Genomic DNA, 112176 nt, shown 5'->3' on the forward strand with positions numbered 1-112176 from the left:
CAGGCGGTGGTGGAGGGGCGGCGACCTCGCGCCATTTGCCCCTCCGTCAGCGCTTCGCGCTGCCACCTCCCCATGGCTTCGCCACAGGGAGGATTGAACGTCCGCAATCGGTCGAAAGCCGCCATTCTTGGCGCAGGCTTGGAAAGACAGGATCGCCGTTAAATCAAGCGGCCTGTTTCGCGCGATCCGCCATTTCCTGATTGAGCATTTCGGCCAGCAGGAAGGCGAGTTCCAAGCTCTGCCCTGCGTTGAGGCGCGGGTCGCAATGCGTGTGGTAACGGTCGGCGAGGTCCATCTGCGTGACGTCCATCGCGCCGCCGGTGCATTCGGTGACATTCTGGCCGGTCATCTCGATATGGATGCCGCCGCCATGCGTGCCTTCGGCGCGGTGGACGGCGAAGAAGCCGCGCACTTCGGCGAGGATACGCTCGAACGGGCGCGTCTTGTAACCGTTGGGCGTCTTGATGACATTGCCGTGCATCGGGTCGCACGACCAGACGACGGGGTGGCCCGATTCCTTCACCGCGCGCACCAGCTTGGGCAAATGCGCCTCGATCTTGTCGTGGCCGTAACGCGTGATCAGCGTCATGCGCCCCGCGACATGATGGGGGTTGAGCGTGTCGAGCAGGCGCAACAGCACGTCGGGCTCGAGGCTGGGGCCGCATTTCATCCCGACCGGATTGCCGATGCCGCGCAGATATTCGATATGCGCCGAGCCCTCGAACCGCGTGCGGTCGCCGACCCACAGGAAATGCCCCGACGTGTCGTACCAGCCGCCGGTCAGGCTGTCCTGCCGGGTGAGCGCCTGTTCATAGGGGAGCAGCAGCGCTTCATGACTGGTGTAGAAGCTGGTGCCCTTGATCTGCGGCACCGTCTCGGGCGTCACGCCGCACGCTTCCATGAAAGCGAGCGCCTCGGAAATCCGTGCCGCGGTTTCCTGATATTTCTTGGCCCACGGGCTGCGGTCCATGAAATCGTGCGTCCAGGCGTTGACCTGGTGCAGGTTCGCATAACCGCCGCCGGCGAACGCGCGGAGCAGGTTCAGCGTCGCCGCCGACTGGTTATACGCCTTGACCATGCGCGCGGGGTCGGGCTCGCGGCCCGTTTCCTCGAACGCAATGTCGTTGATGATGTCGCCGCGGTAACTCGGCAGCGATACGCCATCGATATCTTCCATGTCCGCCGAGCGCGGCTTCGCGAATTGGCCCGCCATGCGGCCGAGCTTCACCACGGGCATCTTCGACGCGAAGGTCAGCACGACCGCCATCTGGAGGAGGACGCGGAAGGTGTCGCGAATATTGTTCGGGTGGAATTCGGCAAAGCTCTCGGCGCAGTCGCCGCCCTGGAGCAGGAACGCCTTGCCTTCGGCAACCTTGCCGAGTTCGGCGGTCAGGTCGCGCGCCTCGCCCGCAAACACCAGCGGCGGATAATTGCTGAGCTCGCGCTCCGCCGCCGCGAGCGCATCGGCGTCGCGATAGGAGGGGAGTTGGCGGGCCTCGTGCGAGCGCCAGCTATGCGGTTGCCAATTTTTCGTCATCTGCCTGTCTTTTCGCGTTCGAATCGAGCGCCACATGGCGCCTATACCGCGCGGAAGCAATGTTTCCGGCACGATCAAACGAGAAAATTAGCATTATCGTGACCTTTGCGCACCTATGCTTTTCTTGGACCCCAAAAACTGATAGTTTGTTACAAGCTTTTGAAACGACGGTAGGAGCGCGATCAAGGCATTCGGCTATCGGTAACGTTATACATCCGCGGCCCGATTTGGGCCCCGACGTGAAGCGATTGGCTATGGCGAATTTCGATTCCGCATGGTTCGTTTATGGGGTGCTGCTGTTGCTGCTGGCGACGAGTTTCGTCGTGCGCATCGATTATGTCCGCATGGGACTTGCCGCCGCCGCGCTCGTCGCGCTTCCGCTCGTCCTGTTCCGCGACCCCGATGTCGGCTATGGCCTGCTCGTGCTCGCCATCCTGGTCGTCAACATCGGCATATTGACCCGGCTGTGGCTGCACGGGACAAATGTCCGCTTTTCGGCGGAGGAAGAGGAATTGCGCCGTCAGCATTTCGGGCGGCTCGGTCCCCTCGCCGCGCGCGGTCTCATCGATCAGGGGCACTGGATTTCGGCAAAGCGCGGCGAGGTGCTGATCCGCGAGAATCAGGCAGCGCCCAGCCTTTTCTATCTCGCCGAAGGGCTCGCTTCGGTCCAGCGCGACGGCGCCGAGATCGCGCGTCTGTCTGACGGCGCGTTGATCGGCGAAGCGACCGTGCTCGGCGGCGCCCATGCGACCGGCACGGTGGTGCTGGGCAGCAACGCGCGGCTGTGGTTCGTCCCGGCGGCGGCGCTGCGTGCCTATCTCGCCGCCAATCCCGACCTCGCCGGGGCGCTCCACGAAGGCTTTGCGCGCGCGCTGCGCGGCAAGCTGGCGAGCGCGAACACGCGGATCGCCGAGCGGCCCCTTGTTTCGAAAGCGACGCCCGCATCTGACGCCTCGAATATGTAATCGCGTCCTGCTAATCCTCGGGCATGACGCTGATTCTCTATGGCATTCCGAATTGCGACACGGTGAAAAAGGCGCGCCGCTGGCTCGACGAGCGGGACGTGGCGTATCGCTTTCATGATTTCCGCAAGGACGGGCTCGACCCCGCGCGGCTTGATGGCTGGATCGATGCGCTGGGCTGGGAAAAGCTGCTCAACAAGGCGGGCACGACCTTCCGCAAGCTGCCTGACGCGCAGAAGAACGGCCTCGACGCCACTTCGGCCAAGGCGCTGATGCTCGAGCAGCCGGCGATGATCCGGCGGCCGGTAGTCGAAGCGGCGGACGGGGTCGGCGTCGGGTTTTCGCCCGACGAATGGCAGGCTCGTTTTGCGAAATGATGCGGCGTTTCGCGGCGCTGCTCGCCCTGATGCTTACCGCCGGCTGCGCGGCTGAGCCCGTGACCGCGCAGGCAACCCTCGACGGCCAGCCGCCAATCGTCATCGCGCATCGCGGGGCGTCGGGCGAGCGGCCCGAACATACCATCGCCGCATACAAGCTCGCGATCGAACTGGGCGCCGATTATATCGAGCCCGACCTTGTCCTGACCAAGGACGGCACCCTCGTCGCACGGCACGAGAATGAGATTTCCGAAACCACCGATGTTGCGAACCGCCCGGAATTTGCCGATCGCAAGACGAGCAAGACCATCGACGGGCAAAAGGTCACCGGCTGGTTTACCGAGGATTTCACGCTGGCCGAGCTCAAGACGCTGCGCGCGCGCGAGCGATTGCCGAAACTGCGCAGCACCGATTACGACGGGCAATATGAAATCCCGACCTTCGAGGAAATCCTGACCTTCCTTGCCGAAGCCAACAAGGGGCGCGAGCGGCCCGTCGGCGTCTATCCCGAAACCAAGCATCCCGCCTATTTCGCGTCGATCGGCTTGCCGCACGAGGGGCCGCTGCTCGCGATGCTCGATCGCTTCGGTTACCGCGGACGTGCGGCGCCGGTGTTCATCCAGAGTTTCGAAGTCGGCAATTTGAAGGCGCTGCGCGCGAAGAGCGACCTGCCGCTGATCCAGCTGATGGATGGCGAAGGCGGTCCGGCCGACACGCCGGGCACCAGCTATGCCGCGATGGCGGCGCCTGCGGGCCTCACCGCAATCGCCGCCTATGCCGACGGCATCGGGCCGTATAAGGAAATGGTCATTCCGCGCGGCGCGCTGGGCCGGCTCGGCGATCCGACGAACCTTGTGCGCGATGCGCATGCCGCGGGGCTCAAGGTCCATCCCTGGACCTTTCGCCGTGAAAATTACTTCCTGCCGCTCGGCGACAAGGGCGGGATCAATCCCGCCGGCCACGGCGATCTGGCGGCGGAAATCGACGCCTATCTGAAAACCGGCATCGACGGGCTGTTCAGCGACAACCCGCGCGAAGCGGTCGCGGCAGCCAAGACGCGCGCCGGAGGCTGATCGGCCCGCATCGGAAGCAGTGGCCGCGCGGGGTCCTGAAACCACCGACAGCCGCTAACCTCCTCTCCCAGCCCAAAACCTCAGCGCAATGTCATCGTGTCGCCTTCGACATTGACCGCATCGAGCTTCGCCAGGAAGCTCTGGCCGAGCAGCGATACGCCCATGTCGGCATCGACAACGGCCGCCCGCACTTGCCGTACTTCGAGCCCGTCGACCTCGACGCTGTCGAGCATGACCGTGCGCATCGGCACGTCGCCGCCCGCAGTGCGCGCCATGCCGCTGACCGGCAGGTCGTCGACATCGATCCCGATCGCTTCGGCATCGCGGCGCGTCAGCGCGACGATCGACGCGCCACTGTCTACCATCATGCGGACGTTGGTCCCATCGATCTCGGCGTCGGCGTAAAAATGCGAGTCGCCGGACCGGCCAAGCCGCACTTCCCCACCCGACGATCGGGACGCCGGCGACGGTTCGGACGACCATCCGCCGCGCCGGTCGCGCTGCGTCGTCCAGTTGCCGTGGGCGTCATCCGCGCTTTCGGCCGACGCGCGCGCATCGCTGGCCGACCGACCGGCGATCCCCGCCATACCGATCGACGCCACCGCGATCACCGCGGCCAAGCCAAGAAAACGCCCCATCATGTGGCGCCTTTTCGCAAACACAGGTTGGATATTGGTTAAGCGGGGGCCTGTTCGATGAAAGCCCGCCAGACCGGCATCGCCCCGCGGATCGAATAAACGATCCGCGCGCAGGCATAGGAACGTCCATGACGGTTGTCGGCATCTGTCGCGGTCGCGGGCCAGGGCCCCGCGCCGTCATCACCCGCGGACCAGCAGACGATCGCCTCGGCCTCCTTTCCCGCTTCGATCGCGGCGCGCTCATCGGCGCCCAGCGAAGCGGGCGCGCGCCAGCCCAGGATCGCGCGGTGCGTGACGCGGTCTGAGAAAAGCGCGTGCCCGAAAGGACCGTGACGATCGCCGAGAAGATTTTCGACGCACGCACGGTCGGCGGCCGAAAGCCATTGCCCGCCGAGCAAGGGTGCCCACGCCGCCTCATCGCGCGAACGGAGCGCCGCGGCCAATTCGTCGGCCGCCGCCGCAAAGCGCGGCGTCCACACCGAATCCGCTGCGAGCGGAACAAGTTGTGCGCGTGGCGCCGCCGCCTCGGGCTCGGTCGGCAACAGCGACGCCGGCGCCGCGACTGCGGCAATCGGGGATGCGAGAATGGCGACGAGCGCCAACGAAATCGGCATAGCGCGCATGCTGCGGATTCTAGCAGCAAAGGCTGCATCTGTCATGAGCCGCCGGCGAGCCCCTCGCGCATCCATGCCGGGGCGGTGGCGGGGTCGATCGCCTCGGTCCACCGATGCTCGACCGACCAGCCAAGCTCGGGATAGGCAATGACCTGCCTTTTCTCGTCGGCCTCGGCGACCGGGACGACAACGATCCGGCGGTTCACCTTCTGCCGCCAGTTCATCCGCGCGGTATTTTCCTGCCCCACATAACAACCCTTGGTAAAGCTGACTCCGTTCAGTTCGGCCGCATTGCATTCGAGCCACAACGTCGTCCCGTCGCCGAGCTCGGCGCGGCCTTCGGCTACACCCAGCGCGAGCCGGTGCGCGCGCCAGGCGGCGTCGGCCCCCTCGCCTTCGCCGGCGGGCGCAAGCCAGCGCTGGCCGAGGTCGGGCAGCCGCGGATCGACGACACCCAGATCGCCGCCGGGCGCCCAATGCACCGCCAGCTCGGGCTCCAATGCGATCGTGATCGCGCGGCGCAGGCGATAGAGGGTCAGGCGTTTCGCCAGCGCCTCCGCCGCATCGCGCTCGCAATCGATCAGCACATCCTGCTCGTCGGCCCAGATCAGGAAATCGAACAGCGCCTTGCCCTGCGCAGTGAGCAGCGCCGCCCACACCGGCAAATTGCCCGACGTGTCGTTGGTGACGAGACCTTGCAGGAAACCGCGAACATCCTCCCCCGACAGACGGATGAGGGCGCGGTCGTGGAGGGTGGTATTGGACATGACGATAATTTAGGGACGCCTCAGCCAAAGCCAAGCCCACTATCAACGAGTCTTTCCGATGACCGACCGCCTGACGATCCGCCGCCCCGACGACTGGCATGTTCACCTGCGCGACGGCGCGATGCTCGACCATGTCGCGCAATATACCGCGCGCCAGTTCGCGCGCGCGATCGTCATGCCCAACCTGTCGCCGCCGGTGACGACCGCCGAGGAGGGCCGCGCCTACCGCAACCGCATCAACGCCGCGGTGCCCGCCGGGCTAGACTTCACCCCGCTGATCGTCGCCTATCTCACCGATCACAGCGACCCCGACGAGATGGCGCGCGGCCATGAAGACGGCGTCTTCACCGCCGCCAAACTCTACCCCGCGCACGCGACCACCGGCAGCGCGCACGGCGTCACCGACGTCGCAAACATCATGGGCGTACTCGAACGGATGCAGGAGATCGGCATGCCGCTTCTCATCCACGGCGAGGTCACCGACCATGACGTCGATATCTTCGACCGCGAGGCGGTATTCATCGAACGCACGCTGGAACCGCTCGTCCGCGCGCTTCCCGCGCTCAAGATCGTCTTCGAACATATCACCACCGCCGAGGCTGCGCAGTTCGTCGCCGATGCGCCCGCGACCGTGGCAGCGACGATCACCCCGCAGCATCTCCACATCAACCGCAACGCGATGCTCGTCGGCGGCATCCGCCCGCACGCTTATTGCCTGCCCGTCGCCAAGCGCGAGCATCACCGGCTTGCAGTTCGCGCCGCCGCGACCTCGGGCTCGCCCAAATTTTTCCTCGGCACCGACAGCGCGCCGCATGCGGCGCACACGAAAGAGGCGCCCTGCGGCTGCGCGGGCATATTCAACGCCCCCTATGCGCTCGAAAGCTATATCAAGGCGTTCGACGAGGATGATGCGCTGGCCCATTTCGAGGGCTTTGCCAGCGAACATGGCCCGCGCTTCTACGGCCTGCCGCTCAATGAGGGCACGGTGACATTGGAACGCGGCGAGTCGCTCGTCCCCGACCGCATCGGCGAGGTCGTCCCCTTCCACGCGGGCGAAACGCTGGGCTGGCGGCTGGTCTGAAAATCTTCCCTGTGGCGCAGCCATGGGGAGGATATCATCAAGCCACCTCGATCATCCGCTCGGCGCGCATCTTGCGCAGCATGTCGAAACTGAACACCGCGATGCTTGCCCAGATCAGTACGAAGCAGGCGAACTGCGCGGGCTTCAGCGGCTCGTGGAAGACGAACAGGCTCAGGACGAACTGCAGCGTCGGCGCGAGGAACTGGACGAAGCCGAGCGCGGCATAGCTCATTCGCCGCGCCGCGGTGGCAAAGAGCAGCAGCGGCACCGCGGTCACGACACCCCCCGCCATCAACAGCAGGCTGATCGATCCGTCCGCTCCGAAACCTCGCCCGTCGCCCGCCCACAAATACCAGGCGGACACGGCAAGCGACGGCAACAGCAGCACGGTCGTCTCGACCGAAAGCCCGGGCAACGCCCCGACGGGAACGACCTTGCGGATCAGGCCATAGATGCCGAACGAAAAGGCGAGCGTCAGGCTGATCCACAAGGTATCGAGCGCACCCGCGAGCAAGATGGCGACCCCGACCCCGGCGATCGCCACCGCCAGCAGTTGTAACTTCGACAGCCGCTCGCCAAGGAAGATCATGCCGAGCATGACATTGACCAGCGGGTTGAGATAATAGCCGAGGCTCGCCGCGAGCACATGGTCGGTGAAGATCGAATAGATATAGACGAGCCAGTTGACCGCGATCAGCAACGAACTCGCGAGCAGCAGCCGCAGCGTCCGCCAGTCCCTCAGCGCCGCCAGATATTCGCCGATCTGCCGCCGAAAGAGCATGATGACGAAACAGAGCGGCAGCGACCAGATGATCCGCTGTGCCAGCACCTCGACCGGCGGCACGCTGCTCAGCAATTTGAAGAACAGCGGGACGAAGCCCCAGATGCCATAGGCGGCGAGCGCAAAGGGCAATCCGCCCTGATTGCTCCCCGCGGGGGCCGGTGTCTGTGCCATCGCGCTCTGGGCCGTCTAGGGGATCAGATGATGCCGCCGCCGAGCATCAGGCGAATGACGCCGATCACGATGACGACGATATTGAGGTTCCGCCCGCTCGTCTTGTCCGACATCGCACCGAGTGCGAGCCCGATGACGGCAAAGGGGATGATCACCCAGTTCGCCCAGCCGAGCAGCGGAATGAACGCAAAAACAGCCAGAACCAAGGCGATGGCGCCGATGATGAGCGATCCGATATTGAGCATGGACGCGGTTCTCGCACGCCCTCCGCGATGCGGCAAGACCCTTTCGGTTCGTCGATGGATGCGCTCGCTTCGTCTCGTTGCCTTGCGTTCATGCAACGCGATCGGGAGCAGGCTCGTTTTCTCCTCGAAGCGCCTGAACCTTCCGGGGACGGAGCGCGGAACCAGGAAAGGATTTATCATGCGTATCATCACCAAAGGCCTGATCGGCGCGTTCGCCGCCGCCAGCGTCCTCGGCACCACGCCGCTGCACGCGGGCGTGACGACCCCCGCCAAGGCGCCGGGCTATCACGAATTCGAACAGTCGTCGGACTTCTACCGCAAGCGCAAGGATCGCCGCTATTATGCGCGTGACGAGCGCATCAATCGCAACACGCGCATCTGGCGCGACAATGACGGCCGTTATCGCTGCAAGAAGGACAATGGCACGACCGGCCTTCTGATCGGCGGGGCTGTCGGCGGTCTCGCCGGCCACGAAATCGCCGGGAGTGGCGACAAGCTGCTCGGCACGGTGCTCGGCGCCGCAGGTGGCGCGCTGCTCGGCCGCGAAATCGATCGCGACAAATATCGCTGCCGTTAAAGAGACAGAAACCGTCTCGAGTGCGGGTTGAGACCCCTCCACCCGTACGCGCTGATGGAGAGGGCACCGGTTTCAACGCCGGTGCCCTCAAGCGTGCGCCCTTGCCCTGACCACCCTCTTGCCGCAAAAGCGTGGGCCGATTGCTGCGAGAGAGAGACAAATGTTAAATGGCCCCCTGCTCGTCACCGAGCGGCTCATCCTGCGCCCCCCCGCCACCGAGGATTTCGACGGCTTCGCCGAAATGTGCGCCGAAGAAGACACGATGCGCTTCATCGGCGGCACCTGCCCGCGCTCGGCGGCCTGGCGCATGTGGTGCACGCTTGCCGGCGCTTGGCATATTCGCGGATTTTCCATGTTTTCCGTCATCGAACGCGCGACCGGCGAGTGGGTCGGGCGCCTCGGCCCATGGGAACCCGACGGCTGGCCCGCGCCCGAAATCGGCTACGGGGTGCGCGCCAAATTTGCCGGAAAAGGCTATGCGCTCGAGGGCAGCGTCGCTGCCTGCGACTTCGCGGTCGAATTTCTGAAATGGCCCGAACTGATGCACAGCATCGACCCCGCGAACACGCGCTCGCAGGCGCTTGCCAGGCGGCTCGGCGCGACGAACAGCGGCCCGACGCGCCTGCCCGCGCCCTTCGAGAATGCACCGGTCGACGCCTGGACGCAGAGCGCCGACGCCTGGCGGGTCAAGCGCAAGGAGTTTATGCCATGACAGACCGCCATATCGACCCCGAACGCGCCCAGTTCGATGCGTTCAAAGCGCTTCCCCGCGATACGGTCATACATATGCTCAACCTCGTCCGCTTCCGGGACCGGGCGATCTACCCCGACGGCCACCCGCTCGCCGCCAAGGATCTGACGGGCGCCGAGGCCTATCGCCATTACGGCGCGGGCAGCGGCCCGGTATTCGCGCGCGTCGGCGGACGCGTCGTCTGGAGCGGAACGATGGAAGCGATGGTGATCGGGCCCGCCGACGAACGTTGGGATGCGGTCTTTATCGCCGAATATCCAGGTAGCGCCGCCTTCATGGAGATGGTCACCGACCCCGTCTATCGCGAGGCCGTGATCCATCGTCAGGCGGCGGTCGAAACCTCGCGCCTGATCCGCTGCGCACCCAAAGCGTCTCGCTCCGAGACAGTTTTCGGTTGATAAACCCCTGCCCGTTAACGCATTTTATTTGGGCCTTTTTGACCAAAATCGGGCATTCCCGGTAAAGGATTAAGGGAGTGTTAGCGATGATGTTGCGCGGAAAATGGCTTGTTGCCGGGTTGCTGATGGTGGCGGCGCCGCTCGCCGGCTGCCGGGACAATCCGAATGCCAAGGCCGAGCTGGCACCGCTCGACGACGGCCTCGCGGGCGCCGATCCCGCCATCAAGGGCTCGCTCGAAGACAAGATCATGGTCGACCCCAAACTGACCGGCCAGTCGAACCAGAATGCTGTCGGTCCGGGCAACAGGCCCGTCAACGGCGGTGTTCCGGGCGTCGCCGGCGGCAAGGCGGCAACCGCGGCCGAAGCGGCGGCGGCCCAAGCGGCCGGCAAATTGCTCACCGCGCCCAAGGCGCTGCCGTTCGAAGCGGGATGCGATGGCTGCGATGCCCAGAAGCGTCCCGTCACGATCGGCGCGCTCGCCCGCGAACAGCAAAAGGGCAGCTGCGATGCCAAGCTGACCTATGGCAACGCATGGGCCGATCGCCTTCCCGCCGCGTTCAAAATCTACCCGCGCGCCACGCTGCGCGAGGCGGCCGGCGTGGCCGGCGGCAAATGCAATATCCGCGTCGTCAATTTCCAGACGGCGGCGTCGATGCAGGCGGTGCTCGACTATTATCACACGATGGCGGTCCGCGCAGGCTACACCAGCGATCACCGGGTCAACGGCAGCGAGCATATGCTCGGCGGCACCAAGGGCGATCTAGCCTATGTGCTGTTCATGCGCCGCGATGGGGGAATGACCGACGTCGATCTCGTCGCTTCCGGCGGTAAATAGACCCTCCGCAAACAAAGTGAAAAGGCCCCGGGGAGAGGGATCCCGGGGCCTTCTTCTTGCCCTTCGGGGCAAGCAAGGATCAGATCTTGTCGCCGAGCGCGCCTTGGACCTTGCCCTTCAGATTCTGGGCTTCGCCCTTGCGCTCCTGCGCTTCGCCTTCGGCGCGCAGTCGTTCGTTGTCACTCGCCTTGCCGATCGCCTGCTTGGTGTTGCCGGCGGCTTCGTTGGCAATGCCTTTCGCTTTTTCGGTAAGTTCGCCCATGGGGATTCTCCTTCGGATTAGCGAGGCGGAGGGGATGCCTCTGCTCCCGCAACGGGCGGGCTCGCGATGACGTTCCGATCGACGGGACAAGGCGTTCAGGAGAAAAGACGGCTGGCTAAGGCCTTGTTGCGAACAGCCGGGCTGCATTGCCCTGGCGTATCTTCTCCTTCTCCTCGGGAGTAAGATCGAGCCGTTCCAGAGCTTCGGTCGTCTGCTCCAGCGAGAATTGCGGATAGTCCGACCCGAGCAGGATATGATCGATGCCCACATTGCGCATCGTCCAGACGAATTCTTCCTCGATCGGCGCATCGGCCGCCAGCGTTACCGTCGCCGAAATATCGAAATAAATATTGTCGCCTAACAATCCTTCGGCGGTGCGCGCCATTTTGAGGATGTTCCAGAAGCGAAAGTTCGGCCCGCCCATATGAGCGAAGACGAATCTCGTCTGGGGCGCAGACAGCGCCAGGTTGAACAATTTTTCGCTGTCGCCGCCGGGAACGATGTTCGCATTGTCCATCACGACGATCACGCCGAGTTCGCCCGCGCGCTTGACCAGCGTCAGCACGCGCGGATCGGCGGGGTCGAAACGCTGCGTGTGCGGATGGATTTTGAGCAGCCTGACGCCGCGCCCCGCGACGCGCGCCAACTCGTCGAGCGCCGCGGGGCCGTCATAAGGATGCACCGTCGCGATCGGAACGACGCCCCCATGCTTCGCCGCCAGCGCGATCAGCGCATCGTTGCGCGCGCTAATGTCCGCGGGATTGCCCGCGCGCGCCTGGTTCGGGCCCCCGAACCACATCACGCCCAGCCCGCTCACCGTCAGCCCCGCCGCCTTCACTTGCGCCTCATATTCGCCGAGCGATTTTTCGCCGTCCCACAGGTGGACATGGCTGTCGAACACCGGCCGGGCGGTCGCGGCCGCCGGGACGAGCAGCAGGGCGGCGGCGAGGAAGGTTGTGATGTTCATAGGCGTTGCCTTGATCGACGGGCTGGGCTAGCGGCGCAAAACCGCTTCGCCCCATGGCAGGATTTCGAGATCTGGCCAATACTGCCGCCACCGCGCGGACTTCAATTCATAATAGGCTTCGGTGATTTGCGTCGCATTGGCCCGCACAACGGGGCGCAGCAAATCTGCCAGCCCGAAGGGCGCAACTATCTCAAGGTCCGTTGCCCGGCGCAATCCGATCGCCGCAGCGGTCGTCGGATAAGTCCCGATCGCGTCGGGCACCGACCGATAGGGTACGATGGCATGGCCGAATTTGGCGGCGTACCACAGGTGGACCCGCGCCTGGTTCTTGACGTCGAACCGCACGGGCAGGTCGGCGAACAGCGACGCGATCCGCAATTCGGTCCGCTCTTCGGCTTCGGCCGACAAGTCGCCGGCGTCGAAATAGACGATATCGGCGTCGGCGATCCCGTGATGCGGGTCGAAACCGAAATGCTCGTTCCACCGGGCCTGCGCCACGATGCTGCCGGTCAACCATGCGTCGGGCAGCGCAATCTCGCCCCACCGGCGCAGGATCGACGAAACCGCCGGATGCCCGGTTACCAGGCCGGACAAGCGCCGCGCGAGCTCGTCGGTCAGATCAGACCCGCCAGCGGGCTCGACGGGTCGGCATATTTGCGCAGCCCCATGCGCCCCGCGAGGTAAGCGTCGCGCCCGGCCTCGACCGCGCGCTTCATCGCCCGCGCCATCAGGATGGGGTCCTTCGCTTCGGCGATCGCGGTGTTCATCAGCACGCCGTCGCAACCCAGTTCCATCGCCACCGCCGCATCGCTAGCGGTACCGACGCCCGCGTCGACAAGCACCGGCACCGACGCCCCCTCGACGATCAGGCGGATCGTGACGCGGTTCTGGATGCCGAGTCCCGAGCCGATCGGCGCGCCCAAAGGCATGATCGCGACCGCGCCCGCGTCCTCGAGTTGTTTCGCTGCGATCGGATCGTCGACGCAGTAGACCATCGGCAGGAAGCCTTCCTTGGCAAGGACTTCGGTCGCCTCCAGCGTCTCGCGCATGTTGGGATACAGCGTCTTCGCCTCGCCCAGTACTTCCAGCTTGACCAGGTCCCAGCCGCCCGCCTCGCGCGCCAGCCGCAGCGTGCGGATCGCATCGTCGGCGTTGAAGCAGCCCGCGGTGTTCGGCAGATAGGTGATCTTCTTGGGATCGATTAAGTCGGTCAGCATCGGCGCCGTCGGATCGGACACGTTGACGCGGCGCACCGCGACGGTGACGATCTCCGCACCCGAAGCCGCAACCGCCGCGGCATTCTGTTCGAAATCCTTGTATTTGCCGGTGCCGACGATCAGGCGCGACGTAAAGGTCCGGCCGGCGACGCTCCAGCTATCGATCTTGTCCACATTCAATCCTTATTCTGTACCACATTCGCAACGCCGCCGAGCGGATCGCGCACGAAAAAGCGGCGGACACCCCATGGCTCGTCTCGCAGGGCATAGACGATCTCGTGACCGGCCTCGACCGCACGCGCATACACGGCATCGACGTCATCGACGCCGACCGAATAGGCAGGGCCCCACCCCGACGGATCGCTGCTGAGGATGCTGATCTGCGCCAGCGGCTGTCCGGCCGAGCGATAGGTTGTGATGAAATCCATCGCCATCGCGGTCTCGAGCCCCAACACTTCGTTGAAGAAGCCCTTGCCCGTTCCCGGATCGTCCGCGTAACGATTGGGGACTATCCGTGCGACCGGCATCAGCCGCCTCCTACGAAATGAACGATTTCCAGCGCGTCGCCTTCCGCGAGCGCCACATCGGCAAGGGTCGAGCGGGGAACGATTTCGCGGTTGCGCTCGACCGCGACCTTCTTCACGTCGAGACCTAACGACGCGACCAGATCGGCGATGCTGCCCTCGCGCACCTGCCGGGATTCGCCGTTGAGAATGACCGAGATCAAGAAATCCGCCTCGCTTTGCCTTTTGCCGAGCAGCCCATATAGGGGGAGCGAGCCTCGCCGCAACCGAAAGCCCGCGCCTTGCCCGAACTTCCGACCGTCTTTGTCCTCTCCGGCCCGAACCTCAACCTGCTCGGCACGCGCGAGCCCGAGATTTACGGGACCGATACGCTGAACGACATCCATGCCCGGCTCGAGGCACAGGCCACCGCTCTCGGCCTCCGCGTCGAATGCCGCCAGACCAATCACGAAGGCGTGCTGATCGACTGGCTGCACGAAGCCTATATCGCCGGCGCGAAAGCCGTGCTGCTCAATGCGGGCGGTTACACGCACACCTCGATCGCGATCCACGACGCGATCAAGTCGATCAAGGTTCCGGTGATCGAGGTCCATTTGTCGGACCCGATGAAACGCGAAGCGTTCCGGCATTTGAGCTATGTCGGCATGGCCGCGGCGCAGCATTTTGCCGGCCACGGCGCGGATAGCTACACGCTGGCGCTGGACGCCGCCGCCCGTCTCTGACAATAGGGCCCATCAAAAAACGGGGTCAGGCGTTCGACCAACGGCGCCGCAACAACAGGAAAATTCTCATGGGTGACCATAAAGACAATGGCATCAATATCGATCCGGCGTTCGTGCGCGCGCTCGCCGAACTGCTCGACGACACGCAGCTCAGCGAAATCGAGGTCGAGGACGGCGACCGCAAGGTCCGCGTCGCGCGCACGCTGACCGCTGCCGCGCCGGTCGCCTTCGCGCCGGCGCCCGTCGCAGCGCCTGCCGCCGCGGCACCGGCCGCTCCCGCCGCCGCTCCAGCCGCAGCGGCGCCCGCCGCCGACAGCTTCGCCGATGCCGTCAAGTCGCCGATGGTCGGCACCGTCTATCTCGCCCCCGAACCCGGTGCGCCCAATTTCGCGGCAATCGGATCGGCGGTAAAGGCTGGCGAGACGATCCTGATCATCGAGGCGATGAAGGTCATGAACCCGATCGTTGCGCCCGCCGCAGGCACGCTGAAGGCCGTGCATGTCGAGAACAGCCAGCCGGTCGAGTTCGACCAGCCGCTGTTCACCATCGGATAAAGTCAGCCCATGGCTATCGAGAAACTGCTGATCGCCAACCGTGGCGAGATCGCACTGCGCATCCACCGCGCGTGCCATGAAATGGGTATCAGGACGGTCGCGGTCCACTCGACCGCCGATACCGACGCGATGCACGTCCGCCTTGCCGACGAGGCCGTGTGCATCGGACCGCCGGCGGCCAAGGACAGCTATCTCAATATTCCCGCGATCATCTCGGCGGCGGAGATCACAGGCGCGGACGCGATCCACCCGGGCTATGGCTTCCTCTCGGAAAACGAACGCTTCGCCGAGATTATCGAAGCGCACGACATGATCTTCGTCGGCCCGAAGCCCGAGCATATCCGCACGATGGGCGACAAGGTCGAGGCCAAGCGCACCGCGGTCGCATTGGGCCTGCCTGTCGTTCCAGGCTCGCCCGGCGCGGTGACCTTCAGCGAGGAGACCAAGAAGCTCGCCAAGGACATCGGCTATCCGGTGCTCATCAAGGCCGCCTCGGGCGGCGGCGGGCGCGGCATGAAGGTCGTTCCCGACGAGGACAGCCTCGAAAGCCTGATGGGTCAGGCCTCGTCCGAGGCGGCGGCTGCGTTTGGCGATCCGACCGTCTATATGGAAAAATATCTCGGCAACCCGCGCCACATCGAATTCCAGGTGTTCGGCGACGGCCGGGGCAATGCCATCCATTTGGGCGAGCGCGACTGCTCGCTCCAACGCCGCCACCAGAAGGTGCTCGAAGAGGCCCCCTCGCCGATTATCTCGGCCGAGGAACGCGCGCGCATGGGCGGTATCTGCGCCGACGCGATGGCAAAGATGAGCTATCGCGGCGCCGGGACGATCGAATTCCTCTGGGAAAATGGCGAATTCTTCTTCATCGAGATGAACACGCGCATCCAGGTCGAACATCCGGTGACCGAGATGATCACCGGCTTCGACCTCGTCCGCGAACAGATCCGCATTGCGGGCGGCGCGGGCCTGTCGGTAAAACAGGAAGACCTCGAGTTCCGCGGCCATTCGATGGAATGCCGCATCAATGCAGAGGATCCGCGCAACTTCCTGCCCTCGCCGGGCAAGGTGACGAGCTATCACGCTGCGGGCGGCATGCATGTCCGCGTCGATAGCGGGCTCTACGCCGGCTATTCGATTCCGCCCTATTACGACAGCATGATCGGCAAGCTGATCGTCTATGGCCGCAGCCGCGAAAGCTGCATGATGCGGATGCGCCGCGCGCTGGACGAAATGGTGATCGGCGGGGTCAAGACGAACATCCCGCTCCACCAGGCGCTGCTCGCCGACCCCGACGTCATCCACGGCGACTATACGATCAAATGGCTCGAAGAATGGCTCGCGCGAAAGGATGACGAGGCGAAAGCCTGACGTCTTTTCTTGCGCCGAACTGTGCGGCAGCTCACTTTCACTGCGGTTGATTTTTGGCTATGGGCTCTAATCATGGTCAAAAACTCTCCTTTTTCGGCGCGCCCCGCCACCGCGCTTCTTCTCCCGCTGAGCCTGCTCGCGGCGCCCGCCCTCGCCCAAACGGCGGTGAAGGAAGATTCTGTCATCCTCCAGCCCGACAAGGTGAAGGACGACGCGCCCGTCGTCGAAACCGCCGCCGAAGCGAATCTGCCAAGCTGGTCGAAACAGAATGCTGAGGCGCTGCTCGTGTCGATCGAAGGCATCGGCGCCGAAGGCCTGTTCGCCAAGGACTATAATCCCGACGCGCTCGCCGCGGCGATCATGGGCGAGGACCAGGCCCGGCTCGACAAGGTCGCGACCGACACCTTCCTGCTGCTCGCGACGCATCTGCGCGACGGCCGCACGCCCAATGCTGCGCGCAAGCAATGGTTCATGGTCGACAGCGACGCCGAAAGCGAACCTTTGCTCTCGCTCCTCGCCGGCGCGCTGGGCGCCGGAACGGTGAGCGAGACGCTTGCAACGCTCGATCCCGTGCACCCCGATTTCGCAGCCCTTAAGGCGTCGCTCGCGAAGGCGAAAACCCCGGCCGAAGCCAATGCGATCCGCGTCAACATGGAACGCTGGCGGTGGATGCCGCGCAACCTCGGCGAACGCTATGTCGTCAGCAACGTGCCCGAATATCTGACCCGTGTCGTCCACGGCGGCACGGTCATCGCGACGCACAAGGCCGTGGTCGGCAAGAATGCGACCCCGACGCCGCAATTGAACCCGATGGCGACCGGGATCATCGTCAACCCGACCTGGACACTGCCGCGCAGCATCATCAACGAAGGCATCGGCGCGACGATCGCGCGCAATCCCGGCTCCGCGCGCGCGCAGGGCTATACCTGGACCGGCAGCGGAAAGACGCTGTCGGTGGTCCAGCAGCCCGGCGCCAACAATGCGCTCGGCGTGATGAAGATGGAGATGCTCAACGAGCATGCCATCTATCTCCACGATACGCCCTCAAAGGGGGCGTTCAACGCCGCCGCGCGCGCGTTCAGCCATGGTTGCATCCGTACCGAGCGCGCGCTGCATTTCTCGGGCCTGATGGCGGTGATGTTCGCGGGCAAAAGCCCCGAGGAATTCGGTGAGGCGATCGCGAGCGGCAAGACGACGCGATTCGGCTTCGACCAGCCTTTTCCCGTCTATGTCGCCTATTGGACCGTCGTTCCCGACGGCAAGGGCGGCATAAAGAAGCTCGCCGACATCTATGGCCGCGACGCGCCCGTGGTCGCGAGCTTCGCCAAGCCCGGCCGCCCGACCGCGACGATCGTCGCGCCGGCGCCGCCCGCCGTCGTGCCGACGGTCACGACGACGCCGGAGACAAGCGGAATTTATTGAGCGCCGGCTAACGACCGATGGTGTCATTAATCCTCCCCATCGCGTCGCCACAGGGAGGACTTTCTCTTCGCCACAAAGCCGACGCCGAAAAAAAAGCGCTTTCCTACAATATCCGGCTATGCCAGCCTTCACCCCGGCTCTTTCACCCGGTAGATAAAAGCGGTTGCTGGCTCGTTTGCTCAGGCGGTCTGGCTGGGCGCATCCCGTACCCCTGCGGCGTCAAATCGGGCGGCGCACAAGGCTGACTTTTACTGACCTTTGGACGGCGTTACAGGCGGTGGCAGGTTCCCACGCCAAAAACCGGCGGCGCATTATCAGTCCGCCGTCTTGGGCAACGTCCCGCTGAAACTGCTCGCGCGGCGCAGATTCTCCGTGCCGGGCAGCGGATCGGCCGGCGGCAGATCGAACGGCTTGGGCATCGGCGGCGGCGCGCTGAGCCGGTCGGCGAAGAGCAACCGGCCGGGCCCCAGCTTGTAGAGGATCATCGGCAACAGTTCCTCGCCGAACACGAAACAGCCTTCGCTCCGCCCCAACTTGCCTTGCGTCGCGATCAGCGACGGATCGGCATACCAGGCGCCATGCACGACGATCGCGCGCACGTCGGCCGAATAATTGTCGGGCTCCAGCCCGGCAAGCCGCATCGACGATCCGTTGGCGCCCCAGTAATAATCGCTGGTGCGATAGGCACCGCGCGACGTCGCGAGGCTGCCGACGCGGTTCGAAAAGCTCTTGAGCCAGCCGTCGTGCTGCGGGTCTGACCCGCGCCCGTGCGTCACCGGGAACATGTCGACCTTGCCCGCCACCATATCGACCAGCGCGAAGCGCGGGCGCGACGACGGCAGGCCGAAATCGACGACGCCGACGCGGTCGCTCTGCGGGATATTGCGCCCCTGCATCGCCAGCTGCTTCTTCGCGACGGCGACATAATCGACGGGCGGCGGCAAGGGCGCCGCCGGCTGTTGAATCCAATTAGGCAGCTGCGCGCGCGCCGGTGCGGCGGCCAGTGCCCCCGCTCCTGCAAGTCCCGTCAACAACGCCCTGCGATCGATCAATTCATGCACTTGAACAGCAACCCCGCAATGGCCGCCCTTTGGCGGTCCCTCGACATTGCATAAGTCGTGTTCGGGCCGCGAAAGGCAAGCAGGTGGTTCCCCTTCATGCGGGAGGATGTGCCATATATGCCATGAATAGCGCGTTTACGCCGCGATAAGGCTGCGTTAGGACGTCATCCCATGAACGCGACCATCTGGCACAACCCCGCTTGCGGCACCTCGCGCAAGACGCTGGCGATCCTTCAGGAGACGCCCGGCGTCGCGCTGACCGTCGTCGAATATCTCAAAAATCCGTACAGCGCCGACAAGCTGCGCCAGCTGTTCGCCGACGCCGGCCTCACCGCGCGCGACGCGCTGCGCCTGCGCGGCACCGACGCCGAGGAACGCAGGCTCAACGACGCCGACGAGGACGAGATCATCGCCGCGATGGCCGCAAATCCCGCCTATGTCGAACGCCCATTCGTCGAAACCGACAAGGGCGTGCGATTGTGCCGCCCGCAGGACCGGGTGCACGAAATCCTCTGACGGTTTCGCGACCGTTACAGCGGCAATGGTTCTGCCTCTTCCTCCTCGTCGGCATGATCGGGCAGACCGGCATCCTTGCGCGTTTTGCGGAACACGCGTTCCAGTTCGTGCGGCAGGGCAAAATAGGCCCACAGCCCGGCAATTGCTGCGGAAAAGAGAGCTCTGACCAAAGCCATCTGGGTCAACCCGCCCAGCATGACATCGTGCGCGATCGCGACCGGCAGGTGAAACGCGAATGCCGCGATCACCATGCCATAGGCGTACAGGCCACGGCGTTGATCGATATACCTCAGCTGTTCGAGACGCTGGATGAGAGCCAATCCGCCTATTGGTCGCCGCGCCCGCATGGCACACCGTACACCTGCGTGGCAGGAAAGGATCGTCAGCAACGCCAGATTGAAGGTTGCAGTGCCTGAGATGTCGACGCCTGACCGGGTCAGAAAATAGGCCAGCAATCCGCCTGCCAACTGCACGGGAGCGTAACCCGACAGGAAGCGAAGGGCGATCCCGCGCACCGATTTGCCTTCTCCGGCAACGATGTCCGCCTTGGCAAAGCCCTGCGCCAGATACACACGAATGGCCTGATGGCCGTGCTCGGTGAGCACCCACTCCTCCATTCCTAACGCGCTCAAGCCTTCATCGATCGTGCCGGGCTCGGCCATGCCGAACGAGTGCAGGACATGGTAGAATTCGCTATGAGCCGATTTGGACGCCGTCATCTGTTGACGGCCGGGCTCGGCCAACATCTGCGCAAGACACGACTGGTCTCCCCGCGAAAGCCGCTGGAAGCTATACCATATGATTTTGCCGTCGTAGTCCAAGCTGGTCGCCCCCGAATTAGGCAGCCTATGACGGAAACCTTGTGTTGCTGTTAAGAAGTCGGCTTGGGATCGCCGCAACAAAACCTGCCCTTACCCCGCCGTCGCAAACCAGATGACATGCCGCGCACCCTTGCCGTTGCTCCGCGCGCGAACGCCGACCTCGTCGACCCGGAATCCCGCCGCCGCCAGCCGCCGCGTAAAGCGCGCATCGGGCGCCGCCGACCAGATCGCCAATATGCCGCCTCGCGTCAGCGCTGCCTTTGCCGCCGCAAGGCCGGCGGCCGAGTATATCCGGTCATTGGCTTCATGCGTCAACGCATCGGGGCCATTGTCGACGTCGAGCAGGATCGCGTCATATTGGCCGCGACCATCGGCAATCGCCGCCGCGACGTCGCCGACGACGAGTTCGACCCGCGGGTCGTCGAGGGCGCCCGCCGCCAGCTCGGCCATCGCCCCGCGCGCCCAGTCGATGATGCCGGGAACCAGCTCGGCCACCGTGATCTTCGCGTCGGGCCCTAGCGCGGCGAGCGCGGCGCGCAGGGTAAAGCCCATGCCATAACCGCCGATCAGCAGATGTGGCGCCTTGCGCCCTGCCAGACGCGCATAGCTCATCGTGGCCAATGCCTCTTCGGACCCGCTCATCCGGCTGCTCATCAATTCGTTACCGCCGATCGCGATGATGAAATCGCCGCCGCGCCGGAACAGGTGAAGCTCGCCGCCACCGGGCACTGCCGCCGTGCCGATCAATTCGCGCACCTTCACTTGCCCTCGCCCGTCATTGCGTCATTCCCCATTGTCATCATGCGGCCCATTCGGCTGGATCGGACTCTTCGCCGATCAAGGCAAGGCCATGCGCGATCGAGGTCAGCTCGCCCCCGGTCGCGATCCGGTCGGCGCCGAAGCGGCGATCGAAGAGCGCCCGGATCGCGGGGATCAGCGACGAACCGCCGGTCAGAAAGATACGGTCGATGGCCGCCGGCGCGACGCCCGCCCGCGCCAGCGCGGTGTCCATCGCGGTTTCGATGCGGCGCAGGTCGTCGGCGATCCAGCGTTCGAAATCGGCGCGGCGCACCTCGGCCCGGATGTCGACGCCATCGCCCGTAAAAGTGAATTCGGCTTGGTCGGCGCCCGACAGGGCGCGCTTGAGCCGCCCGACCGCGTCGTAGAGCGGAAAACCCTGTTCATGCTCGATCAGCGCGATCATGCGCCCGATCGGTTCTGGATCGACCGCATCGCGCTGCAGCCGCCGCAATTCGCCCAGCGTACGGCGATTGCGCATCAGCGCGAGGCGCGACCAATCGGCAAAATCGGCGAAATAGCCGCCCGGAATTTCGAGCAGTTTGTCGAACGAGCGATAGGTACCGCCCTTGCCCAGCAGCGGCAGCACCAGCCTGTCGACGATGCGATAATCGAACCGGTCGCCCGCGATGCCGATCCCCGACGATGCGAGCGGGACGCAGCGGCGCGCACTTCCCGGCGCAGCGACGCGGACGATCGAAAAGTCGGTGGTGCCGCCGCCGAAGTCGGCGACAAGGATCGTCGCAGGCTCGGTCAGGCGCGAGGCATAGCTGTGCGCCGCTCCCAGCGGTTCGTGCACATAATATATTTCGGTACCGAAGGCTTCGAGCATCAGGTCGTAACGCTGCCGCGCCAGCGCCGCGTCGGGCCGCGCGCCGGCATACTCGACCGGACGACCGACGATCACCCGCCGCGGCCGCGTATCGAGCCGCCCGCCAGCATGCGCGACCAGCCGCTGCAGGAACAGCCGCCCCATATCCTCGAAGCGGTACGGCTTGTTGAAGATCATCGCGCGTTCGAACGACGGGCTCGCCGCGACGCTCTTGAACGACTGGACGAAACGGCTGTCGAGCGGCGACTGAAGATATTCTTCGATCGCCCACGGCCCCGCTTCATGCGCGACTCCCTGCCAGGCGCGTTCTTCTTCCCAGAAGCAGAGCGCCGAGCGGAATACGCCGCCGGTCGCCGCATCACCCGCAAATTCGACGAGTTGCGTATCGCCGCTGCCGTTGGCCAGCGCAACGACGGTGTTGGTGGTGCCGAAATCGAGCCCGAGCGCGCTCGCGGCCTGGTTGCTGTTCATGACGATACCTGTGGGGATGAGCCGAGGCCGGCGCGGGCGGCGCCTATTGCACAGACTCAAATGATGGGCAAGGCGCCCGCCCGGCCCGCTATCCTGCCCCGATCCGCCCGTCCGCGATATGAAAGCGCGTCACCGGTCCCGGCATGTCGTCGAACAACGCCCCCTCGGTGCCCGTCAGCCACGCCTGCCCCCCCTGCCCCGCAAGCCGTTCGTAGAGTGCGCCGCGGCGCAGCGGGTCGAGATGCGCCGCAACCTCGTCGAGCAGCAGCACCGGCCGCTGTCCGCGCAGCCGCGCGACGCAATCGCTGTGCGCCAGAACGAGCGACAGCAGCATCGCCTTCTGTTCGCCGGTCGAGCAGCGCGCTGCAGCGCGGCCGGTTGCGGCATGAACCGCCGACAGGTCGTCGCGATGCGGCCCTGCGGTCGCGCGCCCGGCGGCGGCGTCGATGCGGCGACGGCCCGCGAACAGCGCCTTCAGCGCCTCGACCTCGTGCGGCGCGCTGCGCGCATCGCCCTCGCTGTCGACAAGTGTCAGCAGCGGGCGGGCGAAGGGCGCATCGGGCAGCGCGGCGAGTTCGGCCGATAGGGCGGCGAGCATATGCTGGCGCGCCGTGTCCATCGCGGCGCCATGTTCGGCGAGCTGCGCTTCGAGACTCGCGAGCCACCCCGCATCGGCGGCCGGCAGGTCGACGAGCAATTTGCCGCGCGCGCGCAGCGCCGCTTCATAGCGGTTGCTGTGCTGCGCGTGGCGCGGGTCGAGCGCGAGCACGAGCCGGTCGAGGAAGCGGCGGCGGTTGCCCGCGGTTTCGACGAACAGCCGGTCCATCGCCGGAGTCAGCCACAATATCGCAAGCCATTCGCCGAGCGCAGTCGCCGCCGCCGCAGCGCCGTTGATCCGCACGATGCGGCGCCCCGAATGCGCGGGCTCGGTCCCGGTACCGAGCGCGACCGGCGGCAGGTCCACCCCAGCCTGGAGTTCAGCGAACACGGCGAAGCCCCCGCTTGCCCCGTCGCGCACCATGTCGAGGAGCGCCGCGCGCCGCAGTCCGCGACCCGGCGCGAGCAGCGAGATCGCTTCCAATATGTTGGTCTTGCCCGCGCCATTGTTGCCGTGCAGCGCGACCAGCCCCGCTGCGGCCGCCATGTCCGCGCCGGCGTGATTGCGAAAATCGGTTAACGAAAGGCGGGTCAGCGTCATCCTTTTCTGCGCCTACCGCAGCGCCCGCAACGACACCAGCCCGACGCGCGCATCTTTCGAAAGAATATTTTTCGTCAAATGGCAATTTTCACCATTCATGCGCAAATTTCCCGTTTGAATATCGGGTCGCGATTCAGAAAATGGCGCTTAACCGCCAATTAATGAAATTGGCACGCCCCATGCATAACTGCTGGCATCCACCGGATGGCCGGATGGAAGGTTCAAGGAAGGATAAAATCATGGCTCATTTCAACGTTCACGCCGTCAAGAGCTACGCGCTTGCTGCTTTCGCTTCAGTCTATGCCTCGGTGATGTTGCTCGCAATCGTCGGTCAGAATGGTGCGCAGGTCGGTTCGCTGGTCGTTTGATCGGCGAACCCCACCAGCCTTCGATAACGCCGGCCCCGAGCCGGGATGGAAAGGAAAGAAATGAAACAGGGTTTTCGCAAGAATCGTCGCGACGGGATGATCTTCGGCGTGTGCGCCGGAATGTCAGAACAGTTCGGTATCGACGTCTTGTGGACGCGCGTCGGCTTTGTCGCCCTGACGCTTCTAGGCTTCGGCCTGCCTCTGCTGCTGTACCTCGCCGTCGCGATCCTCGCGCCCTAGGACAGCCCGGGCCGGCCGCCTTACAGGCGCAGTCGCACCGGCCCGCATATTTCCAAGGACCAAGGGCCCACCGGCCAGACCGGTGGGCCCTTTTCATTTGGGGCGCACGGTGAAACGGTAAGGAATATAGAGGAACACCTCGGTCGCGCTCGCCTGCGCCCAGATCAGTTGCTCATTCAGCCCCGCGACCTCACGCCATAGTCGGGTCCGAAGGCGCCGGCGGTCTTGAGCGCCTCGTCCGCGACCAGCTTGACGATCTCGGGCCGATACTGGTCGGGGTTGATGATCGTGAGCGTAATGGCGCCGCGCCGTTCGATCAGCGCGCGCCCTTCGGCCGGCACGACCTTGATGAAATTGTCGATCCGCGACTGCGCGCTGCCGACCGATCCGCCCAGCTTCGCCTTTACATAGACCGCAATCTCGCTGGTATCCGGACGTCCCCCGCTCCGGAAGGCGAGGTCGCTATAGTTGGCAAGCGTTACTTTGGTCAGCTCGAATTCGCCGGTGACCAGTTCAACCCCAGCGGCGTCGGTACGCCTGATCGCGCTCTCGATCATCGCATGGATCTCGCGCTTGCGGACGTCGGCGTCGCGCGAATCCGAAGTGAATTTAACCGGCTGGATGGCGCTGTCGGCCGCCCGCCGCAAGCCGACGACGGTCTGTTCGTCGGAGAGATAATCGGCCGAGGCGCGTTGCCCCGTCACAACCACTTCCCCCATGATATTGCTATTGTCCTGCGCTGCAGCAGGAGCGCCCGCCGCCAGCATCGCCGCCGCGATCATACCGATACGCATCGCTATCTCCTCACCATTGAACAAGCCATGCTATCAGCTTGGGCCAAAGAAGAAGCCCCGCCGGATCGCTCCGGCGGGGCTCCTTGCTTTTCGGTGTCGCTACCCGAGGGGAGAGGCTTACGCCTCGTCGCCCTTGATCAGGTAATCGCCGGCATCGGCATCGCTGCCGTGGGTTTCGCCCTCGACAGCCGCCAGCGGATCGTCGCCGATCGCGGCCTCGGGACCCTGCGCCAGTTCGGCTTCATGCTCCTCGGCGGCAGTTGCCGGAGCGATCAGATGCTCCTGGTTCGCGGCGCGCATGGCGGCGCGAAGCGCAGCATCCTTCGACGAGGCGGTGACGCGGACGCGGTTCATGGCAGCGCCGGTACCCGCCGGGATCAGGCGGCCGACGATGACATTTTCCTTGAGGCCCTGAAGCGAGTCGATCTTGCCCTGCACCGACGCTTCGGTGAGGACGCGGGTCGTCTCCTGGAAGGATGCGGCCGAAACGAAGCTGCGGGTCTGCAGCGACGCCTTGGTAATCCCGAGCAGGACCGGACGGCCCTCCGCAGGAACACCGTTTTTCGGCAGCTTGGCGTTATATTCCATCATCTCCAGATAATCGAGCTGTTCGCCCGGCAGCAGCGTGGTGTCGCCGCCATTGGTGATCTCGACCTTCTGCAGCATCTGGCGAACGATCACCTCGATGTGCTTGTCGTTGATCTTCACGCCCTGCAAACGGTAGACCTCCTGGATTTCCGCGACCAGATATTCGGCCAGCGCCTCGACGCCCATGACGTCGAGGATGTCGTGCGGGTTCGGCGAACCGCTGATCAGCGCATCGCCGCGCTTGACCATGTCGCCTTCCTGCACTTCCAGCACCTTCGACTTGGGAATGAGGTACTCGATCGGATCGCCTTCTTCCGGAACGATCGCGATCTTGCGCTTCGCCTTGTAATCCTTGACGAATTCAATGCGGCCGCTGATCTTCGCGATGACGCTGTTGTCCTTCGGAATGCGCGCTTCGAACAGCTCGGCAACACGCGGCAGACCGCCGGTGATGTCGCGCGTCTTCGACGCTTCGCGGCTGACGCGCGCCAGAACGTCGCCCGCCTGCACTTCCTGGCCGTCCTCGACCGACAGCATCGTGCCGACCGCGAGCAGATAGCGCGCGGCTTCGCCCGACTGGTCGTCGAGCAAGGTCAGGCGCGGCTGCAGGTCTTCCTTCTTGGCGCGGCCTGCCGAACGATATTCGATCACGACGCGCTGGGCGATGCCCGTCGCTTCGTCGACCTGTTCGACCAGCGTCTTGCCGTCCAGCAAGTCCTGATACTTCACGACGCCCTGCTTTTCGGTGATCAGCGGCATGGTGAACGGATCCCATTCGGCAATCCGGTCGCCCTTCTTCACCTTCTCGCCGTCCTTGTGCATGATCTGCGCACCATAGGGCAGCTTATGCGTGGCGCGCTCGCGGCCTTCGGCGTCGATGATCGCGAGTTCGCCCGAACGCGACAGCGCCAGGCGGCGGCCGCGCTGGTCGACGATCGTCGCCATGTCGCGATATTCGATCGTGCCGTCCGAAATCGCTTCGGCTTTCGACTGTTCGTTGACCTGCGCAGCGCCACCGATGTGGAAGGTACGCATGGTCAGCTGCGTGCCGGGCTCACCGATCGACTGGGCGGCGATGACGCCGACCGCTTCACCGATGTTGACCGGCGTACCGCGCGCTAGGTCGCGACCGTAACATTTGCCGCAAACCCCGAGCGTCGCTTCGCAGACCAGCGGCGAACGGATCTTCACCGACTGGACTTCGGCATCTTCGATGCGCTGCGTTGTCGCTTCGTCGAGCAAGGTGCCGACGGGCGCAATGACATTGCCATCCTTGTCGACGACATCTTCGAGCGTCGTGCGGCCGAGGATACGCTCGCCGAGCGAGGCGATCGTCGAACCGCCCTGCACGATCGCACGCATTTCCATGCCGCGGGTCGTGCCGCAATCTTCCTCGATCACGACGCAGTCCTGGCTGACGTCGACCAGGCGGCGGGTCAGGTAACCCGAGTTCGCCGTCTTGAGCGCCGTATCGGCCAGACCCTTACGTGCACCGTGCGTCGAGTTGAAATACTCGAGAACAGTCAAGCCTTCCTTGAAGTTCGAGATGATCGGCGTTTCGATGATCTCGCCCGACGGCTTGGCCATCAGGCCGCGCATGCCGGCAAGCTGCTTCATCTGCGCTTGGCTACCACGCGCACCCGAATGCGCCATCATATAGATGGAGTTGATCGGGGCCAGGCGGCCGTCGTCGAGCTTCGGCGTCGCACGGATTTCGTCCATCATCGCGGTCGCAACCTTGTCGCCGCACTGCGACCAGGCATCGATCGCCTTGTTGTACTTTTCCTGCTGCGTGATCAGGCCGTCCTGATACTGCTGCTCGAAATCCTTCACCAGCGCGCGGGTCTCGTCGACCATCGCTTCCTTCGACGCCGGGATGATCATGTCATCCTTGCCGAAGGAGATGCCCGCCTTGAACGCGTTGCGGAAGCCCAGCGCCATGATGGCGTCGGCGAACAGCACGGTCTCTTTCTGGCCGGTGTGGCGATAGACCTGATCGATCACGTCGCCGATTTCCTTCTTGGTCAGGAGGCGGTTGACGACGTCGAAGGGGACGGTGTGCGACTTCGGCAGGCATTCGCCGATCAGCATGCGGCCCGGAGTGGTCTCAAACCGCTTCAAATACTCGTTGCCCTGCTCGTCGGTCTGCGGCACGCGGCTGATGACCTTCGAGTGAAGCGTGACGGCGCCGGTGTAGAGCGCCTGATGCACTTCGGCCATGTCGGCGAGCAACATGCCCTCGCCCGGTTCACCTTCGCGTTCCAGCGAGAGATAATACAGGCCGAGAACCATGTCCTGCGACGGAACGATGATCGGCTTGCCGTTCGCGGGGCTGAGGATGTTGTTGGTCGACATCATCAGCACGCGCGCTTCGAGCTGCGCTTCCAGCGACAGCGGCACGTGGACCGCCATCTGGTCGCCGTCGAAGTCGGCGTTGAACGCGGCGCAGACCAGCGGATGGAGCTGGATCGCCTTGCCTTCGATCAGCACGGGTTCGAACGCCTGGATGCCGAGGCGGTGGAGCGTCGGCGCGCGGTTCAGCAAGACCGGGTGCTCGCGAATGACTTCGTCGAGGATGTCCCAGACTTCCTTGCGCTCCTTTTCGACCCACTTCTTCGCCTGCTTGAGGGTCATGGACAGACCCTTGGCGTCGAGGCGCGCGTAGATGAAGGGCTTGAACAGTTCGAGCGCCATCTTCTTCGGCAAGCCGCACTGGTGCAGCTTGAGTTCAGGGCCGGTCACGATGACCGAACGGCCCGAATAGTCGACGCGCTTGCCGAGCAGGTTCTGGCGGAAGCGGCCCTGCTTGCCCTTCAGCATGTCGGACAGCGACTTAAGGGGTCGCTTGTTGGCACCGGTGATCGTGCGACCGCGGCGGCCATTGTCGAACAGCGCGTCTACGGCTTCCTGCAGCATGCGCTTTTCGTTGCGGACGATGATGTCCGGCGCGCGCAGTTCCATCAGGCGCTTCAGGCGGTTGTTGCGGTTGATCACGCGGCGGTAAAGATCGTTAAGGTCGCTTGTCGCGAAGCGGCCGCCGTCGAGCGGCACCAGCGGGCGCAGTTCGGGCGGGATGACCGGCACGACTTCGAGGATCATCCATTCGGGACGGTTGCCCGATTCGATAAAGCTTTCGACGACCTTGAGGCGCTTGATGATCTTCTTGGGCTTGAGCTCCGACTTGGTGGTCGCGAGCTCTTCCATCAGGTCGACGCGCTCTTGCTCCAGATCGAGATTTTCGAGGAGCACGCGGATCGCCTCGGCGCCGATGCCGGCCGAAAAGGCGTCTTCGCCATATTCGTCCTGCGCGTCGAGCAGCTCGTCTTCGGTCAGAAGCTGGAACTTTTCGAGCGGGGTCAGGCCGGGCTCAAGAACGATATAGGCTTCGAAATAGAGGACGCGCTCGAGCTGCTTGAGCTGCATGTCGAGCAGCAGGCCGATGCGGCTGGGAAGCGACTTCAGGAACCAGATGTGCGCAACCGGCGCGGCCAGTTCGATGTGCCCCATGCGCTCACGGCGCACTTTCGTCACCGTGACTTCGACACCGCATTTCTCGCAGACGATGCCCTTGTATTTCATGCGCTTATATTTGCCGCACAGGCATTCATAATCCTTGATCGGGCCAAAGATGCGCGCGCAGAACAGGCCGTCACGCTCGGGCTTGAACGTGCGGTAGTTGATCGTTTCGGGCTTCTTGATCTCGCCGAACGACCACGAGCGGATACGCTCGGGGCTCGCAATGCCGATCTTGATCATGTCGAAGGTTTCGGGCTTCGCGACCGGGTTCATGAAGTTGGTAAGCTGGTTCATCTCTATTTCCCTCGTTAAGGGCGAAAATTCAATCGTCTTGGTGGCGGCGCATCACGAGGCCGGTGCCGATCAGGATCACGGCTGCCACGACCTGCGCCACGACCGCGAACATTCGGAGGGTGGTTTCGGGACCGTCGATCAGCACATAGGCACCTTGCAACAACAGGATCATGCCCACAAAGATCGGTATCCGACCACCCCGCCCAATCATTCGGCAGCCTCAGGCAGCGCGTCCGGATCTTCGTCATCCTCGTCCGCATAGGAGGAGAGTTCGACGTTGAGGCCCAGCGAACGCATTTCCTTGACAAGCACGTTGAAGCTTTCGGGAATGCCGGCTTCGAAGGTATCGTCGCCCTTGACGATCGCTTCGTAAACCTTGGTGCGGCCGATCACGTCGTCGGACTTCACCGTCAGCATTTCCTGCAGCGTATAGGCCGCGCCATAAGCTTGCAGAGCCCACACTTCCATTTCCCCGAAGCGCTGGCCACCGAACTGCGCCTTACCGCCCAGCGGCTGCTGGGTAACGAGGCTGTAGGGACCGATCGAACGCGCGTGAATCTTGTCGTCGACCAAGTGGTGCAGCTTCAGGATATACATATATCCCACCGTCACCTTGCGGTCGAAGCGGTCACCCGTGCGGCCGTCGTAGAGATCGACCTGGCCCGACCGGTCGAGACCCGCGCGCTCCAACATCGTCGACACATCGCCTTCGCGCGCGCCATCGAACACCGGGGTTGCGAAGGGCACGCCCACCGACAGGTTTCCGGCAAGTTCGACGACCTCTTCGGTCGTCCGCGCCTTGATCTCGTCGGCATATTCGTCGCCATAGGCCTGCAACAGCGCCTCGCGCACCGCTTCGGGCGGAGCGCCCGCCTCGGGGTCGGGGTTCGCCATGCGCCAGTCCTCGAGCGCCGCGGTGATCTGGCGGCCGAAACCGCGCGATGCCCAGCCGAGGTGCGTTTCGAGGATCTGCCCGACGTTCATGCGCGACGGCACGCCCAGCGGGTTGAGCACGAAATCGACATGCGTCCCGTCTTCGAGGAACGGCATGTCCTCGATCGGCAGGATGCGGCTGATGATGCCCTTGTTGCCGTGACGGCCGGCCATCTTGTCGCCCGACTGAAGCTTGCGCTTCACCGCGACGAAGACCTTGACCATCTTGAGCACGCCCGGGGCGAGTTCGTCGCCGCGCTGCAGCTTTTCGACGCGGTCTTCGTACTTCGCGCTGATCCGCTTGATGGCATCGTCATATTGCGCCTTGATCGCTTCCAATGCGGCCTGCGCATTGTCTTCGACGACCGCCAGCTTCCACCAGTCGGCGCGGTCGAGATCGACGAGCATTTCCTCGGTGACGATATCGCCCTTCTTCAGGCCCTTCGGCACTGCACTGGTCGCTTGACCGATCAGCAGTTCCTTGAGGCTCGAGAAGGTCGCGCGGTTGAGGATCGCGCGCTCGTCGTCGGCATCCTGCTTCAGACGTTCGATCTCTTCGCGTTCGATCGCGATCGCGCGCTCGTCCTTGTCGATACCGTGGCGGTTGAAGACACGGACCTCGACGACGGTGCCCGACACGCCCGGCGGCAGGCGCAGCGAGGTGTCGCGCACGTCGCTCGCCTTTTCGCCGAAGATCGCGCGCAGCAGCTTTTCTTCCGGCGTCATCGGCGATTCACCCTTGGGGGTGATCTTGCCGGCCAGAATGTCGCCCGGGCCGACCTCGGCGCCGATGTAGACGATGCCCGCTTCGTCGAGGTTGCGGAGCGCTTCCTCACCGACGTTCGGGATGTCGCGCGTGATGTCTTCGGGGCCAAGGCGCGTGTCGCGCGCGGTGACTTCGAATTCCTCGATGTGGATCGAGGTAAAGACGTCGTCCTTCACGATACGTTCGCTGATGAGGATCGAGTCCTCGTAGTTGTAGCCGTTCCACGGCATGAACGCGACGAGCACATTCTTGCCGAGCGCCAGTTCGCCGAGTTCGGTCGACGGACCGTCGGCGATGATGTCGCCGGCGCGGACCACTTCGCCCACCTTCACCAGCGGACGCTGGTTGATGCAGGTGTTCTGGTTCGACCGCTGGAATTTCTGCAGGCGGTAGATGTCGACGCCCGATTTGCCGGGTTCGACCATGTCGGTTGCACGGATAACGATACGCGTCGCATCGACCTGGTCGATCACGCCGCCGCGGCGCGCCGCGATGGCGGCACCCGAATCGCGCGCCACGGTTTCTTCCATGCCGGTGCCGACGACCGGCGCCTCGGCGCGCAGCAAAGGCACAGCCTGACGCTGCATGTTCGAACCCATCAGCGCGCGGTTGGCGTCATCGTTCTCCAGGAACGGAATCAGCGATGCCGCGACCGAAACCAGCTGCTTCGGCGACACGTCCATCAGCGTGATCTGGTCGCGCGGCGCCATCAGGAATTCGCCGGCTTCGCGCGCCGAGATCAGCTCGTCGATGAAGCTGCCGTCGGGGTTGAGGTCGGCGTTCGCCTGCGCAACCGTGTGCTTCTGCTCTTCCATCGCCGAAAGGTAGACGACTTCGTTCGTGACCTTGCCGTCGACGATGCGGCGGTAGGGGGTTTCGATGAAGCCATATTTGTTGACGCGCGCGAAGGTCGCGAGGCTGTTGATCAGACCGATGTTCGGGCCTTCGGGCGTTTCGATCGGGCAGATGCGACCATAGTGCGTCGGGTGAACGTCGCGGACTTCGAAGCCCGCGCGCTCGCGCGTCAGACCGCCCGGCCCGAGCGCCGACACGCGGCGCTTGTGCGTCACTTCCGACAGCGGGTTGGTCTGGTCCATGAATTGCGACAGCTGCGACGAACCGAAGAATTCGCGCACCGCGGCCACCGCGGGCTTCGCATTGATCAGGTCGTTCGGCATCACGGTCGAGACGTCGACCGAGCTCATCCGCTCCTTAACGGCGCGCTCCATGCGGAGCAGACCGACGCGATACTGGTTTTCGAGCAGCTCGCCGACCGAACGCACGCGGCGGTTGCCAAGATTGTCGATATCGTCGATCTCGCCCTTGCCGTCCTTCAGGTTCACCAGCTCCTTGACCACGGCGAGTATGTCCTCGCTGCGCAGCGTGGTCACCGTATCCTCGGCGTCGAGGCCCAGGCGCATGTTGAGCTTGACGCGGCCCACGGCCGAAAGGTCGTAACGCTCGGCGTCGAAGAACAGCCCGCCGAACAAGGCTTCGGCGGTTTCGCGCGTCGGCGGTTCGCCGGGGCGCATGACGCGGTAGATGTCGCTCAATGCCTGGTCGCGATCCTCAGCCTTGTCGGCCTTCAGCGTGTTGCGGATCCACGGACCGGTGTTGTTGTGGTCGATGTCGAGCAGCACCAGCTTGTCGATCCCCGCGGCGTCGAGCTTCTCGAGATTGTCGGCGCTCACTTCGTCGCCGGCCTCGATGTAAATCTCGCCGGTCGACTCGTTGATCAGGTCATAGGCGCTGTAACGGCCGAAGATTTCCTCGGTCGGAATCAGCAGCGTGTCGAGACCGTCCTTCGCGGCCTTGTTGGCAAGGCGCGGGCTGATCTTGTGGCCGGCGGCGAAGACGACCTCGCCGGTCTTGGCATCGACGACATCGAAGGCGGGCTTCGAACCGCGCCAGTTTTCGACGACAAAGGGGACCTTCCAGCCGTTTTCGGCGCGCTCGAAGACGAGGCGGTCGTAGAAATGATTGAGGATTTCCTCGCCCGACATGCCCAGCGCATAGAGGAGCGACGTCACCGGCAGCTTGCGCTTGCGGTCGATGCGGACGTTGACGATGTCCTTGGCGTCGAATTCGAAGTCGAGCCACGATCCGCGATAGGGGATCACGCGCGCGGCGAACAGGAACTTGCCCGACGAGTGGGTCTTGCCGCGGTCATGGTCGAACAGAACACCAGGCGAGCGGTGCATCTGCGACACGATAACGCGCTCGGTCCCGTTGACGAAGAAGGTGCCGTTCTCGGTCATGAGCGGCATGTCGCCCATGTAAACGTCCTGCTCCTTGATATCGAGGACCGAACGCGTGTCGGTTTCGCTGTCGACTTCAAAGACGATCAGGCGCAGCGTGACCTTCATCGGCGCCGCATAGGTGATGCCGCGCTGACGACATTCCTCGACGTCATACTTCGGCGCTTCGAGCTCGTAATGGACGAAGTCGAGTTCGGCGGTGCCGGCGAAATCACGGATCGGGAACACGCTGCGCAGCGTCTTTTCGAGACCCGAAACATAGCCGATCGACGGGTCCGAACGCAGGAACTGCTCATAGGATTCGCGCTGCACCTCGATGAGGTTTGGCATCTCCACCGCTTCATGGATATTGCCGAACAGCTTACGGATTCGCTTGCTTGCGGTTGCTTCGAGGGCCTTGCCCACCGACTTCGCCTTGGTCGCCATAAGTGATTGTCTCGCCTTGAAAAAATAGCTTGCGAGCGCAGGAGAGACGCAAAAAGGCCGCGAGCAACCGTTGCCGGTTTACCGCAGCTTCCAACGCATCTCGAAATCCCGAACGCCCTATCCGTACAACCTGCCGCGCAAAGTCAGGCTCTATCTCGGATGATCGGGTATGATGGCCATATAGGATCGGCGGTGCGAGGTGTCAACGGTCCTGCCGCCGCAGAGGAGCAAGGATGCCCGCCGCCGCGTTTTATCGTATTGCAATATAGAAAATATTGATTATCGATATGAACATTATCGATAATCGGGGAGATTCGCGATGCTTCGGTGGAGCCGGAGGTTACTTGCGGGGCTGAATATTCTGAACTGGGTGGCCGGGCTGCTGATCCTCGCGACGATCGCCCTCGTCGCCTTTGCCGCACCCGACATGCTGGCGGCGGCGCTCCACGGCAAGATGAAGCATCCCGAAGCCGCGGTAACGTGGTTGCGATGGGTCATGGTCATCACTGCGCCGGTCATCCTGTTCGCGCATGTCATTCTGACGCGGCTGATCGCGATGATCGACGAAGTGCGCGCGGGCAAGCCCTTCGCCGGCGCCAACGCGGCGCGCCTCCGCCACATCGCCTGGGCGCTGCTCGGTATCCAGCTCCTCGACCTCGCCTATGGTTTCGTCAGCATTGCCGCGAGCGAGCGCACGGGCGAATATTTCGGCTGGAGTTTCGGGCTCACCGGCTGGCTCGCCATACTCATGCTCTTCATCCTCGCGCGCATTTTCGAGCGCGGCGCGGCGATGCAAGACGAGCTGGAGCAGACGATCTGATGACGATCCGGGTCCAGCTCGACGACATGCTGTGGCGGCGGCGCATGACGCTGACCGAACTCAGCGAGCGCGTCGACATCACCGTGGCCAACCTGTCGGTGCTCAAGACCGGCAAGGCCAAGGCGATCCGCTTCTCGACGCTCGACGCAATCTGCCGCGTCCTCGAATGCCAACCCGGCGAACTCATCCTTTTCCATCCCGAAGGCGCCCCCGATGAAGACTGATATCGCATCGATCTATCGCAGCGCCCGGGCTTTTGCGCTCGCCTGCCCGCTCCTCTTCCTTATCCCGGCACTCGTCGAACTCGCGCAGCATGTCGTCGAATGGCGCGCGGGCATGTACGACGGCGTCGCCGGGGCAAAGGCCGCCGAGGCCGACCCGCTGCGCCTGCAATTCGGCTTCGCCAAGACGCTCGCCATCCTGCTGCCCGGTTATTGGTTCACCCGCTATATGCTGTTCAACCGCGACGCGGCGCGCGCGCGCCGCATCGAATGGCCAGCGATCGGCCTGTGGTTCATCCTGTTCACGCCCAACGCTCTGCAACAATGGTGGACGCTGTTCGGCCCTTCGCTCACCGGCCTCCTTGGCCTGACCGGCGTCGCCGCGCAATGGACGGGCTATGCGCTCGCCTTGCTCGGCGCCGTCGCCGGTATCTATTTCGTGGCGTGGACCGTGGCGTGGACGGTCGGCAATAGCGCGATCGGCCCGATCCGCTCGATCCGGATCGTGGCGGGCAGTTTCTGGCGGACCGTTCTGCTGATCCTCGCCGGGGCGCTGCCGCTGATGATCGCACATTATGCGCTCAGCTTCGCCGCAATCTTCGGCCCTGCGACCCTCGACGGGCCGCTGCTGCTGCTCGACGCACTCGTCGTCGGCCTGCTCGCGCTGACCATGGCGGGCAGCAACGCCGTCGCCGCCCGCCACGCGGCCATGAAAAAGGGGCTCGACCTCGCGACGGGCGCCCCGCGCTGAAAAGGCGGGGCGTCGGCCGCGCGCTCACGGCCCCAAACGGCACGAAAAAGCGGCTCGAGCTTGGAGTGCCGACCCGATCAACTCGGCTCATCGCGTCCAACGCACGGCTCGTCCACCTTGGCGTGGCCCTTGCGCCCTTCCGCGCGTTGAACGGACAAGCGTTCCATCAACACCAAAGGAGACCGAAAGCGATGCGGAAATTCGCAGGCTTTGTTGCAACCATTTCTCTTGGCATGTCGGCTATCGCCGCCGCCCCCGCCCTGGCGCAGGATGCCGCCGCCGCGACCGTCAACCTGACGGCGGGCACCAAGGTTTTTGATTCCGAAGGCGCCGAACTCGGCACCGTTACCAGCGTCGCGGGCGCCAACGTCGTTGTCGATCTGGGTGAAGGCAAACAGGTTACCCTCCCTTCCAACGCATTCGGACAGCTTGAAAAAGGCCCGACTATCGGCGCCACCAAGGCGCAGGTCGTCGCGGCGGTCGATCAGGCCAATGCCGGGAGCGAAGCCAAGCTCACCGCAGCCTTGCAGCCCGGCGCCGACGTGCGCGGCGTCAGCGGCGCTACGATCCTCGGCAAGGTCAAGCTCGTCGCGCAGGACGGCGTGGTCCTCACCACCCCGACCGGCGACGTAAAACTGCCCCGCAACGCCTTTTTCGTCGGACAGGCCGGTCTCGCGACCAGCTTTACCGCCGAACAATTCGCGGCTGCGATGCAGGAAGTGAACACCGCCGCCGCCGCGGACGACGCCGCGGTGGCCGCCGCGCTCAACCCCGGTGCCGAGGTGCGTAGCCTTAAAGGGGCCGCCGTTCTTGGCAAAGTCAAATCCGCCAGCGCCGACACGGTCGTCGTCACCACCGCCGCAGGCGACGATGTCAGCCTCCCGCGCAGTGCCTTCCTGATGTCGCCCGCGGGCCTCGCCGCCGCCTATACGGCCGAACAATTCGCCGCCGCCGTGGCGCAGGCGACAGGTGAACCCGCGCCGCAGACTGAAGCGACAACCGATGCGGCGCCGGCCCCGGCGCAAAAGTCGGCCAACTAACCGGCCCGAATAAGGGAATGGGGCGCCGACCTATGGGTCTGCGCCCCATTTTTTCATCCGCAATTACTGTCCAGAAGGACCAGATTCGACCGCTTGCGGATGTTGATTTCATGGTTTGCGATCATGAAAGTTTCAAAACCTTGGCAGGGTCAACATGGCAACGGGCGGGAAAGTTCCGCCTGCTATCGTCAAATAGAAGCGTCGCGACGTCCCTTGTTCCTTGGCGACCACATCAACCTCTTCATTCTGAAAGCACAACCAGAACCGGTGGGTTCCGGCGTTGATCCAGTGGACGATCTGATCGGCGAGGAACAGGCTCTCGCCCACCTTCACAGCGGCGATATGATGCGTCCGGCCATTACCGGCACCCTCACGGACGGCGACAATCTCATAGTCGGTCATGTGTTGACGTCAGATCCTCTTGCGCGGGAGATCTAGTAGCGAACCGGAATGATGCGAATCCGATCGATAGCGCCGGGGGATGCGCGCGACCGGGCGATGGCGGCGGCGCGAAGTTCATCGAGAGCGATGACTTCGTAGCCGTTTTCGTCGGGCTGCATGGGAAGGTCGGTTTCGACGACAAGAATGACCTTTCGCGCAAGACCGTCGATCTCCCACTCGAACCAGCAACGCACAATATGGTGCGCACCTTCGCGCTCATCCTCCATCGGGCGTATCCCGAACGGAGGATCGTGCGCGAAGCTCACGCTCGACGCTGGCATAGCCGGCCTCGCTTTGCGTCGCGACGGCAATGGGACGCCCGCTTAAAATTGCGTCCTCGCGGTTGAGAAAGTCCAGCGCCGCGTCCCGTCCGCCGAGCAGCTCGAACGCCAGCGCGCTGATCGCTCCCTGCCGCTGCGCATCGTCCTGCGCAAGCGGCTTGACGTTCCGATTTCGCCGAAACGGGTTTGTACGCGCGCTCGCCAAGGCGGGGCCGGGTTTGACCTGCTCAGCTGTCATTGGCCTGCCCCCCTTTCGCTCCGTTCGCGGAACTTTCACGCCCGAGCGCGGCGCGCGCGTCATCAATACTCGAATATCGGAACGGTCCGACTCGGAATTGTTCCGCATATATGTGAACAATGCCGGCTTCCGATAGCGAGCGGAATGGCTGGAGATGTACTGCATCGGGTCGATGCAAATCGGGTAAGGCGGGCAATTTGGCGGCCAGCTTGGCCAGCTTGTCCTCATCGAAGCCAAGCGCGCGATAGATGTCGCGTCCGATAACCCAAATTTCTTCCTGGACTGCGGCAAGCCGGCCGACGACATGTTCGAGGCCGAAGGACGCCCTTTCCTCCTCCGTCATCGCCAGCGCCTCATTGACGAGCAGTTCGGCAATCAGCGTGTCGCCCAAAAAAAACGGATAGTCGGCCGCCGGCTCGGAAACCGGGGGTACGGCCGACAGACCCTCACCTTCCTCGGCAACCCCGGAAAGGTCGTCCGCCAGCCCGCGCCGCTCGCGATATTCGTGAATCCGCTTCGCATAATAGCGGGGCAGGTCGAAATTCGGGAGCAAGTCACCATCGCGCCGTGCGTGGCTCACCGTCATGAGCGCCATCTGGTGATGATAGAGAAGTTGGTTGAGATCCATATCAGCCTCCCGTTTGCGGGAGCGCTATTGTCTCTCAGGCGCCGACATGCAGGATGAAGCCAACGATGCATGTCATATGGGCGCTGCGGCCGATTCTTTCAAGATGATCGCGCTGCGGGCCGGCCGGTTGCCAAAGACAGCGGGTGACCGCTTCCCACCCCTACGCCGCCTTGCGCAGCCGGTTCCGGCCTTCGCGCTTGGCGGCGTAAAGCGCCTGATCGGCGCGGTGCAGCAATTCCTCGATATCGAGTTCGCCGTCGAACACCGCCAGCCCGACGCTGATCGTCGCGTCGGGGATGGCATCTTCGGCCGCCGCTGCGGTTTCGACCGCCTTGCGCACGCGCTCGGCGATGATCTCGGCCGACCGGGCGCTCGATCGCTGGAGGACGCAGACAAATTCCTCGCCACCGATGCGTCCGACCAGATCCTCGTCGCACAGCGCTGCCTTGGCGCGCCGGGCGACGCGCTGGATCACCTGGTCACCGGTGGCATGGCCGTGCGCATCGTTGATCTGCTTGAAATGATCGATATCGAAGATTGCGACCGCCAGCGGCGCGCCATGCTCGCGCGCGCCGGCCAGCGCCTTTTCGAGGAACGCCAACGTGTGCCGCCGGTTTGGCAGCCCGGTCAGCATGTCGGTGTTGGCAATCCGTTCGGCCGCGCTGCGCGCCGCTTCCAATATCCGGGCATTTTCGACCGTCTCGGTGACGTCCTGCACGGTGCCGAAGATGCCGACCGTGCGCCCGCTCCGGTCGATTTCGATCGATCCGTGCGATTTGACGTGACGGATTTCACCATCGGCGCGCCGGATGCGTCCCTGGAACTCGAAGGGTTCGCCCGACTGGACCGCCTGTTCCAATATCCGCCGTACTTGGGCGGCGTCCTCGGCGACATATTGCTTGACGCTGTAATTGACGTCGACCGGGCTGCCGGGTTCGAGACCGTGGATGCGATAGGCTTGGTCCGACCATTGGATCCTCCATCGGACCAGATCGACGCGCCAATGGCCGACCAGCGCCGCCGCTTCGGCCTGCAGCAGCAAGCGGTTGCTCTGTTCCAGCCGCTTCGCCAGCCGCTGGCGCACGATCAGCATCGCAGCGAGCGGCAGCGTCGTGAACAACAGCGCCAGCAAATAGAATTGCAGGAAAAAGACGCGGAGCTTCTGCTCACCCTCGATCGCCGCGATCGGACCATAGCCCTGTCCGGTCAGTAACGACGCCGTGATCGCTACGATAAGCATTCCCGCAGCCGCGCCAAAGGGGCCCAGCCGGTATGCGGCGGCGACGACAGCAATGCAGGGCAGGAAGGTGGCGGGGAACTGCGACTGCGAAAAGGCCACTATAGAAACGAGACCTGCGACGGTCAGGATCGCGGTCGCTTCCAACTTCATGCCATCGGGGGCATTGTCGAACATATTGGCGTCGACCATCCGGGCGAGCATCACGATTGGCGGGGTCACGATCAGCATGCCGAGCAGCACCGTCGACAGCCAGGACAGGAAGAAATCCGCGCCGTTCCCCGTCAACAGCCACGCGATGCTGGCGCTTGCGACGCCCGACACGAACGCCGCAAAGCAGAAATTGGCAACCGAACGCGGGACCATGAATGACAGATCGCCCGTCTCGCGGCGACCCAGCAGCCACAGCGCCAGCGCGGCTTCACAGCCGTTCGACAACGTGAAGGCAACGCAGGTCCAGGGCGGTGTGCCCCCCAGGAAGTTCGCTGCCAGGCTTGCCGACGCCATGCCGGCGAAACCGGCAATTCGCGCACGCGCGGGCATCAACAGCAAAAGGGCGAGGAAATATCCGCTGGGCGGCCAGACGGCCGCGATATTGTCTTCACCCTTGGTGGCATAGAGAGACAGGCTCGCAAGCAGGAAATATCCCACCGCGGTGAGCAGGAACCAAAAGACCGCTTCGACTCTGGGGGATAGCGACCGGGTCATGTCCCCAGCTAACCGAAAACAGGAAAATAAACCGCTAATAATGTTCGCAGCGCCGCGCCGGCAGCGTCAACCGACCCCGCCGAAGGTCAAGCCGACAACTTCGGCGACCTTGGCCTCGTCCCATTCGATCCGCCGGTCGAGCACCAGCATGGCGAGGCCGTGGACCAGCGACCAGGCGTGAAGCGCGGCGGTGTCCGGGTCCTCGACCCCGGGCAGCGCCTCGCCGACGCCGGCGCGGAGCAGATTATAGGCCACTTCGCCGCCGTCCCCCCCTTCCTTGCGATCGGACATCTGGCGCGTGAAGCTCAGACGAAAAAGCGCGGGCTCGTCGTGCGCGAAGCGGACATAGGCGGTGCCCGTCGCCTTGAATCCCGCAACGCCGCCGCCCGCCTTCAGCCAAGCCTGCGCCTGCAACGCGCCGAGCCGGCGCAGCCCTTCGTCGGCGAGCGCGTCGAGCAGCGCCTCCTTGTCGGGGAAATGGCGGTAGAGCGCGGTCGCGCTGACCCCGACGTCGCGCGCCAACGCCCGCAGCCCCAGTTCGGCGCCGTCGCCCGCTTCGAGCCGCTTCAGCCCCGCCGCGATCACCGCCGCGCGCAGGTCGCCATGATGATAGGCGCCCGACGCCTTCGCGCGCTCGCCTTTTATGTTGACACTGTTATCTTTGCTCGCCATATGTTGTCACTGTAAACATATCGATTCGCCGGCGCAACCCCACGCTGCGCGGCACCTTCGCCAACTTCCGTAAGGAGCATCGCCATGGCAAGCAACGTCGAAACCCTCATCCGCGGCGCCGTCACCAAAGGCATCGTCAAGCTCGCCGACTTCAACCGCAAGCGCCTCCCCCGCCCCACCGACGCGCACCCTTTCCTCATCGGCATTCACAAACCGATGACCGAAGAATTCACGCTCGAACAATTGCGCGTCGACGGCGAGATCCCGCTCGCGCTGACTGGCCGCTACCTGCGCAACGGCCCCAACCCCGCCGCCGCGCCCGACCCCGCCAGCTATCACTGGTTCACCGGCACCGGCATGGTGCACGGCATCCGGATCGAGGGGGGCAGGGCCGCGTGGTACCGCAACCGCTGGGTCCGAGGCGCCGAAGCCTGCGAGATGCTTGGCGAACAGGTGCCCCCCGGCCCCTGTCACCCGACCAACGACGCGCCGAACACCAATGTCGTCGGCCTGGGCGGCCGCACCTTCGCGATCGTCGAGGCCGGTGGCAAGCCGGTCGAACTCGGCTATGAGCTTGATACGATCGCGCATAACCCCTTCGACGGCACGCTCGCCGGCGCCTACACCGCGCATCCCCATCACGACCCCGTTAACGACGAAATGCACGCGATCACCTATCGTGGCGACGAGCCGAACAAGGTTTGGCATGTGGTGCTAGACAAAAACGCCCATGTCGTGCGCGAGGAAGCCATCGCCGTCAGCGACGGCCCCTCGATCCATGATTGCGCGATCACCGAAAATCATGTGCTGGTTTTCGACCTGCCCGTAACCTTCTCGATGAAGATGCTGCTCGCCGGCTATCGCTTTCCTTATGCGTGGAACGACGCACATCAGGCACGCGTCGGCCTCCTCCCCAGGAGAGGCCGCGGCGACAGCATCGTCTGGGTGCCGGTCGAGCCCTGCTATGTCTTCCACCCCGCCAACGCCTATGAAACCGCGGACGGCAATGTGATCGTCGACGTCGTGGCGCACGAAACGATGTTCGCGCAGTCGAAGCGCGGCCCCGACAGCGAAAAGTCACGCATGGAACGCTGGACGATCGACCCGACCGCCGGGACGACGACCCGTGCAATTATCCACGATCATGCGCAGGAATTTCCGCGCTATGACGAGCGTCTGACGACAAAGCCCTATCGTTACGCCTATTCGGTTGCGATCCCCGACGGCGTCTCGTCCGAATGGGCGCTTGCCGATACAAGGCTGTTCAAGCATGACCTCGACAAGGGCACGACCGCGATCCACGATTTCGGTCCGGGTCGCCATCCCGGTGAGTTCGTCTTCGTCCCGCGCAGCGAAAATGGCGCCGAAGACGACGGCTGGTTGATCGGCCTTGTCGTCGACATGAATGACGAGACGACGGCGCTCGTCATCCTCAACGCCGACGACTTTACCGGGTCACCGCAAGCCGTCGTTCACCTGCCGCATCGCATTCCCCCGGGTTTTCACGGGAATTGGATCGCCGACTGACGATATCGCGGCGCGCCATCAGCGCCTCGGTAACCCGCAGCGACCGCTCGTTGTCGACATCGATCGCCGTCGCCCCGTCGCCGACCAGCAACGGGGCGATGTCGACTTTCAGCCGCTGCGAAAGACGCCCGAAAACATGGTGGATCGGTCCGAGGCCAAAACGAAAGCGAAGCAGGTTGACGAGTCCAAAGGCGCGTAACACGCGCAGCGGCTTCTTGACGAATTGCCCGCCGCCGCGAAACGCCTCCACCGCGCGCAACGCCCCGGGATGGGCGATCCAATAAGCATTGCAGTTCGATACCGCGACGTCCGAAAATTCGTAGAAGCGCCGTTGCCCTTCTGGATGAACCGCGAGCACATCTTCGCGCCGTGCGAGCGCCACGCCGGCATCGATACCCAACCGCTCTGCCTCCAAGCCAACCTCGGCGATCGTCGCGGGCGTCAGCAGGCAATTGTCGGCGGTCGTCACCAGCAGTGGAAAGTCCGCCACGCCCGCAACCGCAAGAACCGAGTCCGCCAGATTGTCAGCGGCGGGAACAATGATCAGGCGGCGACCGAGGAGGTCGACAACCGGGTCGTTCAGGTGGTCGAGCAGCGCGCCATGGTGGGTCGACACGAACACTCGGCTGGCCTGGCTGTCGGCCGCACTTTCCAGCACGTGCGCGATCATCGGCCGCCCGGCGACGGGGACAAGGCATTTATCGGCGACATCATAGGCCTCGGCCAGCGGGTCGGCCGCGCCGGGTCGACGCCCCGCGAGGATCAGGATCGACCCGCTCATGCCGCGTCGCGCCGCACCGCCGCCGGCAGGATCTGGCGGATCATGCTTTCGGCGACGATCGTCTCGATCAGCGCCGCGTGCGTGAAGCCGGCCGCGACAGCAGATCGCGAGAACAGCTTTTCAGACCACAGATTGCAGTTGAGGTTGACCTCGAGCAGCCGGACGTCGCCGGTCTTGTGATCGACGCGAAACTCGAACCGTCCATAGTCGAACGGACGAAATATATCAGCCATCCGTGCGGTATAATCGATTATCCGGTCGGCGATGGCCCGGTCGTCGAACGGCTTGATGCAATATCCGACATTGTCCACCAGATCGCGCTTTTCCTGATAGGTGCGCAATTGGGTCGGATCGTCCTGTTCGAAGATCATCATCGGCAACATCGCGGGTTCGCCATCCAGCGTGATCACCGGCACCTCGATATCGCTGCCGTCGATAAAGGGCTCGACAAGCGCGTCATGGTCGAGCGCATGGATTTCGGCGACCGCTTGCGCCAGTTGCCCCCGGTCCTGCGCGTCGCGAACGCCCCATGAGGCAGAACTGTTGTTCGGTTTGATCACCCAGCGCCGCGCCGGCGGGCAGCGCGACACGTCGACTGGCGCTCCACGACGGAAAAGCGTCCACGGCGCCGTCGGCACGCCGCGCGCGGTCGCTTCCAGCTTCGTCAGATGCTTGTCGTCGGACAGGCCGCGCACGATCGGCGATGCGCCCAGATAAGGCAGGCCATGCCGGTTGCACAGCAAGGGCAACAGCATCTCCGAATTGAAGAAACCGCCACGATTGAGCAGCGGAAAGACGAAATCGGCGGCCGGCCGATCGAAGAGCGCCGCATAGCTGTCGGCGATCAGCAACGCGATGCCTAGCCCTTCGAGCGTCTCGCGCATCTCGCGATGATAGGATGCGTGATTGCCGTCGTCCGCGTGCAATCCGCCGCTCCAGCGCGCATGTTTGGCGATGAACAAAAGCCGCTGCGTATCGCGCAATTCGTCGGGCAGTCGGGTGGGCCCAAGGTCGGTCGTTTTCATGCGCGGCGTTGAGCATGCGAAGGTTGCGCGGGGATGACGAATTGGTGACGCGGCTCGACGCAAAAGCGCAAACCCGCTGTCATCTGCCGGCCTTTCGCCCGATCGCAAAACCGATCGCACGCGCGACCAAAGGTGCCCAAATTAACGCCGCGTCGTTCAGCGCACACGATTCATCGTGGAAACGACGCTCAACTGGCAGCATTTTTCAGGGCCTGTTCGTTCGTCCTTCACTATGACAAGAAATATCGCCCTCTCCCGCCCCGCCCTGAGCGCGATTGCCGCGTTCCTGGTCCTGTCCACCCCTGCCGCCTTTGCGCAGGAAGTCCCTACAATCACGATGACGCCGCCGGTGACCGCACCCACCGCCTCGACGCCGCAGCCCCCCCCGACCGCCGCCGAACCGAGCACCACGGCACCCGTCGCCACTCCGCAGGCCACGCAGCCGGCCACCCCCAAGCCGGTGATCCGTGTGCCGCTGGATATCGCACCGGCCGAAACCGCACCAGTTGCTGAGGCGGCCGAGCGCGCTGCGCCCGCTCCCAAACGCGCCGAACGTGCGGCACCACGCGCAAAGGCCGCGACCGTAGCGGCCGCCCCCACCGCCGCGACGACAACCGCCGCAGCGCCGACCGCAACGACCGAAGCACCGTCAACCGATGCACTGGCCCCAATCACCGCGCCCGGCGCAGCCCCCGTTGAACCGCTCGCGGCAGCAACGCCGCCCCCGGCCGCAAAATCGGCTTCGACTGGTAGCGAACTACCTTGGGAACTGCTCGGCGGAGCCGCCGCCCTGCTCCTCGCCGCAGGTGCCGGTCTCGCATTCGCACGTCGCCGCAGGGTTGACGATATGATCGCCGAAGACGCGCCCGTTTATGTCCATGAGTCCGAGGCTGCGCCGACGATCGACGAAGCCCGTCCTTGGGTGACGCCGGCCTACGCTCCCCGCGAAAACATCGCATCGCGAACCGTTCCGGCTTTTGCCGCTGTCCCTAGCGGGAGCATGGGTCGCCACGAAGCGATGGCCATGGCCGGTCCCACGCCCGACAATCCGTTCGTCACGCTAAGCAAGCGGCTCAAGCGGGCCCGCTTCCTCGATCGCAAGGACCGCCTCGCTTATGAGGCGACGCTGGCGCAGCAGAAGGACACGACCCGCAAGCCAGCGAGTGCATGGGAGATCTCCCAGCGTCCGGCCGCCCCCATTGTTCCGGAACAAGAGGTCCGCCGTCCCGAACCCGCGCGCGGTCGTCCAGATCTTCGTCCCGGCTTTGCCCGCAACTAAACGGCGACATTGTATCTTACGAAAAAGGGCGGCGCTTCGCAGCACCGCCCTTTTCTTTTTGCTGGAACCCGCCCGGACGAACCGGCCGGCTCCCCGAACCGAATTACTTCAGTTCGACGGTCGCGCCGGCAGCAACCAGCTTGGCCTTCAGCTCTTCAGCTTCCGCCTTGCTGGCGCCTTCCTTGACGGCCTTCGGCGCGCTTTCGACGAGCGCCTTGGCTTCGCCCAGACCCAGGCCGGTGATCGCACGGACTTCCTTGATCACGTTGATCTTGTTGCCGCCGTCACCCGTCAGGATGACGTCGAATTCGGTCTGCTCTTCAGCAGCCGGGCCAACGGCAGCCGCCGGGCCAGCGGCGACGGCGACGGCAGCGGCGGCCGAAACGCCCCACTTTTCTTCGAGCAGCTTCGAAAGTTCGGCAGCTTCCAGAACGGTCAACGCCGACAGGTCTTCAACGATCTTTGCGAGATCAGCCATTTTCATTCTCCATCAGAACCGGGAAAGCCCGGTGAATTGTTACGGTAGGTAAAAGTTTATGCCGCTTCCTTGGCGCCATAGGCACCAAAGACCCGCGCCAGCTGACCAGCCGGGGCTGCCGCAATCTGGGCAACCTTGGTGGCCGGAGCCTGGAGCAGGCCGACAAGCTTGCCACGCAGTTCGTCAAGCGACGGCAGCGATGCAAGCGCCTTCACGCCATCCACGTCGAGGACCACATCCCCCATGCCGCCGCCAACGATTTCAAGCTTGTCGTTGGTCTTGGCAAATTCCACCGCGATCTTCGCAGCTGCCACCGGGTCGGTGGACGAAGCGATTGCCGTGGGGCCGGTCAGCAGTTCGCCGATACCGGTATAGGGCGTGCCGTCGAGCGCGATCTTGGCCAGGCGGTTCTTTGCGACCTTAAAGCTCGCGCCCGCAGTCCGCATCTGCTCGCGAAGCACCGTCGACTGGGCGACGGTAAGACCCAGGTTGCGAACAATCACAACCGAGGCTGCATTCGACAGCGTAGCGTTCAGCGAGGATACGGCTTCGGCCTTTTCAGCACGATCCATGCCTGTTTCTCCACTCATGCCCGGAAACATGCGCGAACGCATGCGGCCGGGCTGCTAACACACGCAAAAGCCATGCGAGCCAAGGCTCACCTGTCCTTCACGCAACGATGTCCGATGGGGTCGGTCAAGCCGCTGGCGCCTGCACAAGCAGGCGGGCGACCGATAAAAGACTGTTCCCCGTCTCGGCTGGAAATTAAGAAGGGCATATTCCCTTCACCAACTGTCTCGGACGGAATTGCCCCAAATCCGCAAAGCGCGAACCCGTGACAACACGGGCGGGCCAATAGCAGCGACGGTCGCAGAGTCAAGGCCGATTCCCGCTGAAGCGCCGCATATCCCGCTTGGCTGGCCCCGCGACGACGGTTAAGGCGCACCGCCATGACAAGCATCCGACAATCCACGCCCACCGACGGCGAACGCGTCGTCCAGATCTGGCGCGAGGCCGTCGATGCGACGCATGATTTCCTGACTGCAGCCGACCGTGCGGCGATCGAAGCCGAGGTCCAGGCCTTTTTGCCTGCCGCCCCGCTCTGGCTTGCAGTCGATGCCGGGGACCGTCCGGTCGGGTTCATGTTGCTCGACGGGGCGAGCATGGACGCGCTTTTCATCGATCCCGCTTATCGCGGCGCCGGGATCGGGCGCGCGCTCGTCGAACATGCGTTGGAACGCCACCCCGTCCTCACGACCGAGGTCAATGAACAGAATGTCCAGGCGGTCGGCTTTTACGAACGGCTTGGGTTCGAAGCGACCGGTCGATCGGCCCGCGACGGTCAGGGCCGCCCCTATCCCTTGATCCACTTGCGCTTCGGTTCGCAAATCTGACCCGCGGCGCCGACGCGCGCGGAAGTTATCGAAAGTGCCGCGCAGCGCAACCGGCGCCCCTTGCAACTTTGGATTCCAGATATGTCTTAGATGCATCTCGAATAGTCTAAGGAATGAAAATGATATTCTATGCAAAAATGGATCGCAGCGGCTGCGGCGGGCGCCATGCTATGCACCGGGGGGGGGGCGCGGGTTCGGCCACGGCTTTGGTGGCGGTTTCGGCAGCGGCCGGCGTGGCGGTGGCCGCGGCGAACGTGGCGAGCGGCGCCGGATGTTCGATGGCGGCGAACTGCGGCTCGTGCTGCTGAAGCTGATCGCCGACGAACCGCGCCATGGCTATGACCTGATCCGCCGGATCGAGGAACTGACCGGCGGCGCCTATGCGCCCAGCCCCGGCGTGATTTACCCGACCCTCACCCTTTTGGACGACATGGGGCTGATCGAGGCGACCGACAGCGAGGGCGCGAAGAAGCTGTTCGCGATCACCGAAGCCGGCGAGGCCGAGCTCGACGCGAACAAGGACAGCGTCGAACGCCTCATCGCCCGGCTCACCGACGTCGGCGAGGAACGACAGCGCACCGACAGCGCATCGGTCCGCCGTGCGATGGGCAATTTGAAGGCCGTCCTCATGAACCGGCTCGGCGACCGCGATCTCGACGAAGCAACGCTGCACGGCATCGTCGCGCTGATCGACGAGGCCGCACAAAAGATCGAGCGCCTCTGATGAGCGCGGCGGCTATTGCCAGCGTACCCACGGCGCACGCGAGCAAATATCTGCAGCAGCTGTGCAAGCATTGGCAGCATAATCTTGCGGTCGAATTCACGCCCGACCGTGGCACCGTGACCTTCCCCCGCGATGCGCGCGGCGCGACCTGGGCGGGGGATGCGCTCATGACCTTCGATGCCGGATCCGACACGCTGTTGGTCCGCATCGACGCCAGCAGCGAGGACCATGTCGAGGCAATGAAGGGCGTCGTTGCGCGCCACCTCGACCGCTTCGCCTTTCGCGAGGCGCCGCTGATCTTTGATTGGCGCGCGGCCTAAGATCAGGCGACGATGGCGTTTCGCCGGGCATAGAGGAAATAGACGGCCAACCCGGCGAGATTCCAGATGCCGAACCACAGCTGCGTCTTCGCGGGCAGGCTGTAGAAAAGATAAAGGCAGCCGCCGATCGCGACGACCCCGATCAGCCAGGGCAGCGGCGCGCGAAAGGTGCGCGGCGCATCCGGCGCGCGCTGCCGCATGATCAACATGCAGACGGTGACAGCGGTAAAAGCCGCCAATGTTCCCGCATTGGCGAGCGCCGCCAGTTCGTCGAGCGGGATGCAGGCCGCGAGGACCGAGACGACGATCGCCGTGAACAAGGTGATCCGCGTGGGCGCCCCGCGCTGCGACAGTTTCGCGAGGCGGGCGGGCAACATGCCGTCGCGCGCCATGGTGAAGAAGATGCGGCTTTGCCCGTAGAAGAAGGCGAGGATGACGGTCGGCAGCGCGATAACCGCCGACAGGCCCAGATAGCGCGCCGCCCCCGGCTGGCCGATCTCGCGCAGGATGAAGGCCAGCGGCTCGTCGCTTCCGGCAAGGCGGGTGTAATTCAGCGCCCCCACCGCGGTGACGCCCACCGCGACATAAATCAGCACGCAGATCAGCATCGACCCGACGATGCCGATCGACAGGTCGCGGCCGGGATTTTTCGTCTCCTCGGCGGCGGTCGCGATGGCGTCGAAGCCGTAAAAAGCGAAGAAGATGATCGCCGCCGCGGCCATGACCCCGACCTCCTGACCGGGAAGGCCGCTTTTCGGAAAGCCGTTCGGCATGAAGGGATCGAGATTGGCGGCATCGAAATGCGGCAGCGCGACCACGACGAATACGATCAGCGCGGCGATCTTGACCAGCACCAGCGTCGCGTTGAGTGTCGCGCTTTCGCGTGTGCCTGCGATCAGGAGCCCCGCGACGACAAAAATGATAAAGACGGCGGGCAGGTTGATTCCGGCCCGTGCGACCGCAAGCGTTCCGTCGCTCAAATGCCCGGCCAGAACGGGCGCATGGGTCAGCCAGTCGGGAAAGGACATCCAGCTTTTTAACAGGGGCGAGGCATAGCCCGACCAGCCGACGGCGACGGTGCTGACCACCAGCGAATATTCAAGGATCAGGCTCCACCCGATCACCCATGCGACCAGTTCGCCGATGACGACATAGCTATAGGTATAGGCGCTGCCCGACGCGGGAATCATCGTCGCCATTTCGGCATAGGCGAGCGCGGCGCAGATGCAGATCAGCCCCGCGATGGCAAAGGAGAGGATCACTGCCGGCCCCGCCTTCGCGGCGCCGACGCCGATCAGAGTCAATATGCCGGTGCCGACGATCGCCCCGACGCCGAGCGCGACGAGGTGCGGCCAGCTGAGCGTGCGGGCAAGTCCCTGGCCCTCCGCCTGCTTCGGAACGATATCCTTGCGGCGTAGGAGGCTGTCGGTCATGTCGCGGCTCCCCCTGAATGTCGCATCGCTTGTAATGACATGAGGCGTCAGCGCAAGATAAGAACAAGCGTTCTCGACGCTACAGCAAGGCCTCGATCGCCTCGGCCAGCTTTGCATCGCGGTCCGACAAGCCATCGGCGTCGTGCGTCGTCAGCAATATGTCGACGCGGTTATAGACGTTCGACCATTCGGGATGGTGGTCCATCTTTTCGGCGATAATCGCGACGCTCGCCATGAAGCCGAAGGCCTGTGCGAAATCGGCGAAGGAGAACCGGCGGATGATCGCGTCGCGCGACGGTTCGTGGGCCCATTCGGGAAAGCGGGCAAGCAGCGCGGCGCGCTGTGCGTCGTCGAGTTTCTGGACCATTTTCTTTCTCCCGCTGGTCAAGGCCGTGCGCTCGCCATAAGGATGCCAGCGATGCGCGACAAGCCTAGCCTGCCAGCCGGATGGACCGGCACCGCCCCCGACGCCGACGCGCTGTTCGCGATGGCCGAAGCGGCGCTGGAAACCATGCCCGACGTGTTCAAGTCGCATATCGAGGGCGTCGTGATTTCGGTCGAGGAATTTGCCGACGACGAAGTGCTCGCCTCGCTCGACATCGAGCATCCCTATGACCTGACCGGCCTGTACGAAGGCCGCCCGCTGACCGAGCGCAGCATCGGCGAAAGCGGCGGCATGCCCGACCGGGTGACGCTCTATCGCATCCCCATCCTCGTCGAGTGGATCGAGACGGGCGAAAAGCTCGAGTGGCTGGTACGCCATGTACTGATCCACGAGATCGGCCATCATTTCGGCTTTTCGGACGATGACATGCACGCGCTCGAGGATATGGCGTGACCGAGCTTTTGCGGATTGACCAGCTGGCGTGTATCCGCGGCGACCGCCTGCTGTTCGAGGGGCTGTCGCTCGCGCTGAACCGCGGCGGCGCGCTGTGGCTGCGCGGGCCGAACGGGGCGGGCAAGTCGAGCCTGATCCGCCTCGCCGCCGGATTGCTGCGCCCCGCCGCGGGCCTTGTCGAACGCCGCGAGCGCGTCGCGCTGATCGACGAGACGGCGGCGCTCGACGCCGAGCTGCCGCTGCGCCGCGCGCTCGATTTCTGGGCGCGGGTCGACACCGTCGATGGGTATAGCGTCGACCGCGCGATGGACGAAATGGCGCTGAACAATCTGGCCGAAGTGCCGATCTCGATGTTGTCGACCGGGCAGCGCAAGCGCGCCGCGATGGTGCGCGTGATCGCGAGCGGCGCGCCGATCTGGCTGCTCGACGAACCCGCCAATGGCATGGACGATGCAGCGCAGGCGCGGCTGGTCGCCGCGATTGCGAGGCACCGCGCGAACGGCGGCGCGGTGCTGCTGGCGTCGCACTTCGCGCTGGACGTGCCCGATCTGGCCGAACTGGACATGGGAGCGCTCGCGTGACCGCGCTCATCGCCCTTTTCTGGCGCGACCTCCGCCGCGCGTGGGGCAGCGGGGCGCTGTGGCTGCCGATACTCTTCTTCCTGCTCGTCGCGACCGCCTTTCCTTTTGCAGTAGGGCCCGACGCCCCGCTGCTGCGCCGCGCGGGCGGTGGGATGGTCTGGGTCGCCGCGCTGCTGGCGGCGCTGTTGCCGATCGACCGGCTGGTAAAGCCCGACAAGGATGCCGGCGTGCTGGACCAACTCGCAGTGCGCGGGTTCGCTGACGAGGTGATCGCCGCCGTGAAGATCGGCGCGCATGCCATTGGTTTCGGATTGCCTCTGATAGTGGCGCTCTTTCCGGCGGCAGCGCTGCTGGCGCAGGATAGCGGGCGCGTCGAGATGCTGGCGACAGGCATCGCCATCGCCGTCCCCGCGCTCGCCTCGCTCGCGGTGTTGAGCGCCGCGCTGACCGCGAACCACAAGGGCGGCAGCGCGATCGGCGGGCTGCTGATCCTGCCGCTCGCCGTGCCCATGCTGATCTTCGGCGCGGGGATGCTCGATCCGTCGGGGCGGGGCGCGGTCAAGCTGCTGGCAGCGACCAGCTTGCTGCTGACGGTGATCGGGCCGTTCGCGGCTGGGGCAGCGCTCAGGGGGCTGCGCGAATGATGCGTCAGTCTCTCGCGCATGTCGCCCTGGTCGTGCGCGACTATGACGAGGCGATCGACTTCTATGTCGCTACGCTCGGCTTCACGCTCGTCGCCGACGAATATCAGCCAGCGCGGGACAAGCGCTGGGTGCTTGTCGCCCCGCCGGGCAATCCCCAAGGCGGCGCGACGATCCTGCTGGCGCGCGCGGCGAACGAGGAACAAGCGGCGTTCATTGGTAATCAATCGGGCGGGCGCGTTTTCCTGTTCCTGCAGACCGACGATTTCGCGCGCGATTATCAACGCCTGCTCGACAAGGGCGTGCGGATCGAGCGCCAGCCGCTGGAGGCAGACTATGGCACGGTGGCGGTATTTCTGGATCTCTACGGCAACAAGTGGGACCTGATTGAATTCCGTTGATCGGAACGGAGAACGGCGGACGGCTTTTGTCCTTAAAGACACAAAAGCCCCGCATGGATGCGTCGAAAATGTGTCCTTTGTGGCTTTAAGCGTGGGACGGGTGCGGGAGGGTCGTGACGCGCGGTTCGAGGCAAGCGACCCTGTCATCCAATATCGTAGATCATGGCGACGAATTTTAGGAAAGAAGTTTTTTGGGGCGTCCGATAGCGACCGGTCGCGGACATAAAGTCCTCCCTGTGGCGCGGCCATGGGGAGGGGGACCGCCGCGAAGCGGTGGTGGAGGGGCTGCGACGGTGTGCCATTGGCCCCTCCGTCAGCGCTTCGCGCTGCCACCTCCCCATGGCTGCGCCACAGGGAGGATATTCCACCCCCCGTCATCCCGGACTTGATCCGGGACCCATCGCGGCGTCGAAGTCATGGACCCCGGATCAAGTCCGGGGTGACGAGGGCGGAGCTGACTGTGACAGCTAACCACCCCAAAGCAGCCATAGCGCATAAAAAAGGGCCGGAGTTTCCCCCGGCCCTTCCCTAATTCTTCGTGCCTGAAATCAGGCGCCGGCGACGTCGGCCGTGTCGACCTTGATGCCGGGGCCCATCGACGACGACAGCGCGATCTTGCGGACATATTTGCCCTTCGCGCCGGCCGGCCGTGCCTTGACGATCGCATCGACGAAGGCGTCGAAGTTCTGGCGGAGCTTTTCCTCGCCGAACGACAGCTTGCCGAGGCCGGCGTGGATGATGCCGACCTTTTCGACGCGGAATTCGATCTGACCGCCCTTGGCGGCCTTCACGGCTTCGGCGACGTTCGGGGTCACGGTGCCCAGCTTCGGGTTCGGCATCAGGCCCTTCGGGCCCAGCGTCTTGCCGAGGCGGCCGACGATGCCCATCATGTCCGGCGTCGCGATGACGCGGCCATAGTCGAGGTTCCCCGCGAGCATGTCTTCCATCAGGTCTTCGGCACCGACCTTGTCGGCGCCGGCGGCCAGCGCCTTTTCGGCATTGTCGCCGCGCGCGAAGACGGCGACCTTGACGTCCTTGCCGGTACCGGCGGGGAGCGTGACGACGCCGCGGACCATCTGGTCGGCGTGGCGCGGATCGACGCCGAGGTTCATCGCGATTTCGAGCGTTTCGTCGAACTTGGCCGAGGCCAGCTCGCGAACGGTCTTCAGCGCTTCGTCGACGGTGTGCAGCTTCAGCGCATCAACCTTGCCCTCGAGGGCCTTCTGCTTCTTGGTCAGCTTTGCCATGGGGTCAGCCCTCCGTCACTTCGAGGCCCATCGAGCGGGCGCTGCCTTCGATGATCTTCGTCGCCTGTTCGAGGTCGTTGGCGTTGAGATCCTTCATCTTGATCTCGGCGATTTCGGTCAGCTTCGAACGTGCGATCTTGCCGCCGCTGATCTTGCCCGGCTCCTTCGAACCCGACTTGAGATTCGCGGCCTTCTTGATCAGGTAGGTCGCCGGCGGCGTTTTCGTGACGAACGAAAAGCTCTTGTCGGCGAACACGGTGATGATGGTCGGGGTCGGCGTGCCCTTTTCCAGGCCGTCGGTCGCGGCGTTGAACGCCTTGCAGAATTCCATGATGTTGACGCCGCGCTGACCGAGCGCCGGCCCGAGCGGCGGCGACGGGTTGGCGGTGCCGGCAGGCACCTGCAGCTTGATGTAGCCGCTGATCTTCTTGGCCATGATGGCCTCCTTTCTTTCTGTCGCCCCGGACGGATCCGGGGCTCAAAATAAGCGGTCGAACAGAAGGGCATCACCCCTTCCTCCCGCGCGGCATCACGCCCTTGTCTGACGCGAAGCGGCGCGCATAAGCGCAAACGCCGCCAAAAACAAGCTTTATGCGCCGGGCGCGGGCGGCGTGATGCGCAGTAGCCCTTCCTGCATCGCCGAGGCGATCAGCGTCCCGTCGCGGCGATAGATCAGCCCGCGGTTGATCCCGCGGCTGCCGCCCGTCCAGTCGCTGTCCATCACATAGACGAACCAGTCGTCGACGCGGATGTCGCCGTGAAACCACATCGCATGGTCGAGGCTGGTCGAAAACAGCCCCGGCGTCGACCAGGTAAAGCCATGCGGCAGCAGCGACGAGGACAGGAGCCCCATGTCCGACACATAGGCGAGGAAGGCGCGGTGGAGCAGCGGATCGTCGCCGATCGGCGCCGCAAGCCGGTACCATTGATAATGGGTCGTGCCGCGTTCGGTCGACGACGGGCGAAAATTACGCGTCTCGAAGGGCCGCAGCCGCGCCATCCGTTCGAGCTGCGCATCGGTGACATTCGGGTCGGCCGCCAGATTTTCGACGAGTTCGGCGCATTCCTCGGGCGGCAGGACGTCGGGCATCGGCGCCTGATGCGCCGCGCCGGGCTCCGGCGCGTGGAAGGAGGCAGTGAGGTTGAAGATCACCTTGCCGTCCTGGCGCACGACGACGCGCCGGTTCGCGAAGCTGCGCCCGTCGAAGTCGCGATGAACGCGGAAATGGAGCGGCTTCGCTTCGTCTCCGCCGCGCAGGAAATAGGCGTGGAGCGAGTGCGCCGGCTTGTTCGCATCGACGGTACGCGCGGCGGCAGCAAGCGCCTGCGCGATCACCTGTCCACCGAAGATACGCTGGCGGGTCGGCTTGTCGAACGCCGGGAAAGTGAACTCGTCTTCGAGCCCCGGCACCGGGTCGAGTTCGAACAGTCGGGTCACCCCACGCACGACCTTTTCGGGTGAAAAGCTCGCCTGGATTTCGCGTACGCGGTCGAGACGGGCCTGCATCTCTTCGGGAGTGAGGCTCATAGGTTCGATCCGATGGCTGGGACGCGCCCGCAAAGGCGCGCCGCGACGTTATTTGAAGCGTTCGACCTGTTCGAAGTCGAGTTCGACGGGGGTCGCGCGACCGAAGATCGACACCGACACCTTGACGCGCGCCTTTTCGAAATCGAGTTCCTCGACCAGCCCGTTGAAGCTGGCGAAGGGACCGTCGAGAACCTTGACCTGATCGCCGATTTCGTAATCGACGCGGATTTCGGTCTTCGGACGCGCCGCAGCCTCTTCCTTGCTGTTCAGGATGCGCGCGGCTTCGGCTTCGCTGATCGCCTGCGGCTTGCCCATCGAGCCGAGGAAACCCGTGACCTTCGGCGTGTTCTTAACAAGGTGATAGACGTCGTCGGTCATCGTCAGCTTGGCAAGAACATAGCCGGGGAAGAATTTGCGTTCGGCCTGGACCTTCTTGCCGCGCTTTACCTCGGTGACGGTCTCGACCGGCACTTCGACGGCTTCGACAAAATCGGTCAGGCCCATACGTTCGGCTTCGGCAAGCACCGAATCGCGGACCTTGTTCTCGAAACCCGAATAGGCGTGAATGATGTACCAGCGCGCCATATGTGTCCGTATCCTGTTTGTAGTGCCGCGGGCGTTAGCGCGCGAGCGACGTCAGCCAGCTGACGATCGCGTTGAAAACCGTGTCGACGCCAAAGAAAAACAGCGAAAGGATCGTCGTCATGATCAGCACCATGATCGTCGTCTGCACCGTTTCGCGGCTGGTGGGCCACACGATCTTGCGGGCTTCGTCCTTCACCTGATTGATGAACTGCCCGGGGCTGGTCTTCGCCATATCGATCGTCCTGTCCTTATAGCGTCTATAATCCGGGCCAGATGGGTTGCCGTCCCGCACGCGTCAAGCGCGTTTCGGGCAATAGTCCGCCCACCCTTCCCGAGCGTGTCGGCGAAGGGCGGAAGGAAAACGGCGCATCTGTCCGAATGAAAGCGGCCTTTACTTGCGCGGCGCGGCGATTGCAAGAGCGGCCGTCCGACCCATTTCGCGCTGCATCAAGAGCAGCAGGCCGGTCATCACGATCCAGCTCGACGTCGGCAGGACGGCGAAGAGCAGGTGCAGTTCGCGCGCCGCGGCCTTCCCGTTTTGCGGATCGAACCCGACGAGGTCGAGCGCGGCGTAGCTGACGGCGATCGCGGCGGCGACGCCGAACTTTTGCATCAGGTTGAGCAGCGCGAACAGAAAGGCCGAACGACCGCGCCCGCACCGTTCGGCATCGCGCGGGATCAGGTCGGCGAGCATCGAATAGGTGAAGAGCAGGCCGACGAAACCGGTGCCCAGCGCCAGCGAAAAGCCCGCCGCCTGCCCCAGTCCGCGCGGTTCCTGCGCGAGCGTCGCGACCAGCAGCCCGGAAATCAGGAGTCCCATCACGATCATCATCGGCGGTTTTCCGAACCGGCGCGCCAGCAGCGTCCAGACCGGCGACGCCAACGCCCCGCCGACGAAGCTCGCAAAGAGCAGCACCGCGCTCTGCCCGTCGAGATCGAGCACCGCGGCGGCAAAGAATATGAACAGCGAAGTGAGCGACCCAAAGGCGAAGCTGTTGAGGAACTGGACGCCGAGCAGAAGCATCAGCGGCCGGAAGGACAGCGACACGCGGATTTCATGCCGCCAGCCGATGCCGGGTTCGGCGACGACATCACGCGGCGGGACGCGGCGGATCGCGAACAGCGCGATGGGCACCATCAGCAGGAACAGGCTGGCATAGGCCATGATCCGCCCCTGCAATCCGACCCCCGGGAACAGCAATTGCGCCGCCGCCGGCGCGGCGAAGGCCAGGATCAGCGCGATCTTCGCAAACCAGTCGCGCATGCCGTAAAGCAGGGCGCTGTCCGCTGGGGAGCGCACGAGCGCCGATCCCCATGACAGCTGCGCGACCTCGTAAAGGCTGTAGCTCGAATAGAAGAGCACCATCATCAGAAAGAGCGCGGCAAAGGGAAGCTGGTCGCCGACAGTCACCAGCGCGAACAGCAGCAGCGACAAGGGAAGCAGCGCGACCAGCATCCAGCGCCGGTGTGCGCCGACGCCCGTTCGCACCCGGTCGACCATCGTACCAATCAGCGGATCGACGATACCGTCCCATATCGTCGTCAGCGAAAAGAGCAGTCCGACGAGCGCCACCGGAATCGCCCCGCCCGCCGCGATATAGGGTGGCAGGTAGACGCTGAACGGCAGGCCGAGGATCACTGTCGGCCCCGCGGTCGCGGCATAGGCGGCCACCGTCCGCGGGCGCAGAGCGGCGGTATCGGCGACCGGTGCGGCCGATGGCAGGGCGGTGCTGGCCAGAATGCGACACTCCCGAAACGGAGGCCGCAAGCTTTCAGTTATTTACAACCATGTCAACAGGCTGATGGTGCTGGGATGCTGGCGCATTTTAACGAGCGGCGCATGATTTTGCTCACCTAACGAATCTGGAAATGCGAAAGGAACGGCTGGAGCCGCCAGTCGATCTGTTCGGCGTCCAGCCATTCGACCTCGATCCCCATCAACGTATTCAGCATCGAGTCGCCGACGACGATATCGAAGAACAGGCGCGCGGCGGCGTCGGGGCGGTCGATCGCGGCCTTTCCGGTGACCGCCCATTCGGCGAACAGGTCGATCAATTCCTCGAGCGCGGGCACATGAAGGTCGAGGTAGATTTGCATTGCGAATTCATGATCGCGCAAACTTTCGGAGATCAGCATGCGCATCAACGCAACGGCGTGCGGCGATTCCATCAGCTCTTTCTGGCGATGCGCATAGCGTTTCAGGATTTCGACGCTCGACAATCCCTTCGTCGCATCGTCGTCGAACGAACGGAGCATCGCTTCGTCACACCAGCGCGTCGCGATCGCGCGGAGCAGTCCCTGCTTGTTGCCGAACAGTTCGTACAGCGTGGCGAGCGAGCCTCCCGACCGCTTGACGATTTCCGCCAGGCTGGTGCGTTCATAGCCCTGTTCGAGGAACAGCGACTCCGCCGCGTCGAGGATCGCGCTTAGCCGCCGCTTGCGCGGCGACAGCCTATCTATCTGACATATATCCGATTCCGGCGTGCCCAATCGAAGATCCTCTCACTTGCTCTTTTTTGTAATTTAAATTACACGGCCACTCAGCGCAAGCGTTTGCGCAAATACAGCTCCCGCACAACTGCGATTTTTCAGGGGTCCTTATGAGTCGCTTTCGTCCTCTCGGCTGCGCCGCCGGCGCCGCGCTGGCCCTGTTGCTGGCTTCCTGCTCTTCGGAAGCGCCGCCCGCACCGCCGCCACCCGAGGTGAACATCGTCACGATCCGGACGCAGGCCGTCCCGAACGTGATCGAACTGCCCGGCCGCGTGCAGGCCTATCGCACGTCCGAAGTCCGCGCCCGCGTCAACGGCATCGTCGAACGCCGCCTGTTCGACGAGGGCAGCTTCGTTCGCGCCGGGACCCCGCTGTTCCGGATCGATCCACGCGAGCTGATCGCCACCGCCAATGCCGCCCGCGCGCAGCTCGCGCGGGCGCAGGCGACGGCGGCCAATGCACGGCAGGTCGTCGGCCGCTATCAGCCGCTGCTCGCCGACCAGGCGATCGGGAAGCAGGAATATGACGCCGCGGTCGCCGCGCAGCGCACCGCCGAGGCCGATGTGCAGCAGGCACAGGCCAATCTGGAATCGGCGCGCCTCAACCTTGGCTATGCGTCGGTCACGGCGCCGATTTCCGGCCGCGCCCGCCGCGCCGAGGTCACCGAAGGCGCACTGGTCAGCGCCGGGCAAGGCACGCTGCTCACGACCATCGAACAGATCGACCGCGTTTACGTCAATTTCGGCCAGTCGAGTTCGGACCTGCTCGCGACCCGCCGCGACATGGGGTCGGGCAAGGTCAGCGCGCCGCAGCTCGAACGCGTCGAGGTCCAGTTGATCCTCGAGGACGGCAGCGCCTATCCGGTCATCGGCCATCTCGACTTCCTCGACCTGTCGATCGACGAAGCGACGGGCACCGCGGCGCTGCGCGCCGAATTCCCGAACCCGAACTCGGCCCTCTTGCCCGGCCAGTTCGTGCGCGCGCGCATCTTCGCCGGCAACCGCGCCGATGGTGTTCTGATCCCGCAACGCGCGGTCAAGCTGGCGGCCGACAATGCCAGCGTCATGGTGCTCGACGCCAAGAATGTCGCGACCCCGCGCCCGGTCAAGCTCGGCACGATGGTCGCCGGCCAATGGGCGATCCTCGACGGGCTCAAACCCGGCGACCGGGTGATCGTCGATGGATTGCAAAAAGTGCAGCCCGGCCAGCCGGTGCGCGTCGCTCAGCCCAAGGGAACCGCCTCCACCCCCCCGGCAAAGCGCTGATCCGACATGACCCCCCGCTTCTTCATCGACCGGCCCATTTTCTCCTGGGTCATCGCCATCGGCATTCTACTCGCCGGGATCATCGCGCTACGCAGCCTGCCCGTCGAACAATATCCGTCGGTCGCGCCGCCGTCGCTGACGATCGGCGTCACCTATCCGGGCGCCGACGCCAGCACGCTCGAACAGAATGTCACGCAGGTCATCGAGCAGGAACTGAACGGGGTCGAGGGCTTCCTCTACATGGCCTCGACCAGCGAATCGAACGGCACCGCGTCGATCACCCTGACCTTCGAGGCCGGGACCGACATCGACAATGCGCAGATGGAAGTGCAGAACCGCCTGCGCCGCGTCGAGCAGCGGCTGCCCGAAGATGTGCGTCGGCAGGGCATTTCGGTGACCGAGGCCAATTCGGGCTTCCTGCTCATCGTCGCGATCACGTCGAAGAGCGGCAACACCGACCCGATGGAGGTCAACAATTTCGCGAACACGCGCGTGCTCGACGAGCTCCGCCGCGTGAACGGCGTCGGCAACGTTCAGGCCTTTGCCCCCGAATATGCAATGCGCATCTGGCTCGATCCGCAGAAGCTCGCGTCCTATAACCTCTCCGCCGCCGAGGCCTTGGGCGCGGTGCAGGAACAGAATAGCCAGACGCCAGGCGGCCAGCTCGGCGACCAACCTATCGCCAAGGGCGCGCAGCTCAACGCTGTGATCACGACGCAGGGCCGCTTCACCAAGCCCGAGCAGTTCGAAAGCATCATCCTGCGCGCCAATCCCGACGGTTCGGCGGTGACGCTGGGCGACGTCGGGCGCGTCGAATTGGGCGCGGCGAGTTATCTCTTTTCATCCGAACTCAACGGCAAGCCGATGGCGGGCCTTGCAGTCCAGCTGACCCCGGGGGCCAATGCGCTGTCGACCGCCGAGGGCATTCGCGCCCGGATGGATGAGCTGTCGAAAGGCTTTCCGCCCGACATCACCTGGTCGATCCCTTACGACACCACGCCCTTCATCAGCCTGTCGATCGAGGAGGTCGTAAAGACGCTGGGCGAGGCGATGCTGCTCGTCTTCCTCGTCATGTTCCTCTTCCTCCAGAACTGGCGCGCGACGGTGATCCCGACCGTGGTCGTTCCGATCGCGCTCGCGGGTGCGTGCCTCGGCCTCTGGATGTTCGGATTCTCGATCAACGTGCTGACCTTGTTCGGCATGGTGCTTGCGATCGGCATCCTCGTCGACGATGCGATCGTCGTGATCGAAAATGTCGAGCGCATCATGAACGAGGAGCATCTGCCGCCTTATGAGGCGACAGTGAAGGCAATGGGGCAGATTACCTCGGCGATCATCGGCATCACGCTGGTGCTGATCGCGGTGTTTATCCCGATGGCCTTCTTCCCCGGATCGACCGGCGGCATCTATCGCCAATTTTCGATGACGCTCGCGATCTCGATCGCCTTTTCGGCGCTACTCGCGCTCACACTGACCCCGGCGCTTTGCGCGACGCTTTTGAAGCCGCACGACAATAGCGAGCGCAAGGGGCGGATCGGCGCGTTTTTTGATCGGTTCTTCGGCCGCTTCAACGACTGGTTCGGACGTACGACCGACCGTTATCAGGGTGGCGTCGGCAAGATGCTCGCGGCACCGCTACGCTGGCTCGGCGTTTTTGGGGCGATGGTCGCGGTGACGGCTTTGCTGTTTTTCCGCCTGCCGGGATCCTTCCTGCCGCAGGAAGATCAGGGCTATCTGATCACCGTCATCCAGGCACCGCCAGGCGCGACGACGCAGCGCACCAACGAGGCGACGAAGCAGGTCAAGGCCTTCTTCGCCGAACAGCCGCAGGTCGCCAATGTCGTGTCGGTCAACGGCTTCAGCTTCTTTGGACAGGGCCAGGCGAACGCGATCATGTTCACCCCGCTCAAACCCTGGGACGAACGCAAGGCCGAAGGCGATGGCGCCGATGCGATCGCGGGCAAGGCAATGGGCGCGTTCATGGGGATCAAGGAGGCGTTCGTCTTTTCACTGAGCCCGCCGTCGATTCCCGAACTCGGCACGTCGAGCGGCTTCACCTTCAAGCTGCAGGATCGCGGTGGCAACGGGCGCGACGCGCTGGTCGCCGCGCGCAACCAGATGCTCGGCGGCGCGATGCAGAGCAAGCTGCTCGCCAATGTCCGCCCCGAGGGGCAGGAGGATGCGCCTGTGCTGAAGGTCGATATCGACCGCATCCAGGCGCGCGCGCTCGGCCTGTCGATCGGCGACGTCAATGCGACGCTCGCGATCAGCTTTGGCAGCGCCTATGCCAACGACTTCACCCGCGAGGGCCGCGTGCTGCGCGTGCTGCTCCAGGCCGATGCCGCGAGCCGCATGACGCCGCAGGACGTGCTCGACCTGCGCGTGCGCAGCGCGAACGGCGACATGGTTCCCTTCGGTTCGTTCAGCAAGGCCGAATGGTCGGCCGAGGCGCCGCAGCTCCAGCGCTATAACGGCTATCCCGCGATGACGATTTCGGGCGAGCCCGCACCGGGCCAATCGACGGGCGAGGCGATGGCCGAGATGGAGCGGCTCGCGTCGCAGTTGCCCGCGGGTTTCGCCTTTGAATGGACGGGCATTTCGTACGAAGAAAAGCAGTCGGCGGGCCAGATCGGCATGCTGCTCGGCCTGTCGCTCGTCGTCGTTTTCCTGTTGCTCGCGGCGCTTTACGAAAGCTGGTCGGTGCCCGTCGCGGTGCTGCTGGTGGTGCCACTGGGCGTGCTTGGCGCCGTGCTCTTTTCGATGCTGCGCGGGCTGTCGGCGGACATTTATTTCAACGTCGGGCTGATCACGATCATCGGCTTGGCGGCGAAGAATGCGATCCTGATCGTCGAATTCGCGATCGAGCAGGAAGCCGAGGGCAAGCCGACGCTCGACGCGGTGATGGAAGCGGTCAAGCTGCGCCTGCGCCCGATCATCATGACCAGCCTCGCCTTCATCCTGGGCATGGTGCCGCTCGTCATCGCGAGCGGAGCGGGCGCGGCCAGCCGCATCGCGGTCGGATCGGGCGTGATGGGCGGGATGATCGCCGCGACGTTGCTCGGCATCTTCTTCATTCCGCTCTTCTATCTGTCGGTGCGCAAATGGCTGAGCCGCAAGCGCCCCCCCGCCCCTGCCGAGAAAGGCCATCATGAGGAACCCGGCCATGCGTAACCTCATCGCGCTGCTCGCGGCGACGACGCTTGCCGGATGCGTCAACATGGCGCCGCAACACGAGCGTCCGCCGCTCTCGACCGCCGCCGACTATCCGGCCGAGTTCGCGGGCGACGTGACGCTGGGACAGCGGGCGAACGAGGTCGCATGGCGCGACTTCTTCGCCGACCCCCAGCTCGAGGTGCTGATCGAACAGGCGATCGCACGCAATCGCGACCTCGCCGTCGCGGTCGCGCAGATCGAGGAAGCGCGCGGCCTATACCGCATCCAGGCGGCGGACCGCCTGCCGACCGTGGGCGCAAGCGCCGACGCGGCGCGGACGCGCGGGCCGTCGCTGACGGCACCGGGCCCCGACACGACGAACCGCTATTCGCTCGGGGTCGGCGTGACCTCGTTCGAGCTCGATTTCTGGGGGCGGGTCAAGAATCTGTCCGAAGCGGCGCGCAGCCAGTATCTCGCGACCGAAGCGGCCGAACGCGCCTTCCGCCTGACGCTCGTCCGCGACGTCGCGTCGACCTATTTCGCTTCGCGCGGCGCCGAGGAGCAGATTGAGCTCGCCGAAGCGACGGTGACGAGCCGCAAGGAAGGACTGCGCATCGCCAAGCGCCGGCTCGACGCCGGGGTTACCTCGGCACTCGATTATCGCCAGTCCGAAACATTGCTGACGCAAGCCGAGACGCAGCTTGCCAGCCTGAAGCTCGGCAAGGCGCAGGCCGACAATTTCCTCGCCGTGCTGACGGGTGGCCCGGTGACGGGCCCCCTGCCCGCGCCGCTGCCGCTCGTCGCGCAGGGAAAGTCGCCGACACTGACCGCGGGCCTGCCGTCGGACCTGCTCGTCGCGCGTCCCGACATCGTCGCGGCCGAGGAACGGCTGCGCGCTGCCCGCGCCAATGTCGGCGCGGCGCGCGCCGCCTTTTTCCCGTCGATTTCGCTGACCGGTAATCTGGGTTTCGCGTCGGGGTCGCTCGACAATCTGTTCAGCGACGACGGCTTCGGCTGGAGCTTCGGTCCGTCGATCACGCTGCCAATCTTCGATTTCGGGCGCAACAAGGGCAATCTGACCGTCGCCGAGGCGCGCGAGAATATCGCCGTCGCGACCTATGAACGCACCGTGCAGGGCGCGTTCCGCGAAGTCGCGGACGCGCTGGCCGGGCGCCGCTACCTTGCCGAGCAGGTCGACGCGCAGGAGCGCGGGACCGAAGCGACGCGGCGCATCGCCGACCTTGCGCGCAAGCGGTATCGCGAGGGGGTCTCGACCTATCTCGAAGTGCTCGACGCCGAACGCAATCTGTTCGCGTCGGAACAGACGCTGATCGAACTCCGCCGGGCGCAGGTCGACAATCTGGTGACGCTCTATGTCGCGCTCGGCGGTGGGCTGGTCGAGCGCCGCTGATCGCGGCGCCCGGCCGGTTCAGCGCGCCACCGCCATCGCGGGCAGCCCCGATCCGGCGTTCGTCAACTCGCGCTCGGCCTGCGTGAATCCATAAGCGGGGACGATCGCGCCATCGCGGTCGGAAACCTCGTTCCAATGCTGGACGAGTTGCTCGCCTGCATCGGCGGCGGACCCGATATAGCGCCCCTCGCACAGCGCGACCTCGGCGGCCGCGAAATGCCCGGCCCCGGCGCAGAGGATCGCGCGCGTGGGCGCATCATCGCCGACGAGCGCGAGCAGGCCGGGGCTGACCAGCGCCGGGTCGAGCAATGCGAGGCTGGCGTCCGACAGCACGCCATGCGTCATCTGCGTCGCCGCGGTAGGCGCGAGGCTGTTGACGCGGATGCCATATTTCTCACCCTCGATCGCAAGCGTCTGCATCAGCCCGACGAGCGCCATCTTGGCCGCGCCATAATTGGCCTGCCCGAAATTGCCCCACAGCCCCGACGACGAGGTCGTCATGACGATGCGGCCATATTGCTGCGCGCGCATCACCTCCCACACCGCCTTGCAGCAGATGGCAGCACCCATCAGATGCACGTCGACGACGAGCCGGAAATCGTCGATGCTCATCTTCGCGAAACTCTTGTCGCGGAGGATGCCGGCGTTGTTGACGAGGATGTCGATCCGGCCCCATGTACCTTGCGTATCGCGGACCATCGCGCCCACCGCCGCTTCGTCGGTGACGGAGGCAGCGATCGCCAGCGCTTCGCCTCCCTGCCCGACGATCTCCGCTGCGACCTGCTCGGCGGCGGACAACGCCAGATCGTTCACGACAACGCGCGCGCCGCGATTTGCGAGATAGCGGGCGTGGGCCCGGCCCAGTCCGCCGCCCGCACCGGTGACGACGGCGACCCGACCCCGCAGCGGCAATGTCTCATTTCCCATATCAGCCTCCATTCACTCTCTAGTGAGTTAATATTATGAGTGAGCGAAAGGCGAAAGAAGGCTCGCGCTCTTCCGCCTAAGCCTTTCTGTTGCAGATTTGCATGAAGCCCGCGGCCATGAAGGACGCCATGCGCGCCTTGATGGCCTCGAAATCCTCCGACTTGCACAGGCCGCCCGATAGCTTGTCGATGCGTCCCGTGCGTGCGAGTGTTACCATCAGCGCGCCGGTGACGAAATGATAGCCCCAGAAGATGTCCTCCTCCGCGCAATCGGGCATCGCGCGCTTGAGCAGGTCGATCAGGCGCAGCACGACGGGATCGAAATGACTGTCCATCAGTTCGGCGCCCCATTCGGGGGTGTTGGCGACCTGGGCGCTGAGGGCGCCGTAATTTTTCCAACCATCTCCGCCATGGATGTAGAGATCGAGGTCGGTGTCGAGGAACGCGCGAAGCGCGCCCTCGATCGTGGGCTTGCCCCCGCTGGCGCGGTCATATTCGTCGAGCACCTGCATCCGTTTCGTGCTGGTCACCATCGCGCGGCGCGCGAACACCGCGTCGAACAGCTTTTTCTTGTCCTCGAAATAATAGTTGAGCAGCGTGTGGTGGACGCCGACGCGTTTCGCGACGTCCTTGAGCGTCACGCCGTGCAGCCCGTGCCGCGAGAAGAGCAGCTCGGCTTCGTCGAGGATTTGCTCCATGGTTTCGGCGCGCTGCTCGGCCTTGGTCGAGCGCCGACGCGTTTTCACCTGGTTTGTCACGATATCGACCTTCAATCCCCGTTCCTCGGCGCCCAGCCCCGATTCAACCCGCGCCATATTCGTTCCGCAGGCGAATCTTATCGATTTTTCCGGTCGGCGCCAGCGGCATGGCGCCCAGCCGCACCACCGCATCCGGAATCCACCAGGGCGCGACGCGCCCCTTGAGCGGCGCGAGCAGGTCGGCATCGTCGATATCCTGACCCGCGCGCAGTTCGACGAGCAGGACCGGGCGTTCGCCCCATTTGGCGTCCTCGCGGCCGATCACCGCGGCGAGCGAGACCGCGGGCAGCGCGCCGACCACGGCTTCGATCTCGGCCGGATTGATCCATTCGCCGCCCGATTTGATCAAATCCTTCGCGCGGCCGGTGATGACGAGATTGCCCCTTGCATCGATCCGCGCGAGGTCGCCGGTCGCGAACCAGCCGTCGGGATCGGTCGCGCGCTCGTCCTGCCCGAAATAGCGGTCGACGACCGCCGATCCGCGAACGTGCAGATGGCCCTCGCCGCCCCGCTGTTCGGCGAGCGGCGTGCCCCCGGCGTCGGTGAGTTGCAGGTCGACGCCGATCGCGGGGCGCCCCGACACCGCCGCCGACCGATGCGGATCGCCGGGCGGCGCGATGGTACCGAGCGGCGACAATTCTGTCATGCCCCAGCTTGTTTGCACCGCGACTCCGAGCACCCGTTCGATCCGGTCCATCAACGCGGGCGCCATCGGCGCGCCCCCGACAAGGATGCGTTCGAGCGACGGCAACGCCTCGCCGGTCCGCTCGACATGTTCGGCAACGCCCAGCCAAACCGTCGGCACGCCGACCCCCACCGTCACGCCTTCGGCGGCGATCAACCGCGCAAGGCTGGCCCCGTCGGCATGGCGCCCGGGCAGCACGAGTTTGCCACCCACCGCAGGGAGCGCGAACGGCAAACCCCAGGCGTTGGCGTGGAACATCGGCACGACCGCGAGCACCGCGTCGCGGTGGGTGAACGCCATGACGTCGGCCTGCAACGCCCGGAGCGTGTGCAGGAAACTGCCGCGATGGGTATAGGTCACCCCCTTGGGCGCCCCGGTCGTCCCCGATGTGAAGCACAGCCCCGCGGGCGCAGTTTCGGCAAAATTGCCCCAGATCGCCCCGCCCGGGGCGTCGGCGATCAGCGGCTCGAGCAACTGAAGCGGCGGCGCGACCGCCGGCCATTCGCCCGCCGCGCCGTCGATCAGCAGCACCCGTTCGATCGCGGGCGCGCGCTCGACGATCAGGCGCGCGAGCGGCAAGAGGTCGGCGCTCGCTATCAAAATGCGCGCGCTCGACTGGACCGCCATCGATGCGAGCTGCGCGCCGGTCAGCCGCGGGTTGAGCGTGTGGCACACCGCGCCGATGCCCATGACGGCGTACCAGCTTTCGACATGTGCCTGGCTGTTCCACGCCAGCGTCGCGACGCGGTCGCCCCGCGCAATGCCGAAGCGCGCGAGCAACGACGAGATCGCAAGGCTGCGCGCGCGAAGGCCCGCATAATCGATCCGCGCGACGCCGCCGTCCTCGCGCGCGGTCACGACCTCGCTATCGCCGTGCCAACGCGCGGCGTGGTCGAGAAATTTGTTCAGCGTGAGCGGGAAATCCTGAATGCTGCCGTCGATCATGGACAATGTGCGCTCTTTTCCAGCACCGGAGACAGGATGCCGCTATTCCAGTTCCATGGCTGGTTGCCCACCGCACGGCGGCGGCAGGTCGCGGCCTCGTGCAGCGCGAACATGCCGGGCATCAGCCGCGTGCCGCCGCGCGGCACATCGGCAAAGGCGATGAAGGCGGCGTCCGTGCCGTAAGCACGCCACGGCGCCTGCCCCGCCGCCTCGGGCCTGCCGGTCCTCGCGAACGAGACCCAATAATCGCCCATGGCAGTCGCAAAACGGCGTTCGCCCACGCTGTCGGGGATTTTGGGCCAATAGGGCGGCGTGTCGCCGATCGTCCCGAACACATAGGGGATTTCGGCAGCGTGAAAGCCGTGCAGCCCCGCCTCGCTCGCCGCCGGATAGCCATGATCGAACAGATAGAGATAGGCGTTCTGGCCGAGCGCGGTCTGCCGGATCGCCAACCGTTCGGACGTCCAGCCGTACATGGCGTCGCGGGCGCCCGCGAGCATCGCCTCGCCAAGGTCCTTTGCCGGATAGAGTTTCAGCCACGCGTCGGCGAGGTCGCCATATCGTTCGCGAATGGCCGCTTCATAGGCGGCGGCGTCGGCGGGCAGCGGCGGCGCGAGGACGCGCAGCGAGCGGATTTCGCCGATGTTGAAGCCCGCGATCATCGGCACCGGCGCCTGTTCGCCGCGGTCGAAGCTGTCGGCGATCTGGCGCGGCAGGATTTTGCCGTCGATCGTGCCCCAGGGGAAATAGCCCGCCTTGAGCGCGCCGTCGTTGAGCGCGGACGCATCCATCGCGCGCAGCGCCGCGAGGTCGGCGGCGCCGAGCGCGGCGGCGACCTTCGTCCCCATCGTCTCGGCGGGGACCTCGCCATGCCGCGCCTCGCGCAGCGACGGGGTCGAGATCATATAGCCGCTCTGTGCGATCGCCTTGTGGAATAGTCCGCGCGCCTTGGGCGCGGTCATCAGATAGAGGACGCTGAGCGCACCGGCAGACTCGCCCGCGATAGTGACATTGCCCGCGTCGCCGCCGAACGCGCCGATATTCGCCTTTACCCATTCGAGCGCCGCGACCTGATCGAGCAGCCCGTAATTGCCCGAAATGCCGTCGGGCGATTCGGCGCTGAGTTCGGGATGCGCCAGATAGCCGAGCGCGCCGAGCCGGTAGTTGATCGACACGACGACGGCCCCGCGTGCGGCGAGTTTCGCGCCGTCGTACATCGCTTCATGGCTATAGCCGCTGAGCAAGGCGCCGCCGTGGATCCACACGATCACCGGCGCGTCCTTCGCCCGTTCCGGCGCCCAGATATTGAGCGTCAGACAGTCTTCCGACATCTTGGCGGGCGGGTTGGTGTAGATGCCGATCGCGGTCGGGCGCGGCTGGATGCAGGCCGCGCCGAAGCTCTGCGCCTTGCGTACGCCGGGCCAGGCGGGAAGCGGCTGCGGCGCTTTCCAGCGCAGCGGCCCGACGGGCGGCTGCGCAAAGGGAATCCCCTTGAACACATCGAGATTGCCGACCGTTTTCCCCTCGACCGAACCGGCGGGCGCCTGGACCACCGGGTTGGCGGCTGCGGCCGGCATCGCCATCAAAAGCCCGGTCGCCGTCAATAGGGTGCGCAGCGTTTTCATGCCTTCGTCTCCTGCCGGCGCAGCAGCCGAGCGAGCCCCAGGAACAGCCCGATTGCGATCAGGTAAAAGGGCGTCAATGTATACAATGCCGTCTGGAGGCCATGGGCATCGCCGCGCGCGGTGAACCCGTCGCTCGCGAAGCCGACCCATGTCGGCCCCAGCCCCAAGCCGATGAAATTCATGATGAGAAGCAGCAGCGCGCCCGCGAGCACGCGCTGACCCGGCTTCACTTCGTCCTGCACCAGCGCGACCGAGGCCGAGAGGTAGAAATAGTTGAAGATCATCACGACGGTGAGCAGCGCGAGCGCCAGCGGCCAGCCCGGCGCCCAGATAAAGCCAAGATAGAAGGGCATCGCAACCGCCAGCGACGCCGCCGGCGCGATCGCATAACCCGTGCGCGATTTGCGCACCATGCGGTCGATCACGCGGCCCGACACGATCATCCCGCCGCCCATGCCGACCAGCAGCACCAGCGCATACCAGACCGCGACGTCGCCGAGTGCCATGCCCTTTTCGCGCATCAGGAACAGCACCGCGAAATTGCCGAGGCCATAGGTCACGAACTGCGTCGCCCCGCTGCCGAGTGCCGCGAGCATCAAGACGGGATGCGACAGGAACATGCGCACCGTCGGCCAGAATGCCGCCTGTTCCACGACGGCAGGACCCGCGATGTCGGTTGCGCCGCGCGCCGGCTCGCGCACCGTCAGCCAGACGAGCAGCGCGGTAACGATGCCGATCATGCCGACGGCAATGAAGGGAATCCGCCAGCCGAAGTTTTCGGCGATCGCCGCGCCGAACGCCACCCCCGCCGCCGCGCCGATCGCAGGGCCCAGGTTGAAAATGCCGAGCGCCGCAGCGCGCTTGCCCGGCGGATAGGTGTCGGTGATGATCGCGTAGGAAGGCGGCACGCCCCCCGCCTCGCCGAAGCCGACGACCATGCGCGCGATGGCGAGCTGGGTATAATTCGCCGCCATGCCGCACGCGACCGTCGCGCCGCTCCAGATTGCGCAGGCGAGCGACAGCACGCCGACGCGGCTCGTCCGGTCGGCGAACCAGCCGACCGGGATCGCGATGAAGCAATAGAACATCGCGAAATAGAGCCCGCTGATCAGCCCGAGCTGGCCGTCGCTGATCTGAAGCGCATCCTGGATCGGTTTGGCGAGGATCGACAGCAACTGCCGGTCGAGGAAGTTCAGCACATAGACGAAGCAGAGCATCCCCAGCACGAAGCCCGGCCGCGCGGCCGGCTTCGTACCCGACACGGAGGTGGCGCCGGTCGCCATGACCTACAGGCTGTAGCCGAGGCGGACACCGAAGGTCCGCGGACGCATCGTCCCAAAGCGGCTCACGAGGAAGGCTTCGGGGTGGATGTAGGTGATCGAATGATCGTCGAAGAGATTTTCGACATAGAATTGCGCCGAGAGATCGCCCTTCTTCAGTCCGAGGCTGAGATTCACATTGCTGTAGGCGTCGGTCTTGCCAAAGGTCGAGAGCGGCACATTGGGCCGTCCCGGCGTGTTCGGAAAGCTGCTGTTATACGAACCGATGTGCTGCGCATTGGCGGCGAGCGTCGCCTCGACATCGCTGGCGAGGTTGAAGCTGTAGGCGATATAGGCCGAGCCCTGGATGCGCGGCGCCGACAGGCGGTGACCGAGCACCGCGCCCGAAATCGCAGCCTCCTCGGCCGACAGCTTGGTGATCTTTGCGTCGTTATAGGCGCCGTTGACACCAATCGCCCAGCCCGTCGCGGGGATCACCCCGATCTCGAACTCGAACCCCTTGCTGCGCGCGGCGCCGATGTTGGTCGCGAACTGGACCGAATCCGACTGGCGGTTCGCCTGTGCCTGGATATTCTTCCAGTCGATCAGGTAGAAGGCGACGTTCATCGACACACGCCCGTCGAGCCAGCGTGCCTTGGCGCCGACTTCATAGCTTTTGAGATTGTCCGAGCTCGCGCCATAGGGGATGATGATGTCGTTGTCGTCGACCAGGCTCGGCGCGCCGGCGCGCGCGTTGACGATCGGCGCGCGGAAGCCCGTCGAGAAGGTCGCGTAGGTCGTCAGCGCATCGCTCGGCTTGAAGGTCGCGCTCGCTTTCCACGACGGTTTCGACCCCCTGGCCTTCACGCCCTCGGCTGCGGCATAGGGGGTGAATGTGTCGAAATCGACCGGCAGGCCGAGCAGCGCATAATCATAATAGTTGAAGCCGAAGGCCGTCGCGAGATAGCCGCCCGCCTCGGTAAACGCCTGCGCCGAGGTTTCGCCATAGCGCATGCCGCCGGTCAGCCAGAATTTGTCCGAAAAGCGATAGGTCAGCTCGCCGAAACCCGCGAGCTCCTTGCTGAGCGAGTGGGTGTAGAGCTTCTGGAAATATTTGTCGGGAAGCCCCGTGATGTTCCGTGCCGCGAGGAAGGCGGGGTTCGAACGATAGAGATAGTCGACGTCGCGGCGGCGGTCGAGGTAGAAGCCCCCGATCACGAACTGGAAGGGGCCGTCCAGCGTCGAGGCGAGGCGCGTTTCCTGCACGAAGACCTTGTCATAGGCATCGGCGTCGAGCCCGAAGGCGATCGGCGCGCCCGCGAACGACCCCGGCGGGAAGGTGCCGGCGAGATCGACGTAAAAGCGCTGGTCGAAATCCGAATAGGTCGACGAGCTGGTGAGCTTCGCGAAATCGAACTCATAGTCGATCGTCGCATTGGCGATGAACTGCTTGCCGGTGAAGCGGTCGGGCTCGTCCGAGATACGCTTGTTGCGGCCGAGCGACGGGTTGGTCAGCGAGCTGTCCTTCGGATTGCTATATTCATAGCTGCCGAGCAGCTTGATCGACAGGCGATCGGTCGGGCGCCAGAGCAAGGTCGCGCGGCCGCCATAATCGATCAGCGTGTTCGAATTCTTCACCCCCGTCCCGACATTGTCGAGATAGCCTTCCTCGTCGCGGTAGAAGCCGACGACGCGCAGCGCGAGCTTGTCCTCGGCCAGCGGGATGTTGACCATCGCGTTGTAGCGCTGGCGGAAACTGTCCGATCCGGTCAGGCCCAGATCGACAAGAACCGCGGTATCGAAATCGTTGAGGTCCGGGCTTTTTTGCAGGATGCGCATCGCGCCCGAAAGCGAGCCTGATCCGAACAAGGTCCCCTGCGGCCCGCGGAGGAACTCGACGCGTTCGACGTCGAACAAATTGGGGTCGACGACGGTGGTGTTGCCGATCGTCGAAACCGGAAGCTCGTCGATATAGATGGCGACCGAGCTTTGCAGATTGGCGTTATAGCCGTTGGTCGCGATGCCGCGCGCGGTGAAATTGTTGAAGTTGGCGGTCGGCTTGTTGAGCACGACGCCCGGCGTTTCGCGCCCGATGCCTTCATAACCGACGATGCCCTTGTCGGTCAGCTCTTCCTGCGAAAAGGCCGAAATGCTGATCGGCACATCCTGGATGCGTTCCTCGCGGCGGGTCGCGGTGACGATGATGTCGTTCGACTCTTGTCCCGCGTCGGCCTGCGGCGACGCCTCGGCCGCATCCTGCGCGGCGGCTCCTGCCGGGATTGCGAAAAGCGCGCCCGCGCACGCGGATGCAAACAGCTTTGCCCTCATCTTGCCCTCTCCCAATTCATCGCCGCTCGACCGTCGGCATACGGCGTCTATGCATCGCGCCATGCGCCGAGTCAATATTCACTCTCGCGTGTGTGAATGAAAATTCGGATGCGATGCGGCCGGCGTGCCGGTGGGAAAAAGTCCTCCCGGTCGGGCCCGCCGATTGCTATGCCCGCTGCATGACGACCGACGCGCCGCCCGCCGCCCTGCTCAAGGATATTCTCGGTCCGGCAGCGCTCGAAACGATCGCCGACGCCGGCGCGGCCGCTTCGCGGCGTTTCGACCGGCGCGCCTTCCTCGCCACCGCGTCGGATGGCCTTGAAGCCCTGTCGATCATGGAGCGCGTGCGCCATATCGCCGACGCGCTCCATGGCGCGCTGCCCGGCGATTATGCGACCGGCCTCGACGTCGTCCGCGCGATGGCACCGCAATTGACCCATGGCTTTCAGGCGATGGCGGTCACCGAATATGTCGCACGTTACGGCCTTGCCGATTTCGACCGGTCGATGGACGCGCTCGCCGACCTCACCCGTTTCGGCACCGCCGAATTTGCCATCCGCCCGTTCCTTGCGGCGGACACGCCGCGCGCGTTGGCGGCGATGACCGAATGGACGGGCAGCGACGACGAGCATGTCCGGCGGCTCGCCAGCGAAGGCGCGCGGCCAAGGCTTCCCTGGGCCGCGCGCGTCCCCGCGCTGAAGGCCGACCCGACGCTCGCCGCGCCGATCCTCGACACGCTGCGCGCCGACCCCAGCCTCTATGTCCGCAAATCGGTCGCGAACCATTTGAACGATATCGCGAAGGACCGCGCCGACTGGCTGCTCGATCGCCTCGGCGGCTGGCCGCAGGACGATCCGCGCACCGCCTGGATCGTCCGCCACGCGCTCCGCACGCTGATCAAACAGGGCGAACCGCGCGCGCTGGCGCTGATCGGCGTCGGCCATGGCGCCGCCGTGACCGTGCGCGATTTCACTGTCGAACCGCAGGCGGTGCGGTTGGGCGACCGGATTGCGATCGCCGCCGAACTCGCCTCGGACGCACCGGCGGGGCAGCGTCTGGTCGTCGATTATCGCATCCATTACGCGCGCGCCGAAGGCCGGACCGCGCCCAAGGTATTCAAACTCAAAAGCTTCGAACTTCCGGCGGGCGAAACGACGAGGCTGGCAATATCGCAGACGATCCGCGATTTCAGCACCCGCCGTCACTATCCGGGCCGGCACCGGGTCGAACTGATCGTCAATGGACAGACAATGGCCGAAAGCGCGTTCGACATCCTGCCCGGCTGAGGCCTAGTTACCCGGTGGCGGCTGCGGTTCGGGGGCGGCGGGCGGCGGCGTGCTCCGGTCCTGTATCGGCAGACGCAGGTCGATGCGGCTGCCATTGATCTCGGTCGAAATCACCGCGTCGCCCCCTTCGATCCCGACGCGCGTCCCGTCGCCCACCGGGATGTTGCCGATGTCGGGAATGTCGAGCGGTTCGACCGGGCCGGCGGGGTCGGCGGGTTTCGGGCGAGGCGCCGCTTTCTTCCCCGATGCCTCGATCATGAAATCGCGCCAGATGCGCGCGGGCAAGCCGCCGCCCGAAATGCCCTGCAGCGGCGTATTGTCGTCGTTGCCGATCCAGACACCGACGACAAGGCCGTTCGCATAGCCGACGAACAGCGCGTCGCGATTGTCCTGCGTGGTGCCAGTCTTGCCATAATTGGCCTGCGGCAGCCGCGCGGCGCGGCCGGTGCCGCGATTGACCGCGGCGCGCAGCATCCGTTCGATATCCTCATGCTCGTCCGACCCGAAGCGGCTGGGGCCCGAAATCAGATTTTCGAACCAGCCCCGCTCTTCGCCCTTGAACGCGTGCGGTTCGACCGGATAGCTGTTCGCCGCAATCGCAGCATAAGCGGCGGTGAGTTCGAGCAAGGTCATGCTCGACGTACCGAGCGCCAGGCTGGGGTCACCCTTTGCCATCGGCGCGGTGACGCCGAGGTCGCGGGCCATCTCGATCACCTTGTCGTCGCCGACTTCGCGCAGCAACCGCACCGCCGCGACATTGCTCGATGACGCAAAAGCGTCCTCGAGGGTGATTTGTTTCGAATAGGCGCCGCCCGAATTCTTGGGCTGGTAAGATCCGGTGTCGATCGCTTCGTTGCTGATCAGGTCGCCGGGATTCCAGCCGTCCTCGAGCGCGGCCAGATAGACGAACAATTTGAAGGTCGAACCCGGCTGGCGCTTGGCCTGCGTCGCGCGGTTGAACGGCGAGGCCGCATAATCCTTGCCGCCGATCATCGCGACGACCTCGCCGTTCGGGCGCATCGCAACGAGCGCGACCTGCGCCTTGCCCAGCCCTGCGCGGCCCGTCACGCGCCGCGCGATCCCCTGCAACCGGGCGTCGAGCGTCGTCGTGATCGTCTGGCGCGAATAGCCGACGTCGCTCAGCTTGCGCGCTTCGGGCAGCGCCCAGTCGGCGAAATAGGTGCCGGTCGGCAGCGTGTTGCGCATCCGCACGTCGATGCGCGGCGTGCGGATCGCTTTCGCCTCGTTCGCTGTCATATAGCCGGTGTCGACCATCGCATCGACCACCAGCTTCATGCGCTTTTCGGCCAGGTCGGGATTTTTGGTCGGCGCGAGCCGCGACGGCGCCTGCACCAGTCCCGCGAGCATCGCCGCCTGCGCCGGGGTCAGCTTTTCGGGCTGGCGATAGAAATAATGCAGCGAGGCCGCGCGCAGCCCATAGGTGTTGTCGCCGAAATAGGCGTTCGACAGATAGCGTTCGAGGATCTCGTCCTTGCTCAACCAGGCCTCGAGCCAAAAGGCGATCAACGCCTCGCGCGCCTTGCGGCCCAGCGTGCGCTTCGGCGTCAAAAATGTGAATTTCGCGAGTTGCTGGGTGATCGTGCTGCCGCCCTGCGTGCGCCCGCCGGTCACATTGCTCCACACCGCGCGCCCGATGCTGCGCGGGTCGATCCCCCAATGCGTATAAAAGCGCCGGTCTTCGATCGCGAGAAAGGCGCCGGTGACATGTTTCGGCAGGTCCTTCGCCTTCACCGGCTTGTCGACGATGGCCCCGGTTCGCGCGATCGGCGTCCCGTCGGAGGCCAGCAGCGTGATCTGCGGCGGCGCGATCGGTTCGAGCGATTTCGACAAGGGCGCAGTCAGCGCGAGCCAGCCGACGAGCAGGATAAAAAGGATCGCAAAGACCGCGAAGCCGCGCGAAATCCGGCGCATCCATCTGCGCGCGCGCGTTTCGGGAACCGCCGGCGCGGGCGTATCGACGACCGGATCGCCCGGAATCGGCGCGAGTGCGGGCGCGGTATCGGGGCTGATGGATTTACGGAACCAAGTCATGCGCTGCGGCCGTATTAAAGCCGCAACACAGTATAAGCAAATCCCTTATCGCCGGACCTGTTCGGCCAGCGTATCGCGCGCAACCGCCTGAAGCGCCGCCGCCTGCGTGTCCGAAAGGCCAAGTTCGTCAGCACCCTTTTCCTTCGGACCCAGCGTCGTCGGGTCTATGCCGGTGATCGCCCCGAAGGTCACGAGCGCCGAGAGATAATAGCCCGCGACGCTGGCGTGATAATGGTCGTAGGCCCAAAGGTCGAGCTGGCCATAGCCGATGCCGTCATAGGGATTGGGGTCGGCGACCCCGCTCGTCATGGCGCGGTTCCACGCCTGCCCCACCGGCAGCACGCCCGCCACCGCAGGGGTGGCGGAGCGCGCGCGATCGGCGGCGGCGCGCAGGTCCTCGGCCATCGCGGTCACCGGCTTGCCATACCAATGGCCCTTGGGCCTGTAAGCTTGGTCGGCGCGCGACCAGGTTGCCGCGAGTCGGATATCGACCGCTGGATTGCGCGCCCTGAACAGTGCCGCGAGGCGGCCGACGTCGCGGATATAGTTGGCGGGATCGCCGGGCCGTTCGCGATCGAGCGTGCTATATTCCTGCAGCACGACGAAATCCCACGCGCGGTCGAACCGCTGGCGCCGCTCGTCATAGTGAAAGCCGAGCGACTTGCCGCCTTGCGTTTCGAGGCTGACGCGATAGTCGAGCCCCGCCTGCTCGGTGAACAGCTTGAACAGCGCCGGAACGCCGCCATAGCCGGCGTTATTGAGGTCGGTGACCGACCCCGCGCGCCAGTTGCGCGCTGCCGAATGCGCGCCCTGCGTAAAGCTGTTGCCGATGAACAGGATCGTTTTCGGCGCGGCCTTGGCCTCGACGGGCGCCGCGGCGGCGTCACCATGCGGGGCGGTGCTGGCGACCGCCTGGCCGGGCGCGCACCCTGCCAGCATCAGCAGCACCGCGCCCGACATGGCCTTCAGGGGTCCAGTCGATCGAAGCCCCGAAGCTCCTTGTTTTTCGTTTCGCATCAGAATTTCACCGTAGCGCCGACATAGAAGCGGCGTCCGGCAATATCATAGACGCCGTTCTGGTTGGTCAAGCGCCCGCTCTCGGTCCCGCTCGGCAGGAAGGGGCTCGTCGAATTGAACAGATTGTTCACCCCGCCATAGAGGCGGAATTCCTTGCCGCCCGTATCGAGGTCGAACGACAGGAACAGGTCGTGCTCCCACACGTCGCCGATATTGAGGAAGATCGGTACCTCGGCATTCGGGAGGGTTTCGAGCAGCGCGGCATATTGGTCGGCGAGCGAATTGCTGTCCTTGATCTTGCCATAATAGGTGGTCGTCCAGCGGATGCGGAAATTGTCGAGGCGCCAGCCGAGCGATGCGCGCGCGCGATATTTGAAGCTGCCTTCGGCAAGATCCCCCGCAAGGTCGTTGGTGACCGTCCCGTCGACGCCCTGAAACTGGACCTTCTGTTTCAGGACATGCGTGCCGTCGTAACGCAGGTCGAAGCGGCCGGGAATGCCGAGCGCGTCGTCGAGGCGGAAGCGATAGTTGAACGCGACGTCGATCCCCTGCGTGTCGAAACGCGCCAGATTGACCTGCCGCTGGACGAGCTCGACGATCTGGCCGTTGTTCGCGTTGCGGGTAATATCGGCGCAGAAAGGATTGTCCGCCTGCGGCACGTCGGTGTCATAGCATTGGAGCTGGATGTCGCGGTTCGAATAGGCGTCGATCGCATCCTTGATGCTGATGTCGTAATAATCTACCGCGATCGTGAGGCCCGGCACGAAGCGCGGCGCGAGCACGGCCCCGATCGTCAGCGTGTCGGCGGTTTCTTCCTTGAGGTCGAGGTTCCCGCCATTGGGGCTGTAAAGGCTGTTGCCCGCCTGAGAATAGCGCTGCGTCACGCCGTCGCTGGCCTGCTGCGCGAAAAGCGACTGGATGCCGGGGTCGAGTCGGCAGCTGGCGGCAATCCGTCCGGTCGTCGTAGGTGTGACGCCGTCGCACAGGTCGTTCGCCGCTTCGAAATTGCCGCGCGGCGGCGAATAGAGCTCGGCGATGTCGGGCGCGCGCTGGGCGCGGGCGAATTGCGCGCGGACGCGGATGTCGGGGATCGGCGCATATTGGACGCCGCCGCGCCAGCTGAACACGGTGCCGACCCGGTCGATGCTATAGTCGGCGACGCGCGCCGAGGCATCGACGCTGAGCAGATAGGCGCCCGGCGCGTCGCGGAGCAGCGGCACGCTGACTTCGCCATAACCCTCGAGCGCGCGGATCGAGCCGCCGAAATTGGGCACGGCATTGCCCGTTGTGCCCCCCGTCTGTGACAGAAGATCGCCGGAGAGGTCCTGGCTGTCCTTGCGGTAATCGACGCCGAAGGCGGCGCCGACGGGGCCGGCGGGAAGCTGGAACAGCTCGCCCGTGACGAAGGCCTGGCCGGTATATTGGCGGATCGTCAGTTGCTGGTGCAGGTCGGCGCGGATCCAGGCAGCCATGTCGGGGGTGATCGCCCCCTCGCCGAACAGGTCGATCGCGACGCAGCCCGCGGCGCGGGCATCGGCATCGGCGCATTGCGGCCCGTTGGGTCCCATTTCGGCGTTGAGCGCCTGCGACAGGTTGACGCCGTTGATCTCGTTCCGGCGCCACTGGTCCTGCTTGTACTGGCCGTAGCCGAAGCTCGCTTCCCAGTTCCAGCTGTCCGAAATCTTGCCGCGCAGGCCCGCCCAGCTGCGGATCGTCTCGCGCTTGTTTTCGGTGATCTGGCCGCCGACCTCGTCGAAGCGGCGATCCCAGGCGATGCCGGCGCCCGAGGACGGCGTTTCGTTGCCGCGCAGTTCGGCGGGGACGAAGGGATTGCAAGGGCCGTTACGCAAGCACGGGATCTTGCCATATTCGATCTCGGTCGTGACGCCGGTGACGGGGTCGGTGAGCGGATAGGTCGAATCCCAGCCAATACCCACCGACTCGCGCGTCTCGCCCGAAGTGATCCGCGAATATTGGAGCTGTGCGAAGGCTTCGATCGCGTCCGAAAATTCATACTCGAGCTTGGCCGCGCCAAGATAGCGTTTGCGCGCGAGGATCAGCGAGCGGCCGGTGCGCTGGTTGTATCCATCTCGGTTGGGAAGAAAATAGCCGCTGTTACCGTCGTCTGTGGTGCCGACGTCGATCGGCTCGCCGGTCTGGACATCGGGGCCAAGCGGAACCAGTTCACCGTTGCGGTAAAACCGGTCGCGCCGCGAGCTCACGCCCGAGAACACGCCGCCGGGGATGAAGCTGCTGAGGTCGCTCATCACCAGCGGGGGGAATTCGGACGCCGGTCGCGATCCGTTCGCCGGCGCGCCGTCGGCATTGATATAGACGCCCTCGAACTCGTTGATGCCATTCTCGAAATCATAGTCGTAAGAGACCGGCCGCACCGCCCATTCGCGATCGATCGCGCGGATGCCCCAGTCGCGGTCATAGGTGCCGCTAATCAGGAAATAGCCGCGGCCATCGGCGAAACGCGTGCCATAGGTCGCGCCGAGCGTCAGTTCCTGCCCGTCGCCTTCCGACGTGATGCCGGTGCGCGCGCGCAGGGTCAGCCCCCGCTCATTCTTCTTGGTGATGATGTTGACGACGCCCGCGACCGCGTCGGAGCCATAGACCGACGAGGTGCCGCCGGTGATGATCTCGACCCGCTCGATGAAATCGCTGGGGATTGTCGACAGGCTGACGAGGTTCGAAATTCCGCTGTTCGACACGGTGCGGCGGCCGTCGACGAGGACGAGCGTACGGTTCGAACCGAGGTTGCGCAGTTCGATCGAGCTGAGCCCCGAATTCTGGGTATTGCCGGTAACCGTCGAATCATTGGTCGCCGACGACAGCTGCGGCAGGTCGGCGAGCGTTTCGCTGAGCTCGCTGTCGCCCGATTCGACGAGGTCCTCGGCCGAAACGCCGATCACCGGCGCCGGCGTGTCGTAGGTTTCGCGCGCGATGCGGCTGCCGGTGACGACGATCGCTTCTGCGGCCGGCGCCGCGGCAGCGGCGTCTGCGGGCGCTTCCTGCGCGGCGAGCGGCGCGGCAAGGGCGCCGACGCCCGCGAGAACCAGCGCGGCGCGGCTGCTGTGGCGGGCCCAGCGGGCTTTGGTCGAAATCATAATCTCACTCCCCATATCTGTCTTTATTCGGTGGGGCCGGAGCGCCGGCCTTCGATCAATCTGCGTCGGTTTCGACCGGTGACGCTGCCAGTGGCGCGGGTTCGCCACTCAGCGCACGGTTCAGCGCGTCGCGGTCGAGCGCATTTTCCCACTTGGCGACGACGATCGCCGCGAGCGCGTTGCCGATGAAATTGGTGAGCGCGCGGCACTCGCTCATGAACCGGTCGATGCCGAGGATGAGCGCGAGCCCCGCGACGGGCACCGACGGCACCACCGTCAGCGTCGCCGCGAGCGTGATGAAGCCCGCGCCGGTCACGCCCGCCGCCCCCTTCGAGCTGACCATCGCGACGAGCAGCAGCGCGACCTGATCGCCCAGGCTGAGGTCGACCCCCGTCGCCTGCGCGACGAACAGCGCCGCCAGCGTCATGTAGATGTTGGTGCCGTCGAGGTTGAAGCTGTATCCGGTCGGCACGACCATGCCGACCACCGACTTGGCGCATCCCGCCTTTTCCAGCTTTTCCATCAGGCTGGGCAGCGCCGCTTCGGACGAAGATGTGCCGAGCACGAGCAACAGTTCGGCCTTCAGATAGGCGATCAGCCGGAAGATCGAGAACCCTGCGACGCGCGCCATTGCGCCGAGCACGACAATCACGAAGAATAGCGAGGTCAGATAGAAGGTCGCGATCAGCGCCCCCAGATTGGCGAGCGATTCGACGCCATATTTACCGATCGTGAAGGCCATCGCGCCGAACGCGCCGATCGGAGCGAAGCGCATCAGCATCGCGACGATCCGGAAAAAGACGACCGACGTCTTTTCGAGCATGCCCAGCACCTGCGCCCCGGCGGCGCCGGTGTGCGACAGCGCGATGCCGAACAGGATCGCGACGAACAGCGCCTGCAGGATCGACCCCTCGGTCAGCGCGGAAACAAAGGTCGTCGGGATGATTTCGAGCAGGAAGGCGGTGAGCGTCGCTTCGTGCGCCTTCGCCTGATATTGCGACACCGCCCCGGCGTCGAGCGTCGCAGGATCGATATTCATCCCCGCGCCCGGCTGGACCAGATTGGCTACGATCAGCCCGACGATCAGCGCGAGCGTCGAAAAGAACAGGAAATAGGCAAAGGTCTTGACCGTCAGGCGGCCAAGCGTCTTGGCTTCGCCGACCGAAGCGATTCCGGTGGCGACGGTCAGGAAAATCACCGGCGCGATGATCATCTTGACCAGCTTGATGAACCCGTCGCCCAGCGGTTTGAGCGCGACGCCGGCTTCGGGGACAAAATGGCCGAGCAGCACCCCGCCGAGAATGGCGCCGAGCACCTGCACATAGAGGTGCGACCACCAAGGACGTCGCCCCGTGGCCTTCGGCATTGCATTCATATCGATCGTGGCGGCCACCGGCCTCTCCCCATATCAGCGGCCGTTATTCGGCCTCGAAGGGAAATTAGGCTGGTCAACGAAGGGCGGTCAAACCGCAGTAGCCCATTTTTAACTGACTGATTATATTATATTTTATCATCAAGACGATGAAAAGTCGTCGGAAAATGTGTGAAATTCCGCATAGAGGTCTGCAAAACTGTGCAATAATCCGCACATGGTATCGCTTCCCGATTCGCGCCATGACCTGCCCCGGCTCGACCGGCGGCGGCTGCTGTTCGCGGCGATCGCCGGGGCGCTGATCCTGCTCGTCGCCGCGCTGGGCCTTTCCCAATGGGCGGCCGGACATGCGCGGACCCGCGCCGACGCCGACGCACGGCAGAATGCGCGCGCGCATGCCAGCCTGCTCGAAAGCGAGCTTCAGAAATTCCGGTTGCTGCCCCGCGTGCTCACCGAATTTCCCGATGTCCGCCTGGCGCTGGCGGACAAGAGCGCTGCGGCATCGCGGCGGCTCGACCGTGAACTGGAGCAGCTTGCGGGGCGTACCGATGCGGCGGTGATCTATGTCATCGGCGCCGACGGCACGACGATCGCCGCGAGCAACTGGCAGGCGCCGACCAGTTTCGTCGGTCAGAATTACCGTTTCCGCCCCTATTTTCGCGGCGCGATGCAGCGCGGCGAAGCCGAACTGTTCGCGCTGGGCACCGTCAGCGGCCGCCCCGGCCTGTTCCTCGCGCGCCGAGTCGCCGCCGACGGGCGCGCGCTCGGCGTGATCGTGGTCAAGGTCGAGTTCGACAAGCTCGAGGCCAAATGGAGCGATTCCCCGGCGACGACGCTCGTTACCGACGATGCAGGGATCGTCATCATGACCAGCGAGCCCGGCTGGCGCTTCCGGTCGTTCGGCCCGATCTCGCCCGCCGCGCAGCAACGGTTGCGCGGGACGCGAAGCTATGGCGACGCGCCGCTGGCGCCGCTTTCAACCCGGCAGGCCGACGGCGACGTGCGCATTGCCGACGGGGGTAGCGCGACGCTCTATCGCCAGGCCGCCCAGCGCGTGTCGCTTCCCGGCAGCCGGCTCCACGTCCTGCAGCCCGCGCAGCCTGCACGCGATGGCGCCAACGCCACCGCGCGCGTGCTTTTCCTGATCCTGCTGATCCTTGTCGGCGCGGCGATCCTCGCGCTGCTGCGCCTCGTCGAACGGCAGGCGCTTCGCCAGGCGGCGCACGTTGCGCTCGAACGCGAGGTCGCGGCGCGAACGCAGGAGCTGCGCGGCGCCAATGCCGAATTGCAACAGGCGGCCGAACGACAGGCCGAAGCCGACCGCCGCTATCGCGCCGCGCGCGAGGAACTGGCGCAGGCGAGCCGGCTCGGGTCGATCGGCCAGATCACCGCCGGGGTGGCGCATGAGATCAACCAGCCGCTCGCCGCGATCCGCACCTTCGCCGAAAACAGCCTGCGCTACCTGGAGCGCGCCCAGCCCGACAAGGCGCGCGGCAATCTGGAGCATATCGTCGACCTGACCGCGCGCGTCGGTGCAATCACCAACGAACTGCGCAATTTTGCCCGGCGCAAGCCGACGCCGCTCGGCCCGGTAGCGCTGCAATCGGCGATCGAAGGCACCAACCTGCTGGTCGGCGACCGGCTTCGCGCGCAGGGGATCGCGCTCGACATCGCGATCGACGATCCGGGCCTGTCCGTCCATGCCGACCGCATCCGGCTGGAACAGGTCCTGGTCAACCTGCTCCAGAACGCCGCCGACGCCTTGCAGGGGCGCGACGCGTCGCGGATCGATCTCCGCGTCCATGGCCGCGATCCGGTGTTCATCGACATTTGCGACAATGGCCCCGGCATCGCCGCCGACCTGTTGCCGCAACTGTTTACGCCTTTCATCACCGGCCGCCCCGACGGGCTGGGACTGGGGCTCGCAATCGCGAGCGACATCATGGGCGAGTTCGGCGGCACGCTGACGCTCATCCCCTCGCCGCTCGGCGGCGCGGGGTTCCGTCTGACGCTGAGGCCCGCATGAGCTTTTTTACCGGCGATCAGCCTATCTTTTTCGTCGACGACGACGCGGCGCTGCGCGAGGCGAATGTCCAGACTCTCGATCTTGCGGGGCTGGCGGTCGAGGCTTTCCCCGATGCGCAGAGGGTCCTGCCCCGGATCGATGCCGATTTTTCGGGGGTGATCGTCACCGATATCCGGATGCCCGGCATGGACGGGCTCGAACTGCGCGCGGCGATCCACGCCATCGACCCCGGCATTCCCGTCATCCTGATCACCGGCCACGCCGATGTCGCGATGGCGGTCCGCGCGCTGCACGACGGCGCGTTCGATTTCCTTGCCAAGCCCTTTGCCGCGGACCATCTGGTCGGCGCCGCGCGCCGCGCGCTCGCGCACCGCGCGCTGATCCTCGACAACCGCCGATTGACCGCGGCGGCCGCGGCGATCGACAGCCCGTTGATCGGCGAAAGCCCCGCGATGCTGCGACTGCGCGAGACGATCGCGCAGCTGGCGCAGGCCGACATCGACGTCCTGATAGAAGGCGAAACGGGCACGGGCAAGGAACTGGTCGCGCATATGCTGCACCGCCAGAGCCGGCGCAGCGCCGCGTCGCTCGTCGCGGTGAATTGCGCCGCGCTGCCGCAGGAACTGGCCGAGGCCGAGCTGTTCGGAAGCGACCATGTCGACCGTACGACGGGCAAGCTGGGCCAGGCCGGACGCATCCGCAGCGCGCATCGCGGCACCCTGTTCCTCGACGAGATCGACACGATGCACCCCGCGGTGCAGGCGAAACTGCTCCGCGTGATCGAGGAACGCGAAGTCCAGCCGATCGGCGCCGCCGCCCCCGAGCCCGTCGACCTGCGGGTCGTCGCGGCGACGAAGACCGACCTGATGGACGCGGTGCGCGCCGGCGCCTTCCGCGAGGATCTTTATTACCGCCTCCATGTCGTGAAGCTGCGCATCCCGCCGCTGCGCGAGCGGCGCCCGGACATTCCGCAGACCTTCGCCTATTTCCTCGACGAAGCGGCGGCAAAAATGGGGCTCAGGGGCTTCCAGATCGACGACAGCGTGCGCCGTCACCTTGTCGAGCACGACTGGCCGGGCAATGTCCGCGAACTCAAGAACTTCGCTTACAGCGTCGTACTCGACCTGCCGTCGGATCCCGGCTTGTCGCCGATAGCCGGCGAGGCACCGCTGTCCGAACGTCTCCGCCGGTTCGAAGCGACGATAATCCAGGACACGCTGACGCAGACGCAGGGCAATATCGCCGAAACGATGGCGCGGCTCGGCGTCCCGCGAAAGACGCTCTACGACAAGATGCAGCGCCACCGGATCGACCCGAAGCTGTTCCGGGGGTAAAATCGTGGGCGGCGGAAAGCGGCCGAAAAATGCCCTTCATCCTCCCTGTCGCGCCGCGATGGGGAGGTGGCAGCGCGAAGCGCCGACGGAGGGGCTCATGACGCGAGGTTGCCGCCCCTCCACCATCGCCTACGGCGACGGTCCTCCTCCCCATGCCTGCGGCACCGGAAGGATCTTTGTCCTCGGCCGGTCACCCCTCGCCCGGAACCCCGGCCTTGAATTCGGCGACCAGGTCGAAGCGATCGCCGCGGAACAATTGCCGGACGTGCGTTACGACCCGCCCGCTCCGCCAGGTCGTGCGATCGAGTTCGAGGCACGCCATCGCCCCGCCGGCCCCGAGCAACGCCGCTTCCCGGCGCGTCGGCGATACCGCGCGGATCACGTGCCGCACCTCGGTCCAGGGGATATGCGCGAGCAGCCAGGTCCCGGGCGCTTCGCGGCCGAAGTCGACATCGCCCGCGTCGGGCACCTCGGCAAGCGAGATCAGCCGTCGTTCGAGCGCGAAGGGTTCGTTCGCCGCCAAATGGAGGCCGGCGACGCACAGCGCCGGGCCGGGAATCGCGCCGTCACCTTGGCTTGCCGGTTCGACCGACAGCGCCTGCCAGCGATAATCCTCGCCGCGCGCCGCGATCAGTTCGGCAAGGTCGGGGACGGTCATCACCGCCGAATGGACGGGCGGGTGCGCGACGAACGACCCCGCCTTGCGGCGGCGCTCGATCAGCCCCGACGCTGCAAGTTCGCCGAGCGCCTTGCTCACCGTCGCACGGGCGCAGCCGTACTGCGCCGCCAATTCCTGTTCGGTCGGGATTCGGTGCCCCGGCCGCCACGCGCCCGAACGGATCCGCCCGGCGATCTCGTCGCGGATACGCCGCGCGGGGGTCATGCGAGGATGCGCGCGACGCAGGCGCGATAGGCCTGAGCGATCGCATCGCCGTCGACGTGGCGGCCCGCCGCGACGCGCTTGATGCCCGCGCGCCAAACACAGTCGATCGCGCCCGCGCGCGCGGCGAAAATCCAGCGGTCGAGCAAAGTCGCATCGTCGGTGCCGGCAAAGGCCGGGTGATCGAGGTCGAGCGAGACGATGTCGGCCGGATTCCCGACGGCGAGCCCTGTGCGTACACCGAGCGCCTGCGCGCCGCCGTGCAGCGCGCGCGCAAAGAGATGGGCGCCGGCAAAGGGCGCCGCCTCGCTCGCCAGCAAGGCCCGCGCGCGATGCGCCAGCCGCTGCGAATATTCGAGCGCGCGCAGTTCCTGCGCGGCATCGACGAGGATATTGCTGTCGGTGCCGACCCCGAAGCGACCGTTCGCGGCGAAATATTCGACGGCCGGGAAAATACCGTCGCCGAGATTGGCTTCGGTAACCGGACAGAGCCCGGCGACCGCACCGCTCGCGGCGAGGCGGGGCACTTCGCGGTCGTCGAGATGCGTCGAGTGGATCAGGCACCAGCGTTCGTCGACCCCGGCATTATCGAGCAACCACTCGACCGGCCTGGCGCCGCTCCAAGCGACGCAGTCGGCAACCTCCTTCACCTGTTCGGCGGCGTGGATATGGACCGGGCCCGCGGGCGATAATTGCAGCAGCGCCGCCAGTTCGTCGGGGGTCACCGCGCGGAGCGAGTGCGGGGCGACGCCGATATTCGCATCGCCGGGCAGCTTGGGCCGCGATGCGTCGAGCAACGCGGCGAAACCGTCGATATCGTTCAGGAACCGCCGCTGTCCGGGGCTTGGCGGCGCCGCGCCGAAATTGCCGTGCGCGTAGAATACGGGAAGCAACGTCAGGCCGATTCCGGTCGTGTCGCTCGCCGCCGCGATCGCACCCGCCATTTCGGCCGGGTCGGCATAGACCGCGCCCGCGGGGTCGTGGTGGAGATAATGGAATTCGCCGACGCGCGTGAAGCCCGTTTCGAGCATCTCGGCATAGGCCTGCGCGGTGATCGACGCTACATCCTCGGGCGTCAGCCGGTCGAGGAAGCGGTACATGATCTCGCGCCAGCTCCAGAAATTGTCATCGGGCCGGCTGCGGCGCTCCGAAAGCCCGGCCATACCGCGCTGGAAACCGTGGCTGTGGACGTTGCAGAGACCGGGAAGGCACACGCGATGGCGCTCGTCCCCGGCGCCTGCCGCGACGCCCGTTTCGACCGACGCGATGCGGCCGTCCGCGATGCGCAGCCGCACCTTCCTTTCCCAGCGATCGTCGATCCACGCGCGTTCGAACCAGAGCGAAACCATCATCCGTCCTCATATTATGTCTAGACATAATGACGCACCGGCGCGAGACTGTCCAGATGGAGCAACGCTGGACGAACGCCCGACTCGCAACGATGGCCGACGACGCGCTCGGCCTGATCGACGATGGCGTGGTGGTCGCGGACGAGGGCCGGATCACCTACGCAGGTCCGGCGAGCGGCGCGCCTGTGGCCGCAGGATCTATCCATGACTGCGAGGGCCGCCTGATTACGCCGGGGCTGATCGATTGCCACACCCACCTCGTCCACGGCGGCAATCGCGCGAACGAATGGGCGATGCGGCTGCAAGGCGCGAGCTACGAGGAGATCGCCCGCGCCGGTGGCGGCATCGTGTCGACGATGCGCGCGACGCGCGCGGCGAGCGAGGAAGAGCTGGTTGCCAGCGCGCTCCCCCGCCTTGACGCCCTGATCGCCGAAGGGGTGACGACGATCGAGATCAAGTCGGGTTACGGCCTGTCGACCGACGACGAACTCAAAATGCTTCGCGCCGCGCGCGCGCTCGCTGGACACCGCAATATTCGCGTCGAGCCGACCTTCCTCGGCGCGCACGCGCTGCCCCCCGAATATAAGGGCGACAGCGACGCCTATATCGGCCTTGTGGTGGATGAAATGATCCCTGCCGCCGCGCCCCTCGCGAGCGCGGTCGACGCATTTTGCGAAGGCATCGGCTTTTCGCCCGCGCAATGCGCGCGCGTGATCGAAGCCGCGCAGGCGCACGGCCTCGCGGTCAAGCTCCACGCCGAGCAACTGTCGGCACTAAGCGGCAGCGCGCTCGCCGCGAGCCACGGCGCGCTGTCGGCCGACCATCTCGAACATGCGACCGACGACGACGTCCGCGCGATGGCCGCGGCGGGCACCGTCGCGGTACTGCTGCCCGGCGCCTATTATTTCATGCGCGAGACGAAGCTGCCGCCGGTAGGCGCGATGCGCCGCCACGGGACGCGCATCGCCCTCGCGACCGACAACAACCCCGGCACTTCGCCGACCACCTCGCTGCTGCTGATGCTCAACATGGGCGCGACCTTGTTCGGGCTGACCGTGGTCGAGGCCCTGCGCGGGGTGACGGTCAACGCCGCCGCCGCGCTTGGACTCAGCGGCGAGATCGGCACGCTCGAACCCGGCAAGGCGTGCGACCTCGCGATCTGGGACGTCGGCGATCCCGCCGAGCTGGTCTACCGCATCGGCTTCAACCCGCTTCACCAACGTATCAAGGACGGACAATGATCATCGAGCCCGGGCATATTTCGCTCGCCGACTGGCGCGAAATCCATGAGGGCGCGAGCGCCGAATTGAGCGACGGTGCCTGGACCGCGATCGATGCGAGCGCCGCCGCGGTCGCGCGGATCGTCGCAAAGGGCGCGCCCGTCTATGGCATCAACACCGGCTTCGGAAAGCTCGCGAGCGTGCGGATCGCCGACGACGATCTGGCGACGCTCCAGCGCAATATCGTGCTGAGCCATGCCGCGGGTACCGGGGCGCCGTCGCCGGCGAAAATCGTGCGATTGATGATGGCGCTGAAGCTCGCGAGCTTCGGCATGGGGGCATCGGGCGTCCGGCGCGAGACGGTTGCGATGCTCGAGGCGATGCTCGCCAAGGGCCTCACCCCCGTCGTCCCATCGCAAGGATCGGTCGGCGCGAGCGGCGACCTCGCGCCGCTGTCGCACATGGCGGCGGCGATGATCGGCGTCGGCGAAATCGAGGTTGACGGCAAGACGCTGCCCGCCGCCGACGCGCTCGCGCAGGCGGGGCTCGTCCCCCTCGAGCTCGGCCCCAAGGAAGGCCTCGCGCTCCTCAACGGCACGCAATTCTCGACCGCCAATGCGCTCGCCGGCCTCTTCCGCGCCGAGACCGTTTTTCGTTCGGCGCTGATCACCGGGGCGCTGTCGACCGAAGCAGCGAAAGGCTCGGACGTACCCTTCGATCCGCGCATCCATGCGCTGCGCGGCCATGCGGGGCAACGCGAGGTCGGCGATGCGCTGCGCGGGTTGATGGCGGGATCGGCGATCCGCGCGTCGCACGCGTTCAACGATCCACGCGTGCAGGACCCCTATTGCCTGCGCTGCCAGCCGCAGGTGATGGGCGCCGCGCTCGATCTCTTGCGGCAGGCGGGAACGACGCTCGGCATCGAAGCCAATGGCGTGTCGGACAACCCGCTGATTTTCGCCGACACCGACGAGGCGCTGTCGGGCGGCAATTTCCATGCCGAACCGGTCGCCTTCGCCGCCGACATGATCGCGATGGCGCTGTGCGAGATCGGTTCGATTGCCGAGCGCCGCATCGCGATGCTGGTCGATCCGGCGCTCTCGGGCCTGCCCGCCTTCCTGACCCCGCGCCCCGGGCTCAACTCGGGCTTCATGATCCCGCAGGTCACCGCCGCCGCGCTCGTCAGCGAGAACAAGCAGCGCGCCTATCCGGCGAGTGTCGACTCGATCCCGACCTCGGCCAATCAGGAAGATCATGTGTCGATGGCCGCCCACGGCGCGCGCCGCCTGCTCGACATGGCCGACAATGCGAGTGCGGTGATCGGTATCGAACTGCTCGCCGCGTGCCAAGGGGTCGATTTCCACGCGCCGCTCAAATCGAGCGACGCGCTGGAGGCTGCGCACAAGCATCTCCGCGCTGCCGTGCCGACGCTGGAAGACGACCGGCATTTCCACCCCGACATGGAGGCCGCGACGGCACTGATCCGCACCGGCAGCCTCGTCGTCGCCGTGCCCGCCGGCCTGCCGGGCGTCGGCTGATGGACTGGCTGCGCGTCCATCGCGGCGACGCGCCGCTCGTCATCGCCTTTCCGCACGGCGGAACCGACCTCGCGGGGCTGGAGGCGCAATTCGTCTCGCCCTGGCACGCACAGATCGACACCGACTGGTGGATCGCCGACCTCTATGCCTTCGCCGCCAATCTTGGCGCGACATTGGTCGCAACCGACATCTCGCGCAGCGTGATCGACATGAACCGCGATCCGTCGGGCGCATCGCTCTATCCCGGGCAAGCGACGACCGAACTCTGCCCGACGACGACCTTCGACGGCGAACCGCTCTACCGCTTCGACCTGCCCGACGAAGCGGAAACCATGCAGCGGCTCAACCTCTATCACCGCCCCTATCACGACGCGCTGGCCGCCGAACTCGACCGCCTGAAAACCGCGCACGGCCGCGTCGTCCTCTACGACGCGCATTCGATCCGCAGCCATGTCTCGCGCCTGTTCGACGGCGAACTGCCGCAATTCAACATCGGCACCAACGACAGCGCGACATGCGCGCCTGAACTGGAAACGATCGTCGCGAACATCTGCGGCGCCAGCGGATATAGCCATGTCGTCAACGGCCGCTTCAAGGGCGGCTGGACGACGCGCCACTATGGTCGCCCCGACGACGGCATCCACGCGATCCAGATGGAGCTCGCGCAGCGCGGCTATATGGCCGAACCCGATACGATCACCCACGCCAACTGGCCCGCCCCCCTCGACCCGAACCCCGCGATCCGACCCGTGCTGGAGCAAGTGATCGCCGCGGCTCTCGATTTTGCGAAAGGACGTAAATGACCCGTCTCGACAACAGCCGCGTGATCCGCCCGGCGACCGGCCCCGAGATCAGCGCGAAGAGCTGGCTCACCGAAGCGCCGATGCGGATGCTGATGAACAACCTTCACCCCGACGTTGCCGAAGCGCCGCACGAGTTGGTGGTCTATGGCGGCATCGGCCGCGCCGCGCGCGACTGGGAAAGCTACGACAAGATCGTCGAAACGCTGAAACGGCTCGAAGGCGACGAGACCTTGCTGATCCAGTCGGGCAAGCCGGTCGGCGTCTTCCGCACCCATGAGAATGCACCGCGCGTGCTGCTGGCGAATTCCAACCTCGTCCCCCAATGGGCGAATTGGGAGCATTTCGGGGAACTCGATAAAAAGGGCCTGATGATGTACGGCCAGATGACGGCCGGGAGCTGGATCTATATCGGCAGCCAGGGCATCGTTCAGGGCACGTACGAAACCTTCGTCGAAATGGGGCGCCAGCATTATGGCGGCAACCTGTCGGGCCGCTGGCTGCTCACCGCCGGACTTGGCGGCATGGGCGGCGCGCAGCCGCTGGCGGCGGTGATGGCGGGCGCGAGCTGCCTCGCGATCGAATGCCAGCCGAGCCGCATCGAAATGCGCCTGCGCACCGGCTACCTCGACAAGCAAGCATCGAGCATCGACGAAGCGATCGCGATAATCGAAGCAAGCCATGCCGAGGGCAAGCCGGTATCGGTCGGCCTGCTCGGCAACGCCGCCGAGGTGCTGCCCGAAATGGTCCGGCGCGGCATCCGCCCCGACCTGCTTACCGACCAGACGTCGGCGCACGACCCGGTCAACGGCTATCTACCGGCGGGATGGACGCTCGATCAATGGTTCGCAAAGCGCGAGAGCGATCCGGCAGGGGTCGCGAAAGCCGCCAAGGCGTCGATGGCGGTGCATGTGCAGGCGATGCTCGACCTGCAGGCAGCGGGCGTGCCGACGACCGACTATGGCAACAATATCCGCCAGATGGCGAAGGACGAAGGCGTCGAAAACGCCTTCGACTTCCCCGGCTTCGTCCCCGCCTATGTCCGCCCGCTCTTCTGCCGCGGCATCGGGCCGTTCCGCTGGGCGGCGCTGTCGGGCGATCCCGAGGACATTTACAAAACCGACGCCAAGGTGAAGGAACTGCTGCCCGACAACAAGCATCTCCACAACTGGCTCGACATGGCGCGCGAGAAAATCCGGTTCCAGGGGCTGCCCGCGCGCATCTGCTGGGTCGGGCTCGGCGACCGCCACCGGCTGGGGCTCGCCTTCAACGAGATGGTCGCGTCGGGCGAATTGAAAGCCCCCGTCGTCATCGGCCGCGACCATCTCGATTCAGGCTCCGTCGCCTCGCCCAACCGCGAGACCGAGGCGATGCGCGACGGGTCGGATGCGGTCAGCGACTGGCCATTGCTCAACGCGCTGCTCAACACCGCCTCGGGCGCGACCTGGGTGTCGCTGCACCATGGCGGCGGGGTCGGCATGGGCTATTCGCAGCACAGCGGCATGGTGATCGTCGCCGACGGCACGTCCGAAGCGGCGAAGCGCCTCGAGCGCGTTCTGTGGAACGACCCGGGCACCGGCGTCATGCGCCACGCCGACGCGGGTTACGACATCGCGATCGACTGCGCGCGCGAGAAAGGTCTCGACCTCCCCTCGCTCACGCGGTGAGCGGGATTTCGGTCGCGGCGGCCGATCTCGAACATCGCTCGGCTACGCTGATCGCCGCCGGCGCCGCGATCGACGATGCGCGTCTCGCCGCGGCCTGGGCCTCGATGGAAAGGCTGGTCGCGGCCTATCTCGAACGGCTGGACGCGATCGACATCTGGATGACCCCGACGCTCGGCGCCGAAATACCGCGCATCGGGGTGTTCGGCCCCGACGTCGCCTGGCCCGACCAGCGTGACACGCTGATCGACTATGCCGGCTATTGCTGGATCGACAATTTCGCCGGCACGCCCGCGATCACGCCGCCGATGGGCTTCAGCGACAACGGCTGCCGGTGGGCATCCAGTTCGCGACAAGCCCCGGGGGCGAGGCGCTGCTGCTGGCGCTCGCCTATCAGCTCGAAACGGCGACCCGATGGTGGCGGCACACCCCGCCGCTGTGGGTCGGCGACGATTGACGCCGATTGCGCCGAAACGACAAAGGGCCGCCCCCGCGGGGACGGCCCTTCCATTGTCCTGCTGCACGCGGGCGGCTTAGCCGGGCATGGCCCCCGCGAAGACGGTCATGCTCGATCCTGCCGCATGCGGCGTGTGACAATGAGACATTCGACCACCTCCTTTCGCTTGTTGACGATGAAGCGAAGATGGGCCGCTATCGCCGATAATTCAAGATGGCTTGTTTTCAGTTGCTTCCCCTCCGCGAAACCGTGCGACCGCCACCGAACTATGCCCTGCGCAAAGCCGTTCACACCTATCGAATAGGCTGCGCGCGCGCGAACGATGCGCTATGGCGGCGGCATGTTCATCAAGCCGACTCCCGACGACGGCCGCGCCTGTCCATCGGTGACCGCATGATTGCCGGCCGGGGCTGACGCGCGATGGCGGACTATGTCTTCAAACCGCACGAACGGCCGACGCTGCCGGGGTCGCCGGCGAACCCCGATCATCCGCCGTCGCGTATGGTGCGCCATTTCCTGATCGGCTGCCTGATCGGGATCACCGGCGGGCTGGGCAATGCGCTCGTCACGGTCAATCTCAATTTCGCGCAAGGCACGCTCGGGCTCGACAGCGACGAGGCGGCGTGGCTCACCGCCGCCTATTTCATGACCAACGTCACCGCCAACCTGCTGCTCGTCAAATATCGCCAGCAGTTCGGGCTCCAGCCGTTCATCCGCTACACGTTGGTCGCCTATGCGGTGACGGCGCTGATGCACCTGTTCATCCACGATTTCTGGACCTCGGTCGCGGTACGGGCAATGAGCGGGATCGCCGCGAGCGGCCTGTCGACGCTCACCATCCTCTATTTCTTTCAGGCGCTTCCCGCGCCCAAACGGCTTGCCGCAGTGATGATCGGCATCTGCATCCCGCAGATCGCAACCCCGCTCGCGCGCGTACTGTCGCCGGGGCTGCTGATATGGGGCGACTGGCACAATCTATACTGGTTCGAATTCGGGCTCGCGCTCGCGACACTGGCGGCGGTCTGGGCGCAGCCGCTTCCGCCGAGCGAACGCGAAAAAGTGTTCGAGCCCCTCGACTTCCTGACCTTCGCGCTGTTCGCACCCGGACTGTGGCTGCTGATCGCGGTCCTGTCGCAGGGGCGAATCCAGTGGTGGACCGAACGAGCGTGGATCGGCTGGTCGCTCGCCGCCAGCATTGCACTGATCGCCGCCGCCCTCCTCGTCGAGCATCATCGCCGAAACCCGCTGATCAACACGCGCTGGCTTGGCACGCGCGAGATGTTGCGCCTGATCGCGGTGGCGGCATCGGTGCGCATCCTGCTGTCCGAACAGGCATTCGGTTCGGTCGGTTTCCTGAGCGCCGTCGGGATGATCAACGACCAGATGGTCACCCTCAACCTGATCGTGGTGTTCGCATCGATCGCGGGGCTTGCCACCGCGGTTCTGACCTTTCGCCCCGACAAGCTGACGCGTCCGATCCTCGCCGCGGTGATCCTTATCGTCATCGGGTCGTTCATGGACGCGAATTCGAACAATCTCACACGGCCCGCCCAATTCTATCTCAGCCAGGCGCTGATCGGCTTCGCCTCCCTGCTCTTCCTTGCGCAGGCGATGGTCATCGGCATCGCGCGGACCTTGCTGGCTGGGGGCAAGAATTTCATCAGCTTCGTCGTGATCTTCAGTATGAGCCAGAGCATCGGCGGGCTCGCCGGCGGAACGCTGCTCGGCACCTTTCAGGTGGTGCGCGAGAAATATCATTCGCACGAACTGGTGCAGGAGATCGTGGCGACCGATCCAATCGTCGCCGCGCGCCTCGGCGCGGGCAGCCGGGCGGTCGCCGGCACGGTCGGCGATCCCGTGCTGCGCAATGCCCAGGGCGCTGCGCTGCTCAGCCGGCAAACCACGCGCGAGGCCAATATACTGGCGTATAACGATGTTTTCCTGCTCGTCGGCGTGCTTGCCATCCTGACGGCGATCTGGGGCTTCGTCATAAGCTGGTCGATCCGGCGGCGAGGCGAGCCGTCGCCGGTGCTGATGCTGGTCCAGCGACTCCAGGCGCAGGCGCAGGCGCAGACAAATATGAAACAGGGGCAATGAGATGAACGACGAAAAGGCAGATATGCCGCCCGAAAAGGACAGCGCGCCCCTGCCGGCCGATCCCGTCGCGGCCGGCGCCCCGGCGGCCGAGGCAACGCCTGCCGAGCCTGAACCCGACCCGCAGGTCGATCCCCCGCCCTCGTCGTGGCGGCCGCCCGAAAAGAAGAAAACCACCGTCATCGCGATCGTCGCGATCGCACTCGTCGCGGTCCTGGCGGTGCTGTTTGCGTGGAAGCTGCCGCCCTTCGCCGGCGGCGCGGAGCGCACGGATAATGCCTATGTCCGCGGCCGCGTGACCGTCATCAGCCCGCAGGTCAGCGGCTATGTCACCAGCGTGCCCGTCCAGGATTTTGCCGAAGTGAAGGCGGGACAGGTCCTCGCGACGATCGACGACCGCATCTATCGCGCGCGCGTCGCGCAGGCCGAAGCCAATGTCGCGGCGCAGCAAGCCTCGCTCGCCAATTCGGCGCAGGCGCAGCGTTCGCGCGAGGTCGCGACGAACAGCCAAGACGCTGGCGTCGCCAATGCACAGGCGCAACTCACGCGCGCCGAAGCCGACATGCGCCGGGCCCGCAAGCTTGTCGCCGACGGATCGATCTCGACCCGCGAGTTCGACCAGACGCGCGCGGCGCTGCTCGCCGCGCAGGCGGCACTGCAACAGGCGCGCGCCAGCCGTGCGATCGGCACGCAGGACGTGCGCACCGTCGTCGTCGGACGCGCCGGGCTCGAAGCCTCGGTGGCCGCCGCCAAGGCGCAGCTCCGCCTCGCGCAGATCGATCTCGACAACACCGTCATCAGGGCCCCCACCGACGGCCAATTGTCCGAAATCGGGGTGCGGCAGGGCGCCTATGTCAGCGCCGGCACGCAGTTGCTGTCGGTCGTCCCGCACAATGTCTGGGTGATCGCCAATTTCAAGGAAGCACAGACGGGCAAGATGGCGGTCGGACAGCGCGCGCGGTTCAGCGTCGATGCGCTGGGCGGCGCCGAACTGACCGGGCGGATCGAAAATCTCTCGCCGGCGGCGGGGTCGGAATTCGCGGTGCTGAAAGCCGACAATGCGACGGGCAATTTCGTCAAGGTCGCGCAGCGGATCGCAGTGCGGATCGCCATCGACCCGAAGCAGCCGCTGGCAAGACGGCTGCGCCCCGGCATGTCGGTCGAGGCCCATGTCGATACGAACAGCGGACCGCGGCGGTGATGCGGCGCAATCCGGCGCTGGCCTCGTTGCTGGCCATCCCCCTCGCCGCCTGCGCCGGTCCGCACGTCGCGACAACCGCGGTGGCGCCCGTCGCACCGCCAGTGGCGTGGCGCACCGCCGCCGGACCGACCGCAACGCTCGAACGCGACTGGTGGCGGGCGTTCGGCGACCCCGCGCTCGCGGCGCTGGTCGAACGCGCGCTCGCCAACAACAGCGATATCGGCGTCGCCGCCGCACGCGTGCGCGAAGCGCGCGCCAATGTCGCGCTGGCCCGCGCCCAGACGCTTCCGGCGATCGACGCGACGCTCGGCGGCGGGCGGTCGCGATCGGTCAATCCCTTCGGCCAGCCGGGCGAACAGAATTTCGCGCAGCCGCAGGTTCAGGTCGCCTATGAAGTCGACCTGTTCGGTCGCCTCGACGACCAGAAGGCGGCGGCGCGCGACCAGTATTTCGCCAGCGAGGCTGCGCATGACGCCGTGCGGCTCTCGGTCGCGGCGGCGGCGGCTGCCAATTATGTCACGCTCCGCGGCCTCGACGCGCGGCTGGAGGTCGCGCGCGCGACCGTGGAGGCACGCGCGGAATCGCTGCGCATTGCGAAGTCGCGCGTCGGATCGGGCTATTCGCCAAAGCTCGAGCTCGAGCAGGCGCAGGCCGAATATGACGCGACGGCACAGATCGTACCGCAGATCGAACTCGCGATCGCACGCACCGAAGACGCGCTCAGCCTGCTCGTCGGCGATACGCCGCGGGCGATCGGCCGGGGCGATACGCTTGCCGCGCTGACGGTGCCGCCGGTGCCCGACGGCCTCCCGTCCGAACTGCTGCGCCGCCGCCCCGATGTCGCGCAAGCCGAATATCAGCTCGCCGCGACCGACCGGAACCTGGCCGCGGCGCGCAAGCGTTTCCTGCCGCAATTGCGGCTGACGTCGGCGGCGGGCGCGGCCTTTTCGACCCTGCTCGCCGATCCGGTCACGATCTGGTCGGTCGGCGGCAGCATCCTGGCCCCGATCTTCCAGGGTGGGCGCCTGACCGCGCAGGCCGATGTCGCGGGCGCGCAGCGCGATCAGGCTGCCTTCGCCTACCGGCGCACGGCGCTTACTGCGTTCCGCGAGGTCGAGGACGCGCTGGCGGCGGTCCGGCTGATCGACCGGCAGATGCTGTTCGCACGGTCGCAGCGCGACGCGCTCGCCGAAGGGTTGCGCCTCGCGACCAACCGCTACCGCGAAGGCTATTCGCCCTATCTCGAACAGCTCGATGCACAGCGCGGCCTGCTCGGCGCCGAACTGTCGCTGATCCAGCTGCGCGCCGAAGCTCTGTCGGCGCGCATCCAGCTCTTTCAGGCAATGGGCGGCGGCTGGACCGCTTCGCGATAGTTGCAGTCGGACCAAGGATCGCGCTACCGGCCTTTGGCGACAGGGCGAAACAGGAGCGGGCGGGTGTCAGAGGCAGGGGAAACAAACGACAGCATCGCCGCGGCGCGGACCGACGCCCTGCTCCCCGCCGCCGCACTCAACGCAGTCATCGGCTTTGCCGGCGCCGTGCTGGTCGCGACGACGATGTTCGGGACGCCGGCGGAGGCGGGCATGGATATCTTCGTCGTCGCCGAGACGCTGATTCTGGGCGTCGGGCTGATTGCCTGCACGCTGTATCGCATGCACAGGCGCCGCCAGCCCGCGACATGGCTTCGCGGCGTGAGCGCGCTGATGCTCATCGCGGGCCTCGCATGGGGCGCGATGCTGCTCTGGGCCACGCGCGCCGCGAGCGATCCCCAATTGCTCGTCGCGACAGCGGTTATGCTGGGCGCAATGGTTATCGGCGCGGTATCGCTGCGCTACTGGCCGGCATATCTCGCCTTCCAGGTCCCTGCGTCGGCCATCGCGGCGGCGGGATGGCTGACCAGCGGGCGCAGCGGCCATTTTCAGGTCGGGATCGCAGCGGCTATCCTTTGCAGCGCGGTAGCAGTCGCCGGACGCCGGCTCGGGCGTGAGGCATTACGCGCGGCGCAATTATCAGCCGAAAATGCAAGGCTTTCCAACGCGCTGCGGGATCAGGCGGCCGAATTGGGCCGCACCGATCCGGTCACCGGGCTCGCTAATCGCCGCGCCTTTGACGAACGGCTCGACCTGCATTGGGCGATGGCAGCGCGTCTGAACCGTCCGATCGCGCTGCTGGTCATCGATATCGATGCGTTCGACATCTATCGCAAGGATTTCGGCCCCGCGGCAGGCGATCTTTGCTTGCAGGCGGTCGCCGACGTGCTCGCCGGCAGCGCGCGCGAGGCGACCGATTTCGCGGCTCGGCTGGACGACGAGTCCTTCGCGCTGATCCTGCCCGACACGGACGGCGATGCCGCCGCGCGCGTCGCCGAACGAATCGGGACGACGGTCGCGTCCTTCACGAACGAACCGGCCGCCGACCTGCCCGCCCCGGTGACGGTCAGCGTCGGCGTCGCGGCGATGACGCCGGCCGCCGCCGGGACCGCCACAGTCCTGTTCGAACAGGCCGATGAAGCCGCCGACCGGGCCAAGAAGGCCGGAAGGAATCCGTAAGCGTGACAGCCAAAAGCCGGAGCTCGCCTTTTCGCGATCCTGGCTGAATCTCCGACGATAGCCCGATCCGTGTCGGTCCGGGTCGCCAGGCGTTTCATCGCGCCTTTGGGCCGCGAAGCAACGACGCTGTCCAACCGCGAAAATATCGGCCCGGTCCGTACCTAAGACGCCGTAAAATCCTCGGCGCGCAACGACTTTACCAGCTGGACGAAGGATTTCTTGGCAAGTGTTTTGAGGATCGGCATCTGGGCGACCCACGGCTTTTGATAGCCAGCGAAGACCGTCATGCCTTCCATCGAGCCGGATATGAACAACGCCAATATCTCGCGCTGGTCGCTCGGCAGCTCGGGATTGATCTCCCCGATCAGTTCGCTGAGCGACACGCGCGCGCGATCGTAAAGCTCGCTCATCCGGTCGTGAATGAACGGGTCATGGTTCGCCATCGCCCACAGTTCGGGGAAGAAGCGCGTCGTCTTCTTGGTCGTGATGTCCTCGAGAACCAGCATGACCAGATTCTCGAGTCGCGCCTCGGCGCTCGCGCCCGGTTCGTGAATGATCTCGTCGAACGATTCCTCGTAACTGCTGATCACCGCGTTGAGCAGTTCGCGGATCAGTTCCTCCTTCGACCGGAAATAATAGTTGAGGTTCCCGACATTCATTCCCGATTCGGCGGCGATCCGCCGAAGCGTCAGGGCCGCCGACCCATGGTTCACGAGCAGCGACAGCGCCGAGCGGAGAATATGTTCGAACCCGTCCTGGCCGCGCGCATAGCCCCCCGGCCGCGGGGTGATCTTCAGGTCCGGCACAATGAAATTCGTCAAAATTCAGCATCCTTCGCGGTCTAGGTAACCGCGTTGGCGACCTTGGACAAGTGCCCTAATTTTGACGCTTGACTAAAATTGGACGAGCGATCAATATCAGCTCGAATCGGCCGTCAGAGCCCGTTGTCAGCACGAACGAGGGAGTGCGGGATGCAGAGCATTCTGAGAGGGGCGGCGTTTGCCGCGTTGATGTGGTCGGCCGGAGCGGCGGGCGCGGCCGAGTATCCGCAGCCATTGCCCGAAGAGCCGGTTCCGACCGTCACCGAATTGCCCGAACGCTATCCCGCGAGTTGGGTCTTCGTGCACGACCTGCATTTCAACAGCCTGCCCGACGGGCGCGCGGCGCTGGTCGATGTTGGAGCGGAAAGCCATCATTTGCGCGGCCAGATTCCCGTGGCGCAGTTCGGCAACATCTTGCCTTCGACGACGCGCGGCGAAATCTATGTCGGCGAAACCTTCTATTCGCGGCTGACCCGCGGCGAACGCACCGACGTCATCACCATCTGGGACACGAAGACCCTGGCGCCGAAGGGCGAGATTGTCCTGCCCGGCGGCAAGCGCGGGCTGTTCGTCACGCTGCGCAACAGCCTGCAACTCACCAATGACGAGAAATGGGCGCTGGTGTTCAACTTCACCCCCGGATCGTCGGTGACGGTGGTCGACCTCGACGGCCGCAAGATCCTGTCAGACATCGACCTGCCGGGCTGCTCGCTCGTCTATCCGACCGGGGCGCGCGGCTTCACCTCGCTCTGCGCCGACGGCACAATGACGAGCATCACGCTCGACGCGGCGGGCAAGCCCGGGGCCTCCGTGACGAGCGAGGCGTTCAACGATATCGACGACGATCCGCTGTTCATGACCCCCGCGATGGTCGGGCGCACCGGCTGGTTCGTCAGCTTCAAGGGCAATCTGCGCGCCATCGACTTTTCGGGCGCTGCGGCAAAGGATCTCGACAGCTTCGCCATTCCGGCGCAGGCGGGCCGTGACCCCGAATGGCGCCCCGGCGGCTGGCAGGTGATCTCGGCCGACCGCGCCGGCCTCCTCTATGTGCTGATGAACCCCAAAGGCGGCGAAGGGTCGCACAAGGATGGCGGCACCGAAGCCTGGGTGATCGACCCCAAGGCCAAAACTCTCGTCCGGCGGATCGCGCTCAAGAATCACAGCGTCTCGATCGAGGCGACGCAGCAGGAAACGCCATTGCTGGTCGCGTCACGCTCCGACGGCTCGCTGGACGTTTATGACGCGGCGACCGGCGCGTTCGTCCGCACGGTGGCGCGGGTTGCGCACGATCCGATGACGATGACGGCAGCCCGCTGATGCCTGTGATCGCATCCGCCCTCACGCTGTTTCTCGCGCTGGTTCTCGCCATTGCGGCGGCGCACAAGCTCGCCGAACGGACGCGGCTGGCCGCGGCGACCGCCGGACTGCTCCGTCTCGCCCCTGCCATTGCCGCGCCGGTGACAATGGCGGCGGCCGCCGTCGAGTTCGCCGCTGCGCTCGCCCTGTTTTTTCCGGCGTCGCGCGTCGCAGGCGCGCTGCTCGCGGCCCTCGTCTGGGCCGGATATGGCGCCGCGCTGATCGCCGCGCGGCGCCGCGGCGACGGCGGCCTCGATTGCGGCTGCGATTTCGGTAGGCGGCGGAGCGGCATCGGCCGCTTTGCCATCGCGCGCCCGCTGGCGCTCGCCCTCGCCGCGCTTGCACTCATTCCCCTCTCTCCCGCCGGGGGCGGCGGTATCGACGTCCAGTCGGTTTTCGCCGCCCTCGCCTTTGTCGCGCTGCTCTTTGCCGCCGGCGAAATCGCCCATCTTCCCGCCACGCGCCGGAGTGCTGCCCGATGACCGGATTTTTCCTCGCCTCGCAAATCCTGCTGTGGATCGCCGTCGCCATTCTGGGGGTGCTCGTCGCCGCGCTCGCGCGGCAGGTCGGGGTCCTGCACGAACGCATCGCACCCGCCGGCGCACTGACGCTGCATCAAAAGGTCAATGTCGGCGACAAGGCGCCCGAAATGACGCTACGGACATTGGAGGGAAAAGAGGTCGCGATCGGCGGCAAGCGCGCGCGCCGCGGCCAGATGATCTTCTTCCTCTCGCCCGACTGTCCGGTGTGCAAGACATTGCTGCCGGTCGTCCGCTCGGCGAGCGGGGCCGAGAGCGGCTGGCTCGACGTCGTGCTCGCCAGCGACGGCGACGCGGCGGCGCATCGCCGGCTGGTGATGGCCGAGGGGCTCGCGGGCTTCGACTATGTCTTGTCCGAAGAGCTCGGCCGGGCGCTCGGCGTCTCGAAGCTGCCCTATGCGGTGCTGATCGACGAGGAAGGCCGCATCGCGTCGCTCGGCCTCGTCAACAATCGCGAGCATCTGGAAAGCCTGTTCGAGGCCAAGGAGCGCCGCGTCGCATCGATCCAGGAATATCTCGCGCGCGGCTGATCCCGCACACCGCGACAAGAAGGGGACGGATATGTCGGGACTGGACAAATTTTCGGAGAAAGTGACCCGCCGGGTTGCGCGCGCGACGTCGCGGCGCAGCCTGCTGACGCTGATCGGCGGCGCGCTGACCGGCGCGGCGGTGATCCCGGTGCTGCCGGTGTCGCGCGCGCAGGCGCAAGGACACGGCCATGGCGGCGGCGGCGATCCGATCGCGCCGCAACCGACGGGCAATCCGCAGGATCCCGGCGACCAGACACAATGTGACTATTGGCGTTATTGCGCGATCGACGGCTTTTTATGCAGTTGCTGCGGCGGCACCGCGAGCAGTTGCCCGCCGGGAACCGAAATGTCGCCGATCACGTGGATCGGCACCTGTCACAACCCGGCCGACAATCGCGCCTATATCATCAGCTATAACGATTGCTGCGGCAAATCCTCGTGCGGGCGGTGCCTGTGCAACCGCAACGAGCGCGACCGGCCGATGGTGCGCCCGCAAGCGAACAACGACATCAACTGGTGCCTCGGGACCGAGAGTGCGATCTATAATTGCTCGACCGCGGTGATCCTCGGCGTCGCGCTGGACCAGCAATGATGCGGGGGCTTGTGATCCTTGCCGCGTTGGGCGGACTGGCAACCGCAGTGCCCGCTGGTGCGCAGGACGGCGCGACCATCTATAAGCGCTGCGCCGCGTGCCACCTGGCCAATGGCGCCGGGGTTCCGGGTGCCTTTCCGCCGTTGAAGAACGATGTCCGCAAGCTGGCGGCAACCCCCGCCGGGCGCCGCTATCTCGCGCTGGTCGTGATACGCGGTGTATCGGGACCGATCACCGTCGAAGGCAAGACCTATCGCGGGATGATGCCCGCGCAGGCGGGGCTGAACGACGCACAGGTGGCCGCGGTGCTCAACCATGTGGTGCGCGGCGGATCGGCGAAAGCCTTCACGCCGAAAGAGATTGCGGGATATCGGGCGGGCAGCGCGGCGCTCAATTCAGCCGCCGTCGGACGGTTGCAGCCGAAATGAAATGGCTGGCCGCTTCCGCGCTGATCGTGGCGACCGGAACGGCCGTTGTCACCCCGGCGTGGAGCGGGAACGAGGCCATTCCGGGCGTCGAAAATGCGGCGCGCGCGCGGCAGAACTGGATATTGTCGTGCCAGGGCTGCCACCGCGCCGACGCGACCGGAACCCCGCAAACGACGCCGACAATGGCGGGTTTCGTCGCACGCTTCCTGGAGGTGCCGGGCGGGCGCGAATATCTGGTGCAGGTGCCGGGTGTCGCGACGGCGGCGCTGTCCGACGCCGACCTGGCCGAAGTGGTGAACTGGTCGCTCGTGCGCTTCGACGCTGCGAACCTTCCGGCGGACTTCAAGCCCTACACTCCCGTCGAGGTCGGGCGGCTGCGGCTGAAGCCGCTGCGCGCGGAAGCGATGACGATACGCGCGGGCATGATCGCCCGCATGGCGCAGGACGATAACGGAAATAGGAACAGGGGAGGATTTCGATGACCAAGGGAATGATGCGGCGTGCCGCCCGTTCGACGCTCGCGCTGCTGCTGGCGGGCGTGTCGATGCCGGCACTGGCGCAGGAAAGCACCGCCGAAACCGCCGACGCCGAAACGGTCGACGGAACCGACATCGTCGTCACCGCGCAGAAGCGGTCCGAGCGCCTGCAGGATGTTCCGATCGCAGTCAGCGCGATCGGCGGCGACTCGCTCGAACGGCAGCGGGTAACGCAGGCCGACGAGCTGGCCGGCAAGATCGTCAACCTGCAGCTCACCTCGACCGTCGGCGACAACACCCCGATCTTCGCGCTGCGCGGCGTGTCGATGTCGGATTACAGCCTGAACCAGGCGAGCCCCGTCGCGACCTATTATGACGAAGTCTACAAGGGCAATTTCGCTTTCCTTGGCGTCGCGATGTACGACCTCGAACGCGTCGAGGTCCTGCGCGGGCCGCAGGGAACGCTCTATGGGAAAAACACGACCGGCGGCGCAGTCAATTTGATCAGCCGCACGCCCGTGCTCGGCGACACCGAGGGATATCTGAACCTCGGTTATGGCAATTACGACCGCTATGAGGCCAATGGCGCCGTGAGCGTGCCGCTTGGCGAGACGCTGGCGGCGCGCGTCGCCTTCACCTTTGCGCGCGCCGATGGCTGGTTCAAGAACCAGCTACCGGGCGAACCCGACCTTGCGAGCGTGCGCGAATATGGCGTCCGCGGCAGTCTGCTCTTCGAACCGAGCGCCGGTGCGCGCTTCGTCCTGCGTGCGTCGACCAGCTATCAGAACCCGCGTAATTACGGCATTTATGCCCAGCCCGAAGCGTTGAACCGGCCGGGTCTGGGCCGCCGCGAGATCGAGGCCAACGTCACCGAGCGCCGCCGTGCGCGGACCTGGTCGGTATCGCTGACCGGAACGGTCGATCTGGGCGATACGCTCGCGATCACCAGCGTCACATCCTGGGACAAGGGGCGGCTGAACTTTTATGAGGATACCGACGGGACGGCGGGCGAGCTGCTCGAAATCCCCTATACCGACCGGGCGACCCAATTCGCGCAGGACCTGCGCCTGACGAGCGACTTCGGCGGCCCGTTCAACTTCATCCTCGGCGCCTATTTCAATCGCGAGAAGGTCTATAACGAAACGACCTTCGAAATCGGCAAGGATATCGATGTCGACGGCAATGGCGTGATCGACGTCGATGACTGCGCGGCCGGCCTTCCGCTCGCCTGCCTGTTCCGCAACAGCTTCGACCAGGTCAAGAAAAGCTATGCGCTCTATTCGGACATGAGTTTCGAGGTCAACGACCGGTTCACGCTGCGCGGAGGCCTTCGCTTCACGCACGACAAGGGCGTCCAGAGCAATTTCGAGTCGAACGCTCTTGGCGTCGACGGCGTTCTGGTAGCAAACCTGATCCCCCCGTCGCGGCTGGAATATAGCCAGGAGAATCTGTCAGGAAAGATCGGCGCCGATTACAAGATCAATCCCGATGTAATGGTTTACGGCCATTACAGCCGCGGCTACCGCGCGCCAAGCTTCAACGCTCAGGCATTCTTCGACCCGTCCGAGCTATCGGTCGCGAAGGCCGAAAAGATCGATGCGTTCGAGCTGGGGCTGAAGAGCCAGTTCGCCGACCGCCGCGTCACGCTCAACATGGCGGCGTTCCGCTATACCTACAGCAACCAGCAGTTCATCAACATCGATCCCGCGAGCGCGGCGCAGACGTTGCTGAATATCCCCCGTTCGCGCATCCTGGGCGGCGAGGCCGAACTGACCGTGCGTGCGACCGACATGGTAACGCTGCGCGGCGGGATCGGGCTGCTCGACACCAAGATCAAGCGCGGAACCGTCAGCGGCGTGGATGTTGGCGGAAACCGGCTGTCGAACGCGCCGAAACTAACCTTTACAGGCGGGTTCGACGCAACCGTGATGGATGGCTCGAGCGGCAAGCTCAGCCTTCACGGCGACATCAACTATGCGTCGAACCAATATTTCGAAGTGCTCAACATCGCGCGGCTACGGCAGGACAGCTATGTCCTCCTCGCCGGGCATATCGATTGGGAATCGGCCGACGGTCGCTGGAACGCATCGATCTGGGGCAAGAATCTCGCCAACAAATTCTACTTCACCTCGCGTGTCGACCTGCTCGCGGGCTTCGGTTTCGATTATAACCATGTCGGAACGCCCCGAACCTATGGCGTGACCGTGGGCATGAAATTCTGAACGGAGAGCGGCATGTCTGACTTTAAGATGCTGATCGGCGGCGAGCTGGTCGAGGGCGATCACACGATGGACGTCGTCAACCCGGCGACCGAAGAGATTTTCGCGACTGTGGCGCGAGCGTCGGAACGGCAGGCGGACCAAGCGATCGAGGCGGCATCGGCCGCTTTTCCGGGCTGGGCCGAAGTGCCGATGGCCGATCGGCAGGCGAAGGTCAGCGCGCTGGCCGATGCGATTGCCGCCAACGCCGACAGGCTGGCACGCGCATTGACTCAGGAACAGGGCAAGCCGCTCGCCGAGGCGCAGGGCGAGATCGCATGGGCCGAAGGTTATCTGCGGCACTATGCGACCCTCGAGATCGCCGAGCGGACGATTCAGGACGATGCGAGCGGGCTGATCCAGGTCCGCCGCAGGCCGCTCGGCGTGGTCGCGGGAATCATCGCGTGGAATTTCCCCCTGCTCGTCGCCTGCTGGAAGATCGGGCCGGCAGTGATCGCGGGCAACACGATCGTGCTGAAACCCGCGCCGACGACACCGGTTTGCGCGCTGATGCTGGGCGAGCTGTGCCAGGGCATCTTTCCCGCCGGGGTGGTCAACATCATCACCGATGCCAATGATCTTGGCGGCTACCTCACCGCCGACCCGCGCATCGCCAAGGTCGGCTTCACGGGGTCGACCGCTACGGGCAAGAAGATCATGGCGAGCGCCGCCGACGGGCTGAAGCGGCTGACGCTCGAACTCGGCGGCAACGACCCGGGCATCGTACTCGACGACGTCGATGTGCGCGAGGTCGCTCAGGGTATCTTCAACGCCGCCTTCTTCAATTGCGGACAGGTGTGCCTCGCGATCAAGCGCGCCTATGTCCACGACAGCATCTATGACGCGATGTGCGAGGAACTGGCCCGGCTCGCCGAGGCAGCGGTCGTCGACGAGGGGCTGGCGCAAGGCGCGCAGATCGGGCCGATCCAGAACAAGGCGCAATATGAGAAGGTGAAGGCCTTTCTCGAAAGCGCGCGCCGCGACGGGACGATCGTCGCGGGCGGCGAGATCATCGATCGCGCCGGCTATTTTCTGCGCCCGACGATCGTGCGCGACGTGACCGACGGCGACCAGATCGTCGACGACGAACAGTTCGGCCCGATTCTGCCGGTGATCCGTTTTTCGGACATCGACGATGTCGTCGCACGCGCCAATGCGTCGCCTTACGGTCTCGGCGCGTCGGTCTGGTCGTCCGACGTCGATCGCGCGGTGTCGATCGCGAACCGGATCGAGAGCGGGTCGGTGTGGGTGAACCAGCATGTCGCGATCGGACCGCACATTCCGATGGCGGGGGTAAAATCCTCGGGCCTCGGCGTCGAGCAGTCGGAAGAAGGGCTCGCCGAATATACGCAATTGTCGGTGATCAACGTGGCGCGCGGCGGATGAACGAGACCTTCGACTGGAATCCGCCGACGCACTATAATTTCGCGCGCGACGCGATCGACCGGCTGGCAAAGGAACGGCCGGGCGACCGCGCGATGCTCTGGACCGACGGCGCCGGCACGCTGATCGACCGCAATTTCGCCGAATTGTCGGAGCATAGCGCGCGCGCCGCATCCGTTCTGCACGCCGCCGGGGTGAGGCGCGGCGACACCGTGCTGATCCTGATGTCGCGCGAAATCGAATGGTGGGAATTGATGCTCGCCTGCCTGCGGCTCGGCGCGATCGCTTCGCCCGGTACGGTCCAGCTGACTCCCAAAGACATCGCCTATCGCTGCGATGCGGCGCACGCGCGATGCATCGTCGCGGGAGTCGATGTCGCGCCGCGCGTCGATGAAACGCCGGTCGACGCGGCGATCCCGCTGATTCACGTCGGCGGCGCGCGCGCCGGGTGGATCGACTATGGCGCCGCAAAGGCGAACGCCGCGCCGCTCGCCGAGATCGCCGACACCGCGTTCGACGATCCCGCGCTCTGCTATTTCACCAGCGGCACGACGGGACAGCCCAAGATGACGATCCACGGCGCGGGCTATCCGCTCGCGCACGAGATTACGGGCCGTTTCTGGCTCGATCTTGGCCCCGGCGACCTGCACTGGAATATGTCCGACACCGGCTGGGCAAAGGCGGCATGGAGCAGCCTGTTCGCGCCCTGGCTGATGGGCGCCGCGATCTTTGTCCACCACGCCCCCGGTTTCGATCCCGCCGCCGCGATGGATCTGCTCGAACGTCATCCCGTGACGACGCTTTGCGCGCCGCCCACCGCTTACCGCATGTTCGTCCGCAGCGATCTGGACCGGCGGACTTTCCGGCATCTGCGCCACTGTGTCAGCGCGGGCGAGCCGCTGAATCCCGAAGTCATCGACCTGTGGAAGAAGGCAACCAGGCTCGATATCCACGATGGCTATGGCCAGACCGAAACGGTGCTGCTTTGCTGCAACCGGGCGGGCGCCGCGCGGCAGGGTGCGATGGGGCGGCCGACGCCGGGCATCGACCTGGCGGTGATCGGCCATGACGGCGCGGTCTTGCCGCCCAACGAGGAAGGCGACATTGCGCTGCGCGTCGGCGAGGGGCGCCCGCCGGGGCTTTTCCTTGGCTATCGCGGCGACCCCGATCGTACCGCGAGCGTGTTCCGCCATGGCTGGTACCTGACCGGCGACCGCGCGACGGTCGATGCCGACGGCTTTTTCTGGTTCGTCGGGCGCGCCGACGACGTCATCCTGTCGTCGGGTTATCGCATCGGGCCGTTCGAGGTCGAAAGCGTGCTGTTCGAGCATGAGGCGGTCGCCGAAAGCGCGGTCGTCGCGAGCCCCGACCCGACGCGCGGCGAGGTGGTCAAGGCGTTCATCGTTCTCGCGGCGGGGCATCAGGCGTCCGACGAACTGGCGAAAGCGCTGCAGGACCATGTCAAACGAACGACCGCGCCATACAAATATCCGCGCCGGATCGAATTTGTGGCAAGCCTGCCCAAGACGGTCAGCGGCAAGATTCGGCGCAAGGAATTGCGCGACAATGAATTCAGGAATGGAATGGCATGACCGACAGCATCGTTCGCGGAGATACGGGCGCCGCGTTGATCGAAATGACGATCGGCGACTGTTTCGACCGGACCGTCGCGCGCCATCCCGATAGCGAGGCGCTGGTGGTGCGCCACCAGTCGGTGCGCTGGAGCTGGCGCGAGCTCAAGGCGCGCGTCGATGCGGTCGCGGCGGGCCTGCTCGAACGCGGGCTGAAACCCGGCGACCGCGTCGGCATCTGGGCGCCCAATTGCGCCGAATGGGTCGTCGTCCAGCTCGCCACGGCCAAGGCGGGGCTGATCCTCGTCAACATCAATCCCGCCTATCGCGTCGCCGAACTCGATTATGCATTGAACAAGGTCGGGTGCACGGCGCTGATCCTCGCGCCATCGCACAAGAGCAGCGACTATATCGCGATGCTCGGCGAACTGGCGCCGGAACTGCCGACATCGACCCCGGGAATGCTGCGCGCGGCGCGCCTGCCCGACCTGCGTCTCGTCATCGCGCTGGGCGGCCGGGACCATGCCGGTTGCCTGCCGTTCGACGCGCTCGCCAGCGCCGACACGGGCCCGCTTGCGGATGTCCGGCTCGATCCCGCCATGCCGGTCAATATCCAGTTCACCAGCGGCACCACCGGCTTTCCTAAAGGCGCCACGCTGTCGCACCGCAATATCCTCAACAATGGCGCCTTCGTCGGCGCGCGCATCGGGCTCAAGGCGACGGATCGGCTGTGCATTCCCGTGCCGCTTTACCATTGTTTCGGCATGGTGATGGGCAATCTGGCCTGCGCGGTACATGGCGCGACGATGATCTATCCGGCCGAGGCCTTCGATCCGCACGCCGTTCTCGAAACCGTCGAGGCCGAACGTTGCACCGCGCTTTACGGTGTACCGACGATGTTCATCGCCGCGCTTGCGCATCCCGATTTCGACCGGTTCGACCTTTCTTCGCTGCGCACCGGGATCATGGCGGGATCGCCCTGCCCGATGACGGTGATGCGCGAGGTGATCGACCGGATGCATATGGACCAGGTCACGATCGCCTATGGCATGACCGAAACCAGCCCTGTCAGTTTCCAGAGCGACACCGACGATCCGCTCGATCTGCGCGTATCGACGGTCGGTCGTATCCAGCCGCATCTCGAGGTCAAGCTGATCGACCTGGCTGGCGAGGCCGTGCCGCGCGGACAGACGGGCGAGCTTTGCACGCGCGGCTATTCGGTCATGCTCGGCTATTGGGACGATCCGGATCGCACGGCGGAAGCAATCGATGCCGAGGGCTGGATGCACACCGGCGATCTGGCGACGATCGACGAGGCGGGATATTGCCGGATCGTCGGCCGCATCAAGGACATGGTGATCCGCGGCGGCGAGAATATCTATCCGCGCGAGATCGAGGAATATCTGATGACGCACGACGATATCGTCGATGCGCAATGCGTCGGCGTGCCCGACGATAAATATGGCGAAGAGCTGTCGGCCTGGATCATCCTGCGCGCGGGAGCCGTCCTGACCGCCGAAGAAGTGCGCGATTTTTGCCGGGGCCGCATCGCGCATTACAAGATCCCGCGCCACATCCTGTTCGTCGAGAGCTTTCCAATGACGGTGACCGGCAAGGTGCAGAAATTCGCTATGCGCGAACAGACGCTCCAGTTGCTGAACGACGCGAGACAGTCAGCGACGGCGAGGAACTGAGCAGCCGGGCCAAGGGGAACTCACCGCGGCTTGGGCGCGGACATATACAGGCCGTCGGTGGCGGGGTCGATCGACAACACGGGCGAACTTTCGCAGGGAAAGGCGGCATTCATCGCCATCAGGAACAGAAGGTGCGTCGAAATGTGCCGTATCGCAGGATTGTCGCGCAGGAATGTGTGGAACCGGTCGCGATGCTGTTCATAGGGGGCGCCCGGCGGCAGGCAATATATCGCCTCTTCGGGCGCCTGGCCCATGTTTATGACGGGGGCGTCGGCGATGCCCATGAAATATCCGATGCACGCGCTATAATCCTCCGAACCCGCGACGCATTGATTGTAATAGGAATCGCCCCTCGCCAGGCTTTCGCGCATCTGAAAAGCGGCGCCGGGTGTCGGCGCCGTTCCGGCGAGCAGCGCCAACGCAAGCAGTCGTTTCAATCGCCCTCTCCGATAGTCTGTGTGGCCGCCTTATAGCCGATGCGGCCCGATGAGGGCCAACAGGATTTGGACCGCTATGCATCGGGTCGTCTTGTGCTGACGGCGCCTTCCGAACGGGTTGCGAGCCCGCCAGCGTTCCCGCGACCCGCGCGCAATGCTCCTCGCGTCATTGAACACGCTCGCGGCTTCGCCCCCCCAGCCGCGCAGCGCAGCGCGCGCAATTTTGCCGAAGCGGTCCGCACCGCTCGCAACCTGCCGCGCGCCGGATCGTTGCGTCTGTCGGGGTAATGCGCAATCCGCCCGCCCGACGGGGCACCATCAAGGGAAAGCAGGAGGAATCTGGCACCATGTTCGATCGCGACACGGCCCCGCCGGGAATGGGAATCTTTCTTGCCAAACTGCTCAGCCACAGCCTTCTTTCGACGGAGGACCAGGCGGCCATCGCCGCGCTGCCGCACCAGACACGGCATCTTGAACCCAATGACTATATCCTGCGCGAGGGCGACCCCTCGGACATCTGCCCGGTGCTGCGGTCGGGCTTTGCCTACCGACAGAAGATAACCGCCAGCGGCGGGCGCGAGATCGTTTCGATCAAGATTCCCGGCGATCCGCTCGATTTTCAATCGATGTATCTTCGCACGGTCGATCACAACCTCCAGGCGCTGACCGCTGTCGAGCTTACCGTCATCATGATTTCCGATTTCGAACGGCTGGTGCAGGCGCGCCCAGCGATCGCGCGCGCCGTCATGGTCGATATTCTGATCGAAGCCTCGATCGGCCGCGAATGGCTTCTCAACAATGGCCGCCGGAATGCGCTCGCGCGCCTGGCGCATCTCTTCTGCGAGCTTCACTTCCGGCTGCACGACACGGGATCGGGCGGGCTCGACATTCGCAAAATGCCACTCACGCAGGAACAACTCGCCGACGTGCTCGGGTTGACCCCGGTCCATGTGAACCGGACGCTGAAGGCGCTGGAACGTTCGGGTGGCATCGCCCGCGACGGCCGCGGCATTCGTATCGCCGATCTGAAATCGCTGATCGCCACCGCGGAATTTTCAGACCTCTACCTCCACCGCGACCAGTCCTGACCCCGAAGGAGCAGAAGAGATGGGACGTTATTTCTTCCACACCCGCGACGGCCACAAGGAGATCGACGAGGTCGGCGTCGACCTTCTCGACGATGCGGCTGCAAGACTGGAGGCGGTGCGTTATTGCGGAAGCCTTCTCGCGGACGACCCGCACATCCTGCGGCACGGCCAACTGCTGCGGGTCGAGTGCGTCGACGATGCGGGACGACTGCTTTACACGCTGCTGGTGACGTCGGTCGACGCGAACGGGAATCTGGCGACCCTCGCGTCCGGGGCCGAGTGAAGAGGCAGCGGCCAACCGGCACCTCCGATTCCCCCCATACCCCCCATTTGTCCCGGCACACCATTCGGCCGAAGCAAACATGCGGATGGCGGATGGCGTACCGCGGGCGCAATTGCTGCCGATAAATCATAAGATTGACTTATGTTATGCCAGCGATTTTCCGCGGACGGAAATAGGGGTGCAAGGCGGAACAGTGGCGACCATCCGGCGTTGGTTGAACGAACTTCAACGGAGAATGGCCATGAACAGCGACACGATCAAGGGTAACTGGGAACAGGTGAAAGGTCACGTCCAGAAGAAATGGGGCGAACTCACCAGCGACGAGATCGACCAGATCAACGGCAACCGCAAGATCCTTTCCGGAAAGATTCAGG

The 112176-nt window shown here is 65.2% G+C and carries 110 protein-coding genes (1 of these 110 only partly in view); 56 read left to right on the forward strand and 54 right to left on the reverse strand.

Going from position 1 to position 112176, the window contains the following annotated elements:
- Window positions 1-163 precede the first annotated feature (163 nt).
- On the reverse strand, window positions 164-1537 hold the full coding sequence (locus tag HDC35_RS16975; RefSeq protein ID WP_184648583.1) for a class II 3-deoxy-7-phosphoheptulonate synthase: 1374 nt from the start codon (window positions 1535-1537) through the stop codon (window positions 164-166).
- A 254-nt stretch (window positions 1538-1791) separates the two neighbouring features.
- Here HDC35_RS16975 and HDC35_RS16980 point away from each other — a divergent pair, with 254 nt between their 5' ends.
- Genes HDC35_RS16980 through HDC35_RS16990 form a run of 3 tightly spaced genes read left to right on the forward strand, consistent with a single transcriptional unit; the run spans window position 1792 to window position 3949 of the window.
- Window positions 1792-2502 carry a Crp/Fnr family transcriptional regulator gene (locus HDC35_RS16980; RefSeq protein ID WP_184648584.1) on the forward strand — a complete coding sequence of 237 codons (711 nt, stop codon included), beginning with the start codon at window positions 1792-1794 and terminating at the stop codon, window positions 2500-2502.
- A gap of 23 nt (window positions 2503-2525) precedes the next feature.
- Window positions 2526-2876: an ArsC family reductase gene (locus HDC35_RS16985; RefSeq protein WP_184648585.1), complete on the forward strand. Its 351-nt coding sequence runs from the start codon at window positions 2526-2528 to the stop codon at window positions 2874-2876.
- Window positions 2873-3949 (forward strand): glycerophosphodiester phosphodiesterase, encoded by a 1077-nt coding sequence (locus HDC35_RS16990; RefSeq protein WP_184648586.1) that lies wholly within the window; start codon window positions 2873-2875, stop codon window positions 3947-3949. Before HDC35_RS16985 ends, HDC35_RS16990 begins: the two co-directional genes overlap by 4 nt.
- Before the next feature lie 80 nt (window positions 3950-4029).
- Here HDC35_RS16990 and HDC35_RS16995 read toward each other — a convergent pair whose 3' ends face one another.
- From HDC35_RS16995 to HDC35_RS17005, 3 genes are read right to left on the reverse strand one after another with little or no spacing between them, the layout of a single operon-like run.
- Window positions 4030-4590 (reverse strand): TIGR02281 family clan AA aspartic protease, encoded by a 561-nt coding sequence (locus HDC35_RS16995; protein WP_184648587.1) that lies wholly within the window; start codon window positions 4588-4590, stop codon window positions 4030-4032.
- Window positions 4591-4625: 35 nt separating this feature from the next.
- Window positions 4626-5201, reverse strand: a complete 576-nt coding sequence (locus tag HDC35_RS17000; RefSeq protein ID WP_184648588.1) for a hypothetical protein — start codon at window positions 5199-5201, stop codon at window positions 4626-4628.
- A 41-nt stretch (window positions 5202-5242) separates the two neighbouring features.
- Window positions 5243-5968 (reverse strand): folate-binding protein YgfZ, encoded by a 726-nt coding sequence (locus tag HDC35_RS17005; protein ID WP_184648589.1) that lies wholly within the window; start codon window positions 5966-5968, stop codon window positions 5243-5245.
- 58 nt (window positions 5969-6026) lie between these two features.
- Here HDC35_RS17005 and pyrC point away from each other — a divergent pair, with 58 nt between their 5' ends.
- Window positions 6027-7049 (forward strand): dihydroorotase, encoded by a 1023-nt coding sequence (gene pyrC / locus HDC35_RS17010; RefSeq protein ID WP_184648590.1) that lies wholly within the window; start codon window positions 6027-6029, stop codon window positions 7047-7049.
- Window positions 7050-7086: 37 nt separating this feature from the next.
- Here the strand turns inward: pyrC and rarD are convergent, their stop codons facing one another.
- Window positions 7087-8004, reverse strand: a complete 918-nt coding sequence (rarD, locus tag HDC35_RS17015; protein WP_184648591.1) for an EamA family transporter RarD — start codon at window positions 8002-8004, stop codon at window positions 7087-7089.
- A gap of 23 nt (window positions 8005-8027) precedes the next feature.
- Complete coding sequence (locus tag HDC35_RS17020) at window positions 8028-8249, reverse strand: hypothetical protein (RefSeq protein ID WP_136174006.1); 222 nt, start codon at window positions 8247-8249, stop codon at window positions 8028-8030.
- 178 nt (window positions 8250-8427) lie between these two features.
- On the opposite strand from HDC35_RS17020, the gene HDC35_RS17025 reads away from it, so the two are divergent.
- The 4 genes from HDC35_RS17025 (at window position 8428) to HDC35_RS17040 (ending at window position 10811) form a co-directional block, all read left to right on the forward strand.
- A complete protein-coding gene (locus HDC35_RS17025; RefSeq protein WP_184648592.1) occupies window positions 8428-8826 on the forward strand; it encodes a glycine zipper 2TM domain-containing protein in 399 nt (132 codons plus the stop codon).
- 160 nt (window positions 8827-8986) lie between these two features.
- The gene (locus HDC35_RS17030) at window positions 8987-9538 is read left to right on the forward strand and encodes a GNAT family N-acetyltransferase (protein ID WP_184648593.1); all 552 of its coding nucleotides are present in this window, start codon (window positions 8987-8989) and stop codon (window positions 9536-9538) included.
- A complete protein-coding gene (locus HDC35_RS17035) occupies window positions 9535-9975 on the forward strand; it encodes a DUF1330 domain-containing protein (RefSeq protein ID WP_184648594.1) in 441 nt (146 codons plus the stop codon). Before HDC35_RS17030 ends, HDC35_RS17035 begins: the two co-directional genes overlap by 4 nt.
- An 86-nt stretch (window positions 9976-10061) precedes the next feature.
- Entirely contained in the window at window positions 10062-10811 is a 750-nt protein-coding gene (locus HDC35_RS17040; protein ID WP_184648595.1) for a hypothetical protein, read from the forward strand.
- Window positions 10812-10890: 79 nt separating this feature from the next.
- Here the strand turns inward: HDC35_RS17040 and HDC35_RS17045 are convergent, their stop codons facing one another.
- From HDC35_RS17045 to thiS, 6 genes are all read right to left on the reverse strand, one after another.
- Window positions 10891-11073, reverse strand: coding sequence for a CsbD family protein (locus HDC35_RS17045; RefSeq protein ID WP_184648596.1), 183 nt, complete (start codon window positions 11071-11073; stop codon window positions 10891-10893).
- A 115-nt stretch (window positions 11074-11188) separates the two neighbouring features.
- On the reverse strand, window positions 11189-12040 hold the full coding sequence (locus HDC35_RS17050; protein ID WP_184648597.1) for an amidohydrolase family protein: 852 nt from the start codon (window positions 12038-12040) through the stop codon (window positions 11189-11191).
- Window positions 12041-12067: 27 nt separating this feature from the next.
- Window positions 12068-12634, reverse strand: coding sequence for a nucleotidyltransferase family protein (locus HDC35_RS17055; RefSeq protein WP_260397810.1), 567 nt, complete (start codon window positions 12632-12634; stop codon window positions 12068-12070).
- Window positions 12635-12654: 20 nt separating this feature from the next.
- Window positions 12655-13437, reverse strand: a complete 783-nt coding sequence (locus HDC35_RS17060; RefSeq protein WP_221438309.1) for a thiazole synthase — start codon at window positions 13435-13437, stop codon at window positions 12655-12657.
- Window positions 13434-13784: a VOC family protein gene (locus HDC35_RS17065; protein ID WP_184648598.1), complete on the reverse strand. Its 351-nt coding sequence runs from the start codon at window positions 13782-13784 to the stop codon at window positions 13434-13436. Before HDC35_RS17065 ends, HDC35_RS17060 begins: the two co-directional genes overlap by 4 nt.
- Complete coding sequence (gene thiS, locus HDC35_RS17070; RefSeq protein ID WP_184648599.1) at window positions 13784-13984, reverse strand: sulfur carrier protein ThiS; 201 nt, start codon at window positions 13982-13984, stop codon at window positions 13784-13786. Before thiS ends, HDC35_RS17065 begins: the two co-directional genes overlap by 1 nt.
- A gap of 78 nt (window positions 13985-14062) precedes the next feature.
- Between thiS and HDC35_RS17075 the strand changes: the two genes are divergently transcribed.
- From HDC35_RS17075 to HDC35_RS17090, 4 genes are all read left to right on the forward strand, one after another.
- Window positions 14063-14503 (forward strand): type II 3-dehydroquinate dehydratase, encoded by a 441-nt coding sequence (locus HDC35_RS17075; RefSeq protein WP_184648600.1) that lies wholly within the window; start codon window positions 14063-14065, stop codon window positions 14501-14503.
- Window positions 14504-14571: 68 nt separating this feature from the next.
- Window positions 14572-15057, forward strand: a complete 486-nt coding sequence (gene accB / locus HDC35_RS17080; RefSeq protein WP_184648601.1) for an acetyl-CoA carboxylase biotin carboxyl carrier protein — start codon at window positions 14572-14574, stop codon at window positions 15055-15057.
- Window positions 15058-15066: 9 nt separating this feature from the next.
- Complete coding sequence (gene accC / locus HDC35_RS17085; RefSeq protein WP_184648602.1) at window positions 15067-16428, forward strand: acetyl-CoA carboxylase biotin carboxylase subunit; 1362 nt, start codon at window positions 15067-15069, stop codon at window positions 16426-16428.
- Window positions 16429-16500: 72 nt separating this feature from the next.
- Window positions 16501-17850, forward strand: a complete 1350-nt coding sequence (locus HDC35_RS17090; protein ID WP_184648603.1) for a L,D-transpeptidase family protein — start codon at window positions 16501-16503, stop codon at window positions 17848-17850.
- Window positions 17851-18164: 314 nt separating this feature from the next.
- Here the strand turns inward: HDC35_RS17090 and HDC35_RS17095 are convergent, their stop codons facing one another.
- Window positions 18165-18881: a murein L,D-transpeptidase catalytic domain family protein gene (locus tag HDC35_RS17095; protein WP_260397811.1), complete on the reverse strand. Its 717-nt coding sequence runs from the start codon at window positions 18879-18881 to the stop codon at window positions 18165-18167.
- Between the two features lie 201 nt (window positions 18882-19082).
- Between HDC35_RS17095 and HDC35_RS17100 the strand changes: the two genes are divergently transcribed.
- A complete protein-coding gene (locus HDC35_RS17100; RefSeq protein ID WP_184648605.1) occupies window positions 19083-19427 on the forward strand; it encodes an arsenate reductase family protein in 345 nt (114 codons plus the stop codon).
- Window positions 19428-19441: 14 nt separating this feature from the next.
- On the opposite strand, the gene HDC35_RS17105 is transcribed toward HDC35_RS17100, so the two are convergent.
- The 4 genes from HDC35_RS17105 to recF all read right to left on the reverse strand — a co-directional run bounded on the left by HDC35_RS17105 (window position 19442) and on the right by recF (window position 23547).
- A complete protein-coding gene (locus tag HDC35_RS17105; protein ID WP_184648606.1) occupies window positions 19442-20248 on the reverse strand; it encodes a hypothetical protein in 807 nt (268 codons plus the stop codon).
- 90 nt (window positions 20249-20338) lie between these two features.
- A complete protein-coding gene (locus HDC35_RS17110) occupies window positions 20339-21010 on the reverse strand; it encodes a spermidine synthase (protein ID WP_184648607.1) in 672 nt (223 codons plus the stop codon).
- Between the two features lie 37 nt (window positions 21011-21047).
- A complete protein-coding gene (locus tag HDC35_RS17115; protein WP_184648608.1) occupies window positions 21048-22349 on the reverse strand; it encodes an Hsp70 family protein in 1302 nt (433 codons plus the stop codon).
- A gap of 88 nt (window positions 22350-22437) precedes the next feature.
- On the reverse strand, window positions 22438-23547 hold the full coding sequence (gene recF, locus HDC35_RS17120; RefSeq protein WP_184648609.1) for a DNA replication/repair protein RecF: 1110 nt from the start codon (window positions 23545-23547) through the stop codon (window positions 22438-22440).
- Window positions 23548-23786: 239 nt separating this feature from the next.
- Between recF and HDC35_RS19750 the strand changes: the two genes are divergently transcribed.
- Together HDC35_RS19750 and HDC35_RS17125 are read left to right on the forward strand one after the other, a co-directional pair.
- Window positions 23787-23915: a hypothetical protein gene (locus HDC35_RS19750; RefSeq protein ID WP_260397812.1), complete on the forward strand. Its 129-nt coding sequence runs from the start codon at window positions 23787-23789 to the stop codon at window positions 23913-23915.
- A 60-nt stretch (window positions 23916-23975) separates the two neighbouring features.
- Window positions 23976-24155 carry a PspC domain-containing protein gene (locus HDC35_RS17125; RefSeq protein WP_184648610.1) on the forward strand — a complete coding sequence of 60 codons (180 nt, stop codon included), beginning with the start codon at window positions 23976-23978 and terminating at the stop codon, window positions 24153-24155.
- 176 nt (window positions 24156-24331) lie between these two features.
- On the opposite strand, the gene HDC35_RS17130 is transcribed toward HDC35_RS17125, so the two are convergent.
- The 4 genes from HDC35_RS17130 to rpoB form a co-directional block, all read right to left on the reverse strand.
- A complete protein-coding gene (locus tag HDC35_RS17130) occupies window positions 24332-24949 on the reverse strand; it encodes a TonB-dependent receptor (RefSeq protein WP_184648611.1) in 618 nt (205 codons plus the stop codon).
- Between the two features lie 117 nt (window positions 24950-25066).
- Window positions 25067-29347 carry a DNA-directed RNA polymerase subunit beta' gene (gene rpoC, locus HDC35_RS17135; protein ID WP_184648612.1) on the reverse strand — a complete coding sequence of 1427 codons (4281 nt, stop codon included), beginning with the start codon at window positions 29345-29347 and terminating at the stop codon, window positions 25067-25069.
- Window positions 29348-29375: 28 nt separating this feature from the next.
- On the reverse strand, window positions 29376-29519 hold the full coding sequence (locus HDC35_RS17140; protein ID WP_184648613.1) for a hypothetical protein: 144 nt from the start codon (window positions 29517-29519) through the stop codon (window positions 29376-29378).
- Window positions 29520-29554: 35 nt separating this feature from the next.
- On the reverse strand, window positions 29555-33730 hold the full coding sequence (rpoB, locus tag HDC35_RS17145; RefSeq protein ID WP_184648614.1) for a DNA-directed RNA polymerase subunit beta: 4176 nt from the start codon (window positions 33728-33730) through the stop codon (window positions 29555-29557).
- A 319-nt stretch (window positions 33731-34049) separates the two neighbouring features.
- On the opposite strand from rpoB, the gene HDC35_RS17150 reads away from it, so the two are divergent.
- The 4 genes from HDC35_RS17150 (at window position 34050) to HDC35_RS17165 (ending at window position 36562) form a co-directional block, all read left to right on the forward strand.
- Complete coding sequence (locus HDC35_RS17150; RefSeq protein WP_184648615.1) at window positions 34050-34550, forward strand: DUF2975 domain-containing protein; 501 nt, start codon at window positions 34050-34052, stop codon at window positions 34548-34550.
- Window positions 34550-34774, forward strand: coding sequence for a helix-turn-helix transcriptional regulator (locus HDC35_RS17155; RefSeq protein WP_184648616.1), 225 nt, complete (start codon window positions 34550-34552; stop codon window positions 34772-34774). Before HDC35_RS17150 ends, HDC35_RS17155 begins: the two co-directional genes overlap by 1 nt.
- Window positions 34764-35522, forward strand: a complete 759-nt coding sequence (locus tag HDC35_RS17160; protein WP_184648617.1) for a hypothetical protein — start codon at window positions 34764-34766, stop codon at window positions 35520-35522. Before HDC35_RS17155 ends, HDC35_RS17160 begins: the two co-directional genes overlap by 11 nt.
- A 191-nt stretch (window positions 35523-35713) precedes the next feature.
- Complete coding sequence (locus HDC35_RS17165) at window positions 35714-36562, forward strand: hypothetical protein (RefSeq protein ID WP_184648618.1); 849 nt, start codon at window positions 35714-35716, stop codon at window positions 36560-36562.
- 132 nt (window positions 36563-36694) lie between these two features.
- Here the strand turns inward: HDC35_RS17165 and HDC35_RS17170 are convergent, their stop codons facing one another.
- The 6 genes from HDC35_RS17170 to HDC35_RS17195 form a co-directional block, all read right to left on the reverse strand.
- Window positions 36695-36964, reverse strand: a complete 270-nt coding sequence (locus tag HDC35_RS17170; RefSeq protein WP_184648619.1) for a hypothetical protein — start codon at window positions 36962-36964, stop codon at window positions 36695-36697.
- Between the two features lie 32 nt (window positions 36965-36996).
- Entirely contained in the window at window positions 36997-37230 is a 234-nt protein-coding gene (locus HDC35_RS17175; RefSeq protein ID WP_184648620.1) for a hypothetical protein, read from the reverse strand.
- Complete coding sequence (locus HDC35_RS17180; RefSeq protein WP_184648621.1) at window positions 37220-37522, reverse strand: antitoxin Xre/MbcA/ParS toxin-binding domain-containing protein; 303 nt, start codon at window positions 37520-37522, stop codon at window positions 37220-37222. Before HDC35_RS17180 ends, HDC35_RS17175 begins: the two co-directional genes overlap by 11 nt.
- Window positions 37512-38150 carry a hypothetical protein gene (locus tag HDC35_RS17185; RefSeq protein WP_184648622.1) on the reverse strand — a complete coding sequence of 213 codons (639 nt, stop codon included), beginning with the start codon at window positions 38148-38150 and terminating at the stop codon, window positions 37512-37514. Before HDC35_RS17185 ends, HDC35_RS17180 begins: the two co-directional genes overlap by 11 nt.
- Window positions 38151-38310: 160 nt before the next feature.
- Window positions 38311-40095, reverse strand: coding sequence for a sensor domain-containing diguanylate cyclase (locus tag HDC35_RS17190; protein ID WP_184648623.1), 1785 nt, complete (start codon window positions 40093-40095; stop codon window positions 38311-38313).
- A 66-nt stretch (window positions 40096-40161) separates the two neighbouring features.
- On the reverse strand, window positions 40162-40767 hold the full coding sequence (locus HDC35_RS17195) for a TetR/AcrR family transcriptional regulator (protein ID WP_184648624.1): 606 nt from the start codon (window positions 40765-40767) through the stop codon (window positions 40162-40164).
- Window positions 40768-40851: 84 nt separating this feature from the next.
- On the opposite strand from HDC35_RS17195, the gene HDC35_RS17200 reads away from it, so the two are divergent.
- The gene (locus HDC35_RS17200; protein WP_184648625.1) at window positions 40852-42294 is read left to right on the forward strand and encodes a carotenoid oxygenase family protein; all 1443 of its coding nucleotides are present in this window, start codon (window positions 40852-40854) and stop codon (window positions 42292-42294) included.
- On the opposite strand, the gene HDC35_RS17205 is transcribed toward HDC35_RS17200, so the two are convergent.
- Together HDC35_RS17205 and HDC35_RS17210 are read right to left on the reverse strand one after the other, a co-directional pair.
- The gene (locus HDC35_RS17205) at window positions 42215-43075 is read right to left on the reverse strand and encodes an NTP transferase domain-containing protein (protein WP_184648626.1); all 861 of its coding nucleotides are present in this window, start codon (window positions 43073-43075) and stop codon (window positions 42215-42217) included. The genes HDC35_RS17200 and HDC35_RS17205 overlap by 80 nt on opposite strands.
- Window positions 43072-44100, reverse strand: a complete 1029-nt coding sequence (locus tag HDC35_RS17210) for a phosphoribosylglycinamide synthetase (protein WP_184648627.1) — start codon at window positions 44098-44100, stop codon at window positions 43072-43074. Before HDC35_RS17210 ends, HDC35_RS17205 begins: the two co-directional genes overlap by 4 nt.
- A gap of 175 nt (window positions 44101-44275) precedes the next feature.
- On the opposite strand from HDC35_RS17210, the gene HDC35_RS17215 reads away from it, so the two are divergent.
- A complete protein-coding gene (locus tag HDC35_RS17215; protein WP_184648628.1) occupies window positions 44276-45379 on the forward strand; it encodes a hypothetical protein in 1104 nt (367 codons plus the stop codon).
- Between the two features lie 103 nt (window positions 45380-45482).
- Here the strand turns inward: HDC35_RS17215 and rplL are convergent, their stop codons facing one another.
- The gene (rplL, locus tag HDC35_RS17220; RefSeq protein ID WP_184648629.1) at window positions 45483-45857 is read right to left on the reverse strand and encodes a 50S ribosomal protein L7/L12; all 375 of its coding nucleotides are present in this window, start codon (window positions 45855-45857) and stop codon (window positions 45483-45485) included.
- 56 nt (window positions 45858-45913) lie between these two features.
- Complete coding sequence (gene rplJ, locus HDC35_RS17225) at window positions 45914-46429, reverse strand: 50S ribosomal protein L10 (RefSeq protein ID WP_058802973.1); 516 nt, start codon at window positions 46427-46429, stop codon at window positions 45914-45916.
- A 378-nt stretch (window positions 46430-46807) separates the two neighbouring features.
- Between rplJ and HDC35_RS17230 the strand changes: the two genes are divergently transcribed.
- From HDC35_RS17230 to HDC35_RS17240, 3 genes are all read left to right on the forward strand, one after another.
- On the forward strand, window positions 46808-47251 hold the full coding sequence (locus tag HDC35_RS17230) for an acetyltransferase (protein WP_184648630.1): 444 nt from the start codon (window positions 46808-46810) through the stop codon (window positions 47249-47251).
- A gap of 151 nt (window positions 47252-47402) precedes the next feature.
- Window positions 47403-47975, forward strand: coding sequence for a PadR family transcriptional regulator (locus HDC35_RS17235; RefSeq protein ID WP_184648713.1), 573 nt, complete (start codon window positions 47403-47405; stop codon window positions 47973-47975).
- On the forward strand, window positions 47975-48295 hold the full coding sequence (locus tag HDC35_RS17240; protein WP_184648631.1) for a DUF2218 domain-containing protein: 321 nt from the start codon (window positions 47975-47977) through the stop codon (window positions 48293-48295). The genes HDC35_RS17235 and HDC35_RS17240 overlap by 1 nt, the downstream gene beginning before the upstream one ends.
- A 2-nt stretch (window positions 48296-48297) precedes the next feature.
- Here the strand turns inward: HDC35_RS17240 and HDC35_RS17245 are convergent, their stop codons facing one another.
- A complete protein-coding gene (locus tag HDC35_RS17245; RefSeq protein ID WP_184648632.1) occupies window positions 48298-49728 on the reverse strand; it encodes an amino acid permease in 1431 nt (476 codons plus the stop codon).
- 79 nt (window positions 49729-49807) lie between these two features.
- Window positions 49808-50095, reverse strand: coding sequence for a 4a-hydroxytetrahydrobiopterin dehydratase (locus HDC35_RS17250; protein WP_184648633.1), 288 nt, complete (start codon window positions 50093-50095; stop codon window positions 49808-49810).
- Between the two features lie 51 nt (window positions 50096-50146).
- On the opposite strand from HDC35_RS17250, the gene HDC35_RS17255 reads away from it, so the two are divergent.
- From HDC35_RS17255 to HDC35_RS17270, 4 genes are read left to right on the forward strand one after another with little or no spacing between them, the layout of a single operon-like run.
- Entirely contained in the window at window positions 50147-50566 is a 420-nt protein-coding gene (locus HDC35_RS17255; RefSeq protein ID WP_184648634.1) for a metallopeptidase family protein, read from the forward strand.
- The gene (gene ccmA / locus HDC35_RS17260; protein ID WP_184648635.1) at window positions 50563-51147 is read left to right on the forward strand and encodes a heme ABC exporter ATP-binding protein CcmA; all 585 of its coding nucleotides are present in this window, start codon (window positions 50563-50565) and stop codon (window positions 51145-51147) included. Before HDC35_RS17255 ends, ccmA begins: the two co-directional genes overlap by 4 nt.
- A complete protein-coding gene (locus tag HDC35_RS17265; protein ID WP_184648636.1) occupies window positions 51144-51791 on the forward strand; it encodes a heme exporter protein CcmB in 648 nt (215 codons plus the stop codon). The genes ccmA and HDC35_RS17265 overlap by 4 nt, the downstream gene beginning before the upstream one ends.
- Entirely contained in the window at window positions 51791-52189 is a 399-nt protein-coding gene (locus HDC35_RS17270) for a VOC family protein (RefSeq protein ID WP_184648714.1), read from the forward strand. Before HDC35_RS17265 ends, HDC35_RS17270 begins: the two co-directional genes overlap by 1 nt.
- A 548-nt stretch (window positions 52190-52737) precedes the next feature.
- Here the strand turns inward: HDC35_RS17270 and rplA are convergent.
- From rplA to HDC35_RS17305, 7 genes are all read right to left on the reverse strand, one after another.
- Entirely contained in the window at window positions 52738-53436 is a 699-nt protein-coding gene (gene rplA / locus HDC35_RS17275; protein ID WP_184648637.1) for a 50S ribosomal protein L1, read from the reverse strand.
- Between the two features lie 4 nt (window positions 53437-53440).
- On the reverse strand, window positions 53441-53872 hold the full coding sequence (gene rplK / locus HDC35_RS17280) for a 50S ribosomal protein L11 (RefSeq protein WP_058802936.1): 432 nt from the start codon (window positions 53870-53872) through the stop codon (window positions 53441-53443).
- Window positions 53873-54025: 153 nt separating this feature from the next.
- Window positions 54026-54964: an acyl-CoA thioesterase II gene (locus HDC35_RS17285; protein ID WP_184648638.1), complete on the reverse strand. Its 939-nt coding sequence runs from the start codon at window positions 54962-54964 to the stop codon at window positions 54026-54028.
- Window positions 54965-55012: 48 nt separating this feature from the next.
- Window positions 55013-55549: a transcription termination/antitermination protein NusG gene (nusG, locus tag HDC35_RS17290; protein WP_058802935.1), complete on the reverse strand. Its 537-nt coding sequence runs from the start codon at window positions 55547-55549 to the stop codon at window positions 55013-55015.
- Between the two features lie 34 nt (window positions 55550-55583).
- Window positions 55584-55781 (reverse strand): preprotein translocase subunit SecE, encoded by a 198-nt coding sequence (gene secE / locus HDC35_RS17295; RefSeq protein WP_058802934.1) that lies wholly within the window; start codon window positions 55779-55781, stop codon window positions 55584-55586.
- 159 nt (window positions 55782-55940) lie between these two features.
- A complete protein-coding gene (locus tag HDC35_RS17300; RefSeq protein WP_184648639.1) occupies window positions 55941-57317 on the reverse strand; it encodes an MFS transporter in 1377 nt (458 codons plus the stop codon).
- A gap of 86 nt (window positions 57318-57403) precedes the next feature.
- Entirely contained in the window at window positions 57404-58039 is a 636-nt protein-coding gene (locus HDC35_RS17305; RefSeq protein ID WP_184648640.1) for a TetR/AcrR family transcriptional regulator, read from the reverse strand.
- A gap of 110 nt (window positions 58040-58149) precedes the next feature.
- Between HDC35_RS17305 and HDC35_RS17310 the strand changes: the two genes are divergently transcribed.
- Genes HDC35_RS17310 through HDC35_RS17320 form a run of 3 tightly spaced genes read left to right on the forward strand, consistent with a single transcriptional unit; the run spans window position 58150 to window position 63868 of the window.
- Window positions 58150-59304, forward strand: coding sequence for an efflux RND transporter periplasmic adaptor subunit (locus HDC35_RS17310; RefSeq protein WP_184648641.1), 1155 nt, complete (start codon window positions 58150-58152; stop codon window positions 59302-59304).
- A 6-nt stretch (window positions 59305-59310) separates the two neighbouring features.
- Window positions 59311-62475 carry an efflux RND transporter permease subunit gene (locus HDC35_RS17315; RefSeq protein ID WP_184648642.1) on the forward strand — a complete coding sequence of 1055 codons (3165 nt, stop codon included), beginning with the start codon at window positions 59311-59313 and terminating at the stop codon, window positions 62473-62475.
- Window positions 62468-63868 carry an efflux transporter outer membrane subunit gene (locus tag HDC35_RS17320; protein ID WP_184648643.1) on the forward strand — a complete coding sequence of 467 codons (1401 nt, stop codon included), beginning with the start codon at window positions 62468-62470 and terminating at the stop codon, window positions 63866-63868. The genes HDC35_RS17315 and HDC35_RS17320 overlap by 8 nt, the downstream gene beginning before the upstream one ends.
- Window positions 63869-63886: 18 nt before the next feature.
- On the opposite strand, the gene HDC35_RS17325 is transcribed toward HDC35_RS17320, so the two are convergent.
- From HDC35_RS17325 to HDC35_RS17350, 6 genes are all read right to left on the reverse strand, one after another.
- Window positions 63887-64795, reverse strand: a complete 909-nt coding sequence (locus HDC35_RS17325) for an SDR family NAD(P)-dependent oxidoreductase (protein ID WP_221438312.1) — start codon at window positions 64793-64795, stop codon at window positions 63887-63889.
- Window positions 64796-64871: 76 nt separating this feature from the next.
- Window positions 64872-65609: a TetR/AcrR family transcriptional regulator gene (locus tag HDC35_RS17330; protein WP_184648644.1), complete on the reverse strand. Its 738-nt coding sequence runs from the start codon at window positions 65607-65609 to the stop codon at window positions 64872-64874.
- Entirely contained in the window at window positions 65596-67182 is a 1587-nt protein-coding gene (locus HDC35_RS17335) for an AMP-binding protein (protein WP_184648716.1), read from the reverse strand. The genes HDC35_RS17330 and HDC35_RS17335 overlap by 14 nt, the downstream gene beginning before the upstream one ends.
- Window positions 67179-68807 carry a carboxylesterase/lipase family protein gene (locus tag HDC35_RS17340; protein ID WP_184648645.1) on the reverse strand — a complete coding sequence of 543 codons (1629 nt, stop codon included), beginning with the start codon at window positions 68805-68807 and terminating at the stop codon, window positions 67179-67181. The genes HDC35_RS17335 and HDC35_RS17340 overlap by 4 nt, the downstream gene beginning before the upstream one ends.
- The gene (locus tag HDC35_RS17345; RefSeq protein ID WP_184648646.1) at window positions 68804-70090 is read right to left on the reverse strand and encodes an MFS transporter; all 1287 of its coding nucleotides are present in this window, start codon (window positions 70088-70090) and stop codon (window positions 68804-68806) included. The genes HDC35_RS17340 and HDC35_RS17345 overlap by 4 nt, the downstream gene beginning before the upstream one ends.
- 3 nt (window positions 70091-70093) lie before the next feature.
- On the reverse strand, window positions 70094-72394 hold the full coding sequence (locus HDC35_RS17350; protein ID WP_184648647.1) for a TonB-dependent receptor: 2301 nt from the start codon (window positions 72392-72394) through the stop codon (window positions 70094-70096).
- A 179-nt stretch (window positions 72395-72573) separates the two neighbouring features.
- Between HDC35_RS17350 and HDC35_RS17355 the strand changes: the two genes are divergently transcribed.
- Window positions 72574-73680 (forward strand): DNA alkylation repair protein, encoded by a 1107-nt coding sequence (locus HDC35_RS17355; RefSeq protein WP_184648648.1) that lies wholly within the window; start codon window positions 72574-72576, stop codon window positions 73678-73680.
- A 3-nt stretch (window positions 73681-73683) separates the two neighbouring features.
- Here HDC35_RS17355 and HDC35_RS17360 read toward each other — a convergent pair whose 3' ends face one another.
- The 4 genes from HDC35_RS17360 to HDC35_RS17375 are packed head-to-tail and all read right to left on the reverse strand — an operon-like array spanning window position 73684 to window position 81237.
- Window positions 73684-75732: a transglycosylase domain-containing protein gene (locus tag HDC35_RS17360; protein ID WP_184648649.1), complete on the reverse strand. Its 2049-nt coding sequence runs from the start codon at window positions 75730-75732 to the stop codon at window positions 73684-73686.
- A gap of 45 nt (window positions 75733-75777) precedes the next feature.
- Window positions 75778-76692, reverse strand: a complete 915-nt coding sequence (locus tag HDC35_RS17365) for a DUF4886 domain-containing protein (RefSeq protein WP_260397813.1) — start codon at window positions 76690-76692, stop codon at window positions 75778-75780.
- Window positions 76693-76748: 56 nt separating this feature from the next.
- Window positions 76749-79862 (reverse strand): TonB-dependent receptor domain-containing protein, encoded by a 3114-nt coding sequence (locus HDC35_RS17370; protein ID WP_184648651.1) that lies wholly within the window; start codon window positions 79860-79862, stop codon window positions 76749-76751.
- 55 nt (window positions 79863-79917) lie between these two features.
- The gene (locus HDC35_RS17375; protein ID WP_184648717.1) at window positions 79918-81237 is read right to left on the reverse strand and encodes a dicarboxylate/amino acid:cation symporter; all 1320 of its coding nucleotides are present in this window, start codon (window positions 81235-81237) and stop codon (window positions 79918-79920) included.
- A 214-nt stretch (window positions 81238-81451) separates the two neighbouring features.
- Between HDC35_RS17375 and HDC35_RS17380 the strand changes: the two genes are divergently transcribed.
- Both HDC35_RS17380 and HDC35_RS17385 read left to right on the forward strand, forming a co-directional pair.
- The gene (locus HDC35_RS17380; protein WP_184648652.1) at window positions 81452-83260 is read left to right on the forward strand and encodes an ATP-binding protein; all 1809 of its coding nucleotides are present in this window, start codon (window positions 81452-81454) and stop codon (window positions 83258-83260) included.
- Window positions 83257-84594 (forward strand): sigma-54 dependent transcriptional regulator, encoded by a 1338-nt coding sequence (locus HDC35_RS17385; RefSeq protein WP_184648653.1) that lies wholly within the window; start codon window positions 83257-83259, stop codon window positions 84592-84594. The genes HDC35_RS17380 and HDC35_RS17385 overlap by 4 nt, the downstream gene beginning before the upstream one ends.
- 190 nt (window positions 84595-84784) lie before the next feature.
- Here the strand turns inward: HDC35_RS17385 and HDC35_RS17390 are convergent, their stop codons facing one another.
- Entirely contained in the window at window positions 84785-85477 is a 693-nt protein-coding gene (locus HDC35_RS17390) for a UTRA domain-containing protein (protein WP_184648654.1), read from the reverse strand.
- Window positions 85474-86823, reverse strand: a complete 1350-nt coding sequence (locus tag HDC35_RS17395; RefSeq protein WP_184648718.1) for a formimidoylglutamate deiminase — start codon at window positions 86821-86823, stop codon at window positions 85474-85476. The genes HDC35_RS17390 and HDC35_RS17395 overlap by 4 nt, the downstream gene beginning before the upstream one ends.
- A gap of 29 nt (window positions 86824-86852) precedes the next feature.
- Between HDC35_RS17395 and hutI the strand changes: the two genes are divergently transcribed.
- From hutI to HDC35_RS17440, 9 genes are all read left to right on the forward strand, one after another.
- Window positions 86853-88064, forward strand: coding sequence for an imidazolonepropionase (gene hutI, locus HDC35_RS17400; protein WP_184648655.1), 1212 nt, complete (start codon window positions 86853-86855; stop codon window positions 88062-88064).
- Window positions 88061-89581: a histidine ammonia-lyase gene (hutH, locus tag HDC35_RS17405; protein ID WP_184648656.1), complete on the forward strand. Its 1521-nt coding sequence runs from the start codon at window positions 88061-88063 to the stop codon at window positions 89579-89581. The genes hutI and hutH overlap by 4 nt, the downstream gene beginning before the upstream one ends.
- Window positions 89581-90384, forward strand: a complete 804-nt coding sequence (gene hutG, locus HDC35_RS17410) for an N-formylglutamate deformylase (protein WP_184648657.1) — start codon at window positions 89581-89583, stop codon at window positions 90382-90384. The genes hutH and hutG overlap by 1 nt, the downstream gene beginning before the upstream one ends.
- Window positions 90381-92048, forward strand: a complete 1668-nt coding sequence (gene hutU / locus HDC35_RS17415) for a urocanate hydratase (protein WP_184648658.1) — start codon at window positions 90381-90383, stop codon at window positions 92046-92048. The genes hutG and hutU overlap by 4 nt, the downstream gene beginning before the upstream one ends.
- On the forward strand, window positions 92045-92806 hold the full coding sequence (locus tag HDC35_RS17420) for an amidase family protein (RefSeq protein ID WP_184648659.1): 762 nt from the start codon (window positions 92045-92047) through the stop codon (window positions 92804-92806). Before hutU ends, HDC35_RS17420 begins: the two co-directional genes overlap by 4 nt.
- 116 nt (window positions 92807-92922) lie before the next feature.
- Window positions 92923-94599, forward strand: a complete 1677-nt coding sequence (locus tag HDC35_RS17425; RefSeq protein WP_184648660.1) for an MFS transporter — start codon at window positions 92923-92925, stop codon at window positions 94597-94599.
- A gap of 1 nt (window position 94600) precedes the next feature.
- A complete protein-coding gene (locus HDC35_RS17430) occupies window positions 94601-95797 on the forward strand; it encodes an HlyD family secretion protein (protein ID WP_184648661.1) in 1197 nt (398 codons plus the stop codon).
- Window positions 95797-97170 (forward strand): efflux transporter outer membrane subunit, encoded by a 1374-nt coding sequence (locus HDC35_RS17435; protein ID WP_184648719.1) that lies wholly within the window; start codon window positions 95797-95799, stop codon window positions 97168-97170. Before HDC35_RS17430 ends, HDC35_RS17435 begins: the two co-directional genes overlap by 1 nt.
- Before the next feature lie 63 nt (window positions 97171-97233).
- Window positions 97234-98346 carry a GGDEF domain-containing protein gene (locus HDC35_RS17440; RefSeq protein WP_184648662.1) on the forward strand — a complete coding sequence of 371 codons (1113 nt, stop codon included), beginning with the start codon at window positions 97234-97236 and terminating at the stop codon, window positions 98344-98346.
- 161 nt (window positions 98347-98507) lie between these two features.
- On the opposite strand, the gene HDC35_RS17445 is transcribed toward HDC35_RS17440, so the two are convergent.
- Window positions 98508-99167, reverse strand: coding sequence for a TetR/AcrR family transcriptional regulator (locus HDC35_RS17445; protein ID WP_221438313.1), 660 nt, complete (start codon window positions 99165-99167; stop codon window positions 98508-98510).
- Window positions 99168-99317: 150 nt separating this feature from the next.
- Between HDC35_RS17445 and HDC35_RS17450 the strand changes: the two genes are divergently transcribed.
- The 10 genes from HDC35_RS17450 to HDC35_RS17495 are packed head-to-tail and all read left to right on the forward strand — an operon-like array spanning window position 99318 to window position 109994.
- A complete protein-coding gene (locus tag HDC35_RS17450) occupies window positions 99318-100484 on the forward strand; it encodes an amine dehydrogenase large subunit (RefSeq protein ID WP_184648663.1) in 1167 nt (388 codons plus the stop codon).
- A complete protein-coding gene (locus HDC35_RS17455) occupies window positions 100484-101005 on the forward strand; it encodes a MauE/DoxX family redox-associated membrane protein (protein WP_184648664.1) in 522 nt (173 codons plus the stop codon). Before HDC35_RS17450 ends, HDC35_RS17455 begins: the two co-directional genes overlap by 1 nt.
- Complete coding sequence (locus tag HDC35_RS17460; protein WP_184648665.1) at window positions 101002-101592, forward strand: redoxin family protein; 591 nt, start codon at window positions 101002-101004, stop codon at window positions 101590-101592. Before HDC35_RS17455 ends, HDC35_RS17460 begins: the two co-directional genes overlap by 4 nt.
- Window positions 101593-101623: 31 nt before the next feature.
- The gene (locus tag HDC35_RS17465) at window positions 101624-102184 is read left to right on the forward strand and encodes a methylamine dehydrogenase light chain (protein ID WP_184648666.1); all 561 of its coding nucleotides are present in this window, start codon (window positions 101624-101626) and stop codon (window positions 102182-102184) included.
- A complete protein-coding gene (locus HDC35_RS17470) occupies window positions 102181-102612 on the forward strand; it encodes a cytochrome c (protein WP_184648667.1) in 432 nt (143 codons plus the stop codon). The genes HDC35_RS17465 and HDC35_RS17470 overlap by 4 nt, the downstream gene beginning before the upstream one ends.
- The gene (locus tag HDC35_RS17475) at window positions 102609-103094 is read left to right on the forward strand and encodes a cytochrome c (protein ID WP_260397814.1); all 486 of its coding nucleotides are present in this window, start codon (window positions 102609-102611) and stop codon (window positions 103092-103094) included. The genes HDC35_RS17470 and HDC35_RS17475 overlap by 4 nt, the downstream gene beginning before the upstream one ends.
- Entirely contained in the window at window positions 103091-105310 is a 2220-nt protein-coding gene (locus tag HDC35_RS17480) for a TonB-dependent receptor (RefSeq protein ID WP_260397815.1), read from the forward strand. Before HDC35_RS17475 ends, HDC35_RS17480 begins: the two co-directional genes overlap by 4 nt.
- A 12-nt stretch (window positions 105311-105322) precedes the next feature.
- Window positions 105323-106732, forward strand: coding sequence for an aldehyde dehydrogenase family protein (locus HDC35_RS17485; RefSeq protein ID WP_184648668.1), 1410 nt, complete (start codon window positions 105323-105325; stop codon window positions 106730-106732).
- Entirely contained in the window at window positions 106729-108321 is a 1593-nt protein-coding gene (locus HDC35_RS17490; protein ID WP_184648669.1) for an AMP-binding protein, read from the forward strand. The genes HDC35_RS17485 and HDC35_RS17490 overlap by 4 nt, the downstream gene beginning before the upstream one ends.
- Window positions 108318-109994, forward strand: coding sequence for an AMP-binding protein (locus HDC35_RS17495; RefSeq protein ID WP_184648670.1), 1677 nt, complete (start codon window positions 108318-108320; stop codon window positions 109992-109994). The genes HDC35_RS17490 and HDC35_RS17495 overlap by 4 nt, the downstream gene beginning before the upstream one ends.
- A 20-nt stretch (window positions 109995-110014) precedes the next feature.
- On the opposite strand, the gene HDC35_RS17500 is transcribed toward HDC35_RS17495, so the two are convergent.
- Window positions 110015-110431 carry a Rap1a/Tai family immunity protein gene (locus tag HDC35_RS17500; RefSeq protein ID WP_184648671.1) on the reverse strand — a complete coding sequence of 139 codons (417 nt, stop codon included), beginning with the start codon at window positions 110429-110431 and terminating at the stop codon, window positions 110015-110017.
- Window positions 110432-110778: 347 nt separating this feature from the next.
- Here HDC35_RS17500 and HDC35_RS17505 point away from each other — a divergent pair, with 347 nt between their 5' ends.
- From HDC35_RS17505 to HDC35_RS17515, 3 genes are all read left to right on the forward strand, one after another.
- Window positions 110779-111519, forward strand: a complete 741-nt coding sequence (locus tag HDC35_RS17505) for a Crp/Fnr family transcriptional regulator (protein ID WP_184648672.1) — start codon at window positions 110779-110781, stop codon at window positions 111517-111519.
- 19 nt (window positions 111520-111538) lie between these two features.
- On the forward strand, window positions 111539-111802 hold the full coding sequence (locus tag HDC35_RS17510; RefSeq protein WP_184648673.1) for a DUF6894 family protein: 264 nt from the start codon (window positions 111539-111541) through the stop codon (window positions 111800-111802).
- Between the two features lie 241 nt (window positions 111803-112043).
- A protein-coding gene (locus tag HDC35_RS17515; RefSeq protein WP_184648674.1) for a CsbD family protein crosses the window boundary here: on the forward strand, window positions 112044-112176 show its 5' portion. 65 nt of this gene lie beyond the right edge of the window; only the first 133 of its 198 coding nucleotides appear in the window; its start codon is at window positions 112044-112046; its stop codon lies beyond the right edge, outside the window.

Origin of the sequence: Sphingopyxis sp. JAI128, assembly GCF_014207235.1 — a bacterium.
GTDB lineage: Bacteria > Pseudomonadota > Alphaproteobacteria > Sphingomonadales > Sphingomonadaceae > Sphingopyxis.

What these genes read in the sequence shown, in the direction of transcription:
- HDC35_RS16975 (WP_184648583.1), bottom strand. Translation starts at nt 1,537, where the DNA reads ATGACGAAAAATTGGCAACCGCATAGCTGGCGCTCGCACGAGGCCCGC.
- HDC35_RS16980 (WP_184648584.1), top strand. Translation starts at nt 1,792, where the DNA reads ATGGCGAATTTCGATTCCGCATGGTTCGTTTATGGGGTGCTGCTGTTG.
- HDC35_RS16985 (WP_184648585.1), top strand. Translation starts at nt 2,526, where the DNA reads ATGACGCTGATTCTCTATGGCATTCCGAATTGCGACACGGTGAAAAAG.
- HDC35_RS16990 (WP_184648586.1), top strand. Translation starts at nt 2,873, where the DNA reads ATGATGCGGCGTTTCGCGGCGCTGCTCGCCCTGATGCTTACCGCCGGC.
- HDC35_RS16995 (WP_184648587.1), bottom strand. Translation starts at nt 4,590, where the DNA reads ATGATGGGGCGTTTTCTTGGCTTGGCCGCGGTGATCGCGGTGGCGTCG.
- HDC35_RS17000 (WP_184648588.1), bottom strand. Translation starts at nt 5,201, where the DNA reads ATGCCGATTTCGTTGGCGCTCGTCGCCATTCTCGCATCCCCGATTGCC.
- HDC35_RS17005 (WP_184648589.1), bottom strand. Translation starts at nt 5,968, where the DNA reads ATGTCCAATACCACCCTCCACGACCGCGCCCTCATCCGTCTGTCGGGG.
- pyrC (WP_184648590.1), top strand. Translation starts at nt 6,027, where the DNA reads ATGACCGACCGCCTGACGATCCGCCGCCCCGACGACTGGCATGTTCAC.
- rarD (WP_184648591.1), bottom strand. Translation starts at nt 8,004, where the DNA reads ATGGCACAGACACCGGCCCCCGCGGGGAGCAATCAGGGCGGATTGCCC.
- HDC35_RS17020 (WP_136174006.1), bottom strand. Translation starts at nt 8,249, where the DNA reads ATGCTCAATATCGGATCGCTCATCATCGGCGCCATCGCCTTGGTTCTG.
- HDC35_RS17025 (WP_184648592.1), top strand. Translation starts at nt 8,428, where the DNA reads ATGCGTATCATCACCAAAGGCCTGATCGGCGCGTTCGCCGCCGCCAGC.
- HDC35_RS17030 (WP_184648593.1), top strand. Translation starts at nt 8,987, where the DNA reads ATGTTAAATGGCCCCCTGCTCGTCACCGAGCGGCTCATCCTGCGCCCC.
- HDC35_RS17035 (WP_184648594.1), top strand. Translation starts at nt 9,535, where the DNA reads ATGACAGACCGCCATATCGACCCCGAACGCGCCCAGTTCGATGCGTTC.
- HDC35_RS17040 (WP_184648595.1), top strand. Translation starts at nt 10,062, where the DNA reads ATGATGTTGCGCGGAAAATGGCTTGTTGCCGGGTTGCTGATGGTGGCG.
- HDC35_RS17045 (WP_184648596.1), bottom strand. Translation starts at nt 11,073, where the DNA reads ATGGGCGAACTTACCGAAAAAGCGAAAGGCATTGCCAACGAAGCCGCC.
- HDC35_RS17050 (WP_184648597.1), bottom strand. Translation starts at nt 12,040, where the DNA reads ATGAACATCACAACCTTCCTCGCCGCCGCCCTGCTGCTCGTCCCGGCG.
- HDC35_RS17065 (WP_184648598.1), bottom strand. Translation starts at nt 13,784, where the DNA reads ATGCCGGTCGCACGGATAGTCCCCAATCGTTACGCGGACGATCCGGGA.
- accB (WP_184648601.1), top strand. Translation starts at nt 14,572, where the DNA reads ATGGGTGACCATAAAGACAATGGCATCAATATCGATCCGGCGTTCGTG.
- accC (WP_184648602.1), top strand. Translation starts at nt 15,067, where the DNA reads ATGGCTATCGAGAAACTGCTGATCGCCAACCGTGGCGAGATCGCACTG.
- HDC35_RS17090 (WP_184648603.1), top strand. Translation starts at nt 16,501, where the DNA reads ATGGTCAAAAACTCTCCTTTTTCGGCGCGCCCCGCCACCGCGCTTCTT.
- HDC35_RS17100 (WP_184648605.1), top strand. Translation starts at nt 19,083, where the DNA reads ATGAACGCGACCATCTGGCACAACCCCGCTTGCGGCACCTCGCGCAAG.
- HDC35_RS17115 (WP_184648608.1), bottom strand. Translation starts at nt 22,349, where the DNA reads ATGAACAGCAACCAGGCCGCGAGCGCGCTCGGGCTCGATTTCGGCACC.
- recF (WP_184648609.1), bottom strand. Translation starts at nt 23,547, where the DNA reads ATGACGCTGACCCGCCTTTCGTTAACCGATTTTCGCAATCACGCCGGC.
- HDC35_RS19750 (WP_260397812.1), top strand. Translation starts at nt 23,787, where the DNA reads ATGGCTCATTTCAACGTTCACGCCGTCAAGAGCTACGCGCTTGCTGCT.
- HDC35_RS17125 (WP_184648610.1), top strand. Translation starts at nt 23,976, where the DNA reads ATGAAACAGGGTTTTCGCAAGAATCGTCGCGACGGGATGATCTTCGGC.
- HDC35_RS17130 (WP_184648611.1), bottom strand. Translation starts at nt 24,949, where the DNA reads ATGCGTATCGGTATGATCGCGGCGGCGATGCTGGCGGCGGGCGCTCCT.
- rpoC (WP_184648612.1), bottom strand. Translation starts at nt 29,347, where the DNA reads ATGAACCAGCTTACCAACTTCATGAACCCGGTCGCGAAGCCCGAAACC.
- HDC35_RS17140 (WP_184648613.1), bottom strand. Translation starts at nt 29,519, where the DNA reads ATGATCCTGTTGTTGCAAGGTGCCTATGTGCTGATCGACGGTCCCGAA.
- rpoB (WP_184648614.1), bottom strand. Translation starts at nt 33,730, where the DNA reads ATGGCGACCAAGGCGAAGTCGGTGGGCAAGGCCCTCGAAGCAACCGCA.
- HDC35_RS17150 (WP_184648615.1), top strand. Translation starts at nt 34,050, where the DNA reads ATGCTTCGGTGGAGCCGGAGGTTACTTGCGGGGCTGAATATTCTGAAC.
- HDC35_RS17155 (WP_184648616.1), top strand. Translation starts at nt 34,550, where the DNA reads ATGACGATCCGGGTCCAGCTCGACGACATGCTGTGGCGGCGGCGCATG.
- HDC35_RS17160 (WP_184648617.1), top strand. Translation starts at nt 34,764, where the DNA reads ATGAAGACTGATATCGCATCGATCTATCGCAGCGCCCGGGCTTTTGCG.
- HDC35_RS17165 (WP_184648618.1), top strand. Translation starts at nt 35,714, where the DNA reads ATGCGGAAATTCGCAGGCTTTGTTGCAACCATTTCTCTTGGCATGTCG.
- HDC35_RS17170 (WP_184648619.1), bottom strand. Translation starts at nt 36,964, where the DNA reads ATGACCGACTATGAGATTGTCGCCGTCCGTGAGGGTGCCGGTAATGGC.
- HDC35_RS17175 (WP_184648620.1), bottom strand. Translation starts at nt 37,230, where the DNA reads ATGGAGGATGAGCGCGAAGGTGCGCACCATATTGTGCGTTGCTGGTTC.
- HDC35_RS17180 (WP_184648621.1), bottom strand. Translation starts at nt 37,522, where the DNA reads ATGACAGCTGAGCAGGTCAAACCCGGCCCCGCCTTGGCGAGCGCGCGT.
- HDC35_RS17185 (WP_184648622.1), bottom strand. Translation starts at nt 38,150, where the DNA reads ATGGATCTCAACCAACTTCTCTATCATCACCAGATGGCGCTCATGACG.
- HDC35_RS17190 (WP_184648623.1), bottom strand. Translation starts at nt 40,095, where the DNA reads ATGACCCGGTCGCTATCCCCCAGAGTCGAAGCGGTCTTTTGGTTCCTG.
- HDC35_RS17195 (WP_184648624.1), bottom strand. Translation starts at nt 40,767, where the DNA reads ATGGCGAGCAAAGATAACAGTGTCAACATAAAAGGCGAGCGCGCGAAG.
- HDC35_RS17200 (WP_184648625.1), top strand. Translation starts at nt 40,852, where the DNA reads ATGGCAAGCAACGTCGAAACCCTCATCCGCGGCGCCGTCACCAAAGGC.
- HDC35_RS17205 (WP_184648626.1), bottom strand. Translation starts at nt 43,075, where the DNA reads ATGAGCGGGTCGATCCTGATCCTCGCGGGGCGTCGACCCGGCGCGGCC.
- HDC35_RS17210 (WP_184648627.1), bottom strand. Translation starts at nt 44,100, where the DNA reads ATGAAAACGACCGACCTTGGGCCCACCCGACTGCCCGACGAATTGCGC.
- rplL (WP_184648629.1), bottom strand. Translation starts at nt 45,857, where the DNA reads ATGGCTGATCTCGCAAAGATCGTTGAAGACCTGTCGGCGTTGACCGTT.
- rplJ (WP_058802973.1), bottom strand. Translation starts at nt 46,429, where the DNA reads ATGGATCGTGCTGAAAAGGCCGAAGCCGTATCCTCGCTGAACGCTACG.
- HDC35_RS17230 (WP_184648630.1), top strand. Translation starts at nt 46,808, where the DNA reads ATGACAAGCATCCGACAATCCACGCCCACCGACGGCGAACGCGTCGTC.
- HDC35_RS17240 (WP_184648631.1), top strand. Translation starts at nt 47,975, where the DNA reads ATGAGCGCGGCGGCTATTGCCAGCGTACCCACGGCGCACGCGAGCAAA.
- HDC35_RS17245 (WP_184648632.1), bottom strand. Translation starts at nt 49,728, where the DNA reads ATGACCGACAGCCTCCTACGCCGCAAGGATATCGTTCCGAAGCAGGCG.
- HDC35_RS17250 (WP_184648633.1), bottom strand. Translation starts at nt 50,095, where the DNA reads ATGGTCCAGAAACTCGACGACGCACAGCGCGCCGCGCTGCTTGCCCGC.
- HDC35_RS17255 (WP_184648634.1), top strand. Translation starts at nt 50,147, where the DNA reads ATGCGCGACAAGCCTAGCCTGCCAGCCGGATGGACCGGCACCGCCCCC.
- HDC35_RS17270 (WP_184648714.1), top strand. Translation starts at nt 51,791, where the DNA reads ATGCGTCAGTCTCTCGCGCATGTCGCCCTGGTCGTGCGCGACTATGAC.
- rplA (WP_184648637.1), bottom strand. Translation starts at nt 53,436, where the DNA reads ATGGCAAAGCTGACCAAGAAGCAGAAGGCCCTCGAGGGCAAGGTTGAT.
- rplK (WP_058802936.1), bottom strand. Translation starts at nt 53,872, where the DNA reads ATGGCCAAGAAGATCAGCGGCTACATCAAGCTGCAGGTGCCTGCCGGC.
- HDC35_RS17285 (WP_184648638.1), bottom strand. Translation starts at nt 54,964, where the DNA reads ATGAGCCTCACTCCCGAAGAGATGCAGGCCCGTCTCGACCGCGTACGC.
- nusG (WP_058802935.1), bottom strand. Translation starts at nt 55,549, where the DNA reads ATGGCGCGCTGGTACATCATTCACGCCTATTCGGGTTTCGAGAACAAG.
- secE (WP_058802934.1), bottom strand. Translation starts at nt 55,781, where the DNA reads ATGGCGAAGACCAGCCCCGGGCAGTTCATCAATCAGGTGAAGGACGAA.
- HDC35_RS17310 (WP_184648641.1), top strand. Translation starts at nt 58,150, where the DNA reads ATGAGTCGCTTTCGTCCTCTCGGCTGCGCCGCCGGCGCCGCGCTGGCC.
- HDC35_RS17315 (WP_184648642.1), top strand. Translation starts at nt 59,311, where the DNA reads ATGACCCCCCGCTTCTTCATCGACCGGCCCATTTTCTCCTGGGTCATC.
- HDC35_RS17320 (WP_184648643.1), top strand. Translation starts at nt 62,468, where the DNA reads ATGCGTAACCTCATCGCGCTGCTCGCGGCGACGACGCTTGCCGGATGC.
- HDC35_RS17325 (WP_221438312.1), bottom strand. Translation starts at nt 64,795, where the DNA reads ATGGGAAATGAGACATTGCCGCTGCGGGGTCGGGTCGCCGTCGTCACC.
- HDC35_RS17330 (WP_184648644.1), bottom strand. Translation starts at nt 65,609, where the DNA reads ATGGCGCGGGTTGAATCGGGGCTGGGCGCCGAGGAACGGGGATTGAAG.
- HDC35_RS17335 (WP_184648716.1), bottom strand. Translation starts at nt 67,182, where the DNA reads ATGATCGACGGCAGCATTCAGGATTTCCCGCTCACGCTGAACAAATTT.
- HDC35_RS17340 (WP_184648645.1), bottom strand. Translation starts at nt 68,807, where the DNA reads ATGAAAACGCTGCGCACCCTATTGACGGCGACCGGGCTTTTGATGGCG.
- HDC35_RS17345 (WP_184648646.1), bottom strand. Translation starts at nt 70,090, where the DNA reads ATGGCGACCGGCGCCACCTCCGTGTCGGGTACGAAGCCGGCCGCGCGG.
- HDC35_RS17350 (WP_184648647.1), bottom strand. Translation starts at nt 72,394, where the DNA reads ATGAGGGCAAAGCTGTTTGCATCCGCGTGCGCGGGCGCGCTTTTCGCA.
- HDC35_RS17355 (WP_184648648.1), top strand. Translation starts at nt 72,574, where the DNA reads ATGACGACCGACGCGCCGCCCGCCGCCCTGCTCAAGGATATTCTCGGT.
- HDC35_RS17360 (WP_184648649.1), bottom strand. Translation starts at nt 75,732, where the DNA reads ATGACTTGGTTCCGTAAATCCATCAGCCCCGATACCGCGCCCGCACTC.
- HDC35_RS17365 (WP_260397813.1), bottom strand. Translation starts at nt 76,692, where the DNA reads ATGTCGGGCGCGGTGCTGCTGATGCTGGCAGGGTGCGCGCCCGGCCAG.
- HDC35_RS17370 (WP_184648651.1), bottom strand. Translation starts at nt 79,862, where the DNA reads ATGATTTCGACCAAAGCCCGCTGGGCCCGCCACAGCAGCCGCGCCGCG.
- HDC35_RS17375 (WP_184648717.1), bottom strand. Translation starts at nt 81,237, where the DNA reads ATGAATGCAATGCCGAAGGCCACGGGGCGACGTCCTTGGTGGTCGCAC.
- HDC35_RS17380 (WP_184648652.1), top strand. Translation starts at nt 81,452, where the DNA reads ATGGTATCGCTTCCCGATTCGCGCCATGACCTGCCCCGGCTCGACCGG.
- HDC35_RS17385 (WP_184648653.1), top strand. Translation starts at nt 83,257, where the DNA reads ATGAGCTTTTTTACCGGCGATCAGCCTATCTTTTTCGTCGACGACGAC.
- HDC35_RS17390 (WP_184648654.1), bottom strand. Translation starts at nt 85,477, where the DNA reads ATGACCCCCGCGCGGCGTATCCGCGACGAGATCGCCGGGCGGATCCGT.
- HDC35_RS17395 (WP_184648718.1), bottom strand. Translation starts at nt 86,823, where the DNA reads ATGGTTTCGCTCTGGTTCGAACGCGCGTGGATCGACGATCGCTGGGAA.
- hutI (WP_184648655.1), top strand. Translation starts at nt 86,853, where the DNA reads ATGACGCACCGGCGCGAGACTGTCCAGATGGAGCAACGCTGGACGAAC.
- hutH (WP_184648656.1), top strand. Translation starts at nt 88,061, where the DNA reads ATGATCATCGAGCCCGGGCATATTTCGCTCGCCGACTGGCGCGAAATC.
- hutG (WP_184648657.1), top strand. Translation starts at nt 89,581, where the DNA reads ATGGACTGGCTGCGCGTCCATCGCGGCGACGCGCCGCTCGTCATCGCC.
- hutU (WP_184648658.1), top strand. Translation starts at nt 90,381, where the DNA reads ATGACCCGTCTCGACAACAGCCGCGTGATCCGCCCGGCGACCGGCCCC.
- HDC35_RS17425 (WP_184648660.1), top strand. Translation starts at nt 92,923, where the DNA reads ATGGCGGACTATGTCTTCAAACCGCACGAACGGCCGACGCTGCCGGGG.
- HDC35_RS17430 (WP_184648661.1), top strand. Translation starts at nt 94,601, where the DNA reads ATGAACGACGAAAAGGCAGATATGCCGCCCGAAAAGGACAGCGCGCCC.
- HDC35_RS17435 (WP_184648719.1), top strand. Translation starts at nt 95,797, where the DNA reads ATGCGGCGCAATCCGGCGCTGGCCTCGTTGCTGGCCATCCCCCTCGCC.
- HDC35_RS17450 (WP_184648663.1), top strand. Translation starts at nt 99,318, where the DNA reads ATGCAGAGCATTCTGAGAGGGGCGGCGTTTGCCGCGTTGATGTGGTCG.
- HDC35_RS17455 (WP_184648664.1), top strand. Translation starts at nt 100,484, where the DNA reads ATGCCTGTGATCGCATCCGCCCTCACGCTGTTTCTCGCGCTGGTTCTC.
- HDC35_RS17460 (WP_184648665.1), top strand. Translation starts at nt 101,002, where the DNA reads ATGACCGGATTTTTCCTCGCCTCGCAAATCCTGCTGTGGATCGCCGTC.
- HDC35_RS17465 (WP_184648666.1), top strand. Translation starts at nt 101,624, where the DNA reads ATGTCGGGACTGGACAAATTTTCGGAGAAAGTGACCCGCCGGGTTGCG.
- HDC35_RS17470 (WP_184648667.1), top strand. Translation starts at nt 102,181, where the DNA reads ATGATGCGGGGGCTTGTGATCCTTGCCGCGTTGGGCGGACTGGCAACC.
- HDC35_RS17475 (WP_260397814.1), top strand. Translation starts at nt 102,609, where the DNA reads ATGAAATGGCTGGCCGCTTCCGCGCTGATCGTGGCGACCGGAACGGCC.
- HDC35_RS17480 (WP_260397815.1), top strand. Translation starts at nt 103,091, where the DNA reads ATGACCAAGGGAATGATGCGGCGTGCCGCCCGTTCGACGCTCGCGCTG.
- HDC35_RS17485 (WP_184648668.1), top strand. Translation starts at nt 105,323, where the DNA reads ATGTCTGACTTTAAGATGCTGATCGGCGGCGAGCTGGTCGAGGGCGAT.
- HDC35_RS17490 (WP_184648669.1), top strand. Translation starts at nt 106,729, where the DNA reads ATGAACGAGACCTTCGACTGGAATCCGCCGACGCACTATAATTTCGCG.
- HDC35_RS17495 (WP_184648670.1), top strand. Translation starts at nt 108,318, where the DNA reads ATGACCGACAGCATCGTTCGCGGAGATACGGGCGCCGCGTTGATCGAA.
- HDC35_RS17505 (WP_184648672.1), top strand. Translation starts at nt 110,779, where the DNA reads ATGTTCGATCGCGACACGGCCCCGCCGGGAATGGGAATCTTTCTTGCC.
- HDC35_RS17510 (WP_184648673.1), top strand. Translation starts at nt 111,539, where the DNA reads ATGGGACGTTATTTCTTCCACACCCGCGACGGCCACAAGGAGATCGAC.